The following is a 115,343-nucleotide window of genomic DNA, read 5'->3' as shown; positions in this document are numbered from 1 at the left end:
AGCAACTGGTCCATGGCGCTCTGGCGGACGATGCGCAGCTCGCCGTGGTGCAGGCTGTGGAAGGCATTGCTGGTGGCCAGGGCCAGGCGCTGGTCGCTGGCCAGGGTGGTGGCGAAACTCAGCTGGCTGTCGGCCGGCGCCTCTTCGAACAGCGCGCTCAGCTCACGCTCCAGCCAGTTCGGGTCGAGGTACAGCATGCGGTAGGTGAAGCCGCTTTCGGTGGGGGCATCGCCGTCGTGGATTTCCCCGGGCTCGAGCAGGAACACCTTGCCCGGGGTGCTGTGAAAACGCTCGCGCCGGCAGTGGAATTGCTGCACGCCCTCTTCGGTCACGCCCACCAGGTAGCTGTCATGCCAGTGAGGGTCGTAGGCATGGCCGGTGAAATGGGCGCGCAGGGTTTCGATGCCGGTATCGGCGTCCTGGGCCAGATCGATCCAGTTGTGCGCGTTCATGGCGTGTCCGTGGCAAGGGCGAGCGTGACAGTTAGCGCCCGCCGGCCAGGGCGGGTCTAGAAGATTTGTGCGACTTCAACCGAACAGCCCGGCGGCGATGTTGATGGAAAACCCGAGGATCGCGGTGTTGAACAGAAAACCGATCAGCGACTGGGCCAGGACGATCTTGCGCAGTTCGCGGGTGGCGACGCCGACGTCGGAAGTCTGCACCGCCACGCCGATGGTGAAGGAGAAGTACAGGAAGTCCCAGTAATTGGGGGTGGTCAGGCCTTCGGGAAAGCGCAGGGCCGGGTCCTTGCCGTTCCAGGTGTAGTAGAGGCGGGCGTAGTGCACGCTGAAGATCACCCCGATCAGCAGCCAGGAGCCGATCACCGTGAGGCCGGTAAAGGCGTAGTGCAGCAGGCGCCGGCCGGTTTCCAGGTCCTTGCTGCCGGACAGCGAGAGGGTGATGGCGGCGAGGCTGGCGATGGCCGCGATGCAGACCATGAGCAGCACCAGCCCGGCGTTTTCGTCCTCGACCTCGGCAATGCGTTTCACATCGTCGGCTTTGGAGCGCGCGGTGAGCCAGCACATCAGCGCCAGGTAGCTCCAGACCCCGGCGTTCCAGCCGATGAGAATCTTGCTGATCAGGGTGTCGGCCGGCACCAGGACGCCCGCGGCCAGGCCGATAAGGGCGCCGATGGTCAGGCGAGGGTGGGTACGTACAAGAAGGGACATGGCGGCTCGCAGTGGCGGATTTGCCGCAAACCTTAGCATGCCGTCGCCGCAGGGGCGGGGCCCCTGCGGTTACATGGCTCTTGTGTAGGAGCGAAGCTTGCTCGCGATGAGTCTTCAACGATGGCTTGATAAGCCTTCAACGGTCACTCGATAAGCCTTCAACGATGACTTGATGAATCTTCAACGATCGCTCGATAAGCCTTCAACGATCACGCGGTACGCTGAAGACTCGTCGCCGCATGACTATTCGGCCGCTCCTGGCGTCGTGACGCTCACCGCTTGTTTGCCGTTGCGCCTGACCAGCCTCATCACCACCACGAAGAACACCGGCACGAATACCACCGCCAGGGTCGCGGTGATCATGCCGCCGATCACCCCGGTGCCGATGGCCTGCTGACTGGCCGAACTGGCGCCGCTGGCGATGGCCAGGGGCACCACGCCGAGGATGAACGCCAGCGAGGTCATGACGATCGGCCGCAGGCGCAGGCGCGCGGCCTGCACCGTGGCGTCCACCAGGTCGTGGCCTTCGTCGTACAGGCTCTTGGCGAACTCGATGATCAGGATCGCGTTTTTCGCCGACAGGCCGATGATGGTGATCAGTCCGACCTTGAAGAACACGTCGTTGGGCATGCCGCGCAGGGTCACTGCCAGCACCGCGCCGAGCACACCCAGGGGCACCACCAGCAGCACCGAGGTCGGAATCGACCAGCTCTCGTACAGCGCCGCCAGGCATAGGAACACGATCAGCAACGACAGCCCGAGCAACAGCGGCGCCTGGCTGCCGGACAGGCGTTCCTGCAACGACAGGCCGGTCCATTCCTGGCCCAGGCCGGTGGGCAGCTGGCTTACCAGGCGCTCGATTTCCGCCATGGCCTCGCCGGTGCTGTGGCCCGCGCTCGGCTCGCCGGAAATGCTGATGGCCGGGTAGCCGTTGTAGCGGGTCAACTGGGTCGGGCCCTGGGTCCAGCGCGCCTGGGCAAAGGCCGACAGCGGCACCATCTTGCCGAGGTTGTTGCGCACGTTGATCTTCAGCAGGTCTTCCACCTGGCTGCGTCGATCGCCCTCGGCCTGGACCACCACCCGCTGCATCCGCCCCTGGTTGGGGAAGTCGTTGATGTAGCTGGAACCGACCGCGGTGGACAGCACATTGCCGATGTCGGCAAAGGACACGCCCAGGGCATTGGCCTGCTTGCGGTCGACTTCCAGGTGCACCTGCGGCGCCTCGGCCAGGGCGCTTTCGCGCACGTTGATGAGGATCGGGCTCTTTTCCGCGGCGGCCAGCAAGTCGGTGCGGGCCTGCATCAGCGCGGCATGGCCGAGGCCGCCGCGGTCCTGCAGGCGGAACTCGAAGCCGCTGGAGGTGCCCAGGCCGTCCACCGGCGGTGGCAGCACGGCGTAGGACACCGCGTCCTTGATTTCACTGAAGGCGGCGTTGGCCCGGTCGGCGATGGATTGCGCCGAGTCGTCGCTGCCGCGCTGCGACCAGTCCTTGAGGGTGGTGAAGGTCAGTGCGGCGTTCTGCCCGCTGCCGGAGAAGCTGAAGCCGAGAATCACCGTGCTGTCGCCGACCCCCGGCTCGCTGGCGTTGTGCGCCTCGATCTGTTCCACCACCTGGATTGTGCGGTTCTTGCTCGCGCCCGGTGGCAACTGGATGTCGGTGATGGTGTAGCCCTGGTCTTCCACCGGCAGGAACGAAGAGGGCAGGCGGCTGAACAGCAGCCCCAGGCCCACCAGCAGCACGCCGTACACCAGCAGGTAGCGGCCGCAGCGTTTCAGCGCATAGGCGACCCAGCGCTGGTAGCCGTCGCTGAGGTTTTCGAAGCGCCGGTTGAACCAGCCGAAGAAGCCGCCTTTTTCATGGTGCTCGCCCTTGGCGATCGGCTTGAGCAGGGTGGCGCACAGGGCCGGGGTCAGGGTCAGGGCGAGGAAGGCCGAGAACAGGATCGAGGTGGCCATCGACAGCGAGAACTGCTGGTAGATGACGCCCACCGAACCCGGCATGAAGGCCATCGGCAGGAACACCGCCACCAGCACCAGGGTGATGCCGACGATGGCGCCGGTGATCTGTTGCATCGCCTTGCGCGTCGCCTCCCTGGGCGACAGGCCCTCGCTGGCCATGATCCGTTCGACGTTCTCCACCACCACAATGGCGTCGTCCACCAGGATGCCGATGGCCAGGACCATGCCGAACATGGTCAGCACGTTGATCGAGAAACCCAGCGCCAGCATGGTGGCGAAGGTGCCCATGAGTGCCACCGGCACCACCAGGGTCGGGATCAGCGTATAGCGGATGTTCTGCAGGAACAGGAACATCACCGCGAACACCAGCAACATGGCTTCGCCCAGGGTGTAGACCACCTTGGTGATCGAGACCTTGACGAAGGGCGAGGTGTCGTAGGGGATCTTGTATTCCACGCCGGCCGGGAAGTAGCGCGACAGCTCGTCCATCTTCGCCCGGATCAGGGTCGCGGTGCTCAGGGCGTTGGCCCCCGGCGACAGCTGCACGCCGACCGCAGTGGAAGGCTTGCCGTTGAGGCGGGTGGAGAACTGGTATTCCTGGCTGCCGACTTCCACCCGGGCGACGTCGCCGATGCGCACGGTGGAGCCGTCCGGATTGGCCCGCAGGACGATGTCGGCGAACTCTTGCGGGGTCGACAGCTGGCCCTTGACCAATACCGTGGCGGTGATTTCCTGGCTCGAGTGGCTCGGCAGGTCGCCGATGCTGCCGGCCGAGACCTGGGCGTTCTGCGCGACGATCGCCGCGTTGACGTCGGCCGGGGTCAGGTTGAAGCCGATCAGCTTCTGCGGGTCGATCCACACCCGCATGGCGCGCTCGGCGCCGTACAGCTGGGCCTTGCCGACCCCGTCCAGGCGGCGGATCTCGTTCATCACGTTACGCGCCAGATAGTCGCTGAGCGCGGTGTCGTCGAGCTTGCCGTCGCTGGAGGTGAGGGTGATCAGCAGCAGGAAACCGGCCGAGACCTTTTCCACCTGCAGGCCCTGTTGGGTCACCGCTTGCGGCAGGCGCGGCTCGACCACCTTGAGGCGGTTCTGCACGTCGACCTGGGCCATTTCCGGGTTGGTGCCCGGCTGGAAGGTGGCGGTGATGGTGGCGCTGCCCAGGCTGCTCTGGGACGAGAAGTACAGCAGGTGGTCGGCGCCGTTGAGCTCTTCCTCGATCAGGCTGACCACGCTTTCGTCCACGGTCTGCGCCGAGGCGCCCGGGTACACGGCGTAGATCTCGATGCTCGGCGGGGCGACGTTGGGGTACTGCGCCACCGGCAACTGCGGGATGGAAAGGGCGCCGGCCAGCAGGATAAACAGGGCGACCACCCAGGCGAACACCGGACGGTCGATAAAGAATTGCGGCATGAGGGTTCCTACCTACTGTCCAGTGGTCTGGGCAAGGGGAAGAGGGCTGTCGTCGATCTGCACCTTTTCGCCCGGACGGGCGTGCTGCAGGCCCTCGACGACGATACGGTCGCCGGCCTTGAGGCCGTCGCTGACGATCCAGCGGTCCTGTTGCACGGCGCCCAGTTGCACCGGACGCTGCACCACCCGCTGCTCGGCATCCACCAGCAGCACCTGGGCGATGCCGGCGCTGTCGCGCTGGATGGCCCGCTGCGGCACGCTGATGCCCTGGCGGTTCACCGCCTGCTCCAGGCGTACGCGAATGAAGCTGCCGGGCAGCAGGTCGAGGTCCGGGTTGGGGAACTCGCTGCGCAGGATGATCTGGCCGGTGCTCGGGTCGACGCTGAGGTCGGCGAACAGCAGCTTGCCCGGCAGCGGGTAGAGGCTGCCGTCGTCCTGGATCAGCGTGGCCTTGGCCTGGTCCTGGCCGACCTGCTGCAACTGGCCGGCGCGGAAGGCGCGGCGCAGGTCGTTGAGCTCGCGGGTCGACTGGGTGAGGTCGGCGTGGATCGGGTCCAGTTGCTGGATCAGCGCCAGCGGCGTGGTTTCGTTCTGGCCCACCAGTGCGCCTTCGGTGACCAGGGCGCGGCCGACGCGCCCGGAAATCGGCGCGGTGACGGTGGCATAGCCCAGGTTCAGCCGGGCGCGCTGCACGGCGGCCTGGTTGGCGGCTACGTCGGCGGCAGTCTGGCGCGCGTTGGCCCGGGCGTTGTCGTATTCCTGGGCGCTGATGGCCTGGTCTTCGATCAGCTGGGCGTAGCGCTGCTCCTGCAAGCGGGCCTGGAAGGCGTTGGCCTCGGCCTTGCGCAGGCTGGCCAGGGCACTGTCGAGGTCGGCCTTGAACGGTGCCGGATCGATGCGAAACAGCACGTCGCCCTGCTTGACGTCGGTGCCTTCGCGGAAGGTCCGTTGCAGCACCACCCCGGCCACCCGTGCGCGCACCTCGGCGATACGCGGCGCGGCGATGCGCCCGCTCAGTTCGCTGCTGATCGACAGCGGGCGAGTCTCGACGGTTTCGATCCGGACCTTGGCCAACGGCGCCTGTTCTTCGGCGGTGGAGGCCTGGTCGCAAGCGCTCAGCGCGGCTGCCAGCAACAACAGGCAGAACGGCGCAAACAGGTTTTTCGACATGCTGATACCCCAATGATGACTGCGGCATGCTAAGGGCATGCCGCCAGGACCGCTGTGAAGCTGTGTAGGTGCTGTGTGAAAAAGTGTGAAACGAATGCTCGGGCGGGCGCGAGGTTGTATATCCTTTGTGCCTCGCTGATCGGGCGACGGCTTCCCAGGGAACATTCTAAGGAACGTTGTCGCTGTGTTTTTATTCACTCAAAGACTTCAATCCCCATGCCCAACATCCTTCTGGTCGAAGACGACTCCGCGCTCTCCGAACTGATCGCCAGTTACCTGGAGCGCAACGGCTATCAGGTCAATGTCATCAGCCGCGGCGACCAGGTGCGCGAACGGGCGCGGGTCAACCCGCCGGACCTGGTGATTCTCGACCTGATGTTGCCCGGCCTGGACGGCCTGCAGGTCTGCCGCCTGCTGCGGGCCGATTCGGCGTCGCTGCCGATCCTGATGCTGACCGCCCGTGATGATAGCCATGATCAGGTGCTGGGTCTGGAAATGGGCGCCGACGATTATGTGACAAAGCCTTGCGAGCCGCGGGTGCTGCTGGCGCGAGTGCGCACCTTGTTGCGCCGCAGCAGCCTCGGCGAGCCGCAGACCGCCAGCGACCGGATCCTCATGGGCAACCTGTGCATCGACCTGTCGGAGCGCACCGTGAGCTGGCGCGACCAGTTGGTGGAGCTGTCCAGCGGCGAATACAACCTGCTGGTGGTGCTGGCCCGGCATGCCGGCGAGGTGCTGAGCCGCGACCAGATCCTGCAACGCCTGCGGGGCATCGAGTTCAACGGCACCGACCGCTCGGTGGACGTGGCGATTTCCAAGCTGCGGCGCAAGTTCGACGACCATGCCGGCGAGGCGCGCAAGATCAAGACCGTGTGGGGCAAGGGTTACTTGTTCAGCCGTTCCGAATGGGAATGCTGAGTCGATGCTGAGAATCCTGATTCGCCTGTACCTGGTGACCATCGTCTCGTTCAGCGCGGCAATCTACCTGGTGCCGGAGCTGGTGGTGAAGGTCTTCCACGAGCGTTTCGTCACTTACAACCTGGATTATTCCCGGGGCCTGCAGACCCTGATCGTCAAGCAGTTTCGCGGCGTGCCCTCAGAGCAGTGGCCGGCCCTGGCCGCGGAAATGGACCAGGAATTCCAGCCGCTGCACATCGTCCTGACCCGCAACGATGACGCCGATTTCACCCTGTACGAGCGCGAACGCCTGCAACGCGGCGAGAACGTGGTGCGGGTCGGCGACTGGGGCTGGCGCACCCTCGCGGTGGCGCCGCTGGACGAGCAGATGGCAGTGCAGATGGTGGTGCCGCCGGACCCGATCGACGTCAGCCTGCTGTACTGGAGCATCAACGTGCTGATCGGCGCGACCATGCTCGCCTGCCTGTTGCTCTGGCTGCGGCCGCACTGGCGCGACCTGGAGCGGCTGAAGCACGCCGCCGAGCGTTTCGGCAAGGGCCATTTGAGCGAGCGCACGCAGATTTCCGCAAGCTCCAACATCGGCAGCCTGGCCAATGTCTTCGATACCATGGCCGGCGACATCGAGAACCTGCTGAACCAGCAACGCGACCTGCTCAACGCGGTGTCCCACGAGCTGCGCACGCCCTTGACCCGGCTCGACTTCGGCCTGGCGCTGGCGCTCTCCGACGACCTGCCGGCCACCAGCCGCGAGCGCCTGCAAGGGCTGGTGGCGCATATTCGCGAGCTGGACGAACTGGTGCTCGAGCTGCTGTCCTACAGCCGTCTGCAGATCCCGGCGCAGTTGCCGGAGCAGGTCGAGGTGTCGCTGGACGAGTTCATCGACAGCATCCTCGGCAGCGTCGACGACGAGTTGGAATCCCCGGACATCGTCATCGATGTACTGCTGCACGGCAGCCTGGAGCGCTTCAGCCTCGACCCGCGGCTGACCGCTCGGGCGATCCAGAACCTGCTGCGCAACGCCACGCGCTATTGCGAAAAGCGTATCCAGGTGGGGGTGCACGTCAGCGAGCGCGGCTGTGAAATCTGGGTCGACGACGATGGCATCGGCATTCCCGACGACGAGCGCGAGCGGGTGTTCGAACCCTTTTACCGCCTGGACCGCAGCCGCGATCGCGCCACTGGCGGCTTCGGCCTCGGCCTGGCCATCAGCCGCCGGGCCCTGGAAGCCCAGGGCGGGACCCTGACCGTCGAAGCCTCACCGCTGGGCGGCGCGCGTTTCCGCCTGTGGCTGCCGATGCCGGCCTGAGCCTTGCCGGGCACCTCCGGCGACGGGGAATGCCCGGCACACCGGCGTTTAGGGAAGGTGTTGCATCAGCACAATGCGGTCGGCTGCAGCTCGCTGGCCTTGATCAGGTTCACCCCCGCCGCGCGCATCTGCCGGGTGGCCTTGTCCAGCGAGCCGTCCATGTCGATGGCCCGGCAGGCGTCGACGATCACGAAGGTATTGAACCCCGCCGCCCGCGCATCCAGCGCCGACCAGGCCACGCAATAGTCCAGGGCCAGCCCCACCAGATACACCGTGTCGATGCCGCGCTGGCTCAGGTAGCCGGCCAGGCCGGTCGTGGTGCTGCGGTCCGCCTCGACGAAGGCCGAGTAACTGTCGATATCCGGATTGCAGCCCTTGCGCAGGATCAACTGGGCGTGGGGCAGGTTGAGCTTGGGGTGCAGTTCGGCGCCACGGCTGGCCTGCACGCAATGGTCCGGCCAGAGCACCTGCGGACCATAGGGCAATTGGATGATGTCGTTCGGTGCGTGGCCGTCGTGGCTGGAGGCGAACGAGATATGCCCGGCCGGGTGCCAGTCCTGGGCGATCACCACCTGCTTGAAGTGGCTGCCCAGGCGATTGATCAAGGGCACGATCTGGTCGCCTCCGGGCACGGCCAGCGCGCCACCGGGGATGAAGTCGTTCTGTACGTCGATGACCAGCAGCGCCTTGCGTGAGCGACGGCTGCTGGCAGTTTTGGCAGTAGGCATGTGCAAGCTCCCTGGGTTGAGCAATGAGTCCATTCTCCCAGAGCATAGCGTGCCCGTTCCATGGCGCCGTTCCGCCGGTCAGGGCGTGGGAATCGACTGACCTCGGGTCTTGCCGCCAGCGGCGATGGCCTCTTCGTAGCGGTCATTGGGGAGCAGGCCACTGGCCTGGTCGGTGCGGTCGGCGTCCGGTAGCCGGGTGGTGCGCTGGCTGACGCAGCGCTGGTTCTTGCTGTCCCAGACCTGGCCGTCCGGGCAGTTGGCGGCGACCGCCAGCAAGGTCGTCAGCAGGCTGCCGGCGAGCAGCAGCGGGGCGCCGAAGGCGAGGGGAGGGAGGTTCATCGCGCGGTCTCCATGCGGATAGCGGTCCCTCCATTAAAGGTCCATCGCCCTGGCCGCGCTGCCCAAACTGACAGATTTTTCATGCCGTCAGTCGCCTGGGCGGGGCTATGCTGGGCAGCACTGGCCAATGATCTGGAGCCGACCGATGAAAGACCCGCAACCTGCGATCCATCATGCTGCTGCCGACGGCTACAAGGGCGCGGCCGACACCTACGTGCGTGGCCGCCCGGACTACCCGCCGGCACTGGACCAGTGGCTGCGCACAAGCCTGGGCTTGCAGGCCGGCCAGGTGGCGGTCGATCTCGGCGCCGGCACCGGCAAGTTCACCGGGCGCCTGCTGGCCACCGGGGCGCGGGTGATTGCCGTGGAGCCAGTGGCGCAGATGCGCGCCAGGCTCGCCGCCAGCTACCCCCAGGCCGAAGCCCTGAGCGGCACCGCCACTGCTATTGCGCTGGCCGACGAATCGGTGGACGCCGTGGTCTGCGCCCAGGCCTTTCACTGGTTTGCCAGCCATGAAGCGTTGAGCGAAATCGCCCGGGTGCTCAAGCCGGGCGGCCGCCTGGGCCTGGTGTGGAACCTGCGCGATGCGCGGGTGCCGTGGGTGCAGCGCCTGGATCGGATCGTCAACGCCCTGCAAGGCGATACGCCGCGCTATTACACCGGGGCCTGGCGCCAGGCCTTTCCCCATCCGAGTTTCACGCCCTTGCAGGAGCAGCACTTTCGCAACAGCCACAGCGGCGCGCCGCAGAACGTGATTTTCGATCGGGTGCGCTCCACCAGCTTTATTGCGGCCTTGCCGGATGCGCAGAGGGCGGAGGTCGACCGGCAGATCGCCGCCTTGATCGCCGAAGAACCGGAGCTGCGGGATAAATGCGTGGTCAGCGTGCCTTACGAAACCGCGGCGTTCTGGGCCCACAAAATCCCGTGATCCGCCAATCCTCCTGCCCGCAACCCTCCTGTAGGAGCGAGCTTGCTCGCGATGAGCGCAAAGCGCTCGCCTTGCAGATCCCCCGTGTCACCTGTGAGTACGCGCGGGTCAGGAATTGAGCGCTACGCGCTCATCGCGAGCAAGCTCGCTCCTACATAGAGAATAGATAGGCCGTTGTGTGGCCAGTCCCGGTTTTGGCCGATGCGCTGCCTTACTGCGCGGCACAGGCCCTTGCTATAGTTCGGGCCTCATTTTTTTTGCCCGGTAAGGAGTGCTGCCATGTCCGAATATCAAGCCTTTCGCGTCGAACTTGCTGACAACATCGCCCATGTGCAGATCAACCGGCCGGAAAAGATCAACTCGATGAACGCCGCGTTCTGGAGCGAGATCATCGAGATCTTCCGCTGGATCGACGACACCGACGCGGTCCGCGTGGTGGTGCTGAGCGGCGCCGGCAAGCACTTTTCCTCGGGCATCGACCTGATGATGCTGGCGGGCGTGGCCAACGAACTGGGCAAGGACGTCGGGCGCAACGCGCGCCTGCTGCGGCGCAAGATCCTGCAGCTGCAGGCATCCTTCAATGCCGTCGACAACTGCCGCAAGCCGGTGCTGGCGGCGATCCAGGGTTACTGCCTGGGCGGCGCCATCGACCTGATCGCCGCCTGCGACATGCGCTACGCCGCCGCGGACGCGCAATTCTCGATCAAGGAAATCGATATCGGCATGGCCGCCGATGTCGGCACGTTGCAACGTTTGCCGCGTATCATCGGTGACGGCATGCTGCGCGAACTGGCTTACACTGGGCGCACCTTCGGCGCCGAGGAGGCAGGCAGCATCGGCCTGGTCAATCGCACCTACGCCGACAGCGAAAGCCTGCTCGATGGCGTGATGGGCATTGCCCGGGAAATCGCCAGCAAGTCGCCGATCGCCGTCAGCGGTACCAAGGAAATGATCGGCTACATGCGCGACCACCGCATCGACGACGGCCTGGAATACATCGCTACCTGGAACGCCGCCATGCTGCAATCCACCGACCTGCGCGTGGCCATGGCCGCCCATATGAGCAAACAGAAACCTGAATTTCTGGACTGATTGAACATGACTTCACGCTGGACCACCGCAGTACTGGATATCGACCTTCCCGGCGGCTGGGCCGTGGCCCGCGGCCCGCAGGGCTTTCTGTTCGACGACAACGGCGCGCTGTTCCCCCGCGAATGGCTCAAGCGCCAGGACCTGCCGATCCTCGCCGAGCACGGCATCGGCCACCTGGATGGCGAGCCGGTGTACCTGCTGGAGCTCAAGAGCGTTTCCGAGGTGCCGGGCTGCAACTGGAAAGGCCTGCGAGCGTTCATGCTCGACGGCGATCACACCCTGTACAAGGTCCTGGGCTATGCCGCGCAGATCGGCACCTGGGCCCGCGAGCACCGCTTCTGCGGCAACTGCGGCCAGCCCATGACCCAGGTGATGCGCGAGCGGGCGATGTACTGCGAGCCCTGCGACCTGCGCAGCTACCCGCGGATTTCGCCGAGCATGATCGTGCTGATCACTCGCGGCGACGAGGTGTTGCTGGCGCGGTCGCCGCGTTTCGTCCCCGGGGTCTACAGCACCCTGGCCGGGTTCGCCGAGCCGGGCGAGTCGGCCGAGGACTGCCTGGTGCGCGAGGTGCGCGAAGAGGTGCAGATCGAGGTCAAGAATATCCAGTACATCGGCAGCCAGTGCTGGCCGTTCCCGCATTCGATGATGCTGGGGTTTCATGCCGAGTACGCCGGCGGCGAGATCGTGCCGCAGGAAGACGAGATCGAGGATGCGCAGTGGTTCAACGTGCATGCGTTGCCGCCGCTGCCGGCGTCACGCTCGATTGCCCGTTACCTGATCGATCTGTATGTGGCCCGGCGCCTGGGCTTGGCGGAGCCTGTATTGCCGGGTTGAGCCCCGGCTGGACGCAAGCTGGAAGGAGCTGGAAACAAACAGCGCGGGCGAATCCGCTGGGTTCGCCCGCTGTCGTTTCAGTGGGTCAGACGGCGCTGAACCAGTGCTGCCAGGCCAGGCGCACGGTCAGGCCCAGGACCACGGTGATGAACACCGGGCGAATGAATTTCGCGCCGCCGCTGATGGCGGTGCGGGCGCCGAAGAAGGCGCCGACCATCAGCGACAGGCCCATGCTCAGGCCGATGGCCCAATCCACCTGGCCGGAGAAAATGAAGATCGACAGCGCCGCCGCGTTGCTGACGAAGTTCATGCTGCGCGCCACGCCGCTGGCCTTGACCAGGTCGATGGGGTAGAGCAGCAGGCTGCTGACGGTCCAGAAGGCGCCCGTGCCGGGGCCGGCCACGCCGTCGTAGAAACCGAGGCTGAAGCCCTGGGTCGATTGCCACTTTTTCTTGATCGGCGCCTCGCTGTCCAGCGGCGCTTTCGGCGTGCCGCCGAACAGCAGGTACACGCCACAGGCGAAGACGATCACCGGCAGCATCTTGTTCAGCCATTCGGCCGGCAGGTAATGGGCCACCACTGCGCCGGTCAGCGCACCCACCAGGGTGCCGACGATGGCGTGGGTCCATTGCCGCGGGTGAAACAGCTTGCGCCGGTAGAAGGTGAAGCTGGCGGTGGCTGAGCCAAAGGTCGAACTCAGTTTGTTGGTGCCCAGCACCAGGTGCGGCGGCAGGCCGGCGGTGAGCAGCGCCGGGGTGGTGAGCAGGCCGCCGCCGCCGGCAATGGCGTCGATAAAGCCGGCAATGAAGGCGACGAGGGCCAGAATGGCGAGGGTGGTCAAATCTACGCTGAGTTCGAAAGGCATGGGATCGACTTATTTCGGCGGGGCGCAGAAGAGCTGCGCGAAAGGTCGGTATCTTACCCATAACCTTTCACGACCGCGACCGTCCCCATTCTGTAGGAGCGGCCGGTCGACGCTCCTACGTTGAGGGCGGTGAGGCTGTTATTGGCGCTGCGGCCCGTTGCCGATCTGCCACACGAACGGCGGTTCGCTGCCATTGATCAGCCAATCGCCGACGATGCGTGCCTTGTAGATCACCGGGTTGTGCGACGACAGGGTACGGGCGTTGCGCCAGTGACGGTCGAGGGCCTTGCCCTGGCGGATATCCGAAGCGCCCAGGGCATTGAACAGCTCGCTGGTGGCGCGCTGAATCAGTTCGGTGACCACCACCTGGGCCGTGGCCGACTGGATTTCCGCGGCGACATTGGCTGCCCGCTCTGCCTCGTCATTCCCGGCAAAACGTGCCAGGTACGCCTGCTGCGCCGGTTCCGCCGCGCGCACCGCGCTGGCCTCGGCGGCATACACCAGGGCCGAGATTTCCCCGACCACTTGCTGCACCTGGGCATCTTCGCTGGCCCGGGGCGCGTTGCCGTGGCTGTAGATGCGCTTGCGCGCGCGCACCTCGTGAGCCACATCGCGCACCGCGGCACGGCCGACGCCCGCCAGTGTCGCCAGCAGCACCAATTGATAGAACGCGGTCTGGTATTTGAAGCGGGTGGCGAAGTCGATAAGGTTCTCGGCCTCCACCTCGGCATCGACAAAGCGCGAGGTGCCGCTGCCCGTGGTGCGCTGGCCGAAGCCGTCCCAGTCGTCGCTCTGCACGATGCCCGGCTGGCGGGTGCGCACCGCGGCGATCACGTCGCCACCGGTATCGCTGCGCCGGGCGTAGACATCGATCCAGTCGGAGAAAATGCTCCCGGTGCTGTAGAACTTCTCGCCGTTGAGCCGCCACTTGTCGCCGGCCGGCGAGACCTGGGTGATCACCTCGCCAATGGCCACGCTGCCGATTTCGGTCCAGGCGCAACCGACGATGTCGCCCTCGACGAAACGCTTGAACCACAGGTCCCGTGCCGGCCCCGGGGCAGCGTTGAGGCGGTCCTCGGCAAAGGCGAAATGCCCGCGCAAGGCTTGCGGCACGTTGGAGTCGGCCTCGGCCAGTTCGATCAGCAACTGGAACAACTGCGGCAGGGAGGCGCCGCCGCCACCGTATTCCACCGGCACCCGCACCGCGCCAAAACCGGCCTCCTTGAGCCACCCGATCGCCTCGTACGGCAGGCTGCGCGATTGCTCGCGCTCCACCGCGCTGGCGGCGATCCGCTTGAAGATCGGGCGGAAGCGCCCGGCCAGGGCTTCGTAGTCGACGCCTACGGACAATGGATTGATCACCTGGTGTTCGGTCATGGGCACAGCTCCTTGAGTCGGCAGTGAAAGCGTGGTTTGCGCGGACGGGATTGCACGGTCCGTGCCGGGAGGCGGGTGGCTGTAATCAGCGGGCCGGGCGCAGGGCGGCTGGTTGGCAACTGTTGCCCAGCCAACAGCGCATCAACAAATCGACCTGTTCAGGCGGGTTCGACGGTCTACCTGTAGCCGCTGCCGCAGGCTGCGAAAAGGCCCGAAGGGCCTTCCTGCGTCGGTACAGGCAGCGTCTGCTGCGCAGCCGATCGCAGCCGATCGCAGCCTGCGGCAGCGGCTACAGGGGCGCGTGGCCCTGGAGTTTTCCGGCTGGCACGGTTGCTGCTCTGTTCCCCGGACACTTCAGTCGCGAGGACACGCCAATGAGTCAGCAAGCCGTCAAATTTGCCTACTGGGTACCGAACGTCAGCGGCGGGCTGGTGGTCAGCAAGATCGAGCAGCGCACCGACTGGGGCATCGATTACAACCGCAAGCTGGCGCAGCTAGCCGAGGCCGCCGGTTTCGAATACGCCCTGACCCAGATCCGCTTCACCGCCGGCTACGGCGCCGAGTTCCAGCATGAGTCCGTGGCGTTCAGCCATGCGCTGCTGGCCGCCACCGACAAGCTCAAGGTGATCGCGGCGATCCTGCCCGGCCCCTGGCAACCGGCGCTGGCGGCCAAGCAGCTGGCGACCATCGACCAGCTGACTAATGGCCGGATCGCGGTGAACATCGTCAGCGGCTGGTTCAAGGGCGAATTCCAGGCCATCGGCGAACACTGGCTGGAGCACGACGAGCGTTATCGGCGTTCCGAAGAATTCATCCGTTCCCTCAAGGGCATCTGGAACCAGGACAACTTCAGCTTCCGTGGCGACTTCTATCGTTTCGACAACTACAGCCTCAAGCCCAAGCCGCTGGGCCAGCCGGAGGTGTTCCAGGGCGGCAGTTCCCGCGCCGCGCGGGACATGGCGGCACGCGTCTCCGACTGGTATTTCACCAACGGCAACACGCCGGAAGGCATCAAGGCCCAGGTCGACGACATCCGCGCCAAGGCCGCGGCGAACAAGCATTCGGTGAAGGTCGGGGTCAATGCCTTCGTGATTGCCCGCGACACCGAGGAGGAAGCACACGCGGTGCTGGCCGAGATCATCGACCAGGCCGATCCGGAAGCGGTGAACGCCTTTGGCGACGCGGCGAAACAGGCGGGCAAGGCCTCGCCGGAAGGCGAGGGCAACTGGGCCAAATCCACCTTCGAGGACTTGGTGCAGTACAACGACGGGTTCAAGACCAACCTGATCGGCACGCCGCAGCAGATCGCCGAGCGCATCGTCGCCTTGAAGGCCGTGGGCGTGGACCTGGTGCTGGCGGGGTTCCTGCATTTCCAGGAAGAGGTGGAGTACTTCGGCAAGCGGGTGTTGCCACTGGTGCGCGAGCTGGAAGCCAAGGCGGCGCTGAAGCGCGAGGATGCCGCGGCTTGAGGTGGACTGTAGGAGCGAAGCTTGCTCGCGATAGCGGTTTAGCGGACACACCGCGTCGCCAGCATCGCGCGCAATCGAGCGTCGACCGGCCGCTCCTACAGAAGAAGATTACAGGCCCAGGTCAGACAGCCCCGGATGGTCATCCGGGCGCCGGCCCAGCGGCCAGTGGAACTTGCGCTCGCTTTCCTTGATCGGCATGTCGTTGATGCAGGCGTAGCGGTTGGCCATCAGGCCGTGCTCGTCGAACTCCCAGTTCTCGTTGCCGTAGGAGCGGAACCAGTTGCCCGAGTCGTCGTGCCATTCGTAGGCGTAACGCACGGCGATGCGGTTGTCGGTAAAGGCCCAGAGTTCCTTGATCAGGCGATAGTCCAGCTCCTTGGCCCATTTGCGGGTCAAAAACCCCTTGGCTTCTTCACGGTTGTGGGCGAACTCGGCGCGGTTACGCCATTGGGTGTCCAGGGTGTAGGCCAGGGACACCCGCTGCGGGTCGCGGGAGTTCCAACCGTCTTCGGCCAGGCGGACCTTTTCAATGGCCGATTCGCGGGTGAAAGGGGGAAGTGGCGGACGAACTTCAGCGTTAGATGACATTTAAAGTCTCCAATGAAAGTTGAGGTTCAGCAGTGTCGAACTTGTTTTAAACGATTACAGGTCCAATAACTTTCGCGCCATGCATTGCGCATTATCGGCGGCACTGCGATCACCCATCACAAGTGCAACGGTAATGGCGCCGTCAATCAGGATCAGCAACTGTCTGGCTTGCTCCTCCGGATCTTCGGTGCCGGGTTTTTCCGAGGCGTGTTCCTTGCAGAGCTCGAACACGTAGTCGAACAGTTTCTGTTTGTGCGCCCTGGCCACCACCCGTACCGGGTCCTGCGGGTCGCCGGTCTCGCCGCTGGTATTGATGAAGGCGCAGCCGCGAAAGTCCTCCGAGGCGAACCAGCCGCCCAGCACCGTGAACAGGTTGAGCAGGCGCGCGGCCGGCGTTGGGGCCTTGCCGACCTCGCTGGTGAACCAGTGCATCCAGCGCAGGTCGCGGCGTTGCAGGGCGGCCACCACCAGTTCGTCCTTGGTGGTGAAGTAGCGGTAGATGCTCTTTCTGGAGACGCCGGCGGTCTTCACCAGAAGATCCATGCCCGTGGCGGCGATGCCACTTTTATAGATCAACTTTTCGGTGACATCCAGAATGATGTCGCGTGTGTCGTTGCTAGTGATTTCGTTCATGTGGCGTACAGTAGAACGATCGTTCTCCTTGGTCAATAAGTTATTTTCGATCGATGAATTTATTGTCGCGACCCATCCCGTCACCCGCGCTTGCGCGGCAGGCGCGAGAGGGCAGGCGACAAATCTTCACAGCGCCCCGCAAGACCCGGGCCGGCACCTTGGTGTAAGCTCTTGCGCTCTTTTGGATTCGACCTTCTGCGAGCCCTATGCCGTCGCTTTTCAAACGTTCCCTGCTGCCCAAATTGCGCAGCTTCCCGCTGGCTGCCGATGACCTGTCCATCCTCAATGGCGCCGCCGAATTCCGCCGTTGCCTGCTGGAGAAGATCGCCCAGGCCACCCGGCGCATCTATATCGTCGCGCTGTACCTGCAACAGGACGAGGCCGGCCAGGAAATTCTCGATGCCTTGCACGCCGCCAAGGCCGCGCGTCCGGAGCTGGACGTGGTGGTCGTGGTCGACTGGCTGCGCGCCCAGCGCGGGCTGATCGGCGCCGGCAAGCAGCCGGGCAACTCGGCCTGGTACCAGGAAATGACCCGCACCCACGAAAGCGTAGTGCCGGTGTACGGCGTGCCGGTGCAGACCCGCGAGCTGTTCGGCGTGCTGCACCTGAAGGGGTTCGTGATCGACGATTGCGTGATCTACAGCGGCGCCAGCCTGAACAACGTGTACCTGCACAAGTTCGACAAATACCGCTTCGACCGCTACCACCTGCTGCACAACCGTGACCTGGCCGACTCCATGCAGCACCTGGTCCAGCATGGCCTGGTGGCGTCGCGGGCGGTGCATCGCCTGGACCTGCCGAACTTGCCAACCACCCGCAGCCTGCGCAATGACATCGGCGACCTGCGCAGCCGCCTCAAGCACGCGGCCTACGACACCAGTGCCGGCGGGGTGCTCAAGGACCAGTTGTCGGTCAGCCCGCTGCTCGGGGTGGGCAAGAACAACCCGCTGAGCCGGGTCATCTGCGAACTGATCGCCAGCGCCCAGCAACAGCTGACGATCTGCACGCCGTACTTCAACCTGCCGCTGGCGGTGACCCGGGAAATCAACCGCGCCCTGGCGCGCGGGGTGAAGATCGACATCATCGTCGGCGACAAGACCGCCAACGACTTCTACATTCCGCCGAGCGAGCCGTTCAAGGTCATCGCCGCGCTGCCTTATCTGTACGAGATCAGCCTGCGACGCTTCGCCAAGCGGCATCAGAAAGCCATCGATAGCGGCCGCCTGAACCTGCACCTGTGGCGCGACGGCGACAACACCTACCACCTCAAGGGCATGTGGGTGGACCAGCGCTACACCTTGCTCACCGGCAACAACCTCAACCCGCGGGCCTTCCGCCTCGACCTGGAAAACGCCTTGCTGCTCGACGACCCCAAGGGCGAGTTGCTGGAACCGCGGCGCCAGGAGCTGGAAACGATCTTCCGCCACACCCGGCGCATCGAGCACTTCCAGCGCCTGGAAACCCTGGTGGACTACCCGGCGGCCGTCGGCAAGTTCCTGCGCCGGGTCAGCCGGGTGCGCATCGAGCGGTTGCTCTACCGCATCCTCTGAGGTCCACGGCGAACGATCCACGATGGGTTCGTTCTTGCTGGCCCTGAAGCCCCTGCGAGGCTTATCGCAGCCTTCGGCAGCGGCTACACGAAGCCGGGTCCCGCCTGTAGCCGCTGCCGAGCCTGCGAGGCTGCGATAAGGCCCGCAAGGCCTTCGTCTTGAGATCGCCGCGCCTCTTCGGGACGTATGCAGCCTGCGGCAGTGGCTACAGCTGTATCAGCGGCCGGATCAGCTGGGGCTTTTCGCCGCCGGCCAGACCGCCACCAACAGCAGCAACAGCGTGGCAATCAGGTAGGGCAGGCGCGGTTCGACGGCGTAGATCAGCGAGCCGGCCAACGGGCCGATCACCACGCCGAATCCCTGGGCCGCGCCAATCGAACCAGCAGTGGCGCCTTGTTCCGAGGCATCCACGGCGTTGGCCGCCAGGGCAGAGAAGGACGGGAAGATCGCGCCCATGCCCGCCGCCGAGACGAAGAACCCCAGCCACAGTCCCCAGGCGGTCTCCACCAGCATGCAGCCGGCAAAACCGCTGGCGGCCAGCAGCGCGCCGGCGCGGATCATCCGCAGCGGTGGCCATTCGAGTTTGCGCACCACCAGTTGCGAGCAGATCAGCGCCACGCCGACCATGGCCAGGGCGATGCCGGCGGCCTGGGCGGCGTCGGCGCTGTCCAGGCCCAGGCGGTCGAGGGCGTAGAAGCTCACGGTGATCTGCGCGATAGACACACAGAGCATGGCGACGAAGGCCACCGCCATCGGCCGGCGCAGCCGCGGGTCGCTCAGGCGTACCGAGCGCGGCGCCTGCTTGAGGTGCAGTTCCTGGCGCGGCAGCTTGTACAGCAGCACCAGGAACGCCGCCAGCGGCAGCACGGCCATGGCGTACAGCGGCAGGCTCAGGCTGACCCGGGCGAGCAGCGCGGCCACGGCCGGCCCCAGCACCAGGCCGACGGCGTTGGCGGCGCCCAGGGTGGCCATGGCGCGGGCCCGATGCTCGGGTTCGACGTTGTCGGCAATCAGGGCAAAGCCGCCCACCGGGATGGCCGCGTAGAACACCCCGATCAGGCCGCGCCCGAGCATCAGGCCGATAAAGGCCAGCCACATGCCCGGCAGCAGGTGCAGCGAGACATCGATAAACAGGCACAGCGCCCAGTAGGCGAGGGTGAAGCCGGCCGTGCCGAGCAGCAGCACCCGACGGCGCCCGAAGCGGTCGCTGGCCTGGCCCCAGGGGCGTGCCAGGAGCATCCAGATCACCCCGGAGACGGTCACCGCCGCGCCGGCCTGCCAGGTGGCCAGGCCGAGCACGCGCACGATCGGGCCGATCAACGAGACGAAGGCCATCATCGACATGGTGCAGGCCATGTAGGCGAGCATCAGCGGTAGCAGTTTGAACGGCGCGGCGGTCTGCGGCGGTTGGGCCGTGGCAGTGGACATGCAGGGTCTTCCATGAAAGTCGGGAGTGCGCGGGACGTTATAGACAAAACGCGCCCGCGCCCAGGGTTATTGGCGCAGGTGATGGTAGCCCAGCAGGGCAGGTGACGGGGCGAGTCATCGGCACGCCGGCCGGACGCTTGTCTGTAGGAGCGAAGCTTGCTCGCGATAGCCGCGCAGCGGCGGTCGTCAAATTTCACCGCGTTGTCCTGGCGGGTTTATCGCGAGCAAGTTTCGCTCCTACGCAAGATCGGGCCCGGAGATCAGTCCAGCCCCAGCTTGCCGCGCAGGGTCGAGAGGTCTTCGGCCAGGGTATTGACCGGGCCCACCAGCGCCTTGCGGTCGTTGTCCTTGACCTTGTCGTAGGTCTCGAAGCCGCCGTCGGCGGTTTTGTACTTGGCCAGGATCTTGTTCACCGTGGCGAAGTTCTTGTCGACCTTGGCGACGAAGGCCGGGTCTTGCTGCTCGATCTGCGCACGGAACAGGTCGACGATTTTCTTCGCTCCGTCGATGTTGCCCTGGAAGTCGTAGAGGTCGGTGTGGCTGTAGCGGTCTTCCTCGCCGGAGACCTTGGTCGCGGCCACTTCCTCGAGCAGGGCGGCGGCGCCACCGACGACTTTTTCCGGTGGGAAGGTCAGGCCGGCGACGCGGGCCTGCAGGTCCTTGACGTCCTTGTTCAGACGGTCGGCCAGCGCGTCCAGGCCCTGGGTGGAGTTCTGGGCGAACAGCGAATACTCGATGCGGTGGAAGCCGGTGAAGTCCTCGGCCTCGACACCTTGTTCGTGGTCGTCGACCCGCGAGTCGATGGCCGCGTCGAGGTCGCTGAACAGTTCGGCAATCGGCTCGATCGACTCGTAGTACACCCGGGTCGGTGCGTAGAGTTTTTTAGCCGTAGCCAAATCACCTCTCTTCACCGCGTCGGTAAAAGCCTGGGTGTGGCTGGCCAGTTCGTCGAGCTGCTCGGTGACGTAGATCTTGTAGTCGGAAATCGGTCCCACCAGTTCCAGCGGCGAGGTGGCGGCAACCGCCGACAGCGGAACATGCAGCAAGCCAAGGGTCAGCAACACAGCAAGGGGCGACTTTTTCATGGGACGTTTCCGTGGGGGATGGAGGGTGGTCAGGCACGGGTTTTCGCTTGGGTGGCCTCGAGCAGCGTGCGCCCGAGGAAGTCCTGCTCGCCGCTGACGCCGGGCAGGCTGAAGAAATAACCGCCGCCCACCGGCTTGAGGTATTCCTCCAGGGGCTCGCCGTTGAGGCGGGTCTGCACCGCGATGAAGCCATGCTCCAGGTCGGCCTGGTAGCAGATGAACAGCAGGCCCATGTCCAGTTGGCCGTTCTTGTTCACCCCATTGGAGTAGTTGAACGGCCGGCGCAGGATCAGGTTGCGCTGGGTCTCGGCGGTGCGTGGGTTGGCCAGGCGGATGTGGGCGTCGAGCTTGGTCAGCTGGCCGTGCGGGTCCTTGCGGTAGTCCGGCACCTGGTGTTCCTGCTGGCCGTCCATGGGCGCGCCCGAGGCCTTGACCCGGCCGATGATGCTTTGCTGTTCCTGCAAGGGCGTGCGGTCCCAGCGTTCGACGAAGTTGCGGATGATGCGCACCGCCTGATAGCTGCCATGGGCGGCCCAGGCCGGTTCGTCGCTGCCGGGCTGGACCCAGACGATCCGTTCCATGGCCTTGCGGTCGTTGGAGTCAGGGTTGGCCGAGCCGTCGCGAAAACCCAGGAAGTTGCGCGCACTCTGCGCCGGCTCGCCAGGACGCGCCGGGGCCTGGGGCGGCACGCTGCCTTCCTGCTTCCAGCGCACCAGCAGCAGGTCCGGCAGGTTTTTTACGATGTCGCGCAGCGCGTGGATATTGGTGTCGGTGGTGTTGGCGCAGAACTGCAGGCTCAGGTCGCCGTGGCAGCAGTCGGGTTCCAGCGCATCGTTGGGGAAGCCGACCATGCGTATCAGGCGCTTGGGCTTGGCTGCGGCCAGGCCGAAGCGCTCGTCGAACAGCGAGGCGCCCACCGAGACGGTGATGGTCAGGTTGTCCGGGGTCACCACCGGGCCGAGGATGCCCGAGTCCAGCGGCGGCAGTTTCGGATCAACTTGACGTACCGGGCCGCCGGTCATCAGGAAGCGGATGCGCTGGTCGAGGGTGCGCAGCAGTCGCTCCAGGTCCTCGCGGTCGCTGGCCAGCACGTCGAACGCCACCAGCATGCCGGCCGCCGGGCGCGGGGTGACGATGCCGCTTTGATGCTGGCCGTGGAAGTCGTGGCGGTCCTGGGTCTGGTCGCTGCTCGGTGCTTGCGTGACCTGGGCGGCGGCTTTCCCGGTCTGGGCTGCTAGCGCCGGGCAGCTCAGGCTGCTGCCGGCCAGAGCCACACCGGCGGCGCCCATGCCCAGCAGCACGCGACGGCGTTGGGCGGAGAAATCTGGATTGGAAGCGTCTGAATCGTTCATCGGGCGGAGGTCTTCTGCTTACAGGCCGGAGAGGCCAAGGACGGGATCGATTCCATCGAGTGCATCGGCCAGAGCCTTGGCCTGGTCGGCGATCCGCTTGCGCTGATCGGCGCCGACACTGTCGTAGGAGGCATAGCCCTCGGTGCTGCGCAAGGCGCTGTACTGGCTGTCGAGGGCGCCGAGGGCGCTGTCGATCTGCGCCAGCAACGGGGCGGCGGGCTTGGCCAGCAAGGGTCGCAGCAGGTCGACGACCTTGCGCGTGGTCTCCAGGTTGGCGGCAAAGCCGTTGAGGTCGCTGTGGCTGTAGCGTTCTTCCTCGCCGCTGCCGGCGCGCACCTCGGCGATGCTGCGCTGGGTGCGCGCGACCAGGCTGACCAGTTGCTCCGGTGGCAGCGACTGGGCCAGCAGTTGTTGCTTGAGTGTGGTGACATCGCTGAGCAGGCGCTGGGCGATCGGCGCCAGGCGACTCAGGTCGCGTTGCTGGAACAGCGCGTATTCGAGGCGGTGGAAGCCGACGAAAGCGGGGTCCTGCTCGCGTTTTTCGAAGTAGTCGGCGCGGGCGTTGATGCTGTTGTCCAGCTCGCCCAGGCGCTGGGCGGCCGGAGCAAGACGCTGGTAGGCCGCGCGCGCCGGCAGGTACAAGGCCTGGGCCTGGGCCAGGTCGCCGGCCTGGATGGCGTGCTCCAGCTCGCTCACGGCCTTGATCAGTGCTGTGCCTTGGCTGCTCAGGTAGACCCGGAACTCTGACAGCGGGCCGATAAAGGCGACCATCGACGGCCGGGCCTTGGCCTGGGCGTCGGACTCGGCGGTCGGGGTCACATGCAGGGTGCCGCGCGGGTTGCTCAGCAGGCCGCAGGTGATGGCGTAGTCGCCGGGCTGCAGCCTGGCGTTGATCACCTGGCTCAGGCCCGGCGCGATGTTTTCCCGTTCTTCGACCACCAGCACGCCGTCGAGGATTTCCCATTCCACAGCGCGGTCCGAGCGGTTGACGATACGAAAGCTCGCTGGCCCGGCCGGCACGCTCAGGGCGTTCGGCTCGCAGCTGTGGGGGTGGATGGTCACGGTGATTTCGTCCTGGTGCGCCTGGCGCTTGCTGGCGGCCAGCTGCGAGGCGTAATAGAACAGCCCGCCGGCGGCGATCATCACCATCACGGAGCCCGCGAGTGCCCAGCGCAGGACGCTCGGTGCCGGGGGCTGTGGGGAGGCTTGCTGGGTCATGGAAAGGCCTTACTGGCTGGAAACGGAAGACGATGGGCTGGCGGTGGGTGCCGCGCCGGGCATGAAGAACAGCACCAGGGTCACCAGCAGGTAGATCAGATAGGCGCCCAGGGTGCTGACGGTCGGCGCGTCCTGGTAACCGAACATGCCGGCCAGCACCGAGCCCAGCGGGCCGTCCATCGGCAGGCTGGCACTGAAGTCGAACAGCACGCCCTGCAGGTGGTTCCAGACCCCGGCTTCATGCAGGGCCTGCACCGAGTTGGCGAGGATGCCGGCGGCCACCACCAGGATGAACAGGCCGGTCCAGCGGAAGAACGCGCTGAGGTTCAGGCGCATGCTGCCGCTGTAGATCAGCCAGCCGACGACGATCGCCAGTACCAGGCCGAGCAGGGCGCCGATGGGCGCGGCGGGGCCTTGGCTCTGCTGGAACACCGCGAGGAGGAAGAACACGGTTTCTAGGCCTTCGCGGGCCACGGCGAAGAACACCATGGCGATCAGCGCCGCGACCTGGTGCCGGGAGCCGGTCAGCGCCTGGTCCAGCGAGGCTTGCAGGGAATGCTTGAGCGAACGCGCGACCTTGCGCATCCAGAACACCATGGAACTGAGGATACCCACGGCCACCAGGCCGACGATGCCTTCGAAGAGTTCCTGCTGCTTTTGCGGAAACTCGGCGCTCATCAGCTCCAGGCCGCCACCCACCAGCAGCGCCAGGGCCGCGGCGAGAAACACGCCGATCCACACGGCCGGCATCCACTGGCCGCGCCCTGTCTGTTGCAGGTAACTGGCGATGATGCCAACGATGAGCGCGGCTTCGATCCCTTCGCGCAGCATGATCAGAAATGGAACGAGCATTCAGCACCGGCGGGGAGATAGATAGGGAGCTAAGTTGTAACATAATGATACGTATTCACAAATGGCTATGATTGCTATTTGCTGAACGTGAGCTGAACGGAGCGCGTTTCGCGGGGCGCGTGTTTGTGTCTGTAGGAGCGAGCGGGCGGCGATCCGACTTACCCGCGATAGCCACGCCGCACAATGCCTGACACACCGCAGTGCCTGCATCGCGGGCAAGCCTCGCTCCTACGAAGGGGGCGGCGGTGTTTGTGGGGTCAGGCCAGGTTCTGTTCGGTCAGGCGCTGCACGGCCAGGCGCCGGTAGTGGGAAGGGGTCATGCCCTTGAGTTGCTGGAAGCGCCGGTTGAAGTTGGAAATGTTGTTGAAGCCGGACTCGAAGCACACGTCGGTCACTGGCTTGTCGCCGTCGGCCAGCAATTCGCAGGATTTGCTGATGCGCAGGCGGTTGACGAACTCGACGAAGCAGCGGCCGGTGGCCTGCTTGAACACCCGGGAGAAGTAGGTGGGTTTCATGCCCAGGTAGTCGGCGACTTCCTCCAGCGGCAGTTCGCGGGCGTAGTGGGCGAAGATGTAGTCCACCGCGCGGTTGGTGCGGTCGACGTTGTGCTCGTCGGCCAGTTGCACGTTGGTGGCGCCGGACAGCAACTGGTAATCGTCACAGGCGGCCAGCAGTTCCAGCAGGATGAAAAAGTGCCCGAGGCGGGTGATGCCGCTGGAATCGGCGATGCGCTGCATCAGGTCCATGGCCTGGGCGATGGTGCGCTTGCAGCGAAACTCGATGCCGTACTGCGCGCGCTCCAGCAGCGGCGTCAGGCTCTTGAGTTCGGCGAACACCTGATAGCCGCTTTCGAACAGCTCGTCGGTGAAGTTCACCAGCATGTCGCGCTTGGCCACCACTTCGTCCTCGGCCACCTGGCTGATCCAGTTGTGGGGCAGGTTGGGACCGGTGAGGAACAGCGATTCGGGGTGGAAGTTGCCGATGTAGTCGCCGATGAACACCTTGCCGGAGCTGGCGACGATCAGGTGCAGCTCGTATTCCTTGTGGAAGTGCCAGCGCACCAGGGGGCAGGGGAAGCCATGCTGGCGATAGATGATCGACAGACCGTTATGGTCGTCCATCAATTCGTAGGAAGGGTCGGTGACTCTCGCTGATCGGCTCATGGCGCTGCGCTTTTTATCGTTGTTGCGCCCGATCATGCCTCCTTCAAACCCTCAGCACCAGCGCCGGAGCATATCCCTGTAGCCGCTGGCGCAGCCTGCGATAAGGTCCGCAGGACCTTCAGGGCCCGCAAGAGCGGCGCCCCCTTCGGGGTCGATCGCAGCCTGCGGCAGCGGCTACAGGGTCGGGTGTCGCCTGGGCGTCCGGGGATCGGCGGGCGTGCCTCAGGCCAGGCGGTTTTTCGCTTCGATCCACTGCGCCATGTACTGGGTGCTCTTGTGGTGATGGTGACGCAGCATGCCGCCGGTGAAGTTGTCGCGACGCAGCTGCGCCAGGTTCGCCCGGCAGTGCTGCAGGCGCTCGATCAGGGCCGGGCCGTGGACCTGTTGCCGATAGCGCGCAAGCAACAGTTGGCGCCCCTGTTCCTGGGCCGCGCTCCACAGCGCCTGGTCCTGGTACAGGCGCACCGCCGCCGCGGCGATGGCGCTGGCCGACTCGGCCACCGCTCCCGGCCAGGGCGCGTCACCGTGCATGGCTTCGGCGCCGACCGGGGTGGTGACGCTCGGCGTGCCACAGAGCATGGCGTCCAGCAGCTTGCCCTTGATGCCCGCGCCGAAGCGCAGCGGCGCCAGGCAGATCCGCGCGGCGGACATGACTTGCAAGGCATCCTCGGCCCAGTTCATCACCTGGAAACCCTGGGCCGGGTTGTGCAGGGCCGCGGCCTTGGGCGGGGTGTAGGCGCCATAGAGATGCAACTGCGCGCCCGGCAGCTGCTGGCGGATCAGCGGCCACACGGTGTTCTTCATCCACAGCACCGCGTCCCAGTTCGGCGCGTGGCGGAAGTTGCCGATGCTCAGGAAGTGCGCCCGCTCGGCGAAGGGCACATAGCTGTGCGGCATGTGCTCGGGCATCAGCGGGCACCAGTGCAGCAAGGCCGGCGGCAAACCGAATTGCCCGACCAGCAGCTCGATCTCGAACTCGGAGATCATCAGGCTCAGGTCGCAGCGGTACAGCGCGGCGATTTCGCGCCGGGCCTGGTCGGTGTCGGCCATGGCGGCGAACTCCTGCGCGGCGGCGGGGGCGAACAGGGCGCTGAAGTCATCGTTGTCGTCGCTGGCCTTGAGGCGCTCCTTGAGGCGCTGATGGCGGGCGTGGCGCAGGCTCTGCAGGTCGGAGGTCTCGAGCACGCGCAGCGCGCCGGGGCACTGCTGCTCGACGCGCCAGCCGAACTGTTCCTCCATCATGAACTGGTCGAACAGCACGATGTCCGGCGCCAGTTCGGCGATGAAACGGTCGAAGCTGCTGTTATTCAGTTCGATCGGGCACTCGCGGATGCCCAAGGCGCTCAGGTCTTCCTTGTGCTCGCCGGGGTTGGCCGGGCTGCTGAAGGTGATGTCCCAGCCTTGCCCGAGCAAGACCTGGAGGATCTGCATCAGGTGCCCGCTGGCCGCCGATGAGCGGGGTTCGGGCCAGACGTAACCAATGACCAGGACTTTGGTGGCGGCGGTCGGACTCATGAGTGGGTATTCCTGAAAAGCGCGGGGGTGTCTGCGGGGGGCGCCATTAAACCACAACAGGGCGCTGGCGCGGCCGCCCTGGCGCCCATGGCCGAGGCGCTCGTCGGGTCGGCGCGGGTTACCGAGGGTTCAGCCGAGGATGGCGCGGACCTTGTCGCGCAACTGGTCGATGGAGAAGGGCTTGCCGATCACCGCCATGCCGGCGGGCACCTCGATGTTTTCCGCGTAGCCGCTGGCGAACAGCACCGGCAACTCCGGGCGCAAGGCGCGGGCGCTGGCCGCCAGTTCCTTGCCGTCCATGCCGGGCAGGCCGACGTCGGTCATCATCAGGTCGATCCGCAGCGCACTGTCCTGCAACCGGGCCAGCGCCTCTTCGCTGCCCGCGGCCTCCAGCACCTTGAATTCCAGCTCCTCCAGCACATCGACAATCAGCATGCGCACGATGGCATCGTCTTCGACGACCAGGATGGTGGAATCGGTGGGGGACATGGCAAGGCTCTCGAAAAAATGGAAAAAAAAGACGGCAGCGGAAAAAAGTGCTTGTCTCTTGCATCAGTAAATAGCGCGCAATGACAAGTTCCCGAAGCTGTACAAAAAGGTAATCCTGTACAAGCTGTGCCAGAATAACCTGTCTGATCGAGGGCGGGCAGTGCAGGATGAAAAATTGCCACCGAGCTTGTCGCAAGCATAGATACGCTGCCCTCCTTTGGGGCAAACTCCATGGTTTTTGACCCTTTACCAAGGCCTTTCAATGATCTCTTCGTCTTCGGTCGATGAACAGAGTTTTCGCAAGCTGCTAAGCCGCAACATCGCGCTTCCCCTGGGCGTGGGCGTGCTCAGCGCGGTGGTCTTCGTGTCCCTGATCAGCTATCTGCTCTCGGCGATCCAGTGGGTCCAGCACAGCGATCGGGTGATCAACGGCATCAACCAGGCCGCCAAGCTGACGGTCGACCTGGAAACCGGCATGCGCGGCTTCCTGATCACCGGCGACGAGCATTTTCTCGACCCGTATGAAGTGGCCAAGCCGCAGATCTTCAGCGAATTGCGCGAGCTGCGGGGGCTGGTGGCGGATAACCCACAGCAGGTGGACCGCTTCAAACGCCTGGAAGCCTTGCAGGAAGAGTGGGGCCTGCACGCGAAAAACATGATCGAGATGCGCCGCCAGGAGGGCGATTATCGCCGCTCGGTGCAGTCCGGCCGGGGCAAGCGCCTGACCGACCAGATGCGCAAGGAATACGACGAAGCGGTGGCGATGGAGCAGCAACTGCGGGTCGATCGCAACGAGAATGTCACGCGCACCACGATCCTCAGCGTGGTCCTGTACCTGCTGTTCGTGGTGGTGATCAGCGGCCTGCTGGCCTATATCGGGCGCCGCGACCTGCTCAACCTGTCGAAGAGCTACAGCGCCAACCTCGAGGCCCAGCAGCAAAGTGCCCGGAGCCTGGCGCAACAGGCCTGGCTGCGCAGTGGCCAGACCGAACTGGCTGAGCAGTTGCTGGGGCAACTGACGCTGAACCTGCTGGGGCGCAACCTCCTGCAGTTCTGCGCGCAATACCTGGGCAGCGTGGTGGCGGCGCTGTATGTGCGTGAAGAGCACGGCGGCCTCAAGCGCGTGGCCGCCTACGGCTTCTCCCGCGAGCAGGAAGAGCGCGAACAGTCGATTTTCCTCGGTGAAGGCATGGTCGGCCAGGCGGCCCAGCAGGACCGGCTGATCCGCCTGGACGAGGTGCCCGCCGATTACTTCAAGGTCAGCTCCGGCCTGGGCGAAGGCGTGCCGCGCAGCGTGCTGGTGGTGCCGACCAGCGACGACGACCGGGTCAACGGGGTGATCGAGCTGGGCTTCCTGCGCGCCCTCAGCGAGCGTGATGTCGAGCTGCTGGAACTGATCGCCGGCAATATCGGCACCGCCATCGAGGGCGCGCGTTATCGCCAGCGCCTGCAGGAAGTGCTGGCCGAAACCCAGCAGCTCAACGAAGAGCTGCAAGTGCAACAGGAAGAACTGAAGACCGCCAACGAGGAGCTCGAGGAACAGTCGCGGGTGCTCAAGGAGTCCCAGGTGCACCTGGAGGCCCAGCAGGTGGAGCTGGAGCAGACCAACGAGCAGCTGGCGGAGCAGCGCGACGCCATGGACCGCAAGAACGGCGAGCTGAACCAGGCCCAGGTGCAGTTGCAGGAGCGTGCCGAGGAGCTGCAGCGCTCGAGCAAGTACAAGTCCGAATTCCTCGCCAATATGTCCCACGAGCTGCGCACGCCGCTGAACAGCTCGCTGATCCTGGCCAAGCTGTTGGCGGAAAACGCCGAGGAAAACCTCAGTGCCGAACAGGTGCAGTTCGCCGAGTCGATTTATTCGGCGGGTAACGATCTGCTCAACCTGATCAACGACATTCTCGATATTTCCAAGGTCGAAGCCGGCAAGCTCGAAGTACGTCCGGAAAACGCCAGCGTCGCGCGCCTGGTGGAAGGCCTGCGCGGGCTGTTCCAGCCGCTGACCGCGGACAAGGGCCTGGAATTTCGTGTCGAGTTGCAGCCCGGCGCGCCTTCGATGCTGTTCACCGACTGCCAGCGGGTCGAGCAGATTCTCAAGAACCTGCTGTCCAACGCGGTGAAGTTCACCGAGAAGGGCCAGGTCAGCCTGAGCGTGTCGCGCGAGCCGGAGGCGGGCATTGCCTTTGCTGTGCGCGACTCAGGGATAGGCATCGCCCCGGAACAGCAGGAAAGCATTTTCGAAGCCTTCCGCCAGGCCGATGGCACCACCAATCGCCGTTACGGCGGCACGGGCCTGGGGTTGTCGATTTCCCGCGACCTGGCGGCATTGCTCGGCGGTTCGATCACGGTCGCCAGCGAGCCGGGGCAGGGCAGTGTCTTCACCCTGGTGCTGCCGGAACAATACGTCGAGCACGCACCAGAGCCGCAAGAGGCGGCCAGGCCCGCCGCCGTGCGGGTGATGCCGGCGCCGAGCAAACCGGCTACGTCGCCGATTCCCCCGGTGCCCGAGGTGGAGATTGCGCGTTTCGCCGACGATCGCGACAAGGCGCCGTTCGCCACCCGCTGCATCCTGGTGGTGGAGGACGAACCGAACTTTGCCCACATTCTGTATGACCTGGCCCACGAGCTGGGTTACCAGTGCCTGGTGGCCCACGGCGCCGACGAGGGCTACAGCCTGGCCGAGCAGTTCGTGCCGGACGCGATCCTGCTGGACATGCGCCTGCCGGATCATTCCGGCTTGACGGTGTTGCAGCGCCTCAAGGCGCATGCCACCACCCGGCATATCCCGGTGCATGTGATCTCCGTGGAAGACCGGGTCGAGGCCGCCATGCACATGGGCGCCATCGGCTATGCGGTCAAGCCCACCACCCGGCAAGAGCTCAAGGACGTGTTCGCCCGCCTGGAAGCCAAGCTCACCCAGAAGGTCAAGCGTGTACTGCTGGTGGAGGACGACGACCTGCAGCGCGACAGCATCGCCCGGCTGATCGGCGACGACGACATCGAGATCACCGCCGTCGGCCTGGCCCAGGAGGCCCTGGAGCTGCTGCGCGACAACCTCTACGACTGCATGGTCATCGACCTGAAGCTGCCGGACATGCTCGGCAACGACCTGCTCAAGCGCATGTCCACCGAGGACATCTGCTCGTTCCCGCCGGTGATCGTCTACACCGGGCGCAACCTGACCCGCGACGAAGAGGCGGAGCTGCGCAAGTATTCGCGCTCGATCATCATCAAGGGCGCTCGCTCGCCCGAGCGCCTGCTGGACGAAGTGACCCTGTTCCTGCACAAGGTCGAGTCGCAGCTGTCCCACGAGCGGCAGAAGATGCTCAAGGCTGCCCGCAGCCGCGACAAGGTCTTCGAGGGGCGCAAGGTCCTGCTGGTGGACGACGATGTGCGCAATATCTTCGCCCTCACCAGCGCCCTGGAGCAGAAGGGCGCGATCGTGGTCATCGGCCGCAATGGCCATGAGGCGATCGCCAAGCTCAACGAAGTCGAGGACATCGACCTGGTGCTGATGGACGTGATGATGCCCGAGATGGACGGCTACGAAGCCACCCAGGAAATCCGCAAGCAGCCGCGCTGGCGCAAGCTGCCGATCATCGCGGTGACCGCCAAGGCCATGAAGGACGATCAGGAGCGCTGCCTGCAGGCCGGGGCCAACGATTACCTGGCCAAGCCGATCGACCTCGACCGGCTGTTTTCCCTCATTCGAGTCTGGTTACCCAAGATGGAAAGAATCTAGTGGAGCGCAATACCGAGATCGAACTGCGCCTGTTGATCGAAGCTATCTACCTCAAGTACAGCTACGACTTCCGCGATTACTCCGGCGCCTCGATCAAGCGCCGGATCAACCATGCGCTGCGCCAGTTCGAATGCAAGACCATTTCCGCCCTGCAGGAGCGGGTGCTGCACGATCCGGGCGCGTTCATGCAGCTGCTGCAGTTCCTGACGATCCCGGTCAGCGAGATGTTTCGCGACCCGTCGCACTTCCTGGCGATTCGCCAGGAAGTGGTGCCGCTGCTCAAGACCTATCCCTCGATCAAGATCTGGATCGCCGGCTGCAGCACCGGCGAAGAGGTCTATTCCATGGCCATCCTGTTGCGCGAGGAAGGGTTGCTCGAGCGCACCATCATCTACGCCACCGATATCAATCCCAGCTCCCTGGAGAAGGCCAAGCAGGGCATCTTTTCCCTGGAGAACATCCGCGCCTACACCCAGAACTACCAGCAGGCCGGCGGTTTGCGCTCCTTTGCCGACTACTACACGGCGGCCTACGACTACGCGATCTTCGACAAGACCTTGCGTGAGAACGTGACCTTCGCCGATCACAGCCTGGCGACCGACAGTGTGTTTTCCGAAACCCAGCTGATTTCCTGTCGCAACGTGCTGATCTATTTCAACAAGAAGTTGCAGGACCGGGCCTTCGGCCTGTTCCACGAGTCGCTCTGCCACCGTGGGTTCCTGGTACTGGGCAGCAAGGAAACCCTGGACTTCTCGGCCTACGGCGAGCATTTCGAGCCGCTGGTCAAACAAGAACGGGTCTACCGCAAATCATGAACGATGACGCCAACGGGCAATCCGCCTTGCCGCGGGTCGAGGCCATAGTGATAGGTGCGTCGGCCGGCGGCGTCGAGGCGTTGCTGAAAATCTTCACGGCGTTTCCCGAGGGCTTCAGCCTGCCGATAGTGGTGGTGCTGCACCTGCCCGAAGAGCATCGCAGCCAGTTGGCCGAGCTGTTCGCCCAGCGCCTGGCGCTGCCCGTGAAAGAGGCCCGCGACAAGCAGACCATCGAGCGCGGCACCCTGTATTTCGCCGTGCCCGGTTATCACTTGTCGGTGGAGCAGGACCGCAGCCTGTCCCTGAGCCAGGAGGAGCGCGTGCATCATTCGCGTCCCGCCATCGATTACCTGTTCGACTCCGCCGCCGATGCCTATGGCCCGCGCCTGGCCGCGGTGCTGCTGACCGGGGCCAACCAGGACGGCGCGCAAGGCCTGGCCCAGGTCAAGCGGCGCGGCGGCCTGAGCATTGTCCAGGACCCGGCCGAGGCCCAGGTGGCGACCATGCCCGAGGCGGCCATCGCGCTGCACCGACCGGATTACATTCTCCCTTTGCACGGCATCAGCCGTCTGCTTGTCGAGCTGGAACGAATCGCATGTTAAGTAATATCCAAGCCAAGCTGCTGATCGTCGACGATCTGCCAGAGAACCTGTTGGCCCTCGAAGCGCTGATCAAGCGCGAGGACCGCCAGGTGTACAAGGCACTGTCAGCGGACGAGGCATTGTCGCTGTTGCTCCAGCATGAGTTCGCCATGGCCATCCTCGATGTGCAGATGCCCGGCATGAACGGCTTCGAGCTGGCCGAGCTGATGCGCGGCACCGAGAAGACCAAGAACATCCCCATCGTGTTCGTCAGCGCCGCCGGGCGCGAGCTCGACTATGCCTTCAAGGGCTACGAAAGCGGCGCGGTGGACTTTTTGCACAAGCCGCTGGATACCCATGCGGTGAAGAGCAAGGTCAATGTGTTCGTCGACCTGTACCGCCAGAGCAAGGCCATGAAGCAGCAGGTCGAAGCCCTGGAGCAGAGCCGGCGCGAGCAGGAGGCATTGCTCAAGCAGTTGCAGGCGACCCAGAACGAGCTGGAGCAGGCGGTGCGCATGCGTGACGATTTCATGTCGATCGTCGCCCATGAGGTGCGCACGCCGCTGAACGGCCTGATCCTGGAAACCCAGCTGCGCAAGATGCACCTGGCCCGCGACAACGCCGCCGCCTTCACCCTGGACAAGATGCACGCCATGGTCGACCGCGACGAGCGCCAGATCAAAAGCCTGATCCGCCTGATCGAGGACATGCTGGACATCTCGCGGATCCGTACCGGCAAGCTGTCGATCCGCCCGAGCCGGGTCGACCTGGTGCAGCTGGTGCGCGGCCTGCTGGAGAGTTTCGCGCCCCAGGTCGAGGCCGCCGAGTCGTCGATTGCCCTGAACGCCGAAGACTCGGTGTTCGGCCAGTGGGACGAGTTCCGCATCGAACAGGTGATCTCCAACCTGCTGACCAATGCCTTGCGTTATGGCGCCAAGAGCCCGATCGAAGTACGGGTCTACAGCACAGGCGGGCAGGCGCGGGTCGAAGTGCGCGATCACGGGATCGGCATCAGCGAGGAAAACCAGGCGCGTATCTTCCAGCAGTTCGAGCGCGTCTCTGTCAATCATGCGGTGGCCGGGCTCGGGCTGGGGTTGTTCATTTCCGAGCAGATCGTCACCGCCCATGGCGGCACCATCGAAGTCGACAGCAGGATCGGCGAAGGTGCCCTGTTTCGCGTTTGTCTGCCGCTGTAGGAAAACACCGGCTCCCACGCAACCTTCTGGATGACCGGATGGTCGTATCAGCAGCTATTGACCGAACAAAGGCTTCTCATGAGTGAAGATGCACAAGACGTCGTACTGATCGTCGAAGATGAACCGGTGATTCTGATGTTGCTCGCCGACTATCTGTCAGGCCTGGGCTACCGGGTGTTGCAGGCGGAAAACGGCGAGCAGGCATTCGAGATCCTCGCCAGCAAACCGCACCTGGATGTGATGATCACCGACTACCGGCTGCCGGGCGGGATTACCGGGGTGATGATCGCCGAGCCCGCGGTGAAACTGCGCCCCGACCTCAAGGTGATTTTCATCAGCGGCTATCCCACCGAGATTCTCGAATCCGGCAGCCCCATCGCGAGAAGCGCGCCGATCCTGGCCAAGCCCTTCGACCTCGACAGCCTGCAAGAGCAGATCCAGCGCCTGCTGGCGTAACCTCCCGCGGCCGGCAGCGGGCATGTAGCCGCCAGCAAGATCGTCAATCGACCCTCGCGGCGTATCAGACAACATGCATGTTCAGGACTTGCGCCTGCGGCAGCGGCTACGCGAAGTCTGCCGCGCTCCTGTAGCCGCTGCCGAGCCCGCGAGGCTGCGCTCGCCTGCAAAGCAGGCGTAAATCCAGGCCGCGCACTCCACCTGGTCCACCGCAGAATCAGGTTTTGCGACAACTGCGTTGTCGATAGCAGCCTCGCAAGCTCGGCAGCGGCTACAGGGAATAGCCTTTACAGGCCTTGCTGCAAGGCCGGATCGTCGGGGTTCTGTTGCTCCAGCTGGGCCAGGAGGATCTGCACGTTCTGCAACTGGCCGCTTTCCTTCCAGTACTTGATCAGCAGCACCCGCGCCTTGCGGTTGGCGGGCTGGCGCTGGACGATTTCCTCGAGCTGTTTCTGCGCCGCTTCCAGCTCCTCTTCGCTGTGCAGGGTGGTGGCCAGGTCGTAGCGGTAATTGGCGTTGTTCGGCTCCAGCTCCACGGCGCGGGACAGGCCGAGCAGGGCGAACTCGCCCTGGTCGTGGTGCAGCAGCCACATGCCCAGGGCGTGTTGCAGGTAGGCGGAATCCTGTTGCGCCTGCAGCTGTTTGGCCAGCAACTGGCGGGCGGCTTCGCTCCGGCCCTGGCGGTCGAGCACCTCCAGTTGCAGGATCACCGCTTGCAGGTTGTCCGGTTGCAGGCTCAAGGCGTGCTCCAGCGTCTGCTGGGCCTGGTCCAGGTTGGCGTTGTGCAGGTACAGGCGCGCCAGTTGGTATTGCGCCTCGACGTTCTCCGGCTGGGCCTTGAGCACCTGGGTGTACTCATCGATCACTTGCTGCAGCGGCCCGAAATACAGGCCCTGTTCATCCGGCGACAGGCCGAGCAGGGCGGTGACGGCGGCGAAGCGCACGCTTTGCACTTCATCGTCCAGCAGCGGGCCGATCAGCAGGCTGCGCTGGCGCGCCGGGACCAGGCCGAGCACCGCCTGGATGGCGGCCTCGCGGACCTCGGGCTCGGTGTGGTGCAGGCCAGCGTCGGCCAGTTTCAGCGCCTGTGGGCTGGGGTAGTTGTGCAGCTCGGCGAGCAGGCGGATGCGCCGGCTGTCTGACAGGTCCGGACGCCCCAGCTGCTGATACAGCACCCGCGCCGCGCCGGGCTGGCCGTTGCGCGCCTGTTCCAGCGCCTTGCCGTAACCGTGCCTGATCGCATCCGGCACCACCGGTGGCGTGGTACGCAGGAACAGCCACGCCAGGCCCAGGGCCAATACGACGAGGAGGCTGATCAACAGGGTGCGGCGGGGCTTGGTCATGCAGGCATCCATGGCAGGGGCGGCTTTACGAAGGCGCAAGCTTCGGTCAGGTTCCCCTCGGAGTCAAACCCGCTTGCGGGGCGGCGGGCAGGACTCGGGTTTTTGCGGCGGGGCGAGGCTGGAAGAGCGGCGCCGGCCGGTCCAATCAGTCTGCTTGACCAAGCGATTGGTGCGAAGGATCGACAGTTCGGGAAAAATTGCCTTCCTGCCGGGAAGGCCGGGACGATAAGCTTTCCCGGCCGCAGACTGACTACGCTAGCCGCAGGTGCCCCTTTGTCCAGAACCCACTCATGCAGCCACTGATCAATTACTTCAAGGTCGTGATCCACCCGGGGGGCGCGGTGCTGCGCTTCGCCCTGCGTACCATCGCCGCTGGCCTCTTGACCCTGTACCTGGCGTTCATCTTCGACCTCGACCAGCCCAAGTGGTCGCTGATGGCGGTGATCATCGTCAGCCAGCCCCTGGCCGGCATGGCCCTGGCCCGCAGCTTCGGCCAGGTGGTCGGCACTACCCTGGGGGCCGCGGTGGCGGTGCTGATCATGGCGATCTTCCCCCAGGCGCCGCTGCCGTTCCTGGTCACCCTTGGGCTGTGGCTGGCGTTGTGCACCGCCGGCGGCACCTTGTTGCGCTACACCAGCTCCCAGGCGTTCGTGCTCAGTGGCTACACCGCGGTGGTGGTGGCGATGCTGGCGATCCCCGACCAAGGCAACACCCTGATGCTGGCCATTACCCGGGTCACCGAAACCCTGCTGGCGGTGGCCTGCGTCTGCGTGGTCAGCCTGCTGACGGCGCGGCCCGAGGCCGTGGCCCATGGTTACTTCGCCAAGATCGACCAGGTGCTCAAGTTGCTGGCGACCCACGCCGCGGCGGCGATTCGCACCGACGAAAGCGAGGCCGACTTCCACAAGCGGCAGATGCAGTTGCTGGGCGAGATCAGCGCCCTGGAAGGGTTGCGCCGCCACCTGTATTTCGATGCGCCACGCCTGCGCAGCGCCGACGGCCTGGTGCAATTGCTGGGCAACCAACTGGTGCTGCTGACCTCGCGCCTCACCGTGCTGCGCCACCAGCGCGAGCTGCTGCGGGCGCGCTGGGTCGGCGAGCTGCCGGAGGCGATCCAGCAACTGCGCGCCGACGAGCTGGCGTTTCTCGACGAGCTGGCACAGCACGGGCGTGCCTTGCCCGCCGCCTCGCGGCAGCAGTTCGCGCAGTTGCAGCAGCGTTTCGACGAACAAGCGCGGCGCGCCGAGCGCGAGGCCGATGCCTTGCCCGCCACCTTGCGTTCCCTGGCCTGGGCCCTGCGCTGGGAGCAGGCGCGGATGCTCAAGCAGCTCGAAGACATTCTCGAATTCAGCGATGCCATCCAGGACGGTCGCCAAGCCAGTTGCCTGTACCGCCAGGGCCGCTCAAACCCACTGCACCTGGACTGGCCGCTGGCGGCGATGAATGCGCTGCGGGCCTTCACCGCGCTGCTGGTCGCCGGGCTGATCTGGATCGAAACCGCCTGGGACGGCGCGCGTTCGAGCATGGTCCTGGTGGGCATTCTCTGTTCGCTGATGGCGACCTTCCCACGGCCCTTGGCGGCGGCACAAAGTTATATGCGCGGCCAGGCCCTGGCGCTGCTGGTCTCGGCGGTCTACGTCTTCGCCCTGGTGCCCTTGATCGGCGATTTCGAGTGGTTGGCGCTGTTGCTGGTGCCGCTGCTGTATACGGTCGCGGTGGGCCTGGCCAGCCCGATGACCGCCGGCATCGGCATGGGCCTGGGGCTGTCGAGCCTGCTGATGATCGGCCCGCAGAACATCGGCGCCTGGCAGAACAATGCCGCTCAGTGGTTCGAGTTCGCCGGGGCCTATGTCAGCGGCGGGGTGCTGTCGTTGCTGGTCTATGCGTTCATTTTTCCGTTCAACCCGGTGCTGCGCATTCGCCGCTTGTTCCGCGACACCCGCGAACAGGTGTACGCCTTGCAGAAAACCACGGCCAGCGATGAGGAGCAGTTTGTCTTCGAGAGCCGCATGGTCGACCGCCTGACCCAGATGCTCGGGCTGTTGCCCGCCGCCGCCGACCGGGCTTCCGCCGAACGTTTCGAGACCAGCCTGGCCTGCATGACCCTGGGCGTGGCGATGAACCAGCTCAAGCAGCAGAGCCTGGACAACCCCTGGCTGAGCAGCGCGGCCAACGCCGGCCTGCAGCAGTTGCTGCGGCGGGTCGGGCGGTATGTGGCGGGGCGCCCGGGGCTGGATGTAGACGAGCTGCTGGCGCGGCTGCGGCAGCTGGGCGACCACCTGGACCAGTTGCACGCCGACGACCGACCCCAGGCCCACGAACAGCTGTGGTCGGTGTTCCGCATGCGCGTTTCGCTGCTGATCGTCGGCGCTTTCCTGGAGCGCTACCGCCCTATGCTGCAACCCACGGAAACAGGAGAACCGGCCCTTGCCCATTGATTTCGAATTCGGCGGCGTCTACCTGCCGCCCATTGCCCAGGCCCTGTTGCTGGCCTTGCCGATTTTCCTGCTGCTCGACTGGGGGCTGCGGCGCCTCGGTGTATTGCGTTTCGTCTGGCACGAAGCGTTGTTCGAAGGGGCGCTGTATGCCTGCGTCTGCGCCACGGTCATTCTGTTGATGGGAAGCCTATGAATCTGAAAAATACCCTGGCCCGTTCGATCACCCTGGTGGCGGTAGTGCTGGCGCTGGTGTTGGGCTGGTTCGCCTGGGAGCATTACACCCGCGCGCCCTGGACCCGCGATGCGCGGGTGCGGGCCGATGTGGTGACCCTGTCGGCGGACGTCGCCGGGCGCATTGTCAGCCTGCGGGTGCAGGACAACCAGCACGTGGACAAGGGCCAGCTGTTGCTGGAAATCGACCCGGCGCAATATGCCCTGGCCGTGGAACATGCCAAGCGCTCGGTGGAAGTGGCGGTCGCCACCCTCGGCCAGTCCGAGGCGGCGATTGCCGCCAGCGCGGCGCAGCTCAAGCAGCGGCAAAGCGAAGAGCGCCGGCGGCGGACCCTGAAGCAGGGCTTCGCGATTTCCGGCGAGGAGTGGGAAAAGTCCAATACCGATGTGGCGGTGGCCCAGGCCGACCTGTTGCGCGACCAGGCCAACCTCGGCCTGGCCCAGGCCAACGTGCACCTGGCCCAGGCCGCGCTGAAGCAGGCCGAACTGGACCTGCAGCGCACCCGGGTCGAGGCCCCGGTCAGCGGCTACGTGACCAACCTGCAGACCCGCCAGGGCGACCATGCCGCTGCCGGCGCGGCCTTGCTGGCGCTGGTGGACAGCGCTTCCTTCTATGTCAGCGGCTACTTCGAGGAGACCAAGCTGCCGCGGATCGAGGAGGGCAGCGCGGTGCGCATCCAGCTGATGAGCGGCGAGACCTTCAACGGCAAGGTGCAGAGCATCGCCTTCGCCATTACCGACCGCGAGAACTCCGAGGGCAGCCGCCTGCTGGCCAACATCAATCCCAGCTACACCTGGGTCAAGCTGGCGCAGCGGGTGCCGGTGCGGATCGCCATCGATCCCGATTACCCGGGCAAGGACAGATTGCGCGCCGGGACTACGGCGACGGTGACGGTGTTGGAGTAGGTCGGGAAATGGCGGTGCCGGCGAGGGCGCCTATCGCGAGCAAGCTCGCTCCTACATGAGCCGTGCACGCTCATGTAGGAGCGAGCTTGCTCGCGATGCTGTTCCATGGGCGAAAAAAAGCCCCGTGACCGAATGAGAACACGGGGCAAAAATTTGGTTGGTTGCGGCCAACCAAAGGAGCTCGGTTGAAGCCTTACTTGCTGGCCACCGTCTCAGGCTGCCAGCCGCCACCCAGGGCCTTGTAGATGGCGACGATGCCACGGTACAGGTCGACCTCGGCCTGGGCCTGGGAGTCTTCGGCGGCCAGGCGTTCGCGCTGGGCGTCGAGCAGCACCAGGAAATCGACGGTGCCTTCGCGGTAGCGGATCTCTGCCAGGTCGGCCGCGGCGCGGCTCGACTCGCTCTGGCGAATCAGCGAGATCAGGCGTTGCTGGCGCTTGCCGTAGTCGCTGAAAGCGTTTTCCGACTCTTCCAGGGCCAGCAGCACTTGCTGTTCGTAGGTCGCCAGGGCGCCGTCGGCGTCGGCATTGGCGCCCCGCAGGCGGGCGCGTACGCTGCCCAGGTCGAAGGCCGCCCAGGTAATGCTCGGGCCCAGGGCCCAGGCATTGGCGGCCGAGGAGCCGATCTGCGAACCACGGCCGGCGGTGAAACCGAGGAAGCCGCTGAGGCTGACCCGCGGGAACAGGTCGGCCTTGGCCACGCCGATCCGCGCGGTGGCGGCGGCCAGCTGGCGTTCGGCGCTGAGGATGTCGGGACGCCGTTGCAGCAGTTCGCCCGGGTCGCCGATCGGCAGGGCCTTGGCAATCGCCGGCAACTGCGCGGGCTTGAGATCGACACTGAGCTTGTCCGGACGCTCGCCCAGCAGGGTGGCGATACGGTTGCGCTGACGCACCTGTTCGGCCTGCAGTTGCGGCACGCTGGCCTCTACCGCGGCCAGGCGCGCGTCGGCGCGGACCACGTCGAGCTGGTCGCCGACGCCGGCGTCACGCAGGCTTTCGGTGATCTTGCGCGACTCCTGCTGGTTGTCCAGGTTGGCCAGGGCGATCTTTTCCCGCAGCTGGGCGCCGCGCAGTTGGCCGTAGGCGTCCACCAGCTCGGCAATCATGGTGACTTGCAACTGGTAGAGGTCGGCCTCGGCGGCCTGCTGGTCGGCTTCGCTGGCTTCCAGGTTGCGCTGGATGCGGCCGAACAGGTCCAGCTCCCAGGCCATGTCCAGGCCCAGGTCGTAGCGTTCGCTGTTGACCCGGCGGGTGGTCTGCCCAGGGATCTGCCCCTTGGCCAGATCGCTGCTGGCACGGCTGGTGATGGTCGGCATCGCATCGTTGCTGGCGTCGTCGCGGATCGCCCGGGCGGCCCGCAGACGGGCGAAGGCCACGCGCAATTCACGGTTACCCTGCAGGGACTTTGTCACCAGCTGGTTGAGCACCGGGTCGTCGAACTGCTGCCACCAGATGCCTTCGAAGCGCGCGCGGTCGAAACTCTTCTGGCCCGCGGCGCCATCGGCGGCGGCCGTGATATGGGCCGCCTCGGTGGTCGGGGTCTGGTAGTCCGGGCCCACGGCACAGGCGCTCAGGGCCAGTGCCAGCAAACTCGGCAGGAAGACTTTCAGGCTCATTGTTGCGCCTCCAGTTTCAGGGCACGGGTCGCTTTGCGGGCTTCGCTGCGCTCCACATAGTTGCGGATCAGGACGTAGAACACCGGGGTCAGCAGCAGGCCGAAGAAGGTCACCCCGAGCATCCCGGAGAACACTGCGACACCCATGGCATGACGCATTTCCGCGCCGGCGCCGCTGGAGAACACCAGGGGCACCACACCCATGATGAAGGCGAACGAGGTCATCAGGATCGGCCGCAGACGCAGGCGGCAGGCTTCCAGGACCGCGGCCAGCGGGTCGAGGCCTTCTTCCTGCTTGTCCTTGGCGAACTCGACGATCAGGATCGCGTTCTTGCACGCCAGGCCCACCAGTACGATCAGGCCGATCTGGGTGAAGATGTTGTTGTCGCCACCGGACAGGATCACCCCGGCGATGGCCGACAGCAGGGTCATGGGCACGATCAGGATCACCGCCAGCGGCAGGCTCCAGCTCTCGTATTGCGCGGCCAGTACCAGGAAGGCCAGCAGCACGCAGAGCGGGAAGACGAACAGCGCGGTGTTACCGGCCAGGATCTGCTGGTAGGTCAGCTCGGTCCATTCGTAGGTCATGCCGTTGGGCAGTTCTTCCTTGAGCAGTTTCTCGATCGCCGCTTCCGCCTGGCCGGAGCTGTAGCCTGGTGCGGCCGCGCCGTTGATTTCCGCGGTGACGAAGCCGTTGTAGTGCATCACGCGGTCCGGGCCCGAGGTATCGCTGACCTTGATGAAGGTCGCCAGCGGGATCATCTCGCCCTTGTTGTTGCGTACTTTCAGTTGGCCGATCTGCTCGGCCTCGAGACGGAACTGCTGTTCAGCCTGGACGTTGACCTGGTAGGTACGGCCAAAACGGTTGAAGTCGTTGGCGTACAGCGAGCCCAGGTAGACCTGCAGGGTGTCGAAGATATCGCTGATGGCCACGCCGTGGGTCTTGGCCTTTTCCCGGTCGATAGCCGCGTCGACCTGGGGCACGTTGACCTGATAACTGGTGAACAGCCCGGCCAGTTCCGGCACGCTGCGACTCTTGGCGATGACGTTCTGCACTTCTTTATACAGCTCTTCGTAACCCATGCCGCTGCGGTCCTCGACCTGCAGGCGGAACCCGCCGATGGTCCCCAGGCCCTGTACCGGCGGCGGTGGGAAGATCGCCATGTAGGCTTCCTGGATATCGGCGTACTTGCCGTTCAGGGCACCGGCGATGGCCCCGGCGGACATGCTCGGGTCCTTGCGCTCGTCGAAAGGCTTGAGGGTCACGAACACGATGCCGTTGTTCGGGCTGTTGGTGAAACCGTTGATCGACAGGCCCGGGAAGGCCACCGCGCTTTCCACGCCCGGTTGCTTCAGGGCGATGTCGGACATGCGCTTGATCACGTCCTCGGTGCGGTCCAGGCTCGCGGCGTCCGGCAGTTGGGCGAAGGCCACCAAGTATTGCTTGTCCTGGGCCGGGACGAAGCCCATCGGCGTGTGGGCGAAGCCGAACCAGGTCAGCACCATCAGGCCCGCGTAGAGGAACAGGGCGATGCCGCTGCCCCGGATTACCCGGCGCACGGTGCCGACGTAGCCACCACTTGCGCGGTCGAAGAAGCGGTTGAAGGGTTTGAACAGCCAGCCACCCAGCAGCTTGTCGAGGAACTTGGAGAAGCCGTCCTTCGGTGCGTGGTGGTCCTTGAGCAAGACCGCGGCCAGGGCCGGCGACAGGGTCAGGGAGTTGAAGGCCGAGATCACCGTGGAGATCGCGATGGTCAGGGCGAACTGCTTGTAGAACTGCCCGGTCAGGCCGCTGATGAAGGCCGCCGGCACGAACACCGCGCAGAGCACCAGGGCAGTGGCGATGATCGGCCCGGTCACTTCGCGCATGGCGCGCTTGGTGGCTTCCACCGGATTCAGCCCGAGGCCGATATTACGTTCGACGTTTTCCACCACCACGATGGCGTCGTCCACCACGATACCGATCGCCAGCACCAGCCCGAACAGCGACAGGGCGTTGAGCGAGAAGCCGAACAGGTGCATCACGGCAAAGGTACCGATCAGCGAGACCGGCACCGCCACCAGCGGGATGATCGAGGCGCGCCAGGTCTGCAGGAACAGGATCACCACCAGCACCACCAGGATCAGTGCTTCGAACAGGGTATGCACCACGGCCTCGATGGAGCCACGCACGAAGATGGTCGGGTCGTAGACGATGCTGAAGTCCATGCCTTGCGGGAAGCTCTGTTTCAGCTCGGCCATCTTGGCCCGCACTTCGTTGGAAATCTCGATGGCGTTGGAGCCAGGGCGCTGGAAGATCGGGATCGCCACCGCCGGCTGGTTGTTCAGCAGCGAACGCAGGGCGTACTGGTTGGAACCCAGCTCGACCCGGGCGATGTCTTTCAGGCGGGTGATCTCGCCGTTGTCGCCGGAGCGGATGATGATGTTCTCGAACTCTTCCTCGGTCACCAGGCGGCCCTGGGTGTTGACCGACAGCTGGAAGCTGGTGGCGCTCGGCGCGGGCGGGGCGCCCAGGGTACCGGCGGCGACCTGGCGGTTCTGCTCGCGAATGGCGGTGACCACGTCGGTGGCGGTCAGGTTGCGTGAAGCGGTCTTGTTCGGATCGAGCCAGACCCGCAGCGAGTAGTCGCCCATGCCGAACAGCTGCACATCGCCGACGCCGCCCAGGCGCGCCAGCTCATCCTTGATATTGAGGATGGCGTAGTTGGACAGGTAGAGCATGTCGTAGCGTTTGTCCGGCGAGGTCAAGTGCACGACCATGGTCAGGTCGGGCGAGGCCTTGTCCACGGTGATGCCGATGCGCGTCACCTCTTCAGGCAGCTTGGGCTCGGTGCGGGTCACGCGGTTCTGCACCTGCACCTGGGCGTTGTCCAGGTCGGTGCCCAGGGCGAAGGTGATGGTCAGGGTGATCTTGCCGTCGGCGGTGGACTGCGAGGACATGTAGAGCATGTTCTCGACGCCGGTGATGGCCTGCTCCAGGGGCGCGGCCACGGTTTCGCCGATCACTTTCGGGTTGGCGCCCGGGAAGTTGGCGCGCACCACCACGGTCGGCGGTACCACTTCCGGGTATTCGCTGATGGGCAGCTGGAACAGCGAGATGGAGCCGGCGATCAGGATCAGCAGCGACAGCACCGCTGCGAAGATCGGCCGTGAAATGAAGAATTGGGAGAAATTCATCTTGAGTCTTTTCCCTTAACCGCGTGGAGTCGCAGCGCTGGCCAGCTTCGCAGCTGCTTCAGACGCGCCCTTGGCGGGGGCGACTTGAGGCAGGTTGCTGGCTTCCAGGGCCTTTCTTTGTTGCGCCAGGGCGGCGAGGGTTTCCTTGCTGGCCATCGGTACCACTTCAGGGCTGACCGGTGCGCCCGGACGGGCGCGCTGCAGACCCTTGACGATGATGGTGTCGTCCTTGTTCAGGCCGTTGCGCACGATGCGCAGGCCTTCGATCTTCGGCCCCAGCTCGACGGCGCGGTACGCCGGCTTGTTGTCGGCGTCCATCACCAGCACGAACTTCTTGCCCAGGTCGGTACCTACCGCTTCGTCGTTGATCAGCACGGCGGAGTAGGTGCCGCTGCCCACCAGTTTCAGGCGCGCATAGAGGCCCGGGGTGTAGCTGCCGTCGGCGTTGTCGAACACCGCGCGACCGCGGATGGTGCCGGTCTGCGGGTTGACCTGGTTGTCGACGAAGTTCATCTGGCCCAGGTGCGGGTGGCCTTCTTCATTGGACAGGCCGAGGTAGACCGGGGTGGTCTGGCCACGCTGGCCCTGGCGGGCGAGCTGGGTGTACTTGAGGTACACACGCTCGTCGGCGTCGAAGTAGGCGTAGACCTTGTCGGTGGAGACCACGCTGGTCAGCGGGGTGACATCGGCGGTCACCAGGTTGCCGGCGGTGATTTGCGCGCGGCTGACGCGACCGCTGATGGGCGCGCTGACCCGGGTGAAACTCAGGTTGAGCTTGGCCACGTCCAGTTGCGCCTGGATTGCGTCGACTCCGGCGCGGGCTTCCTGGGCGGCGCTGGTGCGGGTGTCGGCCAGCTCGGCGGAGATCGCGTTGCTGGTCAGCAGGCGCTGGCCGCGCTGGGCTTCATTGGCACTGCGGGTGGCGGTGGCCCGGGCTTGTTGCAGCTGGGCTTCCAGGCGGCGCACTTCGGCCTGGAACGGCCGTGGGTCGATCTGGAACAGCAGGTCGCCTTTTTTCACCAGGGCGCCTTCGGTGAAGGCCACCTGGTCGATCTGGCCGGAAACCCGTGGGCGGATCTCTACGGTTTCCGGCGCCTCGAGGCGCCCGGTGAACTCGTCCCATTCGTTGACCGGTTGCTCCAGCACCTTGGCCACACTGACTTTGGCGGCGGGCATGTTGGCGGCCGTTTGCGGCGCCTTGCCACAGGCGCTCATCACCAGCACAGCCAATAATGCGAGAGGGAAGCGTAAGTGTTTGAGTGACTGTTCCATGGATCATCCGCCAATGTATTTGAGATGGGCGGATGATGCTCGGCAGGGGTTGTATCGCACGAATCGAATGAGCCGAAGGTAACTATCATTCGGAATGATATAAGCGCGATGAAAGCCCTCTAGCATGCACCTTTCGTTAGGGTGCTATCAATTACTTAAATGGAATTTCATTGTTTCCACGATTGCAAGGGTAGGAGGCAGAAGCGCGGGGAGGGGACTCATCCTGGCGCGAGCCATCGTGGATCGACCCACGGGTTTTGCACCCGACTGAAAAGCAGCATTTGCCCCGCTGGAGCGAGCCGGCTCGCGGTAGGCCTGGGTTGCGAGGGAGAGTGCTTCGGCAGGTGCGTTACGCCAGGCGTGTCTTTAAATGCAAATTTTGCATATTAAGTTATTCCTAAAATGACTTTTACAGCGCTCCTCGATGTCGTTAGCTTATAGGCTGTGGTTTTTAAGGTCTCTTCTTATATAACCAAATAAATTACAGCCCCGACTTTCGACTTCCTGGAGATTGCCTTGCGTACACTTCTGCAACTGGCCGCGGCCGCGCTGGCCGCGTCCATCAGCCTCGGTGCCTCGGCGCTCACCCTCACCGTCGGCGACCAAAGCTACAACACCCGCGCGGTGATGGATGCCGCCGGTGTGCTCGACAACCTGCCTTATACCCTGGAGTGGAAGCAGTTCACCGCCGGCTCGCCGGTGGCCGAAGCGCTGAACTCCGGCAGCCTCGACCTCGGGTTGCTGGGGGATGCACCGCCGTTGTTCCTCGGTGCCCTGGGGGCGCCGATCAAGGTGATCGCGGTCACCCAGCAGAATCTTTCCGGGGTGGCCATCGTGGTCAACCAGGATTCGCCGATCAAGACCGTCGCCGACATCCGCGGCAAACGCGTGGCGATCTGGAAGGGTTCCTGGAGCCAGCAACTGCTGTTCAGCGCGTTGGACAAGGCTGGCGTGCCCCGTGACGCGGTGGACATCCGCTACCTCAGCGCCCTCGATGCCTTCCATGCGCTGGAAGGCGGCTCGGTGGATGTGATCGCCACCTGGGAACCCTACGTGACGCAACAGGAGCGGCGCGGCGGCCGGGTGATCGCCACGGCGCAAGGGCTGATCCCGGCGCAGAGTTTCGTGGTCGGCAACAACCGTTCCCTGGAAGAAAAACGCGCGGCCATCAGTGATTTCCTGCAACGACTGAAAAAAGCCCGGTCCTGGAGCGTAAACGATCCCGCCCATAGCGAGGCCTATGCCGATGCCTGGGCCGAGCGCACCCGCGCCGATCGCGAGATCGCCCGTGCCTGGTTCCGTCGGGCGAAAACCGACGTGGGGCCGATCAGCCCGCAGAACATCGCCGACGCCCAGAAGACCGTGGATTTCTTCAGTGGCATTGGCCTGATCAAGTCCTACCCGGCCGCCAGCCTGTTCGACACTTCCTTTAATGCCGCCTTGCAGAATCCTTCTGTGACGCTTCAGGCCGCGCCGTAACCACCAAGGACCTTCCATGAGCACACGACAACTGAAACTGGGCGCCCTGACCATGGGTGTCGGTGGCCCCGGCCGGCACAACCTGTGGCTGGACCCCGAATTGCCGGCCGACGCCAGCGTCAATATCGACTGGTACATCGACATTGCGCGCCAGGCCGAGGCGGCGTTGTTCGACCTGATCTTTATCGTCGACAGCCAGTTCATCACCCCGGGTTCGCCGCCCCATTACCTGAATCGCCTGGAACCGCTGACGCTGCTCTCGGCCCTGGCGGTGAGCACGCGGCATATCGGCCTGGTGGGCACGCTCACCACTTCCTATAACGAGCCGTTCAACGTCGCCCGCCGCCTGGCGTCGCTGGACCTGATCAGCAAAGGCCGCGCCGGCTGGAATGTGGTCACCAGCGGCGACGCCGGCACCGCCGGCAACTACGGGCGTGACGAGCACTACGACTACGACACCCGCTATGGCCGGGCCCGGGAGCATGTGCAGGTGGTGCAGGGCTTGTGGCAGTCCTGGGAGGACGACGCCTTTGTCCGGGATCGTGCCAGCGGGCGTTATTTCGACCCGGCCAAGCTGCATGCGCTGAATCACAAGGGCGAGCATTTTTCCGTGGTCGGGCCGCTCAATCTGCAACGCTCGCCACAAGGTCAGCCGGTGATCTTCCAGGCGGGTGACTCCGAACAGGGGCGTGAGCTGGGCGCGGCGATTGCCGACGTGGTCTTCACCCATGCCCCGAGCCTGGAGCAGGGCCAGGCGTTCTACCGGGAAATCAAGGAGCGCGCGCTGCGCCAGGGCCGCGATCCCGAGCAGGTGCTGGTGCTGCCGGGGGCCGAGGTGTTCGTTAGCGATAGCGACGAGCAGGCGCGGGAGCTCGAACGCCATTACCACGCGGCCGATCACAGCTTCGAGCAGGCCCTGCTGGAGTTCGGCCGTTCCTTTGGCTGGCACGACTTCAGCCAGTACGAACTGGATGCACCTTTCCCGGCCCAGGCCCTGGAGTTCGCCCGCAGCAGCTTTTTCACGGTGGCCAAGCGCATCACCGATCGCGCGGTCAGCGAAGGGCTCAGCCTGCGCCAGGCGGTGCAAGCCTCCCGGCAATTGCGCCCGGGTGCCTTTGTCGGCAGCGCCGAAACCGTCGCGGCGAAGATGAGTGAGTGGTTCGAGGCGCGGGCCGTGGACGGTTTCAACATCTATATCGGCCACCCGGGGCAGTTTCGCCGGTTCACCGAGGAAGTAGTGCCCTTGCTCCAGGAGCGTGGGGTGTACCGCCGCGAATACCCGGGCAGCACCTTGCGCGAAAACCTCGGGCTGAGGATTCCGCGCAATCTGCGCTGATGCACAGAAACCCCAGATAGCCAGACAGTTTTTTACTCTCTAGCAACCACAAAAATCATAATTTCGGCATTTCCCGCCTTCTCCCAGAATGCGTCCTACACCGCCCACGGCTGCCTACGTGGGATCACTCAACAGGGCGCAGACATGACAACCCATAAAACAATAATCGACACGCTTGTAGTGGGCGCCGGCCAAGCCGGCGTGGCCATGAGCGAACACCTGAGCCGCCTGGGCGTGCCGCACCTGGTGCTGGAGCGCAACCGCATCGCCGAAGCCTGGCGCACCGGGCGCTGGGATTCGCTGGTGGCCAACGGCCCGGCCTGGCACGACCGCTTTCCGGGCCTGGAATTCGAAGGCCTGGACCCCGATGCCTTCGCCGGCAAGGACCAGGTCGCCGACTACTTCGAAACCTACGCCCGCAAGTTCAACGCGCCGATACGTACCGGCGTCGAAGTCAGGAAGGTGGTGCGCAACACCGCCCGCCCGGGCTTCACCGTGGACACCAGCGACGGGGTGATCGAAGCCCGGCAAGTGGTGGTGGCCACCGGTCCGTTCCAGTGCCCGGTGATCCCGCCGATCGCCCCGCAGGATCAGCGTGTGCTGCAGATGCACTCGGCGGCCTACCGCAATCCGCAACAGCTGCCCGAAGGCGCGGTGCTGGTGGTGGGGGCGGGCTCTTCGGGGGTGCAGATCGCTGATGAGCTGCAACGCGCCGGCAAGCAGGTCTACCTCTCGGTCGGGGCCCATGACCGTCCGCCGCGGGCCTACCGCAACCGTGATTTCTGCTGGTGGCTGGGGGTACTCGGCGAGTGGGATGCCGAGACCATGCAGCCGGGCAAGGAGCACGTGACCATCGCCGTCAGCGGCGCCCGTGGCGGGCATACCGTGGACTTCCGCCGGCTGGCCCACCAGGGCATGACCCTGGTCGGCCTGACCAAGGCCTTCGATAACGGCGTGGTCAGCTTCGAGGCCAACCTGGCCGAGAACATTGCCCGCGGCGATGAAAACTACTTGGCGCTGCTCGACGCCGCCGATGCCTACATCGCCCGCAACGGCCTGGACCTGCCGCAAGAGCCCGAAGCCCGGGTGATGCTGCCGGACCCGCCGTGCCTGACCCAGCCGATCCTCGAACTCGACCTGGCCAAGGCCGGCGTCGGCAGCATCATCTGGGCCACCGGTTATTCGGTGGACTACAGCTGGCTGCAGGTCGACGCCTTCAAGGACAACGGCAAGCCTCGTCACCAGCGCGGCGTGTCCAGCGAGCCGGGGGTCTATTTCGTCGGCCTGCCGTGGCTGTCGCGGCGCGGCTCGGCGTTTATCTGGGGCGTGTGGCACGACGCCCGGCACATCGCCGAGCACATCGTCAAACAGCGCATCTACTTCGATTATCGCGACGCCGCGCAGCGCCAAGCCGAGCGCGAATCCTCCGTTCAATCCGCCAGCCTCATGGGAGCCCGCTGATGCCTACGCATACCCGCATCCGCATGTTCAACACCAAAGACACCTACCCGAACCAGAGCCTGGACAACGACCTGTGCCAGGCGGTGCGCGCCGGCAACACCGTGTATGTGCGCGGCCAGGTCGGCACCGACTTCAATGGCCAGCTGGTCGGCCTCGGCGACCCGCGGGCCCAGGCCGAGCAGGCCATGCGCAACGTCAAGCAACTGCTGGAAGAGGCTGGCAGCGACCTCAGCCATATCGTCAAGACCACCACCTACCTGATCGACCCGCGTTACCGCGAGCCGGTGTACCAGGAGGTCGGCAAGTGGCTCAAGGGCGTGTTCCCGATCTCCACCGGACTGGTGGTCAGCGCCCTGGGTCAGCCGCAGTGGCTGATGGAAATCGACGTGATCGCGGTCATCCCCGAATAAGGAGTGCGCCATGACTTTTTCCATCGTCGGCCGCTGCGCCGAAACCGGCCAGCTGGGCATTGCCATCAGCTCTTCGAGCATCGCCGTCGGCGCCCGCTGCCCCTGGCTGCGCAGCGGCGTGGGCGCGGTGTCGAGCCAGAACATCACCTTGCCGGCCCTCGGCCCCCAGGTGCTCGATGGCCTGGGCGAAGGCCTGGCGCCAGCGCAGGCCCTGGACCAGGCGCTGACCCGCAACGGCTACAGCCAGTACCGCCAGGTGGCGGTGGTGGATGCCCGGGGGCGCACGGCGGTATTCAGCGGCAACCACGCACTGGGCATTAACAATGCCGTGGCCGGTGAGCAATGCGTGGCGGCCGGTAACCTGCTGGCCAACAGCGTGGTGATCGAGCGCATGGTCGAGGCCTTCGAAAGCAGCGAAGGCTGCCTGGCGGCGCGGCTGCTCAGCGCGTTGCAGGCCGGGCAGGACGCCGGGGGTGAGGCGGGCGCGGTGCATTCGGCGGCGCTGTCGGTGGTTGGCGAGCTGGTCTGGCCGATCGTCGACCTGCGGGTGGACTGGGCCGAGGCCAACCCCATCGGCGAGTTGCAGAAACTCTGGAGCGCCTACGAGCCGCAGTTGCAGGACTACCTGACCCGCGCCCTCAACCCGACCCTGGCGCCGAGCTACGGAGTGCCGGGCGATGAGTGAGCTGCGCAGCCGCGCCTTGCTGGCCAGGCTGGTGGGCTTTGCCACGGTCAGTCGCGATTCGAACCTGGCCTTGATCGAGTTCGTGCGCGACTACCTGCACGGCCTGGGCGTGAGCGGCGAGCTGATCTACAACGCCGAGCGGACCAAGGCCAACCTGCTGGCCAGCATCGGTCCGGCGGTGGAAGGCGGCATCGTGCTGTCCGGGCACACCGACGTGGTGCCGGTGGACGGCCAGCCCTGGACGCTCGACCCCTTCAGCCTGACCGAGCGTGACGGCAAGCTCTACGGGCGCGGCACCGCCGACATGAAAGGCTACCTGGCCTCGGTGCTGGCCGCAGTGCCGCTGTTTCTCGAAAGCCCGCTGCGCCGGCCGGTGCACCTGGCGTTCTCCTATGACGAGGAAGTCGGCTGCCTCGGCGTGCGCAGCTTGCTGGAAGTGCTGCCACAGCGCATCCCGCAACCGGCGCTGTGCCTGATCGGCGAGCCCACCGAGCTCAAACCGGTGCTCGGCCACAAAGGCAAGCTGGCCATGCGTTGCCATGTGCACGGCGCGCCATGCCACTCGGCCTATGCGCCTTACGGGGTCAACGCCATCGAGCAGGCGGCGCGGCTGATCGGCCGGCTGGGGGAGATCGGCCAGCGCCTGGCGGCCCCTGAGCATCACGACGCTCGCTTCGACCCGGCGTTCTCCACTGTGCAGGTCGGGGTGATCCAGGGCGGCACGGCGCTGAATATCGTCCCGGCCGACTGCCGCTTCGACTTCGAGGTGCGCGCCTTGCCGGCCTTCGAACCCCAGGCGGTGGTGGACGAACTGCAAGGCTATGCCGAACAGGACTTGCTACCGGCGATGCAGGCGATCAAGGCCGACACGGCAATCCGCTTCGAAGCGATCTCGGCTTATCCGGGGTTGGCGACTGCCCCTGAAAGCGCCGCCGCGCGGCTGGTGGCGCAACTCTGTGGCAGCACGGACTTCAGCACCGTGGCCTTTGGCACCGAAGGCGGGCTGTTCGACCAGGCCGGCATTCCGGCGGTGGTCTGCGGCCCCGGCAGCATGGACCAGGGCCACAAGCCGGACGAGTTCGTCAGCGTCGAGCAGATGGCGGCCTGCGACCGCTTGATGGACCGCCTGGCCGAATACCTCTGCAAGCACTGATAAACGACCCTTCATAAGAACAAGGAACTCGCGGTGAAAGATTTCAACGAGTGGACAGCCCTGGCGCAGCGCCAACGCCTGATCGACAGCGCCTTTATCGACGGTGAGGCGTGCCAGGCCGAGAGCGGCGCGCGCTTCGATGTGGTCAACCCGGCCACCGAGAAACGCCTGGCCCAGGTGGCCGCCTGCGGCGCGGTCGAGGTCGACCGGGCGGTGCGCAGTGCCCGTCGTGCGTTCGAGCAGGGCCCCTGGGCCAGGATGGCGCCCGGCGAGCGCAAGGCGATTCTGCTGCGCCTGTCGCAGCTGATGTTGGAGCACCGCGATGAACTGGCCTTGCTCGATTCCCTGAGCATGGGCAAGCCGGTGATGGATGCCTGGAATATCGATGTGCCGGGCGCGGCCCATGTATTTGCCTGGTACGGCGAAAGCCTCGACAAGCTCTATGACCAGGTGGCGCCGAGCGCCAGCAATGTCCTGGCGACCATCACCCGGGTGCCGCTGGGGGTGATCGGCGCGGTGGTGCCGTGGAATTTCCCGTTGGACATGGCCGCCTGGAAGCTGGCCCCGGCCCTGGCCGCCGGTAACAGCGTGGTGCTCAAGCCGGCCGAACAGTCGCCGTTCTCGGCCCTGCGCCTGGCCGAGCTGGCCATCGAAGCCGGCCTTCCCAAGGGCGTGCTCAACGTGGTGCCGGGCCTGGGCGAGGAGGCCGGTCGCGCCCTCGGCCTGCACATGGAGGTGGATGCCCTGGTGTTCACCGGTTCCACCGAGGTCGGCAAGTACTTCATGCAGTACGCCGCGCAATCGAACCTCAAGCAGGTCTGGCTGGAGTGCGGCGGTAAAAGCCCGAACCTGGTGTTCGCCGATTGCCAGGACCTGGACCTGGCGGCCGAGAAAGCCGCGTTCGGCATCTTCTTCAACCAGGGCGAAGTCTGCTCGGCCAACTCGCGCCTGCTGGTGCAGCGCTCGATCGCCGATGGGTTCATCGAGCGCCTGGTGGCCAAGGCGCGCCAGTGGCAGCCGGGCAATCCGCTGGACCCGGCGAGCCGGGCTGGGGCCATCGTCGATGCGCGCCAGGCCCGGCGCATCAGGCAGTACATCGAGCAGGCCCAGGCCGAGGGCGCGCAGCTGGTGTGCGGCGGTCGGCAACTGAGCATCGACGGTTCGAGCAACTTTATCGAGCCGACCATCTTCAGCGGCGTGACCGCCGACATGACCCTGGCCCGCGAAGAGGTGTTCGGCCCGGTGCTGGCGGTCACGCTGTTCGACGACGAAGACCAGGCGGTGGCCCTGGCCAACCAGCACATCTATGGCCTGGCCGCTTCGCTGTGGACCGACGACCTCAATCGCGCGCATCGAGTGGCGCGGCGGCTGAATGCCGGGACCGTGTCGGTGAATACCGTCGATGCGCTGGATGTCACCGTGCCCTTCGGCGGCGGCAAGCAGTCGGGCTTCGGCCGCGACCTGTCGCTGCATTCGTTCGACAAGTACACCCAGCTGAAAACCACCTGGATTCAACTGCGCGGCTGAGGGCCCCGAGAGCAGCACCGATCTTCAAAAAAATAGAACAACAAGACGGAGCAACCGATGAACAGCAATGCAAGCGTGCAAACCGGCGCCCTGGCGCCGCCCGCGAGTCGCAAGAAACTCGGCCTCACCGCGCTGTTGGCGGTGGCCATCGGCCTGGTGGTTTCACAAGGCGTGATGGTGCTGATGCTGCAAGGCGTCGGCATGGCCGGCCTGGGCTTTATCGTGCCCCTGGGCCTGGCCTACCTGTTGGCCCTGAGCTATGCCTGTTCGTTCTCCGAACTGGCGCTGATGATCCCCCGCGCCGGCAGCCTGAGCACTTACACCGAGGTCGCCATCGGCCAGTTCCCGGCGATCCTGGCGACCTTTTCCGGCTACATCGTGGTAGCGATGTTCGCCTTGTCGGCCGAGCTGTTGCTGATGGAGTTCATCATCGACAAGGTCTACCCGCACTCCATGCCGCCGCTGACCGTGGCCCTGGGGGTACTGGCGCTGTTCACCGTGCTCAACCTGTTCAACATCGACATCTTCGCCCGCCTGCAGACGGTGCTGGCGGTGGTGATGACCGTGGTCTTGCTGGTGATGGGCCTGAGCGCGATGAACAGCGACATTGTCGTGCCCAACCCGACGCTGTTCGACAGCGCCCACTGGAACCCCCTGGGCCTGGGGGTGATCGCCCTGACGGCCATGGCGGTCTGGGGCTTCGTCGGCGCCGAGTTCGTCTGCCCGCTGGTGGAAGAAACCCGGCGTCCCGAGCGCAATATCCCGGGCTCGATGATGCTCGGCCTGACCATCATCTTCGTGATCATCAGCCTGTATGGCCTGGGCGCCTTGCTCACCGTGCCCCAGGCGGAACTGGCCAGCAACGGCCTGCCGCATTACCTGTTCGCCACCACGGTGTTCGGCGAGGCGGGCAAGGTGTTCCTGGTGACCGCCGCGATCACCGCCACCTGCAGCACCCTCAACAGTTCGCTGGCGGCGATCCCGCGCATGCTGTTCGGCATGGCTCGCAATGGCCAGGCCTTCGGCGTGTTCAAGCGCCAGGGCAAGCGCACCGGCGCGCCCTGGGTGGCGGTGCTGTTCATCGCCGCGGTCACTGGCCTGCCGTTGCTGCTGATGCACGACCATGCCGATGCGATCAACCAGCTGCTGCTCTCGGCGGCCCTGGCCTGGCTGCTGGCCTACATCATCACCCACGTCAATGTCATCGCCCTGCGTCGCCGTTACCCGCAGGTGGCGCGGCCGTTCCGCACGCCGTTCTACCCCTTGCCGCAGGTGTTCGGCATCGTCGGCATGCTGTTTGCGATCTGGAACGTGTCGCCCAGCCCGGAGATGACCTTTTCGATTTTTGCCTACGCAGGTCTCGTGCTGCTGATCGTCTCGATCATCGCCGTGCTGTGGATCAAGGGCGTGATGGGCAAGCCACTGTTCAAGCCGGAGCCGCTGGCCAGCGTGCTCGGCACTCTCGATAAAAAACCGCAAGGAGACTCGCAATGACCGTTCAGATCAAACCCGTGCGCAGCACCGGCGACTACCAGGCCGCGGATGCCGCGCACCACATTCATGCGTTCCTCGACCAGAAGGCGCTGAACGCCGAAGGGCCGCGGGTGATCGTGCGCGGTGAGGGCCTGGCGCTCTGGGACAACGACGGCAAGCGCTACCTGGACGGCATGTCGGGCCTGTGGTGCACCAACCTCGGCTACGGCCGCAAGGACCTGGCCGCGGCCGCCAGCCAGCAGCTCGAGCAGCTGCCGTACTACAACATGTTCTTCCACACCACCCACCCGGCGGTGGTCGAGCTCTCGGAGCTGCTGTTCAGCCTGCTGCCCGCGCACTACAGCCACGCGATCTACACCAACTCCGGCTCCGAGGCCAACGAGGTGCTGATCCGCACCGTGCGCCGCTACTGGCAGATCCTCGGCAAGCCGCAGAAGAAGATCATGATCGGCCGCTGGAACGGCTACCACGGCTCGACCCTCGGCGCCACGGCGCTGGGCGGGATGAAGTTCATGCACGACATGGGCGGGGTGATCCCGGACGTGGCGCACATCGACGAGCCGTACTGGTTCGCCCACGAAGGCGACCTGACCCCGGCCGAGTTCGGCCAGCGCGCTGCGCGCCAGCTGGAGGAGAAGATCCTCGAACTGGGCGCCGAGAATGTCGCGGCCTTCGTCGCCGAGCCCTTCCAGGGCGCCGGCGGCATGATCTTCCCGCCAGAAAGTTACTGGCCGGAAATCCAGCGCATTTGCCGCCAGTACGACGTGCTGTTGTGCGCCGACGAAGTGATCGGCGGTTTCGGCCGTACCGGCGAGTGGTTCGCCCACCAGCATTTCGGCTTCGAGCCCGACACCCTGTCGATCGCCAAGGGCCTGACCAGCGGCTACATCCCCATGGGCGGTCTGATCCTCTCCAGGCGCATGGCCGAGGTGCTGGTGGAGCAGGGCGGGGTGTTCGCCCACGGCCTGACCTATTCCGGCCACCCGGTGGCGGCGGCGGTGGCCATCGCCAACCTCAAGGCCCTGCGCGACGAAGGCATCGTCAGCCGGGTCAAGCACGAGACCGGGCCGTACCTGCAGCGCTGCCTGCGCGAGGTGTTCGACAACCATCCGTTGATTGGCGAAGTGCAGGGCGCGGGTCTGGTCGCCGCCTTGCAGTTCGCCGAAGACAAGGCCAGCCGCAAGCGCTTCGCCAACGAAAACGACATGGCCTGGCGTTGCCGCACCATCGGCTTCGAAGAGGGCCTGATCATCCGCTCGACCCTGGGCCGGATGATCATGGCCCCAGCCCTGGTGGCCAGCCACGCCGACATTGATGAACTGGTCGACAAGACCCGTACCGCCGTAGACAGGACCGCCCGCGAATACGGTCGTCTGTAGGCCCAAAAGCGGCCGGCGCGCGCGGGCGCGTCGGCCTATTCGAGGAACCGCTACATGTCCAGATCCTTGCGTTGCTGTGTTCCCTTTGCCCTGGCCCTGTTGTGCACCGCGGTTGCGGCCGCACCGCAGAGCCTCACCGTCATCTCCTTTGGCGGTGCCACCAAGCAGGCCCAGGACAAGGCCTACTTCCAACCTTTCACCGCCAGCGGCGCAGGACGCGTGGTCGCCGGCGAATACAACGGTGAGCTGTCGAAAATCAAGGCCATGGTCGATGTCGGCCACACCAGTTGGGACGTGGTCGAAGTCGAAAGCCCGGAGCTGCTGCGTGGCTGTGACGAAGGCTTGTTCGAACGCCTCGACCCGGCGCGCTTCGGCGACCCGGCGCAGTTCGTCCCGGGGACCCTGAGCGAATGCGGGGTGGCCACCTATGTCTGGTCGATGGTCATGGCCTACGACCAGGACAAGCTGGCCAAGGCGCCGACCTCCTGGGCGGACTTCTGGAACGTCGCCGACTTCCCCGGCAAGCGCGGCTTGCGCAAGGGCGCCAAGTACACCCTGGAAATCGCCTTGCTCGCCGACGGGGTCAAGCCGGACCAGCTGTACCAGGTGCTGGGCACTCCCGAGGGCGTGACCCGGGCGTTCGCCAAGCTCGATCAGATCAAGGGCAATATCCAGTGGTGGGAGGCGGGCGCGCAGCCGCCGCAATGGCTGATCGCCGGGGACGTGGTGATGAGCGCGGCCTACAACGGGCGGATCGCCTCGGCGCAGAAGGAAGGCATGAAGCTGAGCATCGTCTGGCCGCAAAGCCTGTACGACCCGGAGTACTGGGCGGTGGTCAAGGGCACGCCGAACAAGGCGCTGGCCGAAGACTTCATCGCCTTCGCCAGCCAGCCGCAGACCCAGAAGGTGTTCTCCGAGGAGATCCCCTACGGGCCGGTGCACCGTGACGCGCTGGCGCTGCTGCCGGCGGCGGTGCAACGGCAGCTGCCCACCGCCGAGGCCAACCTGGCCGGCGCGCGGGCGGTGGACGCGGAGTTCTGGGTGGACCATGGCGAGGAGCTGGAACAGCGCTTCAACGCCTGGGCGGCGCGCTGAGGTCGATGGCCGCCGGCTTTGTAAAGGAGGGCACCCGCTCTTTGTAGGAGCCGGCTTGCTGGCGATAGAGGCAACGCGGTGTGCCTGATGCGACGCTTCGCGAGCAAGCTGCGCTCCTACAGATGCAGATTGGGTATTGGCCGCGAGCCCGGGGCTGGCCCATAACCTGTTCAACCCTGGATAGGCGGGTTGCATTGGCCGCATCGCCGGCAAGCCGGCTTCGGTTATACCTGGGGTGCTATTTCAACCACGCAGCGAACTGTTCCTTGCAGTAATCGACGAACAACTGCGCAGGCTTGGTCAGCTGCGCCCGTTTCAGCCAGCCGGCCACCAGCGCCGAGCCGGTGACATCCTCGGCAATCTCCACACAGACCACTTCCTGGCCGTCATAGGTGCTGTTGCCATGGGGCCTGGTCACCAGCAAGGCAAAGCCGAACCCCTGGCCGACCATGCCGCGCACCATCTCGATCGACGGCGAGCCGAAGACGATATTCGGCGTCAGTTGCAACTCCTCGAAGATGCTCACGAAGTAGGTGCGGCTGGGCTGCACATCCAGCAGGATCATCGGCTCCAGGACCAGGTCGCGCAGCGACACCTGGGCCTGTCCGGCAAAACGGTGCCCGGCCGGCACCAGGGCATACGGCCGTTGCGGCGCCATCAGCGCCTCGGTCTCGATGGTGCTGTCCAGGTCGTGCTCGTAGAAGATCGCCAGGTCGAAGCGCCCGCCGGTCAAACCCTGCACCAGCTCCTGCTGCTCGCCGTCCTGCAGGCGGATCTCCACCCCCGGAAAACGCTGGCGAAAGCCGGCGATCAGCCGTGGCAGGTAGAGCGGGGCGACCGTCTCGAAACAACCGATATCGATCTGTCCGCACACCACATCGTTGTCGGCCAGGGCGTTCTGCTCGAACTCGTGGGCCATGCGCAGCAGTTCCTGGGCCTTGCGGTAGAAACGCGCGCCACCCGGGGTCAGGGACACGCCCTGGGCGTGATGACGGATCAGCAACTGCACGCCGAAGCTGTCTTCCAGGCCCTTGACCGCGGTGGAGATCGACGGCTGGGCGATATACAGCTTGCGCGACGCCTCGGCGACGCTGCCACATTCGACGGTGGTGACGAAATACTTCAATTGACGCAAGGAATAGGACGCCACAGTGCACCTCTGGCCGATGGTTTTGCTCCACGATACCCGCTCCGCGGGCCGGCGCTGCAGCGGATTTTGCTCGGCAGTGGGGATATTTTCGCTGGGTAGGTGCGCAGTGCCCCAAAGGCTTGCGGGTAGAGGTACAGCTTCCAGGTGCCGCCTGGATATGTAGGACTTTTACTTCAAGTTGGGTAGGAGAAATCTAGGGGTACTGGTTATATATCCAGTATTCTCGGGCGATTCCTCTGCCAGCGTGATGCGGAACGAAAAATGGGTGCGTGGACAGAAAATCCAGCTCGGTTAATTTGAAGACCTCTCCTTTGGAAAGGGAGAGTTTCTTAAATCAATGGAGCAATAAACATGAACAAACCACAAACCCAATCACCGCTTCGCCACGGTCGCGTCACCTCCCCAGCCTCCCGCGGCGCAGTCGCGATCGACCTGGGCCTGTTGGGCGGTTGGCAGGTCAATGAGATGGAAGGCGGCAAGAACTTCCCGGCCCTGGCCGCGGGTCCGTTCCCTGCACCGTTCAACACGGATAACCCAAGCGACGTGCCGCCGGCCGATGGCTTCATCCTCAGCGGTGGCAAGACCGATGCCCGGGACTGCGTCAACTTCAGCGATGAGGAGATGAGCAAGAAGCTCGGTCGCGCCTTCACCTGGCCGACGCTCAACGTCAACCCCGGCCAGATCTTCAAGGTGACCTGGCAGTACACCGCGCCGCACACCACCCGTGGTTATCGCTGGCTGATCACCAAGGACGGCTGGGACCCGAAACAGCGCATCACCCGCGCCCAACTGGAGGCTCAACCTTTCGCCGAGGACTTCTATCCGCAGGTGCCTTACTACAGCCATGCCGGCGAACTGAAGGCCAAGGTCGATCACGAAGTGAAGCTGCCAGCCAATAAAAAGGGCCGTCACGTGATTGTCCTGATGTGGATCGTGGCCAATACCGGCAACGCCTTCTATCAGGCCTTCGACGTCGACTTCAAATAAGTCTGCGGATCATTAAAACGTTCTGAAGGATTAGAACATGTCACAGATTGACTTTACCCAACTGAAAACGACGCAGGATGATGCCGCGTCGCGGATGCCGAGCCTGGATGGCAAGAAAATCCTCATGGGCTACTGGCACAACTGGCCGGCCGGCCCCTCGGACGGCTACCAGCGCGGGCAGTTTGCCAATATGAACCTGGAGGATGTGCCCCGGGACTACAACGTGGTGGCCGTGGCGTTCATGAAAGGCAGTGGTATTCCGACGTTCAAACCGTACAACCTGTCCGATGCCGAGTTTCGTCGCCAGGTGGGCGTGCTGAACAGCCAGGGCAGGGCGGTGCTGATGTCCCTGGGGGGCGCCGACGCTCATATCGCGTTGAACCCGGGCCACGAACAGCCCCTGGCCAATGAAATCATCCGCCTGGTGGAAACCTACGGCTTTGACGGGCTGGACATCGATCTTGAACAGAGTGCGATTGACTCTGCCAGCAACAAGATCGTCCTTCCGGCCGCGTTGAAGCTGGTCAAGGATCACTATGCTGCCGAGGGCAAGCATTTCATCATCAGCATGGCGCCGGAGTTCCCCTACCTGACCGCTGCCGGTCGATACGTCGACTACCTCAAGGCGCTGGAAGGCTACTACGACTTCATCGCGCCGCAGTTCTACAACCAGGGCGGCGATGGCCTCTGGGTTCAGGAGGCCAACAACGGCAAAGGGGCCTGGATCGCCCAGAACAACGACGCCATGAAAGAGGACTTCCTCTATTACCTGACCGAAAGCCTGGTGAGTGGTACTCGCGGTTTCACCAGGATTGCCGCTGACAAATTCGTCATTGGCCTGCCCGCCAACGTCGATGCCGCGGCCACCGGATACGTGGTCAACCCGGCGGCCGTTGCCAATGCGTTCAAACGCCTCGATGCCAAAGGGCTGTCGATCAAGGGCCTGATGACCTGGTCGGTCAACTGGGACAATGGGTTCAACAAGGACCACGTGCCCTACAACCAGGAGTTCAGCCGGCGCTACGGGCCGTTGATCAACGGTGGCAAGCTGTCCTCCTCGACCCAGGAGGAGCCCCACCCGCAGAGCGCCCACTAGCATTTGGTCAAGGAGACCTCCGGCAGACGTGCCGGATGCTCGACAGTCAAGCCTGTTGACTTGATCGCTGAGGGCAAGCAATGAAAATCCGATGTCGCAAGGCATCGGATTTTTTTGGCTTTCAAGATGGGGGCCGTCCACCAGGTCCTGGCAGAGGACGGCAGCGTGGAGGGCCCGACTATCGGGCCATTGCAGCTGCTGCGCATCAGTGCCAGCGACATGCTTGCGCAGGCGCTCAACTGATGAAGATGATCTTCGACACCAGTTCTGCGCTGTTCTTGGCCTGAAGTTTCTTCATCAGCCGGGCGCGGTGGACTTCCACGGTGCGGTGGGAAATGCCCAGCTTGCGTGCCACTTCCTTGCAGGTCAGGCCATTGACGATATGCAGCGAGATTTCCCGTTCGCGCGGGGTCAGCTGGATCATCGGCGCCGGTTGGCGGTCCAGGCGCTCGAAATGCCAGACCATCAGCTTGAACGGATCCTCGGCAGTCAGGGAAAAACCGTGGGCGCGGGCCCAGAACACCTCGCCGTTGCGATGCTGCATGAAGCGTTCGTCGGAGTAGAAGGTGCCGGGTCCGTTGCGCAACCAGTGCTCGCTGCGTTCGCCGATGCTCTGGTAGTCGGCCTGGGAGGGGTACAACAGCAGGGTCAGGTGGCCTTGCAAGTGTTCGCGCTCGTAGCCGAACAGGCGTACGAAGGCCTGGTTGCAATCGAGCATCCGGCGATGCCCGGTGATCATCTGCGGTGCGGGGGAAACCTGGAAGGCCAGGCGCTCGAGGTCCTGGAATTGCTGGGCGTGTAGGGTCATCAGGCATCCTGCCTCGGGTTTATCGGCGCGCCCCTTTTTTTGGGGGGCGGGGGACTACTTACTGCCGTACGTAGTTCCCCCAACTAGCGTGTGATTCGGGTGTTGAATCATTGTATGGAATACCCGCTTCAAGGAAGAAGAAAATCACATGATTCACGATTCCGTATCCATCGTCGCTGCCGCCCATAGTCCTTTCGGTCGTCTGGACGGCCTGAACCTCGAGGACCTGATCGTCCAGGTTACCCGCGAGGCCCTGGCAGACGCTGAGATCGAGGCTGCACAAATCGACGCGCTGTTTCTCGGGCACTTCAACTCCGGCCTGGTGGCGGACGGTTTCCCCGCCTCGCTGATGCTCCAGGCCGATCCGCAACTGCGCTTCAAGCCCGCCACTCGCTGCGAGAACGCCTGCGCCTCCGGTTCGGCGGCGATCCAGGCCGGGATCAACGCGATCCGCAGCGGCGCCGCCGAACTGGTACTGGTGGTCGGCGCGGAGAAAATGACCGGCAACAGCACCGTCGAGGTCACCCGGGCCCTGGCCGGCGCCGGCTACCAGAACGCCCTCCAGGAGGCCGGCATGAGTTTCGCCCAGCTTTTTGGCCGGGTGGCGCAGCAGTACGCCGACCGTTACCACAACCCGTTGTCCTCAATGGCCATGATCGCGGTGAAAAACCATGCCAATGCCATGGCCAACCCCCTGGCGCAGATGCACCGCGTGATGGATTTTGAACATTGCAACAACGTTTCCCAGGGCAACCCGTTGATCGCACCGCCACTGCGCCTGACCGACTGCTCGTTGATCAGTGACGGTGCGGCGGCGATCATCCTGGCCTCGCCCCAGCGCGCCCGTTCGATGCGACGTCAGGTGGCGATTCGTGCCATGACCCAGGTGAACGACTTCCTGCCCTTGTCGAGCCGTGACATGCTGGCCTTCGAGGGGCCGCGACGGGCCATCCACGGGGCCCTGCGCCAGGCCGGCGTGACCCTCGGCGACCTGAGTTTCGCTGAGGTACACGACTGCTTCACCATCGCTGAATTGCTGATCTACGAAGCCATGGGCCTGGCGCCCAGGGGCGAGGGGCACCGGGCCCTCGACGACGGCACCGTGCGCCAGGGCGGACGCCTGCCGGTGAACCTGTCCGGCGGGCTCAAGGCCAAGGGGCATCCGGTGGGGGCCACCGGGGTATCGATGCATGCCCTGGGCTTTGCCCAACTGATCGGCAAACCCATCGGCCTGGGTGTGCCCGGTGCCGAGTTCGGCTTGCTGTTCAACATGGGCGGCATGGCGGTGGCCAACTACGCCAGCGTCCTGCAAGCGGTCAAGGTCTGAGGATGAACATCGCCCATTGGCTGCACGATGCGGCCCAGCGCTGGCCGCGGCGGGGAGCTCTGTTCGAGGGCCGCCGCCAGGTCGCCGACTACCAGGCGTTTGCCGAGCAGGCCAGGGCACGCGCCCTGCAACTGCGCCATGAGTACGGCATCGAGCCTGGCGACCGAGTGGCGCTGCTGCTGAAGAACAGCTGCGGTTATCTCGAACTGTTGTACGCCATCTGGTGGAGCGGGGCGGTGGCGGTTCCGATCAACAGCAAGCTGCATGCACTGGAAGCCGCCTGGATTGCCGGCAATGCCGGGGCCCGGCTGATCTACACCGATGAGGGCCAGAGCTTCGACACCGTGGCCCTGCCTGCCGGCTGCCGCGAACTGGCTGCGCCCGGGCTGGCCGTGCAAGGCCGGGTGCCGGGCGATGAACTGGTGGAGCCGCACCTGCGGGAGGACAACGACCTGGCCTGGCTGTTCTACACCTCCGGGACCACTGGCCGCCCCAAGGGGGTGATGTTGTCCCATGGCAACCTGATCGCCATGTCCTTGTGCTATCCGCTGGACGTGGATCCGGTGGCCGCTGATGACGCAGTGGTCTATGCCGCGCCGATGTCTCACGGTGCCGGCCTCTACAACTTCATCCATGTGCGCTGTGGCGCGCGGCATGTGGTGCCGACGTCCCAGGGGTTCCAGGCGGCGGAATTGTTCGAGCTGGCGCAGGCGCTGGGCCAGGTCAGCCTGTTTGCCGCGCCGACCATGCTCAAGCGCATGGTGCAGCAGGCCCGGCAGCAGGGCTATTGCGGCGAAGGGATCAAGACCATCGTCTACGGCGGCGGCCCGATGTACCTGGCGGATCTCGCCCAGGCCCTGGACACCTTCGGCCCGCGGCTGGTGCAGATCTACGGCCAGGGCGAATGCCCAATGACCATCAGCGCCCTGTCCAGGGAGACCATTGCCGACCGCGGCCATGCTGACTGGCCGACCATTGCTGCCTCGGTAGGGCGTGCCCATGCCTGCGTTGAGGTGCGCGTGGTGGATACTGCGGGCCAACCCCTGGCTGTCGGAGAGAGAGGGATAATCGCCGTGCGCGGGGCTGTGGTGATGCAGGGGTACTGGGACAATCCGCAAGCCTCCCGGGAGGCCCTGGTGGACGGCTGGCTGCTCACCGGTGACATCGGTTTCCTGAATGAGCGGGGTTACCTGACCCTGACCGATCGCAGCAAGGATGTGATCATCTCCGGCGGCAGCAACATCTACCCGCGGGAAGTCGAGGAAGTGCTGATCCAGCACCCCGAGGTATTCGAAGTGTGTGTGGTGGGGGAGGCTGACCCGCAGTGGGGTGAGTCGGTGGTGGCCTTCGTGGTCCTGCGTTCGCCCGGCAACCTCGATGCGCAGGCGCTCAACCATTGGTTCCTGGCGCGCATGGCCTCGTTTAAAAAGCCGAAGAAGTACCTGTTTTGCGCCGAGCTGCCCAAGAACAGCTATGGCAAGATTCTCAAGACCCGCTTGCGCCAGTGGTTGCAGGACCCCACCGGGCCCTTGAGCAACCTCTGAAACGCGGCATTTCATGGATAGCACTACGACAGGAGTCCCCACGATGGGCGTGCCACCTTCCAACCCCCAGCGCCAGCGGCGCCGGGCCTTCATCGGCGCCACTTCCGGCCACTTGATCGAGTGGTACGACTATGGCGTCTACGGTTTCCTGGCCTTGTACATCGGCAAGGCCTTCTTCGTTTCCGACGATCCCACCAGCAGCCTTCTGGCAAGCTTCGCGGCCTTTGCCCTGAGCTTCTTCATCCGGCCCCTGGGCGGCCTGTTCTTCGGCCCCCTGGCCGACAAGATCGGCCGACGCAAGACCCTGATCACGGTACTGGTGATGATGGCCGGCTCCACCTGCCTGCTGGGCCTGTTGCCGACCTACGCCAGCATTGGCATCGCCGCGCCGGTGATCCTGGTGCTGGTCCGCTGTGTGCAGGGTTTCTCTGCCGGTGGCGAGATCGGCACCATCACCAGCTTCATTTCCGAATACGCCAGCCCAGGGCGCCGGGGATTCGCCACCTGCTGGCTGATGGTCACCGCTGTGCTCGGCCTGCTCCTGGGCGGCGCCGTGGCCAACGGTATGACTTGGGCCCTGGGCGCCGAACTGATGCAGGACTGGGGCTGGCGGATCCCGTTCCTGATCGCAGGTCCCCTGGGCTTCATCTCGCTGTACATCCGCCTGAAACTGGAGGACAGCCCGGAATTCCTCGCCTTGCTGCAGGCCGGGCAGACCTCCAAGGCGCCGCTGCGCGAGGTTTGGCAGTGGAAGCGCCCGATCGCTTTGGTGTTCTTCATCATCACCCTGCATAGCTCGATCTTTTACCTGGTGCTGACCTTCGCCTCGACCTATATGTCCAACACCCTCAAGTTCGACAGCGGCACCACCTTGCTCTATGTATTTGTCGCCAGCCTCTCGGCGGCGGTGGTCATGCCCTTCGGTGGCGCCTTCACCGATCGCTACGGGCGCAAGCCGTTCCTGATGGTGATCGGTACCCTGGCGACCCTGGCCATGTACTGGTTCTTCAAGGCCGCGCCCAATGCGACCCCGGCCACCTTGTTCTGGCCGCTGATGGCCGTGGCGATCCTGTTCGGGCTCTATGCGTCCTCGACCTACGCCCTGATGAGCGAGCTGCTGCCGACCCGTATCCGCTCCACCGGCATCGCCGTGGCCTACAACATCCCGGTGGCAGTGTTCGGCGGCAGTGCGCCGCTGATTTCCACCTGGCTGATCAAGCTCACTGGCGATATCACCGCGCCCTGGTACTTCTACGTGGCGACCGGGATCGCGTCGCTGCTGGCCCTGCTAGTGCTACGCAAGGAGGACTTCGTCGCCTGTACCCACGACGTCCGGCACCAGGGCCACGGGGCTTCGCAACTCCTGGTCAATCCGCAAGCTTGAGCCCACCTGCCAGCGCCGGCCCCGGCCGACTGGCGTCACCCGGCCGCGTGTCGCGGCCTATTGGCAAGGACGTCGGTGTTGGTTAATGGTGGGCAACGCATCGGGCGGGTTGAACAAGCACAAAGCTGCAACGCTCGGTGTCAGCCCGGAAACAGAAAAGTCTCGCGAGCGGCCAGTCAGGACTGGCCCTTTTGCCTATGGCAGACGATCCGGTTTGTGTATGGATCAAAGGCTATCGGGGTCGCCGAAGAACATTTTGACTGGGCTCTAGCATGGTGGTTATAGCCTGAAAAAAATCTAATTGTGCCCCCAGTTTTGCCCCCATTCGCACCGGGTGTGCGAGCGATCGCGAATGGCGATTTCTGACGGACTCCAGTATGGCAGTGACTGGTATTCAGTGCGTCTCCGTATACTGGATGAGCAACCCATATCTGGCAGATCCTTGGTCTTTCGGAAGAGGATATGGGCAGTGAGTCGATAACCTAAGTGGAGTCGGTTGGTTAGAAGAGAATCGAAGAATCGGCACTCGCTACGACAAGCAGGCAAGAAGCATTGCAGCCATGGTCACTGAAGGCTACGTGATATGCAGCTGTACTTTCCGTACAAAGCCGGGATTGTGCCGTTCGCAGCTCGATGGCGCTCAGCTTTGATCACGCCTCAATTCCGCCCATTCAATCAACGCCTGAATTGATGGCCCGAGTGCATGGCCGATAGGTGTGAGTTGATACTCCACCTTGGGAGGAACCTGCGGGTACACCGTCCGCAGCACGATCCCGTCCCTTTCCAACTGCTTGAGCTGTTGGATCAACATTTTCTGATTGATCCCTTCGATAAGCTTTTCCAAATCCGAGAAGCGAAGCGCGCCCTTTGCCGCGAATAGCTGGCAGAGGATGATGATTTTCCATTTCCCCTCTAGTACACGAAGTGTCTCGGTCGTTGCCTCAGCCCATGCTCGTCGATTTTGAGGATCGCCGCAGCTCCATTCCCGTTCCATTTCTTTCCCTTAAGTGGGTTACCCACCTTTTAGTGTGTACTTACCATTATCTCATGAGCACTCTAAAATCGGTGCAAGACAATCAATTCAGGAGGCTTGCCCATGAAAATAGGCATTATCGGGACCGGTAATATCGGGGGCACCATAGCCCGAAAGCTCGGAGCTGCTGGGCATGAAATTCGTGTAGCAAACTCTGGAGGTGTCGATGGCGTTCGAGCGTTTGCCGAAGAAATTGGAGCGGAACCTGTAGACATTCGAGGCGCGGTGGATGGAGTGGACGTGATCGTGCTATCGATACCTCTACCTGCTGTGAGCGCACTCCCTTCTGACCTGTTTAGCTATGTCCCCGAAAGCGTCCCGGTGGTGGATACGAGTAATTACTACCCGGGTTTGCGTGATCCCCGCATTGCTGAAATCGATCAAGGAATGACGGAAAGTGTCTGGGTTTCAACGCAGGTTGGGCGCCCTGTTGTCAAAGCTTTCAATAATGTGCTGGCCTATACACTGGCAGAGCTAGGTCTTCCAGAGGGTACTAAAGGTCGCTTGGCGGCAGCGGTAGCGGGTGATAATGACAAGGCCAAGGAAACGGTAATGTCCCTGGTTAACCAAGCTGGCTTCGATCCGGTTGACGGAGGTTCTCTGGAAGAGTCTTGGAGGCAACAACCGTCCACGCCTGGCTACTGCTGTGATTACGACGCTAAGACCATGCGCAGGGCATTAGCGGCAGCAGTTAAGGGGCAGGCAGCAGCGAAACGAGATCAACTGCCCCAACACTTCGAGTGGCTTGGAGCAAACCCAAGCCATGACGATGTTGTAGCAATGAACCGATCCTTCAACCCGCTGGATTAACGTCCAGGCCCAGCTTGAACTCAGTACCTCTCGATCATGTCGGCCGCCTGTTGGGTCGCCTGGCTGGTCCGGGTCGCCAGCTTGCGGACCTCGTCGGCCACTACTGCGAAGCCCCTTCCGGCCTCACCGGCCCTGGCCGCCTCTATGGCCGCGTTCAGGGCCAGTAGGTTGGTCTGTTTGGCGATGCTTTGGATGGCGCCGACTATCTGCGTCAGCTGAGCGAGGTTTTCCTGCATCGCTTGATGCTGGCGTTCCTGAGTCTGGCGCAACTGGCTTTCCTCGCGGAAGGAGTGCACGTCTGTGATCGCCCCCACAGTACGCAAGGGCGTGCCGTCGCTGCTTCGCTGGGTCTGACCTTTGCCTCTGAACCAACGGTACTCGTCGTTGCGGTGCCTGAGGCGGTAGGTCACATCGAAGGGTGTTTGGCCGGAGCGGTCGGCGACATGTTCGACAAAAGCCTGCACGGCACGCTGGCTGTCTTCGGGATGCAGGCGGGACAACCAGCTTTCGAACACATTGGGAAACTCTTCGATGGTTTCGTAGCCGAGCAGGCGACGCATCTGTGACGAGAACCAGATGACGTTGTGCGGATTGGCTGGATCGCCTGCGATGATATTGATGTCCCAGAGTGCGTCCTGAATGCATTCGCGGGAAATATCGAAGCGGGCTGAAAGCATCGTGAATTCTTCGTCTCGCAGACGCTGCGTGTGGATGTCACGCACAATACCGACGCTGACCTGTGGCATGCCCTGTTTGTCACGGAGCGTTTTGCCGGAGATCTGGACCCAGCGGTATTCTCCCGAGTGGTTCGCGAGGCGCACCTCCACCTGGTAGGGAGCATGCCCGTTGCGATCGGCAAGGTGATGAGCCAGGGCATCCAGGTTGGCCTGGCGGTCATCAGGGTGAAGGCAATCGTTCCAGGGGCCTAGATAGACGGGGAGGTCCGCTTGGGTGGGCAGGTTGCCGAACCATTGCAGTACTGCGTCGCGGGCGGGCTGCTGGCTGCCATTGAGCTGCAATTTCCAGAGCAGATCACCCGACCCGCATGCTGCCAATTGCCAAAGTTGTTCTTGATCGTGCAGCTGCGTTTCGTATTCACCTAGCTGAAGCTTGAGGCGTTGCAGTTCAGCATTAAGGTCGACCACGTTGGCCCGGAGCGCCGTGCGATCGGCGAGCAGGCGTTCGATGCCGGCCAGTACCCGTCGCAGTGACGAATCCTTCGCCGCTATCGATACTCCCTCGCCGTCGTGCTGTTCCAGCCTGTCGCTGAGGAGCTTCAATTCCTTGCGGGTGCTATTTCTGAAAAACATCAAACACCTCTGGTTTGCTCACGAGGTTTCGGGGCGGTTCTCGCTCTTGATGCCCCCGAGCATTACGGTCTTCGAATGCCCGGGGCAGTCTGACTTGGACTGGAGTATGTCGACTCAGGCAGCCTGGTACAGACGGCGCTCGAGCAGCGTGCTACCACGCAGGCGATGGGTTGCCTTGGCACCGGCCAGCACGGCCAGGTCCAACAGCGGTTCGAGGATGACGACGGTCATGTAGGCACTGCCGAAGGCAAGAATTGACAGTGCGTTTTCTGCTGTGAAGCCTTGCCCGTAGAAGGCCCAGAAGGCAACCCAGGCGACAATGCCCCCCTGGAAGGCTGTCGACAGCCCCAGCGCTTGTCTATAGCTCAGTTCCACATACGGCGTGTCTGGCGCGATGATGCGTTTCGCCAGGGCGGTAACTGCGAACAGCGGTACCAGAAGGGTGGTGACGTTCATGCCGTATTGCGGCAGGTCGAATGGAGCGAAGAACAGACTCTGGATCAGCAGCCCCAGGGCGAGCCCCGCTGCCGCAGGTGCGGCGCCGAGCAGCAGAAACAGCGTTGACCCCAGGATGAGATGGACCTCGGAGACGCCGACTGGATGGTGCGGTAGTAGCTCGAAGAAGCTGAATACCAGGGCCGTGGCAGTGACAGTGCGAGCCAGCAGCGAGAAGACACCACGCTCACCTATGGCTTGCGCAGCGAGTTTGAGGGTATAGGCGCCGACACCTGCGGCAGTGACATAGCTCAGCCAGATTTTTCCAGCTTCCACCAGATTAGGTTCGATATGCATGACGATTGCCCCTTGGCCGCTTCGCGACCTCGAAAGTAAAAAACAGGACGGCTCCGTCCTCAGCTTGTGGCACGGCTGATCGCTACCGGCTCGTGCCGCGGCAGGTGTTCGTGCCCGTTTCCATGGGCCGGTGGGCAACTCGCGTTGAGCAGCGTTACCGGTTGTCCATGGGGGGTATTCAAGTAAGCTTGCTGCCATTCCTCGCTGCGCTGGGTGATGTCTTCCATACCCGCTAAACCGAGTGTGGTGACCATTCCTTCCATGGCTGCGATCCATTGCCGGTAGTAAGTGTCGTTGACGCTTTCTCCGGGTTGCGCCGGGCTCGCCTTGATCTCGTCGCTGAATACCTGCACCCAGTCCTTCCAGGGAAACAGACCGGTTTGGTGCAGGTGGAGCAGCAGGGAAAAAGCCTGGGCCTGCCAAGGTTTGTCGAACACCGGGCCTTCATCGTCGAGAGACAGACCGGCTATTGGGGGGATGTGAGGCATGCTGGCGTTCATACGGCCTCCAGATAGTTGTCCCACAGATCAATGCAAACACTGTCCGGTCGCGCCACTCCCCACAGTTCTGTAGCACTGAAGCGAACGGCATAGACCTGTTGGGGTTGTTCGCCTAGACCGTGGGCCATCGTGTCTGGGGTGGCAAAGGCGCCGTGTGCAATCTCGATGGTCCCGACCTTGCCGCGCGCGTAGCGCGGCAGTCGGGTGTGGGTGGTTGGATTGAGGTTCTTGGTCCGCACCCGGTCACCGACCCGGAAGCGGCCGCCGACAGGTTCCTTTGCCCGGGAAGAGGCGCCTCCGAGGATCACCGCCTCGACGATGTCCGGTGTGAGCACCGTTGGCGGCTGTGCCGGTGAGGTCGGCTTGACCGTGCCCTGCAGTTCGGCAGCGCTGATCACGCCTTTTTCCTGCAGCAGGGTTTCGAAGGCGTGAAGCCAGTGTTCGTAGTAACTCGACTGCAAGTATTCAGCCGGTTCCATGCGTTCAATGGAGTGTCGGAACTCGTCGACATTGAAGTGCCCGCCGACGAAGAGCGAAGCGAACAGCGGAAAGATCCTGCGCTCCCAGTCGTGATGGAAGACGGGTTCATTTTCTTCGGTGAGCACTGGGCCGAAACCGTGCATACCGCCTAAGTCGTGTACACCGTTCATGGTTTTCTCCTTCTCGGGTTCAGGCTTCGTCGCCCGGCGTCCTGGGCAGGCCAGTGCCGATCATGGCGTCACGCGTCACCAGCTCGACCAGTCGTTCCTCGCTCCAGCCGTCAGTGCCAGCCGGACGTTCCGGCAGTACCAGGTAGCGCAACTCAGCACTGCTGTCCCAGACGCGAACTTCCTTGTCATTGGGAATAATCAAACCGAATTCGGCCAGCACGCTGCGCGGATCGATGACTATCCGTGACCGATAGGGCGCGGATTTGTACCAGGCTGGGGGCAGGCCCAGGGTCGGCCAGGGGTAGCAGGAGCACAGCGTGCAGACCGTCACGTTGTGCACGGTCGCGGTGTTCTCCACCACCACCATGTCTTCGCCCTGCACGCCGGAGAAACCCAGTTCGGCAATGGCCGCAGTGGCATCTTCCAGCAGCCGATGTTTGTAATCGGGATCGAACCAGGCCTTGGCGACCACCTGAGCGCCGTTGCGCGGGCCGACCTTGTGCTGGTAAGTGTTCACCAGAGCATCCATGGCGGTTGGGTCGACCAAGCCCTTTTCTATCAACAGGGATTCGAGCGCCTTGACCCGCAAGGCGATGGCCTCGGGGGGCTCGGTGTGGTCGTGGTCGTGATGATGTTCGTGGGTGTGGCTCATGTATTGGCTCCTCTGAAGTTGATACTCACGTTCAGTGCGACTTGCCGGTGTTTGCTCGCCAATGCGATGCGCAGGTTTACAACGTCCGCCAATCGACAGAGGCCTCGAATGCAGCTGCAGCTTGATAGAGGGTGCCTTCGGCATAATGTCTTCCGACAAGCATCAGCCCCACGGGCAGTCCGTCTACCAGGCCACAAGGGATCGACATGGCGGGGTGCCCGGTAATGTCCTGAGCGGCCGTATTGCCAAGCATCTCCAACGCACGCGTAACAGTCTCGGTGATTGAAGAGCCCGGTTCAGGGAGCGGCTGAGCGGTGATTGGCACAGTCGGCATGACGAGCAGGTCATAGGTGTTCAACGCCCTGTCATAGGCGGCTCGGGCAAAGCGCGCAATGTTCTGGGCCTTGGCGTAGTAGCGGCCGTTGTAGCGTTCCAGACCGAACTGGCCGACGAACATGCAAAGCTTGAGTGACGGCGACAATGCGTTTGCCTGATCGCGCCAACCGGCCTGTTTGTCCAGCAGGCCCACGTCGTAAAGCCCCTTCCAGTTAAAACCCGCTCCATTGCCGTGCATCATTTGCATGGTCAGGCCTTCACAGCCGATAGGGCTCCATAACGATCCCGCCAGGTTGTGTTCGGCAACCGATACCTCCTCGACCCGCGCACCCAAAGCCTCGAGCCGGGCGATAGCGCTGCGTACCTTTTCTGCGATACGTGGATCCTGGTTAGCGAGTTGGAAGCCTTCCTGGAGAATCCCGATCCGGAGTCCGGTCACGCCTCGTTCCAGATAATCGCAGTAGGCATCGACCTTGGGGGCGGTCTGGCGAGGGTCGAGCCCGTCGGCTCCGGCCATCACTTCAAGCATGAGCGCGTTATCGCGTACGTTGCTCGTCATGGGGCCGACATGGTCGAAAGTGGACTCGATCGCCATGACCCCGGTATAGGGCACCAGACCGAAGGTAGGCTTCATTCCGTAAATGCCGCACCATGCGGCAGGAATGCGGATGGAGCCGCCCTGGTCTCCACCGACAGCCAGGTCGACCGCGCCCGTCGCCACAAGCGCCGCGCTGCCCGAAGACGAACCGCCCGTGGTGAAACCATGGCGAAAAGGGTTGTGCACAGGCGCCGGGTCCGAGGTATGGCTACCACCGGAGAGGCAGTAATGTTCGCAGGTGGCTTTGCCGAGGATGGTTGCTCCAGCGTCGAGCAGACGCGTGACCACGGTGGCATCAAACGACGGTACGAAACCCTCCAGTGGTGCGGCACCGTTCATCATCGGGACACCGGCCAGAGAGATATTGTCTTTGAGCGCGACCGTCTTGCCAGCAAGCTTGCCCGAGCTGGCGCCCATCACCTCAGTTCTGTAGTACCAGGCGTTTAGCGGATTTTCCGTGCTTGAAGGGCGGTAACCAGCACTGCGCTCGTAGCGCACTGAAGGGATGAAGTCTGGCAACTCGTCGACGAGATCGTAGGCATCAAAACTGGATTGCATAAGCGCCAGGTATTCGCTGGCTTGCTCGGGTGTCAGCTGTATGTGCAGGCGGCTGGCGAGATCCTGCACTTGTTCGAGAGTCGGGCGGATGATGGCCATGGGGTGTCCTGTGTCCTGTGCCAACCCGTAGGGGCTGGCAATGTCTGTTCAAACGTCATCTCGGGGATGCCCGGGCCCGGCGTGCGCTATTGGCGAGCCGTGGCCGGGGCTGGTATCAAGCTATCTCCACAGATTGAGCAGCGCTTGGCTGAGGAGGACAGTCGCTTGGTTGAGCGGGACTCGCTTGCCCCTGTTTTTTATAGCCACACCACGGTAGCCGTCGGCGGCCAGAGCGAGCCCTGGCAGCGGGGAGGGTTCCTTATGGATATGCCTTCCATTGCTGTGGTTTAGGCTTATGCCGAGGGTATTAGTCTTCGGATTCAGGCGTGGCCTGTTTCTGAGATGACTTCCCGGGTTTTGGCCAGACAACCCCAACGCTTCTCATGCCTTTGGCGGGGTCCATTTCCGGGTGTGCGAGTACGACGTCCCGATACGAGGGGCTCCCGATCACCGCCGGTTTGAACTTGATGAGGAAGTCATTGACCTCTTTGCGCAGATCCGGGGCCAGCCCGTAGTCGTCGTAGCACGCCTCGAGACAATCGAGCACGGCTTGCCAGTGCACCTCGGTCAGACCCATCCCGCGATGCGCGGTGACCATGTCTCTACCCCTGTATTTGGCGCTTCCACCCCAGTGCTCGGAAAGGAAATCGACAAAATTGATGTGTTCCTTTTGGAACGTCGATTCCGACATATGGGCCCAGATGTGCCCGATGGCGGGGTGCCCCATTGTTTTTCTCAACACTGCGCCGGCGAACTGATAAATAGCGTCATAGCCGCCAAGACGGGTATAGAGGGAGGGTTGTTGTTCCAGGGTGGGTTGTTGGTCGGTCATTGTCTGGTTACTCCGTTTCGGGTTAGAGGCATCTCATTAGCCAACGGTCGCGTTGGCACGATTGATACGGGATGCGAGGTCTTGCGACGGATCCAAGTTGAATTCGTCGTTGGGCGCACGCTTGGTTGATAAGGACAACGGGTGGTAGAGGCGGGCGGGTCTAAAAGACCCTGACGTAGCGCAGGTTCATGCGAAAGTCCTCTTTGGGGCCGTTCTCCACCGCAAGGTCGCGTCCAAGTTGCACCTGGAGCTGGTCCTTGGCGGTGAAAAACTTTCTGGCCGTGACACGGAAGTTGGTGGTTTCCATCCTGTCGTCCTGGTTGACGCCATCGATCTGGTTTTCCCCGCCCCAACTGTGGCCGAAGCCGATAGCCAGCGCAGTGGTCTCGTCGGGCATGTAGCGCCCCATTAACTGAGCGCCGTAGGAAACGTCCTGCTCCCGGCGGGCGGAGCTGGCGCCGAAGTCGTTGTTGTCTCCGTACCAGATGGCGTCACCGACGAGGTCGATGGCCCACTTCTCCGTGAAGTGCTTGACGTAAGCGGCCTGGAGATCAACCTTCCAACGGTTCTCGCCAAGGTTGAGCGCGTCGTCTTTGTCATAGTCGCCAGTCGGCACGTACAAGTAAGCAGTCGCACCGAGGGTGTCGTTGGCGTCGTTGAGACGGTACTTGAGCGGCGCTGTAAGAATGAGGTCGCCGATGCCGCTGGCGTCGCCCAGACCAGAAGCGTCACCACCGCCTGAGACATGACCGAAGGGCAACAGGAATTGCGGCTCGATGGTCAGCCGCTCGCTCAACTGGTAGATGTGTAGCAGACGCAGGATGCCGACATCGGACGTCAGGTTGAAATCGGAACTGGTCTTGTGCCCCTGGGAGTAGGCACTGTCCGTGGTGGAGTGCTGGTAGTAGAGCACGCCGATGGTCGCTCCCACGGGGAGCGGCTCGTAATCGCCAGGATCCACCTCGAGAGCGTGAGAGGAAAGGCTGGGGAGGAGGGCTGCAAGCGACAGGTAGCGGAACTGTTTCATGATCGAAGAACCTTTTTCCGGGCAAAAAGAGCCCCGCTATCGCCAGTCAGGCAACGCGCAGGGCTAAAAGTGGAGTCAGCGATGGAGTCAGGTGGGCGACACTTGCGCGTCGCGCATCATCCCGGTCTGCGGGTGGCAGTTGATGTACTCGAACAGTTGCTGGCTACCGTCCGCTACCGAGACCTCGTGATACAGCCGCAGCTTCGAAAGGCCTCCGATCACTCGGAAGAAAGTGGTGAAAATACGTAAGTGAGTGGGATGGGATTCTGCCCAGCGCTCCAGCTTGTCGAGCGATCGCCAGTGACCGATGTCATAGGCGATGTCGAGGAGATTGCCATCAAGGTCGATATTGCGTACGAAGCGGTTGCTATAGCAGCCCAGCGCCTGCCCCTCGTCACGCAGGAAGTTCATGCCGTCTTGCAGTGGCGGCAGCATCTCGTTGAAATAGAGCGCGCGCTCTTCCTCGCCGGCCTCGACCCAGTCTTGTCCAGAGCGGATCAGCGTCAGGTTATCGTGGCCGCGTACCACGACCTTGCCGCCTTTGGCGGGATCGCCTGAAATGACTTGCAGTTCGCTGGTCGGCTGCATCCAGTCGGTCTGTGAGATAGCAAAGCGGTCGCGCGCCGAGCCCCAGTAGCCGTGCTCCTCAATCTCGCCACTGATGCCGTCCATGACCGCGCCGACACCTGGCAAATCGTCCTTGAATGCATACAGCGTCTCGAACTGCTCGGCGCGCGGTGCGATGACCTCGCGGAAATACCCCAGCCCCTCGTTCAGGCGCGCCTCGTCACCCCACCAGTCGGCTACAGGCGCTGAAAGTAACCATCGGTGATAGGCGGCGGGATCACGCCAGTAGCCCACGGCGATGAAGTTTCCATACCCCTGATTGTCGAGGTGGTAGGTCAGGTCGTGATTCCCAGGACCATCGGCGAGGGCAAAGCTGGCGTCAATGTAGCGCATGGCCTGCAGGGCGGCGGCGCGTTGTTCGTCGCGAAATTGCACCCCGAGGTAGGCCATCACAACTTGCTTCACGTTTTCGTCAGCTCGCCCCACAAACATCGGGAAGGGCGGCTTGTAATCGTCGTGAACACGACGGGACAAAGTCCGGGGACATTTGAGATGTTTATCGATTGCAGATTCCATGGGGGCTCCTTTATTTCCGTCTCAAACGGACGGTTCGCTGTTCTACATCCCAGTGGATGTTGGTGTGTTGCGGTGGGTACCACTCCATCGGCGTTGCAGCGCCAGGGTCCCGAGTTGCACCAGGTAAGTGGCAAACTCTTCGGGTGCCATGTCCCATCGCTGTAAAAACCAGGATGAATCGGACAGCCGCTGCTGTTCTCGTAGTTGCATGACCCACCTCGTCATTCGTGTTTGTAGGGACACGGCATGGAGTGAAAATTATCGAGGGGAGATGGAATTCGCTTGGCTCGAATGGACAACCGTTTGGTTAAAAAGGACAGGTATAAATGGCCGGCATATCAGTGCGCAGCAATGGTGCGGGGCTTGTGAAATAAGGGGCGGGGCGCCCTGGGAAGTTGCAAGGGGAGTGTTTTGGAGGAGCTACCGATATACGCGCCAGCCGAGTGTTCCGGTGACCATCTGGTAGTGCGTCCAACAGCTGGAATCAGGCCGTGAGGGTGGCCTGCTAATTGCTTGGCTCGCAAAAACGTTACCACGCTTTTTTGTTGAATCGCTGCCGGTAGGTGAATGCAATGAGCCAGACATGTCACTATTCGACCCTTGCCGTTACGGCACCACTCCGGTTTGATTACTGGAAAGATGTGGTTTGTCATCACTGCCTGGACGCCGACAGCAAACTGCTGGCGCAGAGCGATTTCGACGGGGTGCTGGAGGTGCATGGCATGGGCGTATTGGACATCTGCACCTTGTCCGCACCCTTGCATTATTGGGAGCGGTCCGCCCAGCACCTGCGCAGTGATCCTAATGACGATTTGTGGTTGGGCTTTACCAGGAGCGGCTATGGCGAGCTGGAACAGGCTGACCGCCGGACGAAGCTCAGCGCGGACGATCTGTTTCTTTATGACGCATCCCAGCCGTTCAGATTCAGCTTCGGCGGTACCGACAATCACCTTGTCCGCATTCCGCGACAACTGCTCAGTCACCGGTTACCCGGCATAGCAGGTTGCACCGCGATGGTTCTGGATGATCGTCGCCCAGGGGTGATTCCGTTACGCGAGATGTTGCGCCAAGCCGCGAGTATGCCTTCAGGCTTCCATAACACGGGAATATCCAGTCGTTACTCCAGCACCTTGCTCGACCTTCTGGTGGTCAGCCTGGAACTCCAGGATTTAAAGCAGACTCATGACGAGCTGGACCTATATGGCCGGATCATGAATTACATCCACCAATATTTGACCGATGTGGACCTGTCGCTCGAACGCATTGCTCAAGCTCACCATGTCTCCACGCGCACTGTGACGCGCGCTTTCGCTCGTCATCAGAAATCGCCGGTCGCGGAAATTTGGAAGGCGCGCTTGCTCGCGAGCCGCGACGCGATTGAGCGCGGTCAAGTCCGCAGTATTTCCCAGGCGGCGCTGGATTTCGGTTTCTCCGACTTCTCTCATTTCAGCCACGCCTTTCGCAAGGCCTTTGGCATTGCTCCCCATACTCTTCTGCGACGAGAGTGAAATGGACGGGCTTTATCGCTTCTGAAGCGAAAGCCATTTGAAGGTGATCATCCGAGAGGCGTGTGCAGCGGCTGGCTTTGCCGTAGGGTGGTGCCAGCGGTGATAGTTGCTTTCAATGTCATTGCACGCGCAGCTGCATGACAAACCGACTGGAACAGTGGCTCCAGGACAATGGTTTCTGGCAAAAAAAATTGAAACTTGCCCCCGTATTTGCCCCCGCTCGTATCGGCTGTACGAGTGAGCAGTGCGGCCAATCGCGGCTTTTCGTTTGTATCGTCCTGTGCGACGAGCCGTCCCTGGCTCCCCACCTCAAACAAGCTAGAACGGGCCGATGCCTGAGACTGCTGACAGGAACATTGGGCGCGCGCAATGCCGTATCAAAGACTCTCAGGGTCGCCAAAAAACATCTGAATCCGCGAGCGCAACCAGCGTTCGCCCGGGTCGTTGTCCTGGGAACCGCGCCAGGCCATGTGCAGTTCGAAGGTGCGCACGGGCAGGGGCGGGTCTTCGGCGCGCACGCCGCCGGCGGCGGTCAGGGCTTCGGCGGTGTAGTCCGGCACGGTGGCGACGATGTCGGTGCCGGTGAGCAGGGTGCTCAGGCCGTTGAACTGCGGGACCGCGAGCACCACGTGACGCTTGCGTCCGAGTTTTTCCAGCTCTTCATCGATAAAACCGCTGAGGTCACCGGCGAACGACACCAGGGCGTGGGGGCGGGCGCAGAAGTCGTCGAGGCTCAGGGCGCCGGGCATGCTGTCGGCCCGCAGCAGCTTGGGCAGGCTGCGGCGCAGCACCTTGCGCTTGGCGTTGGCCGGCAGGTCCTGGGTGTAGCTGACGCCGATGGAAATCTCGCCGGAGGCCAGCAGGGCCGGCATCAGCAGGTAGTTGGCGCGGCGCACCACCAGCACGATCCCCGGCGCTTCGGCGCGCAGGCGCTTGAGCAGCATCGGCAGCAGGGCGAACTCGACGTCGTCGGACAGGCCGATGCGGAACACCGCGGTGCTGGTCGCCGGGTCGAATTCGGCGGCGCGGCTGACCGCGGTGGAGATCGAGTCGAGGGCGGGCGAGAGCAGGGCGAAAATCTCCACCGCCCGGGCCGACGGCTCCATGCTGCGCCCAGTGCGCACGAACAGCGGGTCGTCGAACAGGCTGCGCAGGCGCGATAGCGCCGCACTGATGGCCGGCTGGCCGAGGAAGAGTTTCTCCGCCGCCCGGGTCACGCTGCGTTCATGCATTAATGTTTCGAACACGATCAACAGGTTCAGGTCGACACGACGCAGGTCATTACGATTCATCTTGAGTCCTGGCAGAGTCAGCAAACTTGACGAGAGCGGCCATATGAGAACAATGGCCGGCATGAATCTTACGGGGAAAGGCTGCTACTCTGCACCGGCTAATTGTTTTTTCCTGTAAGGAACCCTTCGCTCTGGCACGCTGTTTCCCGTTGTTGCAGGTGCTGCGGAATCAATGACAGGCATGTCGACTATTAATAGCCACTGATGGTCTTGGCCAGAAAGCCCAGATAGAGTTCGGGGCATTAGAGGTTACTTTGACGAGGTTTGCGATGTCCCGCACGATCCGTTTTCACAAGTTTGGTCCGGCCGAGGTGCTCAAGTGCGAAGAGCATGCGGCCGCTCTGCCTGCGCCAGGCGAAGTGCAGGTGCGTGTCGAAGCGATCGGCATCAGTTGGTACGACGTCCTTTGGCGCCAGAACCTGGCGTCTTCCCATGCCCGCCTGCCTTCCGGCCTTGGCCATGAGATGGCCGGCGTAGTGACTGCGGTCGGCGAAGGTGTCGACGACCTGGCCATTGGCGACAAGGTTGCCAGCTTCCCGGCCGAAAGCCCGAACGATTATCCGGTCTATGGCGAGCTGATTGTCCTGCCACGCTCGGCGTTGACCCGCTATCCCGATGTGCTCAGCCCGGTGGAAGCCGCGGTGCATTACACGCCACTGCTGGTGGCCTACTTTGCCTATGTCGACCTGGCGCGGGTCAAGCCCGGGCAGTTCGCCCTGGTCACCGATGCCAGCCACTGCGCCGGTCCATCCTTTGTCCAGTTGGGCAAGGCGCTCGGAGTGCGGGTGATTGCCGCGACCAAGACCGCTGAAGAGCGTGAGTACCTGCTGTCCCTGGGGGCCGAGAAAGTCATCGTCACCGAAGAGCAGGACCTGCTCATGCAGATCAACAAATACACCGACAATCGTGGTGTCGACGTGGTGTTCGATGGCCTGGGCGGTCCGCAGATGTCGATGCTCGGCGACGTCCTGGCGCCGCGCGGCAGCCTGGTGCTGTACGGCCTGCAAGGCGGCAACCAGACGCCGTTCCCGGCCTGCGCGGCGTTCCAGAAGAACATCCAGTTCTTCGTGCACTGCATCGGCAACTTCACCGGCAAGCCCGAGCTGGGCATCATCCAGGATCAGGTGGCCTTGCAGCGCGCCTTGCGCGACATCAACCAGCTGACGGCCGATCGTGTGCTGCTGCCGCTGAAGACCCGGATCTTCCCGTTCAACGAGTTCGTCGAAGCCCACCGCTACATGGACGAGTGTCCTTGCCGCGAACGGGTCGCACTGCAGGTCGAACCGGCCTGATCCTGACGCCAGGGTTCGCCATCGCGCACTCTGGCGTTTCTGTCCTCGCGGTCACTCCCTTCTTTATTCCCGTCTCGATCCTGAGTGTCTTCTGTGCAGCAGCCGACAATGGCCTATGTTGCGCCTGCTTATTGTGCAGGTCTCCACGGATAGATCCCGTCGCGTTGCGGTCAAACTGCCAGTAAACTGCGCAGCACTCACCGAACCATCCATTTCCCGAGGTTTTGCATGACACTCAGTCCTTTTGCGGGCAAACCGGCACCGACACAATTGCTGGTCGATCTTCCGCGACTGGTAACGGCCTACTACACCGGCCAGCCCGATGCCGCCATCTCTACCCAGCGGGTCGCCTTCGGCACCTCGGGGCATCGTGGCAGCTCGTTCGACCTGAGTTTCAATGAATGGCATGTCCTCGCCATCAGCCAGGCGATCTGCCTGTATCGCCAGGCCCAGGGCATCGATGGCCCGCTGTTCGTCGGCATCGACACTCACGCCCTGTCCACCCCGGCCGGTGCCAGCGCCCTGGAAGTGCTGGCCGCCAACGGCGTAACGGTGATGATCGCCGCAGGCGACGAGTACACCCCGACGCCGGCGGTGTCCCATGCGATTCTCTGCTACAACCGCGGCCGCACCAGCGGCCTGGCCGACGGCATCGTGATCACTCCGTCGCACAACCCGCCACAAAGCGGTGGCTACAAGTACAACCCTACCAACGGCGGCCCGGCCGACACCCATATCACCAAGTGGATCGAAGCCAAGGCCAACGAACTGCTGGCCAACAAGCTGGCCGGTGTGAAGCGCATCAGCTACGAGCAGGCGCTGAAGGCCGACACCACCCATCGTCACGACTACGTCAACAGCTATGTCGCCGACCTGATCAATGTCATCGACCTGGACGCCATCCGCAACGCCAAGCTGCGCCTGGGCGTCGATCCGCTGGGCGGAGCAGGGGTGCGCTACTGGTCGGCGATTGCCGAGCACTATCGCCTGGACCTGGAGGTGGTCAACAAGGAAGTCGATGCCACCTTCCGTTTCATGTCTGTCGACTGGGATGGCCAGATCCGCATGGACCCGTCGTCCAGCTATGCGATGCAAGGCCTGATCGGCTTGAAGAGTCGTTTCGACGTGGCCTTCGGCTGCGACCCGGACCACGACCGCCACGGTATCGTGACCCCGACTGGCGGCCTGCTGGCGCCGAACAATTACCTGGCGGTGGCCATCGACTATCTGTTCCAGAACCGCCCGCACTGGCGCGCCGACGCGGCCGTGGGCAAGACCGTGGTCAGCAGCGGCCTGATCGACCGCGTGGCGGCGCGCCTGGGCCGTCGCCTGTACGAAGTGCCGGTGGGCTTCAAATGGTTCGCCGACGGCCTGTTCGACGGCTCCCTCGGCTTTGGCGGTGAAGAGAGCGCCGGCGCATCGTTCCTGCGCAAGGACGGTGGCGTCTGGAGCACCGACAAGGACGGCCTGATCCCGGCCTTGCTGGCCGCGGAAATGACCGCCCGCACCGGCCGCGACCCGAGCCAGGCCTACCGCGCCTTGTGCGACGAGCTGGGCGAGCCGTTCTCGGTGCGCGTCGATGCCAAGGCCAACCCGCAGCAGAAGGCGCTGCTCGGCAAGCTGTCGCCGGAGCAGGTGACCTCGACCCAGTTGGCCGGCGAAAGCATCCAGAAGATCCTCAGCCATGCGCCGGGCAACGACCAGGCGATCGGCGGCCTCAAGGTCATGACCGAGAACGGCTGGTTCGCCGCGCGTCCATCGGGCACTGAAGACATCTACAAGATCTACGCCGAGAGCTTTATTGGCGACGATCACCTGAAGCAGCTGGTGCAGGAAGCGCAAACCCTGGTGGACGGCGCGATCAGCGGCTGATCCAGCGGCGTTTCGCGGTAGACGAAAAAGGGGCGACCAGAAGGTCGCCCCCTTTTTATTGCGGCTGTGTCTTGTAGGAGCGAGGCTTGCCCGCGCTGGCTGCCGTTGAGCGACAGCCATCTTCAACTGGAGCGGAGTCAGCTTCAGGGCTGCTTTGCAGCCCATCGCGAGCAAGCTTCGCTCCTACAGAAACGGAGCATTTCTTCGCTGTCTCAAGCCAGGTCCACCAGGACGATTTCGCTGTCCTCGAGGGCGGTGACCCGCAGCAGGCGTTCATCCTCCACCGCGACACCGTCTCGAGCTTCGGCGCGCAAGCCATTGACTTCAATCACCCCGGTCGCCGGCACCAGGTAGGCCCGACGGCCCTGGTCCAGCGGGTACTCGGCGGACTCGCCGGCCTTCAGGTTGGCGGCTACCAGGCGCGCGTCGGCACGAATCCGCAGGCTCTGGTCATCGCCTTGCTTGCCGCTGGCCAGGGTCACGAAGCCTTCGCGCTGGCCTTTGGGGAACGGCTTGGCACCCCAGGACGGCGCGGAGCCGGCCTCGTTGGGGATGATCCAGATCTGGAAGATCCTGGTTTCGCCGGCTTCCAGGTTGTATTCGCTGTGGGCAATCCCGGTACCGGCGCTCATCACCTGCACGTCGCCAGCCTCGGTGCGGCCCTTGTTGCCCAGGTTGTCCTGGTGGGTGATAGCACCTTCACGGACGTAGGTGATGATTTCCATGTCGCGGTGCGGGTGCTGCGGAAAACCGCTGCCGGGAGCGATCACGTCGTCGTTCCACACGCGCAGGTTGCCCCAGTTCATGCGTTTGGGGTCGTAGTACTCGGCGAACGAAAAGTGGTGGTGGGCATCCAACCAGCCATGATGGGCGCCGCCCAGGGATTTGAAGGGTCTGAGTTCAAGCATGATCGTCTCCTGTCAGGGCTCGTCATGGGGCGCCTTGGTGGAGCCGCAGAACGAGACCGGTGATTGATGGCGCTCATCATCCATCAGCAAAACATCGATAAAAAGCGCAAAAATCGCCGTTATCAGATCTAATAAATAGATATATTTTGTAGTCTGTCTTCTGCTTCCAAACATTCAGTTCGGGGCTTAAGTGGATGACCTGTAAGCATTTCACTAGAAGTCATCGACGAATGAAGCGACCATACCGTCCCACACAGCCTCACACCCTGGAGTCAGCGTGCCGCAACACACCCCCGATCTTCCTCCCGAACTCTTGCCCCTGGCCGAAATGCCGCTGCTCAAGCGCTTGGCGGCCAGGTTCTTCGGTCATGGCCTCAGTCGCTTGCGCGCCCAGCATCGTGCGTCCTGGTTGCATGGCCAGGCGGACGGCTTTCGCAGCGGGCATACCGCCGGGGTGGAATACGGTTACCAGGAGGGCAAGGCCGAGGGGCTGGAGCAGGGCCGCCAGGTCCTGCTGATTCGCGACAGCCGCTCCACCGAGCATCCGGCGCCCGGGGTAGACGATTATCTGTTCGACGACTGGCGCCTGCCGCTGAGCGCCGAACTGAAGAAGCGCATCAAGGCCGACGTTGGCCGCCTGCTGCCGGCCCATGCCCAACCCAGCAGCGCGCAATGGAAGATGATCTTCAGCGAAACCCCGTCCACCTCGGTGATTGCCGGCGCTGGCGCGGGCAAGTCGACTTCCCTGGTCCTGCGCATCCTGCTGCTCAATCATTACCTGGGCTTCGAACTCGACTCGATGACCGTGGTGACCTTCACCCGTGAGTCGCGCAAGGACTTCATCAACAAGCTGCTGGAAGTGTTCGCGCTCTGGGGGCGGCCCCTGGGCCTCAAGCAGGCGCGGGAGCTGGTGCGTACATTCCACTCGCGCATCCTGCCGATGGTCCGCAGCCTGCCGGGTTTCGAGCGCCTGCAGGCGTTCGAGAATCTCAGCGACCGCCCGGTGGCGGGGGATCTGGAGGTCGACAGCAATCCCTTCGACCTGCGGATCAACGACGCCCAGCGCAAGCACCTGAATGCCTGTTACCACGCCTTGCACCGGCGTGACGGGCGTTTTCGCGAGGCGATCAAGCCGTTGCTGCGCCATGCCCTGCAACTCAAGGAGCTGGAGCGCGATCACCCGGACGTGCAAAAACGCATGGCCGTGACCGAACTGGCGGCCAAGCGCGACGAAGAGCTGTGCGACACCCTGGAAGACCTGTGGTTTCGTGCCGGCGCCTGGCCGATCAAAGGCATCGAGCCGAACCGGCAGACGGTCGAGATCAACGGCTCGCAGTTCCATTGCCATGGTTACGTCGCCGAGCTGGATGCCTGGGTGGTGCTGGGGTTCGACCCTCGGGAAAACCCGCAGTTGAGTCGCCCCGGATCGAAGCTTTCGGTGCGCGCGGAGTGGGCGGTAAAGCGCACCCTGTTTCAAGCTTTCTGCCATAAGCCAATGATTTGGCTGGATAGTTACGATTCGGCAAAGCGCGTCCTGTCGTCCCTGGGCGGGGATGCCAGTGCCGGGCCGGGCTTCGACTACAAGGTCAAGGGCGAGCTGGCTTCGGCGCCGTTGCTGGACTGTTTTGTCGCCGCGGCCGGGTTTATCGAGAACCTCGGGCTGGACGTCTCGGTGGCCGTGGGCCAGATGGTGTTTGCCCGGGACGACCCGGATCGCTACTTCTTCGAGGCCCTGAGCCTGTTCTGGCGGGCGCTGGATGATCATCTGCTCGACCAGTCGCCGCCGATCATGAGCTACAACCGCATGTTCGCGCTGTTCGGCGAGAACACCCCGGAGAACTTCAAGCTGCTCAGCGATGAGCGCTTGCGGCCGATGTCGCACCTGATGATCGACGAATTCCAGGACGTCTCGCCGCAGATCGTCTCGTGGATTCGCGCCAGCCTGCGTGAAATCCGCAGTCGCGGGCCGGCAATGCATGTCGGCCGCGGGGCACAGCGCTCGTCGTTGCTCTGCGTAGGGGACGACTGGCAGTCGATCTACGGTTGGCGCGGCAGTTCGCCGAAATTCTTCATGGAGTTCAACAAGGAATTCCCGTCGCCGACCACCACCCGGGTGATGCTCAGCGAGAACTATCGCAGCCACCAGCACATCATCGACGCCGCGGAACATATCGTCCGCGCGGCGCCGGCGATTGCCGGGAAGAAGGCCAAGGCCAGCGGCGAACCCAAGGAAGTGTTGCCGGTGAATGTGCTGGACCGCGACGACCAGGGGCTTGCAGCACGGCTGGCGGAGCACTATCGCAATGGCGATTCGATCTTGATGTTGTTTCGAAAAAGTAGCGATAAATCATTGATTGAAGAGCATATTTTACCAATAGTTAATGTTGATTCTAGATTGCCGGCCGAGGACCGACGCCTCAAGCAACTGACCTATCACAGCTCCAAGGGCTTGCAGGCGGATGCGGTGTTCCTGCTGGGCGATTGCCAGCACCTGACCAGTTCGCCCTACAAGAACCAGGTCTATCGCATGGCCGGGCTGGGCAAGGATGGCGACAGCGAGCCCTACGACAATGCGCAGAAGGACGAGACCTTGCGCCTGGCCTATGTCGGCATCACCCGGGCGGTGAAACATTGCTACTGGTATGTGGACCGCCCGGACACCCAGGCGGCCAATGCACCCAAGGCGTCGGACCGGATTCCCCAGGGCAAGCCGTTCTTCGCCGACCTGCGGGCCTGAAAAAGCCCGCTCGATGGCGGGCTTGAAAACAGTCTGGAGCGGCCGGGGCCAGGAGCAGAGCGACTCTAGGCTTTCAGCGCGAGTGGCGGCATGAAGGCCTCCAGCTCGTCTTCCACCGCCTCGATTATTCGCTCGACATCGGTGGCGTTCATCACGGTGGCGCAGGGGATGCCGGCAATGGCGATCATGGTCTCGCCGCTGGCACGATCGAAGAGCCGGGCGATCATGCTGCCGGGTGCATCCATGCTGGCCTCGAAGCCCATGGGGTGAAAATGCCAGCGCATCAGCTGGCAGGCGTTGGGAAAGGTGACTTTGCTGGCGGAGACTCTATTCATGGATTGCCCACCTTGATCAATGAGCGCTTCCTTGTGCTCGCGGTAGGTACGGAAGGGCCGTCATTGGACCAACCTGTGGAGCTTTTAAAAATAGCACCGGGATATGACACTCAACGGTTTTTTTCAGGCTGTTTGGCGATTGTCTGGCACTTTTTTGATGCAGGTCATTTCCGCCCGCGGTTTAGGCAAAACGCCAGTATCCAGGGGCCGTGCATTGGCCATTGAAGCGTTGGACGAACTTCGGCAAGCTGCGCCTTTCCGTCCCCTGAGCCGTTATATCTGCCCCTATGTCTTCCCTTGATGATGGCCCGGCGCAAACCCAGGCCACCGGCGAGACGGTGCTGCGCTATCACCTGTGCTGGAAGCACCGCGACCTCGATGGCGTCATGGCGCTGTATCACCCGCAAATCCAGTACAACGACTTTTTCCAGAACCGCACCCTGGGCCTGGACGAGTTGCGCGAATACGTGCGCAACAGCATGCCGCGCGCGCCCGATGAGGCCCTGGAGCACAGCGACCGCATCCGCCTGGATGGCAACACCGCGTTCATTCAATACCAGGTGACCCTGCGCGGCGGGCAGGGCCTGGTGTCGTTTCGCGCCAGCGAGGCGATCACCGTGCGCGACGGCCTGATCTGGCGCGTCAACGAATACGCTTCGCTGGTGCGCGAGGCTGTGCCGGGCAAGGCCCAAGGCAGCGCGCGGCCGGCGGTCAGCCGCCTGGGGCTGTCGCCGCGCCAGTTGAGTTTCATGGCCGAGGACCTGCAGCAGTACTTCGAGCGCCAGCAGCCGTACCTCGACCCGGAACTGGACCTGCAGCGGGTGGCGAAGGAGTGCGGCTACAGCCGCAACCAGATCTCCTACCTGCTCAACCAGGTGCTGGGGCAGAGTTTCTACCGCTATGTGAACCAGGCGCGCCTGCAGCATCTGCTGGCGGCCCTGGACCAGGCGACGCCGCCGGTGCGCATCGACGAGTTGGCGTTCGCCGCCGGCTTCAACTCGCTGTCGGCGTTCTACAGCTGTTTCCGCCAGCACACTGGCCTGTCGCCCAAGGCCTACGCCAAGCAAATTTCTTTGCGTGCACGCGCGCAAGACAACCCCTGAGCCCAGGCACTAGGATCGACGCCATCGAAGTTCGGGTGGCGGAGTGCGTGTATGCCAGCGTGGCGCAATATCAGTTTGTGGATGGATCAGCTCGACGAGCCGCTGCTGGCCCGGCCGTCGCTGGAGCAGGACCTGGATGTCGACGTGGCGATCATCGGCGCCGGTTATACCGGGCTGTGGACCGCCTATTACCTCAAGCGCCTGGCGCCGACCCTGAACATCGCCATCGTCGAGGCGCAGACCGCCGGCTTCGGCGCCTCCGGGCGCAACGGTGGTTGGCTGATGGGCAACCTTTTGGGGGAAGACCGGTTGCTGGCCGGGCTGAGCCCCGAACAGCGCCGTGCCTCTTTCGACCTGCTGCACGGCATTCCCGATGAAGTGGCCATCGTCCTTGAGCGCGAAGGCATCGACTGCGACTACCGCAAGGGCGGGGTGCTGTACTGCACGGCGCGTTACCCCGAGCAGGAAATCACCCAGCGCCGCTACCTGGACAAGCTCTACCGCCAGGGCCTCGACGAGCGCGACTACCGCTGGCTGAGCCCCGAGCAACTGGCCCAGCAGATCCGCGTGGCCAAGGCCTACGGCGGCATCTACGCGCCCCATTGCGCGACCATCCAGCCGGCCAAGCTGGTGCGCGGCCTGGCCCGGGCCGTGGAGCGCCTGGGCGTGCCCATCTACGAAAACAGCCCGGTCAGCCACTGGCAGGCCGGCAGCCTGCAAACCGCCAAGGCCAGCGTGCGTTGCCGCTGGATAGTGCCGGCGGTGGAGGGCTATTCGGTGACCTTGCCGCCCCTGGGCCGTTACCAGCTGCCGGTGCAAAGCCTGCTGGTGGCCACCGAGCCCTTGTCGGCCGCGACCTGGGACGAGATCGGCCTGAACCAGGGCCAGGCGTTCAGCGAAAGCAGTCGCCAGGTGACCTACGGCCAGCGCACCGCGGATAACCGCCTGGTGTTCGGCGCCCGCGGCGGTTACCAGTTCGCCGGCAAGCTGCGCCACGACTTCGACCTGACCCGCAGCGAAGTCGAGCTGCGGCGCTACCTGTTCAGCGAGCTTTTCCCGCAGCTGAAAAATGTGCGGATCACCCATTCCTGGGGCGGCAACCTGGGCATGTCCCGGCACTTCCGGCCGCACATGCTCTGCGACCGCCAGCGCGGCATCGCCTTGTCCGGCGGCTACGGCGGCGAAGGCGTGGGCGCCAGCAACCTCGGCGGGCGGACCCTGGCCGCATTGATTCTCCAGAGCGACAACGAATTGACGCGCCAGCCCTGGGTGATCCCCGAGGGCGGCCTCGACGCCTTGCGCGCCTGGGAGCCGGAGCCGTGCCGCTGGCTGGGCTACAACGCGATCATTCGCAGCTTCGTCCATGAAGACCAGACCCTGGCCAACCCGGCCACGCCGCCCTGGCGCCGGCGGCTGGCCAGCCGGGTGGCGGGCTTCATGGAAGGCCTGATGCACTGACCAGGTTTTTGACAGCGGTTTTTTCCATCGACAGGTAGCGCCATGAGCATCACTCAATTCAAGAACACCGCCCACGCCACCCTGGAGCAATCGACTCCGGTGGCCGTGCCCCTGGGCAGCCCGGTCGCCGTGACTTCGGTGACCTGCGTCGAGCGCAACGACGGCGTCGAAACCGGCATTTGGGAGTGCACGCCCGGGCGCTGGCGGCGGCAGATCGTCGCCCAGGAGTTCTGCCACTTCATCCAGGGGCGTTGCACCTTCACCCCGGACCACGGCGAACCTTTGCTTATAGAAGCCGGCGATGCACTGATGTTGCCGGCCAACAGCACCGGGACCTGGGATATCCAGGAAACCGTGCGCAAGACCTACGTGTTGATTTTCTGATCCTTTGATTGCCTGCCAATAAAAACAAACCCACTCAGGAATCGCCCCATGATCCGTAAAAAACCGGCTTTATCGCTGTGCGCGCCGTTGCTGCTGGTGGCTTCACTCAGCCAGGCGGCCGAGACGGTGAAGATCTATAACTGGTCGAGTTACATCGCCCCGGACACCCTGAAGAACTTCCAGAAGGAAACCGGCATCGGTTTCAGCTACGACGTCTACGACAGCAACGAAACCCTGGACGGCAAGCTGATGACTGGTCGCTCCGGTTATGACGTAGTCTTTCCCTCCAACCACTTCATGGCCCGGCAGATCGAGGGCGGGGCGCTGAAGAAGCTCGACAAGAGCCAACTGCCGAACTGGAAGAACCTCAACCCGGTGCTGCTCAAGGCCTTGCAGACCAACGACCCGGGCAACGAGCACGGCTTCCCGTACCTGTGGGGCAGCACCGGGATCGGCTACAACGTGGCCAAGGTCAAGGCGGTGCTGGGCGACAACGCGCCGGTGGATTCCTGGGACCTGATCTTCAAGCCCGAATACATGCAGAAGCTGCAGAAGTGCGGGGTGGCGATCCTCGACAACGGCCCCGAGCTGCTGCCAGCGGCACTGAACTACCTGGGCCTGCCGCACCACAGCAAGAATCCCGAGGACTACAAGAAGGCCGAAGCGCTGCTGCTAAAGATCCGGCCCTATGTCGCCTACTTCCATTCTTCCAAGTACACCGGCGACCTGGCCAACGGCGATATCTGCGTGGCGGTAGGCTTCTCCGGCGACGTTTTGCAAGCCGATAGCCGGGCCAAGGAAGCCAAGAACGGTGTGGAAATCGGTTATGCGATTCCCAAGGAAGGCGCGCCGATCTGGTTCGACATGGTGGCCATGCCCAACGACGCGCCGGACGAAAAGGCCGGGTATGCCTACATGAACTACCTGCTGCGCCCGGAGGTGATGGCCGAGATCACCAACCACGTGCACTACGCCAACGGCAACGAGCAGGCCGACAGCCTGATCGACCCGGCCATCAAGAACGACACCAAGGTCTACCCGAGCCCGGACATGATGGGCAAGCTGTTCGCCCTGGAAGCCATGCCGCTGAATATCGACCGGATCCGCACCCGGGTGTGGAACAAGATCCGCACCGGCAGCTGAAGCATTGCCACCGCTCCCCGATCTGGCGACCGCCGTCGGGGAGCGCTGCCGTCATTGGGAGGGATTGGTGTTGGTATCTCGCCAATCCCGACCTTTCTGTCAATTGTCCGCGGACAATGGCGGGGTACGAGGCGGGATCATGCGCTTCGTACCAGTCGACTCAAACGCTGAAGCCAAACGCAGCAGCGTCGAGTCGTCATAGGCACGGCCGGCAAAGGTCAGTCCAACCGGCATGCCGATGTCCGGCATGACGCCCATAGGCACTGTGACGGTGGGCACGCCCAGGTGGCGGATGGCGAGGTTGCCGTTGGCGACCCAGACGCCATTGCTCCAGGCGATGTCCGCTGACTGCGGATCGACGTCGGCATTCGCCGGGCCGACGTCGGCCACGGTGGGGAAGATCACCGCATCAAGGCCGAGCCGATCCATCCAGTCTTCAAGGTCGATCCGGCGCGTCTGCTCAAGCCCTCGGAGTCCGCCAGCAAGAGTGGCGATCTGGTCCCAAGGGGTAATGCCTCGCTCGGCTATCTGCACGTACTCGCTCATGTCAATGGCAAAGGCACCCTGTTGACAGGGCAGAGCGCCTGGATCGTGTGGAAAAATCTGCGGCCCGTCGACGTCGACCAGACGGTGCAATTTCGGATCGTTGTTGGCCCGCAGAAAGTCATCGAAGGCCCAGGCCGAAAGCTCCCACAATTCATGGTGCTGGAACTCTTCAGGCACTAGTGCGCGATGGAACACCTTTGACGCGCCAGGGCGATCACCCTCGTAGTTGGAGACCAGAGGAAAGTCGACATCAAGTACTTCTGCACCCGCGGCTTCGAGTGCCTGGCGAGCTTGTTCCCAAAGGCCGATCACTGAAGGGCGGGTGTCGATGCGTTGCCCGGTCGGGCCACCGATCCCCGGCGCCTCGCTGGTGCCCGCCTCAGGGTCGGCGTTGATGTACATGCGCGGCACGCCGAAGCGCTTTCCAGCGAGTGCTCCACTGTTCGCCGCCAGTGACACATAGGAGGCTGGACGCACCGAAGCCACGCTCGGGATCGGCACCCAGGGCTGCATCCGCCACAGATCGCCGCGTGTGTCGGGGTCTTCGGCCACCACCATGTCGAGCACCTCAAGGAGGTCCCCCATGGTTCTGGCATACGGTACGACAACGTCCATCGTCGGTACCAATGGCCAGTTGCCTCGCACCGAAATCACCCCGCGCGAAGGGGTATAGGCACACAAACCGTTGTTCGAGGCAGGCCCCCGGCCGCTGGACCAGGTTTCTTCCGCCAGGCCGAAGGCGGCGAAGCTGGCGGCGGTGGCGGTACCCGCGCCGTTCGACGAGCCCGAGGCGAAGGGCGCGGTGAGGTAGGCGGCGTTGTACGGGCTTTCCGCGCGGCCATAGGCCCCGCGCTGCATGCCGCCGTTAGCCATGGGCGGCATATTGGTCTTGCCCAGGCAGATCGCCCCGGCGGCGCGCAGGCGTTCGATGGTGAATGCGTCGCGATAGGCGATCAGCCTGGCGAAGGCGGGGCTGCCGGAAGCCGCGGTGAGGCCCTTGACCAGATAACTGTCCTTGGCGGTGTAAGGGATGCCATCGAGCGGTCCCAGCGTCTGACCCGTGGCCCGACGGGCATCGGAGGCTTGTGCTTCCTGGAGCGCCTCAGGGTTGCGGACCACCACCGCATTGAGGGCGGTAGGCGTGTCGGGGCCGTCGTAGGCATCGATCCTGGCGAGATAGGCCTGGACCAGTTCAACGGCCGTGGTCTGGCCGGATTCGAGTGCAGCGCGCAGTTGGGCAATGGAAACCTCGGTGACCTCGATCATGCTGTTGCCGCCGACTGCTGATGGTTGAACAGGTGATTGTTTCCATCACGCTGGAGCTCGGACTTAAGGGCATCACTAAACTCAAAATGGACTTTCATAGTGGTTCTCGTTGCACTGAATTATGCGGCAGGTTCGGGACTTGCAACCTGTGGGTTCTATTTGGCAATCAGCAGAAGAGGCGAACTTGATGTAAAGATTCGCACGCCGTCGGCGGCGTCCGACCGAACAGCGACGGTCTGAATCAGACCGTCGCTGAACTAATCCAGACCTCTGATCGGGCGCCCCCCGGGGCCCTTTAGCAACTGTGGCTTCGGCAACGGCTATAGAGTCTGTGCCAAGCCTCGATCTTGTCGGGCTCAGACACCTGACTTGATTCTTGTCCAGGCCCGGGTTCGTGCACGCTCCGCCTCACGGGGCAGCGGTTTCACGCTGTAGAGCGTTTTCATGGTCGCTTCGGTCGGGTACAGGTTCGGGTTGTTGCGGATTGCCGGGTCAACCAGTTCAGTGGCGTCCTTGTTCGGGTTCGGGTAGCCGACAAAGTCGCTGATTGGCGCGATGACTTTCGGTTCCAACAAGTAGTTGATGAAGGCGTAGGCGTCTTCCGGATTTTTCGCTGATTTCGGGATCGAGAGCATGTCAAACCAGACGGGTGCGCCTTCCTTGGGCAGGCGCATGTCGACCACCACGCCATTCTTGGCGTCCTTGGCACGGTTGTTGGCCTGGAAGAAGCTACCGGAGTAACCGACTGCGACACAGATATCGCCGTTGGCGATATCGGCCATGTACTTGGACGAGTGGAAGTAGGTGATAAACGGACGGATCTTCATCAACAGTTCTTCAGCCTTGGTGTAGTCCGCCGGGTTGGCGCTGTTGGGGTCCAGGCCGAGGTGTCGCAGGGCCAACGGCAGAATCTCCGACGGCGAGTCGAGCAGGGCCACGCCGCACTGCTTGAGCTTGCTGATGTTCTCTTCCTTGAAGATCAGGTCCCAGCTGTCCACCGGTGCGTTATCCCCCAGCGCGGCTTTGACTTTTGCCGGGTTGAAACCTATCAGGACGGTGCCGTACATGTAGGGCACACCGAATTTATTGCCCGGGTCGTTGTCTTCGACCAGCTTCATCAGATTGGGATCGAGGTGTTTCCAGTTTGGCAGCTTGCTGCGGTCCAGTGGCTGGAACACTCCCGCCGCGATCTCTTTAGCGAAGAACATGTCGCCCGGGTTCACCACGTCATAACCGGAGTTGCCGGTGAGCAGCTTGGCTTCCAGGGTTTCGTTGGTGTCGTAGACGTCGTAGACCAGTTTGGTCTGCGTGTTCTGGGCCTTGAAATCTTCCAGGGCCTTGGGGGTGATGTAGTCGAACCAGTTATAGACCCGCAAGGTGCGATCTTCGGCGTGGGCGAGAGAGCTGAGCAGGCCGAGCCCGCAAAGGACTTTGCCAAGCAAGCGAATGGGGCTGTTCTTGATCAATTTTAATCCAACCGTTGTAGGAACTATGTTTAAACGCAAACATGCGTTAGATAAGTATTTTCTGGATGTCGAAAGTGTGTTCATACACAGCACTCTTCTTTCGGAACTGACAACAAGGGGGCTTGAAGTTCTGTCAGCAAATTGGCAATCCATTCGCGTTGATGGGGTCGTAGCGTTTCTCCTGTCATACCCTGCATATCAGCAAGATTGGGATCGGTAATGGCAGTGGACTGCTCGCTCGATGTCTCAATAACGGCTAGGCCCATGTAAGGCACGATGTAAATTTCATGCCAGATAGAACCGCTCTTCATTGCACAAACCCTCGCCGAACTGCCATCAAATCGACCAAAAAAAGTGATGAGCGAGTCAGTAGGGTAGGAGCAAGGGCCGGAGGGGGGAATGCCTCTATTGGGGTAGGTGAGCTCTTTGGCGTAGCCGCATTCCTCAACCATGACCATGGTCATCTCCAGCTACTGCGCCCTGTGCAGCGATAAGCCGCTCGATGCGGTTTCGTATCTTGAGCTTTCTACTGCCTGGAATGCAGTAGTCCGAAATAAGCTCCCGGGGTAACAAAGTCCTGGTCGACGTCCTTGGCGACCAGGGCGATTTATTACGAAATAGCCAGGTTGCTCTTGGCGGTGCTTTTCGTCTGAGGGGAGTCAATGAAGAGGTAGAGCTCATTCACCCTCTGGCGCTCTGCGGCAGTGGCGGGGAAGAGCAGGGTGATAGTTACGTACACCGCGAAGTTCACAGCTAAAGCAACCACTCCCGAGGTCAAGCCCCCCAGTTGAGGCAGGGAGGTCGGAAAGTACCACTGTAGAACCCCGGCACACACGAATCCGCTGATCATCGAGCAGACCGCGGCTGCAGCCGTTCCACGTTTCCAGAAGATCCCGAGGAAAATGGTTGGAGCCAGTTGGACTATGCCCTGGTAGGAGGTCATTGCAAGAGTGATCAGGTGGCTGGATTTAGTGGTTGATACCGCGAAGACTGCTGCAAGGATGGTCAGTATTGCTACGGTCAATTGTCCAATGCGGTGGTTCTCAATCCGACGTTCCTGCAGTACCCCAACGATGTCATTCGCTGTCTGTGCGCCGAGTGCTTGCAGATTGGCGCCGACGTTACCCATGGTTGCTGCTACCACGCAGATGCCGGCCAGCGTCACCACAAGCACCCCACCGACTTCAGCTGCGATGAACCACACGGCGTCCGGAGACTCTTGAACCCCGGGAAGCGTCGAGGCGCTCAAGGCCAGCAGAGTGATCGAGGTGCCGAATATAAGCAGAATGGGTGCGACCTGAACTGCTGACTTCTGGATTGTCCTGGTGCTACGAGAAGCAAAGAGCCTGACGAAGATGTCCGGCCAGCACCATCCACCCAAAGCACCAGTGACGATCAGGGAGAACAGGTACAGAGGCCCGAGCTCGCTACCAGGGCCTGGAATGGTGAACATGCTGGAATTGGATTGCCCGAATCCATGTCCATTGGTGGTCAGCCAGACCAGCAGACCGAGCGCGATAAGCGTCCCAATCAGATAGGCCGCGATTCCCTGGATCATGTCGCTGACGATGACGCCCCGGGCGCCGAAGCGGATGGTCCAGATTTGACGAGCGACAATCAGGCCGATACCGATGAAGACTGCAGTGCTAGCGCTTACGGCACCGAACGATAAGTGGGTGAAAACAAGTGTCAGAGATTGCATGCCCAGCACGATCCACGGGAAGGACGCGATGATGCCGATCGCCGCGGCGACCACCCGCACTGTCTTTGAGTTGTAACGCAGGCCGAGAAGGTCAGCTTGGGTGCGAAGATCGAACGCTTTGCCCCACATGTGTACCGGTTTGGCCAGGAGGAACATGAGCACTACCGCGAGAAGCGAGTAGGGGACGTAGTAGAACCCGATGATTCCAGAGGACGCCGCGAAACCCGCGAAGGAGATGAAAATGGTCCCCGGAAGCCAGGTGTTCACGAACGCCATGGTTGAGTAGAAGCTACCGAAGGAACGTCCACCCGTTGCGTACTCGCTGAAACTGCCCGATCCATCAGTTTTGTGGCTCTTTTCCAGCGCATAAATAATGATCAGGAAGAAAATCAACACCCCACCGTAGCCAATGAGCATCTGCATTTTATTCACCCTCTTGTTTTGAGCATGCCGAGATCAGCGGAAGAGACAGTGCCACCAACAAGCTTGATCCCAGGAAGTAAGTAAGAGCTTGCGTGGGGGATCCGTTTGCGAAATGCCAATGCAACGGCGCTGCCAGCAACAGAAGAAAGTCCGCTAACACGATGAGCTTTATCAAGAGTGGTTGTGATGTGTTTGAATCGCGCTCGGCAATAAGTTGCGACATGGCAAGACCTTAGGCTTATTATTTTTGAATGGACTGAAATGTGTCGATTACATATTTTGCGAGTGTCAGCTACGGCGTGCTGCTTCGGCAGGACATTGCAGTAGCTTTCTTATCTCCATGAGATGTTCGCGCTGGTAGCTCTGTGTCTCCTGGCCGAAAAGCCCCTTCATGTCATCGAGGTTGGGGTCTGAAATAGCGGTTTTGATACCGCTCAAGGTCTCGATAACTGCAAGCCCCATGTAAGGAACAGTGTTCTGCTCATAGCCACCCTCGTGGCACATCACCAACTTTCCTTTGCATGAAATATCCGCGGCCTCCATCACTCTTTGTGTCAAGTCTCGGAAGCTATCGCTATGGAGCAACATTCGACCCAAGGGGTCGTAAGCTCCGGCATCGAAGCCGCAGGAGACGATGATCAGCTGTGGGTCGAATGCCCTGAGCGCCGGCACGATGAGTGTGTCCATCGCTCCCAGATAAGCGCCGTGACCGGAACCTGGAAGCATGGGGATATTCAGGTTGTAGCCAGCGCCGGCGCCAAGGCCGCGCTCTTCGGCATGCCCACTGTCACTGGGGTAATTTCCCTTTTGGTGAATGGAGATCGTCAGGACCTTGGACGATTCCCAGAAGATGTCTTGCGCGCCATTACCGTGGTGGACATCCCAATCCACGATGGCGACGCGTTCCAGGCCATGCTTTTCGATTGCATGTTTAGCGGCAAGAGATCCGTTGGCGAAAAGGCAGAAGCCCATCGCCGCATCGGCAACGGCATGGTGTCCTGGTGGGCGAACCAGTGCGTAGGCGTTTTTCACATCCCCACGCATCACTGCATCTACGGCCTCAACGACGCCGCCCGCGGACAGCGCCGCGATCTCATAGCTACCTGCGCCAAAGGGCGTGTTGGCGCTGAAGGCTCCACCCCCGGCCTTTGACAGGGCCTCAAGTTCATCCAGGTAGGCAGCCGAATGAACCCTTTCGAGTTCATCTCGGCGTAACGCTCGGGGGCGAATGTGAAGCAAATCGTCCGTGATGCCACTGACATCCAAAAGATTTTTGAAGCGTCGTTTCGTTTCCGCTTCTTCGAATGGAGTACCAGGCTGGATCGTCAGCCCTGGTTTGTAGATTCCGGCATGACACCCCGTCGAATGCCACATGAATAGCTCATGCCAAACGAACCCAGTCCCCATTTTCTACCTCGTCATCAAATCTGTGATTAGGGTTGCAATTGATTTGCCTCATCAGCTTATGCCCTGGGAGCAGGGGGGAATATGCCGCTATAGGGGTAGACGGGGGGATTGGGGGGAAGCATGCGGCCAGGGTGTGTTTCCACTGCACACGCTTTGCCTGGTTTTTTAGAGGCACTGCGCCTCACGAACTTGAATTCGATGAGGCGCGTGAGTGATCAGAAGAGGTAGGTGGCGTAGACCTGAAGGGCAGAGAAATCCTTATCTCCAAACACTTCCTTGGCCGCCGCCTTCGGCTTTACCTGGTTGTACGAGAGAGTGATGTAGGCGTTCTTCGTAAGGGCAAGGTCAGCGAAAATAGCGGCTTCGTCTGCAAACTCTTTGCTGCTTACAGCAGTGCCGTAATAATTGCTTTTGTCCAGGTCGAAGTCGTAATACGCGGCACCCAGGGTCACCTCCGGCGTTATAGGGAATGCGGCCTTCCACATACCCACCACTTCGTTGCTGTTGTTCAGCAAGTAGTTGCCAGTGATGTCACCGATTACCCAAGCGCCGCGATCCATGTAGCCTTTGGCCAGAGGATCCCAGCTTTCTCGCTTTCCGTCGTTAGGGTCGTCATCTCCAGAAAACGCCGCATAGCGGTAAGTGATCTGTGGTGTTACGGGCAAAGCAGAGAAGGTGTATGCAGCCTGGGCATACCAGGCGTTCCCTTTGAACTCGACGCCTTCACCGCTTCCACGTTGGACTGCGTATTCAGCGTCGAGCGTCAGATCATCAATGCCTGGCACCTTCATTGACAGCAGTCTGAAGTCGTAGACGTTCATGCCGTTCTTCGGCGCGGTGCGCTGGAAGTTTGCGTCGGTATCGCTCACATGGATGTACGCCGCGCCCACCTTGCCGTAGGGGGCTTTGTAATCCATGTTGATGCCAGACAGCTTTTGATGCCCCATGTGCTTATCGGTCGTAACGGTAAATGCTTCTGCTGAGAAAGCTGATTTGCCCGCATAACGAAGGATGATCGTGTCTTCAAACGCTCGGCGCGGATCTCCCCAGTACGTTCCTTCGTCGAGCATCCCCAGATGCCCATCCGCGATGATGAAACCGTTGCCGATCACGTAGCCTTGGCGGCCTGCGCTTATGCTCAGGTCTTTGTACTGGGCGCCTAGATAAAGATCTTCCCAGCTGGTCTTGCCATCTCCCCCACGCGTGTATCCGCCGGCATCGCCGTCGCCACCGGTGTGGGTTGTGATGAATGATAGGCCCGAGAAAAATTTCACGGAATCATTCAGGTCGTATTTAAGTTCAAGTTTTGGTTTCAGGAATGCTTCAAACCAGTCTGCACGATCTCCGTGATTCTCTCCGTTACGGAAGTCAATCTGGCCAAGACCAAAGTTGACTCCTTTTGTCGAGAGTGCCGCTCCGCCTACCAACACGCTGGTGCTGCCACTCAGGTCGCCGTAAGTAAAGTTGTATTCGGCTTTCGCTACTGGAAGTTGTGTTACCGCTATAGCGGTAAGCGTGACGCCACTGATATTTTTGAAAAAACTTGGCCACAGCCTGCTGCTGTTCCCCATAACACTCTCCGAACTTTTGTTGGATGGGTAGCAATACCCTTTTTATGAGAAGTGCGAGGCGACCGTTAACGCTATGTTTCAAGCCCTAGCATCTGCGAATAGCAGTTTCCTCCTTGGCGGTCGCACTAAATAACCTTACTGGAGCGATCTGGTAGGAGGACATACCCCTATCGGGGCACTTTGCTGGAAAAAGCCTCAGTTTGCGTCGGGCACTCGGGAACCCTTCAACGACTGCATTCAAGCAAGTTGATTGAAGACGGTTATTTCAACTAACCACGGCATCTACATAGGAACAATCTACACCGCTTGATGCCTCATGACTTCTATCGAGTCGGCGATGGCGCCTGCTATGAGCAGACGTGAGGGGTAAGTTCAAGGGGAAGGATGGCCTCTACCACGTACCAGGGCCCGTGTATTCGGGAAGCTTGGTACCGCCCTTCAAGGCAGCGCGGCGGGCGAGGCCAGAGGAGAGTATCGACCTGGGTGGCTTGCGGGTCCGCTTGCTGAGCGTACCAGGACAGATCAAGGACGAAGTGGCTTTGTGCGATGAGGCACAGGGCAGCCTACTGGCTGGTGAGCAAGCGCTATCGGCAGCAGAAATCGGGTCGTTAGCGCTCGCTCCATCAAGCCACGTGTTTGGCGTTTCCCACGTAAGGGGAGGGAAGTACCGTCGCGGCAAACAGGCTGCACAGTTGCAGTTCAGTATTGACGCCCAGCTTGGCATAAATGTTTCTGCGATGGACCTTGACGGTCTGTGCACTGATCTCCAGCAAACGAGCAATTTCTTTGGTGCACTTGCCTTGTAGCATCCAACGAGTGATTTCCCGCTCCCGTACGGTCAGCAGATCCTCACCGAACCTGGCCAGACGTGTTTCGATAGAATGCGGCACAAGGTCTTGCTTCGCCGATCGCTGCTTCCAGAAATTTTTCAGCAAACACTCGATCAGTGGATATACGCTGCTCAAGGTTGCCAGTTCGTCTTCATGGGCAACACCGCCACGTCGGCCAATCGACAGCACCAGTGATTGGCGGGGCGCCACTGGCAACAAGATATCGATCTCGTCATGCAGGTGTAGATCCTCATAGTAGGTTCGGTAGTACGCAGAGTTTTTCAGCGCGCAAGTACTTGCATTGATTTGAATCACGCTACCCGTGCCATCGTATCGAAGCTTATCCAGCAGCGGATCTTCTTTGTATGCCGATGCGAAGTAATTTTCGAAATACTGATAATGCCGATGCGCTGGGATGTCATGAGAAATGATTATTGGCAAATCGCTGCCATGGTCGTACGCCTTGAGGATGAAAGTATCGTGTTCGATAAAATGTTTCATCGCATCGGAAAGCAATCCCGGAAGGCCATTCTCCAATTGTCTGTCAAACAGACTTGCAAGGACCATGTTCCAGTTCACAACTTCATGGAGCGACAATATCTGATTGAGTGCCATGTTCAATACCGCTAGTTCGAGAACGATTGCAGGGAGAAATCAAGCAAAAAATACGCCAGAGGAGCTGTGTGCGGACCTTTGTGGACTGGACCACCAGAGTTGCACCATCAGGCAGGGGCCCTTGCTCACTCTGGGTCCAGCGAATCTGCCTAAATCACTTCAGGGCGTGTTGAAGACAGTGGGAATGGCTGTCCTGAATGTTACTCCACGTATCGCAGCTCTTTCTAAACAGTTGGAGAGTGTCTCGATTTTCCACACCGGTCAGTAGAGGGACACTTCCGTTGCCGAGTGGTAGTGGGTTAACGACCTACCCCGATAGTTGTATGTACAGCCGCCGGTTTCCTTTTTATTTTTTCTCTCAGTCCTGCCCCAGCGCGTGATCGTACTAGGTACGGGGCGATTCAAAACATAATTAAAACCTTGGTTGCTGCGAGGGACGCTATGGTTCCGCATGCAAGTAACTGCTCTTGTCTTTGCTGACGATAGCAATTACCAAAATTAGCCCCGGTCGAAAGCGTTCTTACGGCTATTCAAGCTAGCGCTTGGGAAATTTCCTACAAGCTGCCGAGATAAATCCTTCGCTTTCGATGAAATGGAATTGCCAGAATTTTCCCCTCAAGTCATTGGCAGAGTAACTGGCGAGATGTGCTCCCCTAGCGTCCTGGTTTTAGAAGAACAATCGTTTCAGCGTGGCGCGTTAGTTACGGCTCTCCAGCATCTGGGTGTCGACGATATTTTGCAGGCGGATGACAGCGAGCGGGCCCTGACGCAAATATACCGGGCGGGAGGCGTTGACATTGTGCTTTGTGACCTGAGCAATACGGCCGTCGACTGTCTGGACTTTCTGACCCAGGTCGCAGAGAACGGCATGGCTCGTGCTGTTGCGCTGTGCAGCGAGCTGAAGCCGGAATTGCGCCGTGCAGTCGAACAGATGACCTGCCTTTCGGGGTTGCAGATGCTCGGCGTCATGAGCAAACCCACGCAGCTGTATACATTGCAGGAAATCCTCAGTCGCTATTCTCGCCGGCGGCCGGTACCGGACGTCGAGTCGTCGCCTCACTCCAGGCTCCCGAGCGAGGAGGACGTGCGGCGGGGCCTGGCCCTGGGGGAGTTCAAGGCCTGGTTCCAACCCAAGTTCGATTTGAAAACTTCCGCGGTGGCCGGGGCAGAGGCGCTGGTGCGTTGGCAGCACCCGGTCAGAGGCCTGTTGTTGCCCAAGGACTTTCTGGCGGCCGTATTGGCCTATGACCTGATCGACGAAATGCTCAAGCAACTGCTGGAGCAAGGGATGAGTTTGCTGAATGCCTTGCGCCGATCCGGTCTGGGCCTGGAGTTGGCGTTCAACCTTCACGCCTCGCAATTGGCCCGCAACGACCTGATCGAGCACATTGAACATCTGTTGAAGCGTCACGGTTTCCCAGGATGGACGTTGTTGTTCGAAGTGGCTGAAAACGGTTTGCTGGATGTTCCTCGCACGACACGGGAAAACCTCCAACGCCTGCGCCTGCTGGGGTGCGGTCTGTCGATTGATGATTTCGGCATGGGCTTTTCATCGTTGACGTTGCTCAGCCAACTGCCGTTCAACCAGCTCAAGCTCGACGGCCAACTCGTCCGATCCATCGAGGACCCACGCACCCATGCGCTGGTCACCAGCACCGTGGCACTGGCCCGCGCGCTGAACATGAGCCTGGTGATCGAAGGCGTCGGCAGCCACGTTATCCGCGACGGATTGGTGGAAATGGGGTGTTCATTTGGCCAGGGCTTCCACCTGGCGCGTCCGATGGAGGCCCAGAGGTTCCTGCGGTGGTTGCAGGAATCCGATTCACCCGTTTGAAAGCGTCAGTCTCGGTTCCTCAAACAGCTCGATATAACTGCCTGATTACTGAGTGATCCGGGCGGCATAAACCGGTGATTTGTTCCATACTTTTTTGATGCATGGCCCATTTCGTCACTGGTATTTTCCTGTGCGTATTGCAGTGAGGTTCAAATGCATAAAGCGTTGATTGTAGACGATCATCCATTCATTCGGGCGACGGTGAAGGTGTTGCTTGAGCGTGAGCAATTCGAAGTCGTTGCCGAGGCCGACAATGGCGCCGATGCCGTGCAAATGGCTCGCAAGCATGAGCCGGAACTGATTCTGCTGGATATCGTCATGCCCAGCCTCGACGGTCTGGAAGTCATCAATCGGATCAGTGCTCTGAAACTGTCGAGCAAGATCCTGGTGTTGACCTCTCAGTCCGCGGCGTTTTATGCCATGCGCTGCATGAAAGCGGGCGCTGCCGGTTACATTTCGAAAACCGATGAATTGAGCGAACTGAGCAAAGCGATCAAGGCGCTGATGGCCGGCTATACCTTTTTTCCCAATCTTGCCGGAAACTCCGTGCGCCGCAGTGATATCGACTCCACCGAGCTGGAGATGATCCGCGGACTGTCTGATCGAGAATTGGTCATTTTGCAGCAACTTGCCCGGGGCCTGAGCAACAAAGAAATCGGTGATGCCATGTTGTTGAGTAACAAGACCGTCAGTACCTATAAAACCCGCCTCATTGAAAAACTCAATGTGAAGTCGGTGGTGTATCTGGCCGACTTTGCCAAGCGCAATAACCTGATTTAGATGAAAATTTTTCTGCGTTGCTTTGGGCTGACCGTCTGCCTGCTCGGTCAGTTGGGGAGTGTTTCGCCGGTACAGGCTGCGGTGCAAACCCTGAACCTCTTCGGTCGCTCGAACGGTGAACTGCCTGCGGTCGTTCTGGATGAAGCGGACTGGCGCTGGTTGCGCGATAAAGGATCACTGCGCCTGGGGGTATCGCTGCCGGACAGCGCGCCCTTCGGCATGATCACCGGGGGCCAGGATTACGAGGGCATCACGGCCGATTATGCCGCGCTGCTGGCCGGCATGTTGCACATCAGGATCGAAGTGCTTCGTTATGATTCCCGGGCCGAGGCGATGCAGGCGCTCAGGGACGGTGAGCTGGATCTGGTGGGCACCGTCAACAGTTTCGATGGGACAGATCCGGAGCTGGCGCTCACCAGTCCCTATGTGCAGGCACCGTCGGTGCTGGTGACGCGCTGTGGCACCAGCAAGGTGTTGGCGCCTGACCTGGCTGGCAATCGCCTTGCCGTCGTTGATCACGTTCAGCCGACGGATGCGGTCACCGCGAACTACCCCAAGGCAGCGCTACAGCTGCACCCATCGGCCCAGAGCGCGATCGGCGCCGTGGCATTCCATCAGGCGGATGCGTATCTGGGCGATGCCGTCAGTACCCATTATCTGGTCGGCAAATACTTCCACAATGACGTCTACCTGACGACGTTGTCGGGGGTGTTCAGCACACATTTCTCGTTCGCCCTGAATCAGCGCAACCGTCAGCTCCTGCAGATCATCAATGCAGCGCTGGAGGTGATTCCGATCAGCGATCGCATGACGATCCTGCGTCGGTGGGGAGCAGGGGACCTGAACGTTGCCGGCCTTGACCCGCTCCAGTTCACAGAAGCCGAACGACGCTGGATGCACAAGCACCCTCGACTGACAGTGGCCGTCAACGACGGTCTTCCGCCGGTCTCCTTTTTTGATGGGCAGGGTGAATTCCGGGGTATCGGCGCCGAGGTGCTGGCCAAGGTCAGCCAGCGCACCGGTCTGAAATTCGATGTCCTGCGCAGCAGCTCGATGGAGAAATTGATCGAGCAGGTCCGGGCCGGCAATGCGGATCTGATCGCGGCCTTCACCCCCAGCGCCGTCCGGGAAGGCGAGCTGCGGTTCACCCGGCCTTATCTGACCAGCCCGTTTGTCCTGATCACGCAGGAGGGGGCAGACAGACCGCAATCGCTGGAAGGCATGGTCGGCAAACGACTGGCGATGCGGCGCGGCAATGCGCTGAGTGAGTATATTCGTGGGACATTCCCGGGTATTCAACTGGTCGAGACAGCGACGTCGGCCGAAGCCTTGGCGTTGCTGGACAAAGGCGAAGCGGACGGTGCCCTCAATTCGCTGATCAACGGGCGATACATGATTCTGCGGCAGTACCGCGACCGTCTGCGGGTGGCCAGTGTGGTCGGTCCGCTGTCGGCACCGACCGGGTTCGCCACCGATCGTGGGGCGCTGGAGCTGTACTCGATTCTGGACAAGGCCCTGCAAAGCATTCCTCCGGAAGAACTGGATGAACTGACGAGCCCTTGGCGCCACGACGTGGTGATCGATAACGACAGCTGGCTGCACCATCGCTCGGCGGTCATCCAGGGGTTTGTCATTTTCGCGCTGTTGCTGATTCTGGCGCTGGTCTGGATCGCTCATCTGCGCAAACTGGTGTCTATCCGTGTGAAGGCCGAACGGGCGCTCAACGATCAGATGGAGTTCATGAGGGCCTTGATCGATGGCACGCCCCATCCGATTTACGTGCGCGACCGCGAAGGGCGACTGATCAGCTGCAACTCGGCCTACCTGGACGCGCTGGGCCTGCCGCGCGAAGCCGTGATGGGCAAGCGTCTGATCGACAGCCCGGTGGTTGGGCGTTCCGATGCTCAGACGTTCCAGGCCGAATACGTCAAGGTCATGGAGAGCGGCACGCGATGGCTCCAGGATCGCACCTACATCCACACCGATGGCGTGGTGCATACGGTGTATCACTGGATGCTGCCGTATCACACCAGTGAAGGCGTGGTGATGGGCATCATTGCCGGCTGGATCGACATCAGCGACCGTCAGCGCCTGATGGAGCAATTGCAGAATGCCAAGAAAAGCGCCGACGACGCCAACCGGGCGAAAACCACCTTTCTGGCGACCATGAGCCATGAAATCCGCACGCCGATGAATGCCGTGATCGGCATGCTCGAACTGGCGATGAAGAAGGCCGATCAAGGCATCATGGACCGGTTCGCAATCGAAGTGGCCTCAGGTGCGGCCCGGGGGTTGCTGGATCTGATCGGCGACATTCTCGACATCGCACGAATCGAATCCGGCCGCCTGTCCCTGACCCCGGAACGGGCCAGCCTGCGTGAGTTGGTCGAATCGGTGGTGCGCATGTTCGAAGGGGTGGCACGGCAGAAGGGGGTGCGGCTGTTGCTGGATTTCGACCTCAAGGCCTGTCGCGATGTCCTGATCGATCCCCTGCGTTTCAAACAGATCCTGTCCAACCTTCTGAGCAACGCGATCAAGTTCACCGACGAAGGCGAAGTGCGCTTGAGTGTTCAGACGGTACTCGGCGTGTGCGGCGAGCGCCTGGCGATTCATGTCCAGGTGAAGGATTCGGGCATTGGCATTTCGGCCGAAGATCAGGCGCTGTTGTTCAACCCGTTCGGCCAGGCCCGCAATAATCATCAGTCGGCGCGGGGTGGTTCGGGGTTGGGGCTGGTCATCAGCCGTACCTTGTGTGAAATGATGGACGGGCAATTGCACCTGACCAGCGTGCCGGGCAAGGGCACACAGATTGATATCCGCCTCGATCTTCTGATCCTGCAACCAGTGCCCGCCGCCGAGTCGCCTGCGGCCGTGCTCACGGATCAGGCGAGTGTGCTGAATATTTTGGTGATCGACGATTACCCGGCCAACCGATTGCTGCTCTCTCAGCAATTGTCTTACCTCGGTCACAGCGTCAGCGACGCCGAGGACGGCGCCCATGGCCTGCGCGCCTGGCGCAATGGCCATTTCGATGTGGTGATCACCGACTGCAACATGCCGGTCATGAACGGTTATGAGTTGACGCGGGCCATCCGTGACGAAGAAAAGTCATCGGGGGCCGAGCCTTGCTTGATCCTCGGCCTGACCGCCAATGCCCAGCCAGAGGAAAAAGACCGCTGCCTGGCAGAGGGGATGGACGATTGCCTGTTCAAACCGACCAGCCTGGGTGACCTGAGTGCCCGACTTGCCTCGGTGCAGTCCGGTTCGGAATCATCTACGCATGGCGCCCTGAGCCCTGTTGTCGAGGGCGACATCGATCTGAGCAGCCTGCAGCAACTGACCAGCGGCGATCACCGCGCGATCAGGAAGTTGCTGGGGGATCTGGCCTGCAGCAACGAAGAGGATATGTTGCGGCTCATCAAACTGTTCGGCGAGCACGACTTGTCGGGGCTTTCCGATCTGGCCCACCGGGTCAAGGGCGGGGCGCGGATCATCAAGGCAGACAGTCTGATCCTGTGCTGCGAGCAGTTGGAAACCGTCTGTATGGGGGCTGACGCTGCCGCGCTGACAGAGGCGGTGGATGCGTTGCAACAAGCGATGGAGCGATTGGCGCAGACGCTGGAGCAACGTATCAGTGAGCCGGCATTGTAGTTTTTTCAATCACTACCGTATTTGTCGGGGTAATGGTTCCACACCGAATGCAGTTGGCCGACCAGGTCGAGGTAGCTTCCGTTGTCGGCATAACTAATGTGTGTGATACGCACCCAGAGCGGCCATCTGGCGTCCAGATTCAGGTGTTGTGCTTCCGTACCCATGCCTGCTCTTCGGACGCTTTCGCATCGCAGCCGCAGCCATCCCATTTGAGCGTCTGTTGCTCGCCCATCCGCGGGGGCAACGTGCCGGGCAGGCCCGAGCCCGCCACGGCGGGGCGCAATATGAGGGTAGGAGAGGGGCGCGGTGCTGTGGGTATCGAGGACTGTGGCGTCGACGGTGTCGTCGCCGGATAGATGCTGCTCAGATAGACGTTGTTGGCATCGCCGGCGTGCAGTTGACCGTCGCGCCGGCTGCGGCAGTGCAGCCAAACTTCAAAGTTTTAATAAAGTTGTGTGGTCAACGAGGCCGTTGTTGATGACGGATAGGCGTGTGAGTGGAATGTTTGCGGGGCCGCCTGATATGAAGTCATGTACTACACACGGTTGAACATGATGTTGTTTTCCTTGGCGATCAGTTGTGCTCGATCCACTTTCAATTTCAGGGCGTTTGCAGCCGCCCGCAGGGATCGTCCGGATTCAGCCAGTTCCCGCAGGGCGGGTGCGAGTTTCGCACGCTCGGCCCGCTGGACTTTTTGATGACCCGTGACAGGCCCCTCGGAAAGGAAACCGCTGTGGCCTGACGGGATGTTCTGGATCGTTTTTCCGGCGGCAAGAAACGCCTCTTTGGATTTTTCCAGGTCAGAAATAATGGCTGCGCGTGGGTCGGACATGGGTTCGCCAATCACTGCAAATCTCCTATCGGTTTTATACCCTGCTTTTGGAGAGATAAACTTGAGGGTCTCGCCAAAATAAATATCGGAAAAGCAAGTTCAGAACGCCAAGAACGGCGTCAAGCTTCTGGTTTGCGTTCCCGTCACTTGTTAAGTTGTTTCAATAACTGTTCGATCTGTAGCGTCAGATTCTGGCGGGTGGCGCTACCCCTTTCGCAATCTTCGCCTTGCCACGATTTACTGTGCGCGATCAGTAATTCAAGATTTTTTTTGTGTCGCCTAAGCAGGATTCGTAGTTGTCTTCGATCTTTAGTCATGTCCGACCCGGTCTGGAGAGGTTGGCCGATATCCACAGTCAATTGATGCGCAAACGTTAATGAAGATCGCAATGCACTGTCTGTAGGAAATTTCGCAACGATCAAACACGATTGCGGTGTTAGGCGTCAGTAACTCCCCGGTATTGTGTTCGGAAATTTCCTACTTTCAGAAGGAAGTTTCCTAGAGATACCTGCTGATCAAGTCCGGACAATTGGCTCATTCCTTTCAGAGTGAGCTGCTTCCATGCCCATGCTCCCGCTACGCATCCTGGTTCTTGGCGACATGGCCTCCCATTGTTTGAGGGTGGCCAACGTGCTACGGCAATCTGGATGCCAGGAAGTCTTCGTTGCCGTGGATGAGGGGCAGGCACTCGCGAGTCTCGAACAGATCGGTCCGGTGGATGTAACGCTTTGCGTCTTGCGCAAGGAGGGCGGGGGCATCCTGGACCTTTTGCAGGCCATGGGCCGTTCCGGGCTGGCAGGGTCGATCATCATCAGCAGTACGCTGTCGGCCGATGCGCGCAGTGTGCCGGGGCAACTGATTTCGCTGTTGGGCATGGCGCTGCTGGGCGATGTCAGCAAACCTTTGCAACCCGGGGCATTGCAGCTATTGCTGGCCAAGCACTTGAACGAGCCCATCAACGAATCGGGCGTGCTGCCTGTCGTACCGGCCTCTGAAGAAGAGGTGCGTCGGGCGCTTTCCGGCCATCAGCTGCACACGTACTTTCAGCCCAAGTTCAACCTGCAGACGGGGGACGTGTGCAGCATCGAAGCGCTGGCCCGCTGGCACCATCCGTTCAAAGGTGTCTTGCCGCCCTCGGTGTTCATGCCGGTTATCGAGCGTTGCGGATGGCTGGATGAGTTGCTGTTCCTTCAGCTGGAACAAGGCCTGAGGCTCCAGCGCCAGGCCCTCAATCAAGGGTTTGCCCTGAATGTCGCGTTCAATCTGCATGCGGGGCAACTGGTCAACCCGGACCTCACGGGCCGGATTCAGACCATATTGGCGGCTCATGATCTACCCGGTTCCGGGCTGACCTTCGAGCTGACAGAAACGGGGTTGCTCGAGGCACCGGCCATCAGCCTGGAAAGCCTGGTGCGCCTGCGAATGATGGGCTGCAGCCTGTCTATCGATGATTTCGGCGCCGGTTTTTCATCACTGCAGCGGCTGTGCCAGTTGCCGTTCAATGAAATAAAACTCGATGGCGAGTTCGTGCGTGGTCTCAAGCACGAGCCGCGCCGTCGCGCAGTTATCAGCAGCACATTGGCACTGGGCGAGGCGTTGGGCATGTCGGTGGTGGTGGAAGGAATCGAAACCGAAGAACAACGCAAAGTGCTGCTGGAACTGGGTTGTAAACAAGGGCAGGGCTACTTGTGCGCGCGGCCGATGTCGGCGGCCAGTTTGTTGAATTGGCTGGATCTTCAGCGGGGGGCAGAGGCCAGTTATTGAACGGCTTATTCAAGTGCGCAATGCATGGGTTCATTTGGAAAACGCATAACGCCAAAGACATTGATTACATGTTCTTTGGCGTTTTTTTATGGGCGGATTTCTGATGTTCGTTAGCTAGGAAATTTCCTACAAACAGCAGGAAATTTCCTAGCTTAATCCGTAGGGACAGTCGAGAAAATACGCTCACTTGATTCCATTGTGCTGCTTGTTCGCTACGTGAAGCGAAGTTCGAGTCTTGTCGATTACTGACGGGATTCGATGCTTGCCGGCAAGGTCCTGGATCCGCAATCGAATTGAAGGCGAAAGTCATCACGCCATGGATGACGCGTATTTCGGAGGTTGGCTCTCGCCAAATTAACAAATGAACAAAATTTACTCTGTGGTTTGGAACGCTTCGATCGGTTGCTGGGTAGTTGCTTCGGAACTTGCCAGCAAGAAGACAAAGAGTGGGTCGGCGGGGCAGCGTAAGCGGGGGGTTAACCTACTTTTTGTACTGAAGGGGAAATCGCGAGCGTTGAGTGTGCTCGCGGTGGCTTTGAGTCTGACTGTTGGATGGTCTGAGCCAGGGTACGCATGGCTGTATTTTGCTAACAGTTCTGCTAGTTCCTGCACCGGCACCGCTACTGGTACCGTGGGTCGGACTGCCGTCTCGGGGTCAATTGTAGATCCGACTGCCGGCTCTGGCTCTTATATAAACGTTGCCGGTTGCAATTCATCCGCTGGATCCTTCGATGGAGCCACTATTTTTGGCAGCTTTTCTACCGTGACCGGGCTCGGTGGAACAGTAGTCGGATACTCTGCCAACGCCGTCAAATGGGCCACTGCGATAGGGTTGGAGTCCAATGCGTCGGGTACTGCAAGTATCGCTTTGGGTTACGGTAGCGTTGCGAATAAGACTAATAGCGTGGCCATCGGTGGTTCCGCCGGGACCGGCACTACTTCGCTTACAGTAGTACAGTCCACCACAGCGTCCGGCGCGGGTGCCGTTGCCATTGGTAGTAACACCACCCGTGGGGCCCAGGCTGGGGCCAACGATTCTATCGCTCTGGGTGGTCAATCAACGGTGTCGGCGACTGCTACTTCCAGTGTTGCAATTGGGCTTCTAGCATCCGTAACCGGCACCGCCACCAACAGCGTGGCTATAGGTAAGGGGGCAACCACCAGTTCGGCTTCGTCCGTGGCAATCGGTGATAGCGCGCTGGCCCAGGGTGGCAAAGCCGTGTCGATCGGTGCCGGAAACACTGCGACGGGGAACGGTGCAGTGGCTATCGGAGATCCGAACGCCGCCACGGGCACAGGGGCTGTCGCTATGGGTGCCGACAACACTGCGAACGGCCAAGGGGCTGTCGCGCTGGGTAACACCAATACGGCCACTGGCCAAGGTTCGGTAGCACTGGGAAATACTAGCAATGCGGCTGCAGCAGGCGCCGTGGCGCTGGGCGATACCGCAATGGCTAACAATACCAACGATGTGGCGTTAGGTTCGAAGTCAACTACAGCTGCACCGCATACCGGTATTACTGCGCAATTTGGTGATATTGCAGCTGGCGTGGAAGCAGCAGCTTCGACCAATGGTGTGGTGTCGGTGGGTGCGGCAGGTACTGAGCGCCAGATCCAGAACGTTGCGGCAGGCGTGATTTCTGCCACCAGCACCGACGCAATCAACGGCTCTCAGCTGAATTCGGTCGTCACCGGCGTCAACAATGTGGGCACAACAACCGCCAGCACGTTGGGCGGTGGCGCGACCTATAGTCCGGCGACCGGCAATATCAGCGGCTTCAGCCAGCCGATCAACAGTATCAGCGCTACCGGTGCAGTGACCGGGCCTACGGCGCAGGCGAATGTTGCATCTGCCTTGACAGCGCTCAACACCAATGTGAATAACACGGCCAATATCGCAGTCAAATACGATGCCACCGGCGGCACCAGGATCACTTTGGGTGCGACTGGCGGCGCCGGAGCAGGTGTTCCGGTGACGATCACCAACCTGGCACCGGCGACATTGAATGCCACCAGTACTGATGCGGTGAACGGGTCGCAGCTGTTTGCCACCAACACCACCGTTAATAACATCAACAACGGCGCAGGTATCAAATACTTCCACAGCAACTCGACCCTGGCCGACAGCAGCGCAACCGGCCAGGACAGCGTGGCGATGGGGCCGGCCGCTGTTTCCGGGGGCATCAACAGCGTTGCGTTGGGCAATGGCGCCACGGCCGGTGTCGATAACAGTGTTGCTCTGGGATCTGGCTCGTCCGCCACGGGCGCGACACTGGCCAATGCAGCTTACGGTGTCGGCGGGGCGGCGACGGCGGGTGGCGAAGTGAACATCGCCAACGGCGCCGATGGCCGGCGCATCACTGGCCTCGCTGCGGGCTCCAGCGCAACCGATGCGGTCAATGTCAGTCAGCTCAACCTGATCGGTCAAAGCGCAGCAATAGGTCTGGGCGGCGGCGCACAACTCGATCCAGCCACCGGCGTATGGACGGCACCAAGCTATTCCACCAACAGCATCGACGCGACCGGTAGCAACACCGGTCCGTTGGTCAGCAGCAACGTCGGCGCAGCACTGAACAACCTCAATACCAGCGTGACCAACACCGCAGCCGTGGCGGTGAAATACGACGATGCCACGACCAAATCGCAGGTGACCTTCAACCCGTCGGGCACCTCGGTGACGTTGACCAATGTCGCGGCCGGAACCTTGAACGCTACCAGCACCGACGCGGTGAGTGGCTCGCAATTGTTCGCGACCAATCAGACCGTCGACAACATCGTCAACAACGGTGCCGGCATCAAGTATTTCCACAGCAATTCGGTTCTCGCCGACAGCACCGCGACGGGCCAGGACAGCGTGGCCATCGGCCCGCTCGCGAGCGCGACCATTGCCAATGGTGTGGCGCTCGGCTCCAACTCGTCCGCCACGGGCGCGACATTGGCCAACGCGGCTTATGGTGTCGGCGGGGCGGCGACAGGTGGTGAAGTGAACATCGCCAACGGCGCTGATGGCCGGCGCATCACCGGTTTGGCGGCCGGCAGTTCGGCGACAGACGCAGTCAATGTCAACCAACTGAACAAAGCAGGCCAAGATACCGCGATCGCCCTGGGCGGCGGCGCAGCACTTGATGCGACCACCGGAGCATGGACAGCCCCCAGCTATTCCACCAACAGCATCGGCGCAACCGGTGCCAACACCGGTCCATTGGTCAGCAACAACGTTGGCGCGGCACTGAGCGACCTCAACACCAGCGTGACCAACACCGCTGCTGTGGCGGTGAAGTACGACGATGCTTCCACCAAAACTCAGGTGACCTTCAACCCGGCGGGCACGGCGGTGAAGTTGACCAATGTCGCGGTGGGTGCCTTGAGCGCCACCAGCACTGACGCGGTGAATGGCAGCCAGTTGTTTGCGAGCAGCCAGGACACAGCAGCGGCATTGGGTGGCGGTGCGGCGGTCAACGCGACAACCGGGGCATGGACGGCACCGAGTTATTCGACCAACAGCATCAGCGCAACCGGTGCCAACACCGGCCCATTGGTCAGCAGCGACGTCGGTGCAGCGCTGAGCAATCTCAACACCAGCGTGACCAACACGGCGGATGTGGCGGTGAAGTACGACGATGCTTCCACCAAAACCCAGGTGACCTTCAACCCGGCGGGCACGGCGGTGAAGTTGACCAATGTCGCAGCCGGTGCGTTGAACAGCGCTAGCACCGATGCAGTTAACGGCTCGCAACTGTTCGCCACCAACCAGACCGTCGACAACCTCGTCAACAACGGTGCCGGCATCAAGTATTTCCACAGTAATTCAGTTCTCGCCGACAGCACCGCGAGCGGCCAGGACAGCGTAGCCATCGGCCCGCTCGCGAGCGCGACCATTGCCAATGGTGTGGCGCTGGGCTCCAACTCGTCCGCTACAGGCACAACGTTGGCCAACGCGGCTTACGGCGTCGGTGGCGCCGCGACGGGTGGTGAAGTGAACATCGCCAATGGCGCTGATGGCCGTCGCATCACCGGTCTTGCCTCCGGTTCCAGCGCAACGGATGCGGTGAACGTCAGCCAGCTCAATCTGATCGGGCAAAGCGCGGCACTGGCTTTGGGCGGTGGTGCTCAACTCGATCCAGCCACCGGTGTGTGGACGGCACCGAGTTATTCGACCAACAGCATCGGCGTGACCGGCAGCAACGCTGGCCCGCTGGTCAGCAACAACGTCGGCGCGGCACTGAGCGACCTCAACATCAGCGTGACCAACACCGCTGCCGTGGCGGTGAAGTACGACGATGCTTCCACCAAGACCCAGGTGACCTTCAACCCAGCGGGTACCGCGGTGAAGCTGGCCAATGTCGCGGCCGGTAACTTGAACAGCACCAGCACCGACGTGGTGAATGGCTCGCAGCTGTTCGCGACCAACCAGACCGTCGACAACCTCGTCAACAACGGCGCTGGGATCAAGTATTTCCACGGCAATTCGACCCTCGCTGACAGCAGCGCGACGGGTCAGGACAGCGTGGCCATCGGCCCACTCGCGAGTGCGACCGTTGCCAATGGTGTGGCTCTCGGCTCCAATTCGTCCGCCACTGGCACAACTTTGGCCAATGCGGCTTATGGTGTTGGCGGTGCGGCGACAGGTGGTGAAGTGAACATCGCCAACGGCGCCGATGGTCGTCGTATTACTGGCCTTGCCGCCGGTTCCAGCGCGACCGATGCCGTCAACGTCAGCCAACTGAACAAAGCAGGCCTAGATACCGCGACCGCCCTGGGCGGCGGTGCAGCGCTTGATTCGAACACCGGTGCATGGACGGCGCCGAGTTATTCGACCAACAGTATCGGCGTGACCGGTAGCAACACTGGGCCTTTGGTCAGCAACAACGTCGGCGCAGCGCTGACCAACCTCAACACCAGCCTGACCAACACGGCAGCCGTGGCGGTGAAATACGACGATGCCACGACTAAGAATCAGGTGACCTTCAACCCGGCGGGCACAGCGGTCAAATTGACCAATGTCGCGGCCGGAACCTTGAACGCTACCAGCACCGACGCGGTGAATGGCAGCCAGCTGTTCGCGACCAACCAAACCGTCGACAACCTCGTCAACAACGGCGCCGGGATCAAGTATTTCCACAGCAATTCGACCCTCGCCGACAGCAGCGCAACCGGCCAGGACAGCGTGGCGATGGGGCCGGCCGCTGTTTCCGGGGGCATCAACAGCGTTGCGTTGGGCAATGGCGCCACGGCCGGTGTCGATAACAGTGTTGCTCTGGGATCTGGCTCGTCCGCCACGGGCGCGACACTGGCCAATGCGGCTTATGGTGTCGGCGGGGCGGCGACGGGGGGCGAAGTGAACATTGCCAACGGCGGCGACGGCCGTCGCATTACCGGTCTTGCCGCCGGTTCCAGTCCGACGGATGCGGTCAACGTCAGCCAGCTCAATCTGATCGGGCAAAGCGCAGCAATAGCTCTGGGCGGCGGCGCACAACTCGATCCAGCCACTGGCGTATGGACGGCGCCCAGTTACTCCACTAACAGCATCGACGCGACAGGCAGCAACACCGGGCCTTTGGTCAGCAACAACGTCGGTGCAGCGCTGAGCAACCTCAACACCAGCCTGACCAACACCGCTGCCGTGGCGGTGAAATACGACGATGCCGCGACTAAAACCCAGGTGACCTTCAACCCGGCGGGTAGCTCGGTGAAGTTGACCAATGTCGCGGCTGGAACCTTGAACGCTACCAGCACCGACGTGGTGAATGGCTCGCAGCTGTTCGCGACCAACCAGACCGTCGACAACCTCGTCAACAACGGTGCCGGCATCAAGTATTTCCACAGCAATTCGGTACTGGCCGACTCGCAAGCCACAGGTCTGGACAGCGTAGCCATCGGCCCACTCGCGAGTGCGACCGTTGCCAATGCTGTGGCGCTGGGCTCCAACTCGTCCGCCACGGGCGCGACATTGGCCAATGCGGCTTACGGCGTCGGTGGCGCCGCGACAGGTGGTGAAGTGAACATCGCCAATGGCGCTGATGGTCGTCGTATTACTGGCCTGGCCGCCGGTTCCAGCGCGACCGATGCCGTCAATGTCAGCCAACTGAATAAAGCAGGGCAGGACACGGCGACCGCTCTGGGCGGCGGTGCAGCACTTGATGCGAACACTGGGGCATGGACGGCGCCCAGTTACTCCACCAACAGCATCAGCGCAACCGGTGCCAACACCGGCCCGCTGGTCAGCAGTAACGTCGGCGCAGCGTTGAGTAATCTCAATACCAGTGTGACCAACACGGCAGCCGTGGCGGTGAAATACGACGATGCCGCGACGAAGAATCAGGTGACCTTCAACCCGGCAGGCACCGCAGTAAAGTTGACCAACGTCGCGGCCGGAACCTTGAACGCCAGCAGCACCGATGCCGTGAATGGCAGCCAGCTGTTCGCGACCAACCAAACCGTCGACAACCTCGTCAACCACGGTGCGGGCATCAAGTACTTCCACAGCAACTCGGTATTGGCCGACTCGCAAGCCACAGGTCTGGACAGCATTGCCATCGGGCCACAGTCCATTGCCGCCGGCGCCCATTCGTTCGCCGTCGGCTCGGGCGCCAACGTGACGGCTGATGGCGGCCTTGCGCTGGGGCATCTGAGCCAGGCTCAGGTGGCGGGTGGTATCGCACTGGGTGAAGGTTCGGTTGCCGACCGTGTCCTGGCGCCGACGACAGGGTCGATTGCAGCCGGCAGCGGGGCGATCATCTACGACACTTCGGATGCCA

The 115,343-nt window shown here is 62.6% G+C and carries 88 protein-coding genes and 5 pseudogenes (2 of these 93 cut by a window edge); 46 read left to right on the top strand and 47 right to left on the bottom strand.

Annotated elements, in window-relative coordinates; genetic code table 11:
• From AC07Y9_RS15600 to AC07Y9_RS15585, 4 genes are all read right to left on the bottom strand, one after another.
• Positions 1-452: the 5' portion of an AraC family transcriptional regulator gene (locus AC07Y9_RS15600; RefSeq protein WP_102680382.1), read on the bottom strand. 388 nt of this gene lie to the left of the window's left edge; the window shows 452 of its 840 coding nt (coding positions 1-452); it begins with the start codon at positions 450-452; its stop codon lies off the left edge, out of view.
• Between the two features lie 75 nt (positions 453-527).
• A complete protein-coding gene (locus AC07Y9_RS15595) occupies positions 528-1,169 on the bottom strand; it encodes a DUF1345 domain-containing protein (RefSeq protein WP_007923170.1) in 642 nt (213 codons plus the stop codon).
• 243 nt (positions 1,170-1,412) lie between these two features.
• On the bottom strand, positions 1,413-4,541 hold the full coding sequence (locus tag AC07Y9_RS15590; protein ID WP_102680381.1) for a multidrug efflux RND transporter permease subunit: 3,129 nt from the start codon (positions 4,539-4,541) through the stop codon (positions 1,413-1,415).
• 12 nt (positions 4,542-4,553) lie between these two features.
• Positions 4,554-5,711 (bottom strand): efflux RND transporter periplasmic adaptor subunit, encoded by a 1,158-nt coding sequence (locus AC07Y9_RS15585; protein ID WP_087090641.1) that lies wholly within the window; start codon positions 5,709-5,711, stop codon positions 4,554-4,556.
• Positions 5,712-5,927: 216 nt separating this feature from the next.
• Between AC07Y9_RS15585 and AC07Y9_RS15580 the strand changes: the two genes are divergently transcribed.
• On the top strand, positions 5,928-6,629 hold the full coding sequence (locus AC07Y9_RS15580; RefSeq protein ID WP_009044166.1) for a response regulator: 702 nt from the start codon (positions 5,928-5,930) through the stop codon (positions 6,627-6,629).
• 4 nt (positions 6,630-6,633) lie between these two features.
• A complete protein-coding gene (locus tag AC07Y9_RS15575) occupies positions 6,634-7,935 on the top strand; it encodes an ATP-binding protein (RefSeq protein ID WP_087090643.1) in 1,302 nt (433 codons plus the stop codon).
• Between the two features lie 65 nt (positions 7,936-8,000).
• Here the strand turns inward: AC07Y9_RS15575 and pncA are convergent, their stop codons facing one another.
• The gene (gene pncA, locus AC07Y9_RS15570) at positions 8,001-8,663 is read right to left on the bottom strand and encodes a bifunctional nicotinamidase/pyrazinamidase (RefSeq protein ID WP_053261447.1); all 663 of its coding nucleotides are present in this window, start codon (positions 8,661-8,663) and stop codon (positions 8,001-8,003) included.
• Positions 8,664-8,741: 78 nt separating this feature from the next.
• Complete coding sequence (locus AC07Y9_RS15565; protein WP_102690462.1) at positions 8,742-9,002, bottom strand: hypothetical protein; 261 nt, start codon at positions 9,000-9,002, stop codon at positions 8,742-8,744.
• 145 nt (positions 9,003-9,147) lie between these two features.
• Here AC07Y9_RS15565 and AC07Y9_RS15560 point away from each other — a divergent pair, with 145 nt between their 5' ends.
• The 3 genes from AC07Y9_RS15560 to nudC all read left to right on the top strand — a co-directional run bounded on the left by AC07Y9_RS15560 (position 9,148) and on the right by nudC (position 11,859).
• The gene (locus AC07Y9_RS15560) at positions 9,148-9,930 is read left to right on the top strand and encodes a class I SAM-dependent methyltransferase (protein ID WP_007926533.1); all 783 of its coding nucleotides are present in this window, start codon (positions 9,148-9,150) and stop codon (positions 9,928-9,930) included.
• A gap of 279 nt (positions 9,931-10,209) precedes the next feature.
• Positions 10,210-11,022, top strand: coding sequence for a crotonase/enoyl-CoA hydratase family protein (locus AC07Y9_RS15555; RefSeq protein WP_102680379.1), 813 nt, complete (start codon positions 10,210-10,212; stop codon positions 11,020-11,022).
• Positions 11,023-11,028: 6 nt separating this feature from the next.
• Positions 11,029-11,859, top strand: a complete 831-nt coding sequence (nudC, locus tag AC07Y9_RS15550; protein WP_009049279.1) for an NAD(+) diphosphatase — start codon at positions 11,029-11,031, stop codon at positions 11,857-11,859.
• Between the two features lie 85 nt (positions 11,860-11,944).
• On the opposite strand, the gene AC07Y9_RS15545 is transcribed toward nudC, so the two are convergent.
• Both AC07Y9_RS15545 and AC07Y9_RS15540 read right to left on the bottom strand, forming a co-directional pair.
• On the bottom strand, positions 11,945-12,724 hold the full coding sequence (locus tag AC07Y9_RS15545; protein WP_009044159.1) for a TSUP family transporter: 780 nt from the start codon (positions 12,722-12,724) through the stop codon (positions 11,945-11,947).
• A 138-nt stretch (positions 12,725-12,862) separates the two neighbouring features.
• Positions 12,863-14,101: an acyl-CoA dehydrogenase family protein gene (locus tag AC07Y9_RS15540; RefSeq protein ID WP_102680378.1), complete on the bottom strand. Its 1,239-nt coding sequence runs from the start codon at positions 14,099-14,101 to the stop codon at positions 12,863-12,865.
• 374 nt (positions 14,102-14,475) lie between these two features.
• Here AC07Y9_RS15540 and sfnG point away from each other — a divergent pair, with 374 nt between their 5' ends.
• Positions 14,476-15,570: a dimethylsulfone monooxygenase SfnG gene (sfnG, locus tag AC07Y9_RS15535; RefSeq protein ID WP_102680377.1), complete on the top strand. Its 1,095-nt coding sequence runs from the start codon at positions 14,476-14,478 to the stop codon at positions 15,568-15,570.
• A 108-nt stretch (positions 15,571-15,678) separates the two neighbouring features.
• Here sfnG and AC07Y9_RS15530 read toward each other — a convergent pair whose 3' ends face one another.
• Both AC07Y9_RS15530 and AC07Y9_RS15525 read right to left on the bottom strand, forming a co-directional pair.
• Positions 15,679-16,158, bottom strand: a complete 480-nt coding sequence (locus tag AC07Y9_RS15530; protein ID WP_053261441.1) for a nuclear transport factor 2 family protein — start codon at positions 16,156-16,158, stop codon at positions 15,679-15,681.
• Between the two features lie 54 nt (positions 16,159-16,212).
• A complete protein-coding gene (locus AC07Y9_RS15525; RefSeq protein WP_102680376.1) occupies positions 16,213-16,791 on the bottom strand; it encodes a TetR/AcrR family transcriptional regulator in 579 nt (192 codons plus the stop codon).
• A 206-nt stretch (positions 16,792-16,997) separates the two neighbouring features.
• Between AC07Y9_RS15525 and pssA the strand changes: the two genes are divergently transcribed.
• Positions 16,998-18,341, top strand: coding sequence for a CDP-diacylglycerol--serine O-phosphatidyltransferase (gene pssA, locus AC07Y9_RS15520; RefSeq protein ID WP_102680375.1), 1,344 nt, complete (start codon positions 16,998-17,000; stop codon positions 18,339-18,341).
• Between the two features lie 228 nt (positions 18,342-18,569).
• On the opposite strand, the gene AC07Y9_RS15515 is transcribed toward pssA, so the two are convergent.
• The 8 genes from AC07Y9_RS15515 to AC07Y9_RS15480 form a co-directional block, all read right to left on the bottom strand.
• Complete coding sequence (locus AC07Y9_RS15515; protein ID WP_102680374.1) at positions 18,570-19,769, bottom strand: MFS transporter; 1,200 nt, start codon at positions 19,767-19,769, stop codon at positions 18,570-18,572.
• A gap of 260 nt (positions 19,770-20,029) precedes the next feature.
• A complete protein-coding gene (gene efeO, locus AC07Y9_RS15510; protein ID WP_102680373.1) occupies positions 20,030-20,854 on the bottom strand; it encodes an iron uptake system protein EfeO in 825 nt (274 codons plus the stop codon).
• Positions 20,855-20,883: 29 nt separating this feature from the next.
• Positions 20,884-22,206 (bottom strand): iron uptake transporter deferrochelatase/peroxidase subunit, encoded by a 1,323-nt coding sequence (gene efeB / locus AC07Y9_RS15505; RefSeq protein WP_102680372.1) that lies wholly within the window; start codon positions 22,204-22,206, stop codon positions 20,884-20,886.
• Positions 22,207-22,224: 18 nt separating this feature from the next.
• Complete coding sequence (gene efeO / locus AC07Y9_RS15500) at positions 22,225-23,424, bottom strand: iron uptake system protein EfeO (protein WP_102680371.1); 1,200 nt, start codon at positions 23,422-23,424, stop codon at positions 22,225-22,227.
• 9 nt (positions 23,425-23,433) lie between these two features.
• A complete protein-coding gene (efeU, locus tag AC07Y9_RS15495; protein ID WP_102680370.1) occupies positions 23,434-24,276 on the bottom strand; it encodes an iron uptake transporter permease EfeU in 843 nt (280 codons plus the stop codon).
• 257 nt (positions 24,277-24,533) lie between these two features.
• Positions 24,534-25,439: an AraC family transcriptional regulator gene (locus AC07Y9_RS15490; RefSeq protein ID WP_053261601.1), complete on the bottom strand. Its 906-nt coding sequence runs from the start codon at positions 25,437-25,439 to the stop codon at positions 24,534-24,536.
• Between the two features lie 222 nt (positions 25,440-25,661).
• Entirely contained in the window at positions 25,662-26,954 is a 1,293-nt protein-coding gene (locus tag AC07Y9_RS15485) for a glycosyltransferase (protein WP_102680369.1), read from the bottom strand.
• Between the two features lie 129 nt (positions 26,955-27,083).
• Positions 27,084-27,443, bottom strand: a complete 360-nt coding sequence (locus tag AC07Y9_RS15480) for a response regulator (protein ID WP_087090671.1) — start codon at positions 27,441-27,443, stop codon at positions 27,084-27,086.
• A 262-nt stretch (positions 27,444-27,705) separates the two neighbouring features.
• Between AC07Y9_RS15480 and AC07Y9_RS15475 the strand changes: the two genes are divergently transcribed.
• From AC07Y9_RS15475 to AC07Y9_RS15455, 5 genes are all read left to right on the top strand, one after another.
• On the top strand, positions 27,706-31,182 hold the full coding sequence (locus AC07Y9_RS15475) for a response regulator (RefSeq protein ID WP_102680368.1): 3,477 nt from the start codon (positions 27,706-27,708) through the stop codon (positions 31,180-31,182).
• Positions 31,182-31,997, top strand: a complete 816-nt coding sequence (locus AC07Y9_RS15470; RefSeq protein WP_025808689.1) for a CheR family methyltransferase — start codon at positions 31,182-31,184, stop codon at positions 31,995-31,997. The genes AC07Y9_RS15475 and AC07Y9_RS15470 overlap by 1 nt, the downstream gene beginning before the upstream one ends.
• Positions 31,994-32,599 (top strand): chemotaxis protein CheB, encoded by a 606-nt coding sequence (locus AC07Y9_RS15465; protein ID WP_007924855.1) that lies wholly within the window; start codon positions 31,994-31,996, stop codon positions 32,597-32,599. The genes AC07Y9_RS15470 and AC07Y9_RS15465 overlap by 4 nt, the downstream gene beginning before the upstream one ends.
• Positions 32,593-33,774: a hybrid sensor histidine kinase/response regulator gene (locus tag AC07Y9_RS15460; protein ID WP_102680367.1), complete on the top strand. Its 1,182-nt coding sequence runs from the start codon at positions 32,593-32,595 to the stop codon at positions 33,772-33,774. The genes AC07Y9_RS15465 and AC07Y9_RS15460 overlap by 7 nt, the downstream gene beginning before the upstream one ends.
• Positions 33,775-33,852: 78 nt before the next feature.
• Positions 33,853-34,230: a response regulator gene (locus tag AC07Y9_RS15455; RefSeq protein ID WP_007924849.1), complete on the top strand. Its 378-nt coding sequence runs from the start codon at positions 33,853-33,855 to the stop codon at positions 34,228-34,230.
• A 287-nt stretch (positions 34,231-34,517) separates the two neighbouring features.
• Here AC07Y9_RS15455 and AC07Y9_RS15450 read toward each other — a convergent pair whose 3' ends face one another.
• Positions 34,518-35,573: a tetratricopeptide repeat protein gene (locus tag AC07Y9_RS15450; protein WP_102680366.1), complete on the bottom strand. Its 1,056-nt coding sequence runs from the start codon at positions 35,571-35,573 to the stop codon at positions 34,518-34,520.
• Positions 35,574-35,863: 290 nt separating this feature from the next.
• Between AC07Y9_RS15450 and AC07Y9_RS15445 the strand changes: the two genes are divergently transcribed.
• The 3 genes from AC07Y9_RS15445 to AC07Y9_RS15435 are packed head-to-tail and all read left to right on the top strand — an operon-like array spanning position 35,864 to position 39,148.
• Positions 35,864-38,011 (top strand): FUSC family protein, encoded by a 2,148-nt coding sequence (locus AC07Y9_RS15445; RefSeq protein WP_102680365.1) that lies wholly within the window; start codon positions 35,864-35,866, stop codon positions 38,009-38,011.
• Complete coding sequence (locus tag AC07Y9_RS15440) at positions 38,001-38,204, top strand: DUF1656 domain-containing protein (RefSeq protein WP_007924845.1); 204 nt, start codon at positions 38,001-38,003, stop codon at positions 38,202-38,204. The genes AC07Y9_RS15445 and AC07Y9_RS15440 overlap by 11 nt, the downstream gene beginning before the upstream one ends.
• Positions 38,201-39,148, top strand: a complete 948-nt coding sequence (locus tag AC07Y9_RS15435; protein ID WP_102680364.1) for an HlyD family secretion protein — start codon at positions 38,201-38,203, stop codon at positions 39,146-39,148. Before AC07Y9_RS15440 ends, AC07Y9_RS15435 begins: the two co-directional genes overlap by 4 nt.
• 193 nt (positions 39,149-39,341) lie before the next feature.
• On the opposite strand, the gene AC07Y9_RS15430 is transcribed toward AC07Y9_RS15435, so the two are convergent.
• The 3 genes from AC07Y9_RS15430 to mexE are packed head-to-tail and all read right to left on the bottom strand — an operon-like array spanning position 39,342 to position 45,211.
• Positions 39,342-40,763 carry an efflux transporter outer membrane subunit gene (locus tag AC07Y9_RS15430; protein WP_102680363.1) on the bottom strand — a complete coding sequence of 474 codons (1,422 nt, stop codon included), beginning with the start codon at positions 40,761-40,763 and terminating at the stop codon, positions 39,342-39,344.
• Positions 40,760-43,939, bottom strand: a complete 3,180-nt coding sequence (locus AC07Y9_RS15425; RefSeq protein WP_102680362.1) for an efflux RND transporter permease subunit — start codon at positions 43,937-43,939, stop codon at positions 40,760-40,762. The genes AC07Y9_RS15430 and AC07Y9_RS15425 overlap by 4 nt, the downstream gene beginning before the upstream one ends.
• A gap of 15 nt (positions 43,940-43,954) precedes the next feature.
• Positions 43,955-45,211, bottom strand: coding sequence for a multidrug efflux RND transporter periplasmic adaptor subunit MexE (gene mexE, locus AC07Y9_RS15420; RefSeq protein ID WP_007924837.1), 1,257 nt, complete (start codon positions 45,209-45,211; stop codon positions 43,955-43,957).
• Between the two features lie 516 nt (positions 45,212-45,727).
• On the opposite strand from mexE, the gene AC07Y9_RS15415 reads away from it, so the two are divergent.
• The 10 genes from AC07Y9_RS15415 (at position 45,728) to AC07Y9_RS15370 (ending at position 57,230) form a co-directional block, all read left to right on the top strand.
• The gene (locus tag AC07Y9_RS15415; protein WP_102680361.1) at positions 45,728-46,690 is read left to right on the top strand and encodes an ABC transporter substrate-binding protein; all 963 of its coding nucleotides are present in this window, start codon (positions 45,728-45,730) and stop codon (positions 46,688-46,690) included.
• Between the two features lie 16 nt (positions 46,691-46,706).
• Positions 46,707-48,026: an LLM class flavin-dependent oxidoreductase gene (locus tag AC07Y9_RS15410; protein ID WP_087090689.1), complete on the top strand. Its 1,320-nt coding sequence runs from the start codon at positions 46,707-46,709 to the stop codon at positions 48,024-48,026.
• 144 nt (positions 48,027-48,170) lie between these two features.
• Positions 48,171-49,487 carry a flavin-containing monooxygenase gene (locus AC07Y9_RS15405; RefSeq protein WP_102680360.1) on the top strand — a complete coding sequence of 439 codons (1,317 nt, stop codon included), beginning with the start codon at positions 48,171-48,173 and terminating at the stop codon, positions 49,485-49,487.
• Positions 49,487-49,897 (top strand): RidA family protein, encoded by a 411-nt coding sequence (locus AC07Y9_RS15400; protein WP_007924833.1) that lies wholly within the window; start codon positions 49,487-49,489, stop codon positions 49,895-49,897. The genes AC07Y9_RS15405 and AC07Y9_RS15400 overlap by 1 nt, the downstream gene beginning before the upstream one ends.
• A 10-nt stretch (positions 49,898-49,907) precedes the next feature.
• A complete protein-coding gene (locus AC07Y9_RS15395) occupies positions 49,908-50,582 on the top strand; it encodes a DUF1028 domain-containing protein (RefSeq protein ID WP_102680359.1) in 675 nt (224 codons plus the stop codon).
• Entirely contained in the window at positions 50,575-51,735 is a 1,161-nt protein-coding gene (argE, locus tag AC07Y9_RS15390) for an acetylornithine deacetylase (RefSeq protein ID WP_102680358.1), read from the top strand. The genes AC07Y9_RS15395 and argE overlap by 8 nt, the downstream gene beginning before the upstream one ends.
• A 33-nt stretch (positions 51,736-51,768) precedes the next feature.
• The gene (locus tag AC07Y9_RS15385) at positions 51,769-53,262 is read left to right on the top strand and encodes an aldehyde dehydrogenase (protein ID WP_102680357.1); all 1,494 of its coding nucleotides are present in this window, start codon (positions 51,769-51,771) and stop codon (positions 53,260-53,262) included.
• 57 nt (positions 53,263-53,319) lie between these two features.
• Entirely contained in the window at positions 53,320-54,756 is a 1,437-nt protein-coding gene (locus AC07Y9_RS15380) for an APC family permease (RefSeq protein WP_102680356.1), read from the top strand.
• Positions 54,753-56,135, top strand: a complete 1,383-nt coding sequence (locus tag AC07Y9_RS15375) for an aspartate aminotransferase family protein (protein ID WP_102680355.1) — start codon at positions 54,753-54,755, stop codon at positions 56,133-56,135. Before AC07Y9_RS15380 ends, AC07Y9_RS15375 begins: the two co-directional genes overlap by 4 nt.
• Positions 56,136-56,189: 54 nt before the next feature.
• Positions 56,190-57,230, top strand: coding sequence for an ABC transporter substrate-binding protein (locus AC07Y9_RS15370; protein WP_062826027.1), 1,041 nt, complete (start codon positions 56,190-56,192; stop codon positions 57,228-57,230).
• 238 nt (positions 57,231-57,468) lie between these two features.
• Here the strand turns inward: AC07Y9_RS15370 and AC07Y9_RS15365 are convergent, their stop codons facing one another.
• Positions 57,469-58,380, bottom strand: coding sequence for a LysR substrate-binding domain-containing protein (locus AC07Y9_RS15365; RefSeq protein ID WP_007924821.1), 912 nt, complete (start codon positions 58,378-58,380; stop codon positions 57,469-57,471).
• A 351-nt stretch (positions 58,381-58,731) separates the two neighbouring features.
• On the opposite strand from AC07Y9_RS15365, the gene AC07Y9_RS15360 reads away from it, so the two are divergent.
• Both AC07Y9_RS15360 and AC07Y9_RS15355 read left to right on the top strand, forming a co-directional pair.
• Positions 58,732-59,367, top strand: coding sequence for a lytic polysaccharide monooxygenase auxiliary activity family 9 protein (locus tag AC07Y9_RS15360; RefSeq protein ID WP_007924820.1), 636 nt, complete (start codon positions 58,732-58,734; stop codon positions 59,365-59,367).
• A gap of 37 nt (positions 59,368-59,404) precedes the next feature.
• Positions 59,405-60,415: pseudogene (locus AC07Y9_RS15355) on the top strand (chitinase); the annotation flags it as partial.
• Positions 60,416-60,698: 283 nt separating this feature from the next.
• Here AC07Y9_RS15355 and AC07Y9_RS15350 read toward each other — a convergent pair.
• A complete protein-coding gene (locus AC07Y9_RS15350; protein ID WP_007924818.1) occupies positions 60,699-61,271 on the bottom strand; it encodes a LuxR C-terminal-related transcriptional regulator in 573 nt (190 codons plus the stop codon).
• Positions 61,272-61,419: 148 nt separating this feature from the next.
• On the opposite strand from AC07Y9_RS15350, the gene AC07Y9_RS15345 reads away from it, so the two are divergent.
• Genes AC07Y9_RS15345 through AC07Y9_RS15335 form a run of 3 tightly spaced genes read left to right on the top strand, consistent with a single transcriptional unit; the run spans position 61,420 to position 65,526 of the window.
• Positions 61,420-62,598 (top strand): acetyl-CoA acetyltransferase, encoded by a 1,179-nt coding sequence (locus AC07Y9_RS15345; RefSeq protein WP_102680353.1) that lies wholly within the window; start codon positions 61,420-61,422, stop codon positions 62,596-62,598.
• Between the two features lie 2 nt (positions 62,599-62,600).
• A complete protein-coding gene (locus AC07Y9_RS15340) occupies positions 62,601-64,142 on the top strand; it encodes a class I adenylate-forming enzyme family protein (RefSeq protein ID WP_102680352.1) in 1,542 nt (513 codons plus the stop codon).
• Positions 64,143-64,185: 43 nt separating this feature from the next.
• Positions 64,186-65,526 (top strand): MFS transporter, encoded by a 1,341-nt coding sequence (locus AC07Y9_RS15335; protein WP_102680351.1) that lies wholly within the window; start codon positions 64,186-64,188, stop codon positions 65,524-65,526.
• A 640-nt stretch (positions 65,527-66,166) separates the two neighbouring features.
• Here AC07Y9_RS15335 and AC07Y9_RS15330 read toward each other — a convergent pair.
• Entirely contained in the window at positions 66,167-66,520 is a 354-nt protein-coding gene (locus AC07Y9_RS15330) for a winged helix-turn-helix transcriptional regulator (protein ID WP_102680350.1), read from the bottom strand.
• 102 nt (positions 66,521-66,622) lie between these two features.
• Between AC07Y9_RS15330 and AC07Y9_RS15325 the strand changes: the two genes are divergently transcribed.
• Complete coding sequence (locus tag AC07Y9_RS15325; protein WP_081002292.1) at positions 66,623-67,369, top strand: NADPH-dependent F420 reductase; 747 nt, start codon at positions 66,623-66,625, stop codon at positions 67,367-67,369.
• A gap of 26 nt (positions 67,370-67,395) precedes the next feature.
• Here AC07Y9_RS15325 and AC07Y9_RS15320 read toward each other — a convergent pair.
• The 10 genes and pseudogenes from AC07Y9_RS15320 to oxdA form a co-directional block, all read right to left on the bottom strand.
• Positions 67,396-67,635 (bottom strand): annotated as a pseudogene (locus AC07Y9_RS15320) (methyl-accepting chemotaxis protein); the annotation flags it as partial.
• 51 nt (positions 67,636-67,686) lie between these two features.
• Positions 67,687-68,679, bottom strand: a pseudogene (locus AC07Y9_RS15315) (PAS domain-containing protein); the annotation flags it as partial.
• 114 nt (positions 68,680-68,793) lie between these two features.
• The gene (locus AC07Y9_RS15310; protein WP_102680348.1) at positions 68,794-69,471 is read right to left on the bottom strand and encodes an energy-coupling factor ABC transporter permease; all 678 of its coding nucleotides are present in this window, start codon (positions 69,469-69,471) and stop codon (positions 68,794-68,796) included.
• A 59-nt stretch (positions 69,472-69,530) separates the two neighbouring features.
• The gene (locus AC07Y9_RS15305) at positions 69,531-69,971 is read right to left on the bottom strand and encodes a nitrile hydratase accessory protein (protein ID WP_102680347.1); all 441 of its coding nucleotides are present in this window, start codon (positions 69,969-69,971) and stop codon (positions 69,531-69,533) included.
• Complete coding sequence (gene nthB / locus AC07Y9_RS15300; RefSeq protein ID WP_102680346.1) at positions 69,968-70,621, bottom strand: nitrile hydratase subunit beta; 654 nt, start codon at positions 70,619-70,621, stop codon at positions 69,968-69,970. Before nthB ends, AC07Y9_RS15305 begins: the two co-directional genes overlap by 4 nt.
• 19 nt (positions 70,622-70,640) lie before the next feature.
• The gene (nthA, locus tag AC07Y9_RS15295; protein WP_102680345.1) at positions 70,641-71,273 is read right to left on the bottom strand and encodes a nitrile hydratase subunit alpha; all 633 of its coding nucleotides are present in this window, start codon (positions 71,271-71,273) and stop codon (positions 70,641-70,643) included.
• Positions 71,274-71,349: 76 nt separating this feature from the next.
• The gene (locus tag AC07Y9_RS15290) at positions 71,350-72,864 is read right to left on the bottom strand and encodes an amidase (protein WP_102680344.1); all 1,515 of its coding nucleotides are present in this window, start codon (positions 72,862-72,864) and stop codon (positions 71,350-71,352) included.
• Between the two features lie 307 nt (positions 72,865-73,171).
• A complete protein-coding gene (locus tag AC07Y9_RS15285) occupies positions 73,172-73,696 on the bottom strand; it encodes a group I truncated hemoglobin (protein ID WP_009044111.1) in 525 nt (174 codons plus the stop codon).
• Positions 73,697-73,856: 160 nt separating this feature from the next.
• Complete coding sequence (locus AC07Y9_RS15280) at positions 73,857-74,723, bottom strand: transporter (protein ID WP_102680342.1); 867 nt, start codon at positions 74,721-74,723, stop codon at positions 73,857-73,859.
• An 87-nt stretch (positions 74,724-74,810) separates the two neighbouring features.
• Complete coding sequence (gene oxdA, locus AC07Y9_RS15275; protein ID WP_053261399.1) at positions 74,811-75,866, bottom strand: aliphatic aldoxime dehydratase; 1,056 nt, start codon at positions 75,864-75,866, stop codon at positions 74,811-74,813.
• A 572-nt stretch (positions 75,867-76,438) separates the two neighbouring features.
• Between oxdA and AC07Y9_RS15270 the strand changes: the two genes are divergently transcribed.
• A complete protein-coding gene (locus AC07Y9_RS15270) occupies positions 76,439-77,374 on the top strand; it encodes an AraC-like ligand-binding domain-containing protein (protein ID WP_102680341.1) in 936 nt (311 codons plus the stop codon).
• Positions 77,375-77,751: 377 nt separating this feature from the next.
• Here AC07Y9_RS15270 and AC07Y9_RS15265 read toward each other — a convergent pair whose 3' ends face one another.
• On the bottom strand, positions 77,752-78,666 hold the full coding sequence (locus tag AC07Y9_RS15265) for a LysR family transcriptional regulator (RefSeq protein ID WP_009044100.1): 915 nt from the start codon (positions 78,664-78,666) through the stop codon (positions 77,752-77,754).
• Between the two features lie 269 nt (positions 78,667-78,935).
• Here AC07Y9_RS15265 and AC07Y9_RS15260 point away from each other — a divergent pair, with 269 nt between their 5' ends.
• Both AC07Y9_RS15260 and pgm read left to right on the top strand, forming a co-directional pair.
• Positions 78,936-79,958, top strand: coding sequence for a zinc-dependent alcohol dehydrogenase family protein (locus AC07Y9_RS15260; RefSeq protein WP_009044099.1), 1,023 nt, complete (start codon positions 78,936-78,938; stop codon positions 79,956-79,958).
• A gap of 228 nt (positions 79,959-80,186) precedes the next feature.
• Positions 80,187-81,830, top strand: coding sequence for a phosphoglucomutase (alpha-D-glucose-1,6-bisphosphate-dependent) (gene pgm / locus AC07Y9_RS15255; protein ID WP_102680340.1), 1,644 nt, complete (start codon positions 80,187-80,189; stop codon positions 81,828-81,830).
• 212 nt (positions 81,831-82,042) lie between these two features.
• On the opposite strand, the gene AC07Y9_RS15250 is transcribed toward pgm, so the two are convergent.
• Entirely contained in the window at positions 82,043-82,738 is a 696-nt protein-coding gene (locus AC07Y9_RS15250; protein ID WP_085530707.1) for a pirin family protein, read from the bottom strand.
• Positions 82,739-83,015: 277 nt separating this feature from the next.
• Between AC07Y9_RS15250 and AC07Y9_RS15245 the strand changes: the two genes are divergently transcribed.
• Positions 83,016-85,475 carry a UvrD-helicase domain-containing protein gene (locus tag AC07Y9_RS15245; protein ID WP_102680339.1) on the top strand — a complete coding sequence of 820 codons (2,460 nt, stop codon included), beginning with the start codon at positions 83,016-83,018 and terminating at the stop codon, positions 85,473-85,475.
• A gap of 65 nt (positions 85,476-85,540) precedes the next feature.
• On the opposite strand, the gene AC07Y9_RS15240 is transcribed toward AC07Y9_RS15245, so the two are convergent.
• Positions 85,541-85,810: a DUF1652 domain-containing protein gene (locus AC07Y9_RS15240; protein WP_007924808.1), complete on the bottom strand. Its 270-nt coding sequence runs from the start codon at positions 85,808-85,810 to the stop codon at positions 85,541-85,543.
• 287 nt (positions 85,811-86,097) lie between these two features.
• Here AC07Y9_RS15240 and AC07Y9_RS15235 point away from each other — a divergent pair, with 287 nt between their 5' ends.
• The 4 genes from AC07Y9_RS15235 to AC07Y9_RS15220 are packed head-to-tail and all read left to right on the top strand — an operon-like array spanning position 86,098 to position 89,898.
• Complete coding sequence (locus AC07Y9_RS15235) at positions 86,098-86,913, top strand: helix-turn-helix domain-containing protein (RefSeq protein WP_102680338.1); 816 nt, start codon at positions 86,098-86,100, stop codon at positions 86,911-86,913.
• A gap of 51 nt (positions 86,914-86,964) precedes the next feature.
• Positions 86,965-88,371, top strand: a complete 1,407-nt coding sequence (locus AC07Y9_RS15230; RefSeq protein WP_102680337.1) for an NAD(P)/FAD-dependent oxidoreductase — start codon at positions 86,965-86,967, stop codon at positions 88,369-88,371.
• A 42-nt stretch (positions 88,372-88,413) separates the two neighbouring features.
• Positions 88,414-88,755, top strand: coding sequence for a cupin domain-containing protein (locus AC07Y9_RS15225; protein WP_097138269.1), 342 nt, complete (start codon positions 88,414-88,416; stop codon positions 88,753-88,755).
• Positions 88,756-88,803: 48 nt separating this feature from the next.
• The gene (locus AC07Y9_RS15220) at positions 88,804-89,898 is read left to right on the top strand and encodes a polyamine ABC transporter substrate-binding protein (protein WP_102680336.1); all 1,095 of its coding nucleotides are present in this window, start codon (positions 88,804-88,806) and stop codon (positions 89,896-89,898) included.
• A 99-nt stretch (positions 89,899-89,997) separates the two neighbouring features.
• Here the strand turns inward: AC07Y9_RS15220 and AC07Y9_RS15215 are convergent, their stop codons facing one another.
• The 8 genes from AC07Y9_RS15215 to AC07Y9_RS15180 form a co-directional block, all read right to left on the bottom strand.
• Complete coding sequence (locus tag AC07Y9_RS15215) at positions 89,998-91,710, bottom strand: amidase (protein ID WP_102680335.1); 1,713 nt, start codon at positions 91,708-91,710, stop codon at positions 89,998-90,000.
• Positions 91,711-92,066: 356 nt separating this feature from the next.
• Positions 92,067-93,173 carry a polyamine ABC transporter substrate-binding protein gene (locus AC07Y9_RS15210; RefSeq protein WP_370686819.1) on the bottom strand — a complete coding sequence of 369 codons (1,107 nt, stop codon included), beginning with the start codon at positions 93,171-93,173 and terminating at the stop codon, positions 92,067-92,069.
• Positions 93,174-93,256: 83 nt separating this feature from the next.
• Positions 93,257-93,634 carry a hypothetical protein gene (locus tag AC07Y9_RS15205; protein WP_102680333.1) on the bottom strand — a complete coding sequence of 126 codons (378 nt, stop codon included), beginning with the start codon at positions 93,632-93,634 and terminating at the stop codon, positions 93,257-93,259.
• Between the two features lie 152 nt (positions 93,635-93,786).
• Complete coding sequence (locus AC07Y9_RS15200) at positions 93,787-95,301, bottom strand: sodium:solute symporter family protein (protein ID WP_102680332.1); 1,515 nt, start codon at positions 95,299-95,301, stop codon at positions 93,787-93,789.
• A gap of 1 nt (position 95,302) precedes the next feature.
• Complete coding sequence (locus tag AC07Y9_RS15195) at positions 95,303-95,524, bottom strand: hypothetical protein (protein WP_146021779.1); 222 nt, start codon at positions 95,522-95,524, stop codon at positions 95,303-95,305.
• A gap of 65 nt (positions 95,525-95,589) precedes the next feature.
• Complete coding sequence (locus AC07Y9_RS15190; protein ID WP_256580967.1) at positions 95,590-96,675, bottom strand: class II histone deacetylase; 1,086 nt, start codon at positions 96,673-96,675, stop codon at positions 95,590-95,592.
• A 248-nt stretch (positions 96,676-96,923) separates the two neighbouring features.
• Positions 96,924-98,279, bottom strand: coding sequence for an alginate export family protein (locus AC07Y9_RS15185; protein ID WP_102681028.1), 1,356 nt, complete (start codon positions 98,277-98,279; stop codon positions 96,924-96,926).
• Between the two features lie 623 nt (positions 98,280-98,902).
• Positions 98,903-99,724, bottom strand: coding sequence for a helix-turn-helix transcriptional regulator (locus AC07Y9_RS15180; protein ID WP_102681027.1), 822 nt, complete (start codon positions 99,722-99,724; stop codon positions 98,903-98,905).
• Positions 99,725-100,316: 592 nt separating this feature from the next.
• On the opposite strand from AC07Y9_RS15180, the gene AC07Y9_RS15175 reads away from it, so the two are divergent.
• From AC07Y9_RS15175 to AC07Y9_RS15165, 3 genes are all read left to right on the top strand, one after another.
• Entirely contained in the window at positions 100,317-101,558 is a 1,242-nt protein-coding gene (locus tag AC07Y9_RS15175) for an EAL domain-containing response regulator (RefSeq protein WP_256580995.1), read from the top strand.
• A gap of 153 nt (positions 101,559-101,711) precedes the next feature.
• Positions 101,712-102,338, top strand: a complete 627-nt coding sequence (locus AC07Y9_RS15170) for a response regulator transcription factor (protein ID WP_102681026.1) — start codon at positions 101,712-101,714, stop codon at positions 102,336-102,338.
• Entirely contained in the window at positions 102,339-105,989 is a 3,651-nt protein-coding gene (locus AC07Y9_RS15165; RefSeq protein ID WP_102681025.1) for a transporter substrate-binding domain-containing protein, read from the top strand.
• A 535-nt stretch (positions 105,990-106,524) separates the two neighbouring features.
• On the opposite strand, the gene AC07Y9_RS15160 is transcribed toward AC07Y9_RS15165, so the two are convergent.
• A complete protein-coding gene (locus tag AC07Y9_RS15160; protein ID WP_087090761.1) occupies positions 106,525-106,836 on the bottom strand; it encodes a hypothetical protein in 312 nt (103 codons plus the stop codon).
• A gap of 546 nt (positions 106,837-107,382) precedes the next feature.
• On the opposite strand from AC07Y9_RS15160, the gene AC07Y9_RS15155 reads away from it, so the two are divergent.
• From AC07Y9_RS15155 to AC07Y9_RS15140, 4 genes and pseudogenes are all read left to right on the top strand, one after another.
• On the top strand, positions 107,383-108,585 hold the full coding sequence (locus tag AC07Y9_RS15155) for an EAL domain-containing response regulator (RefSeq protein ID WP_102681024.1): 1,203 nt from the start codon (positions 107,383-107,385) through the stop codon (positions 108,583-108,585).
• 361 nt (positions 108,586-108,946) lie between these two features.
• Positions 108,947-112,042: pseudogene (locus AC07Y9_RS15150) on the top strand (ESPR-type extended signal peptide-containing protein); the annotation flags it as partial.
• 210 nt (positions 112,043-112,252) lie between these two features.
• Positions 112,253-112,357, top strand: a pseudogene (locus AC07Y9_RS15145) (hypothetical protein); the annotation flags it as partial.
• Positions 112,358-112,372: 15 nt separating this feature from the next.
• On the top strand, positions 112,373-115,343 hold the 5' portion of the coding sequence (locus AC07Y9_RS15140; RefSeq protein ID WP_494990493.1) for a YadA-like family protein. 1,808 nt of this gene lie beyond the right edge of the window; the window shows 2,971 of its 4,779 coding nt (coding positions 1-2,971); its start codon is at positions 112,373-112,375; its stop codon lies beyond the right edge, outside the window.

Source organism: Pseudomonas sp. GW456-L12, assembly GCF_059424045.1.
Note: the sequence above shows the minus strand (reverse complement) of the source record. Positions and strands in the feature narration are given on the sequence as shown.

Coding starts and splice junctions, on each gene's coding strand:
- AC07Y9_RS15595 (WP_007923170.1), bottom strand. CDS start 1,169: ATGTCCCTTCTTGTACGTACCCACCCTCGCCTGACCATCGGCGCCCTT.
- AC07Y9_RS15590 (WP_102680381.1), bottom strand. CDS start 4,541: ATGCCGCAATTCTTTATCGACCGTCCGGTGTTCGCCTGGGTGGTCGCC.
- AC07Y9_RS15585 (WP_087090641.1), bottom strand. CDS start 5,711: ATGTCGAAAAACCTGTTTGCGCCGTTCTGCCTGTTGTTGCTGGCAGCC.
- AC07Y9_RS15580 (WP_009044166.1), top strand. CDS start 5,928: ATGCCCAACATCCTTCTGGTCGAAGACGACTCCGCGCTCTCCGAACTG.
- AC07Y9_RS15575 (WP_087090643.1), top strand. CDS start 6,634: ATGCTGAGAATCCTGATTCGCCTGTACCTGGTGACCATCGTCTCGTTC.
- pncA (WP_053261447.1), bottom strand. CDS start 8,663: ATGCCTACTGCCAAAACTGCCAGCAGCCGTCGCTCACGCAAGGCGCTG.
- AC07Y9_RS15565 (WP_102690462.1), bottom strand. CDS start 9,002: ATGAACCTCCCTCCCCTCGCCTTCGGCGCCCCGCTGCTGCTCGCCGGC.
- AC07Y9_RS15560 (WP_007926533.1), top strand. CDS start 9,148: ATGAAAGACCCGCAACCTGCGATCCATCATGCTGCTGCCGACGGCTAC.
- AC07Y9_RS15555 (WP_102680379.1), top strand. CDS start 10,210: ATGTCCGAATATCAAGCCTTTCGCGTCGAACTTGCTGACAACATCGCC.
- nudC (WP_009049279.1), top strand. CDS start 11,029: ATGACTTCACGCTGGACCACCGCAGTACTGGATATCGACCTTCCCGGC.
- AC07Y9_RS15545 (WP_009044159.1), bottom strand. CDS start 12,724: ATGCCTTTCGAACTCAGCGTAGATTTGACCACCCTCGCCATTCTGGCC.
- AC07Y9_RS15540 (WP_102680378.1), bottom strand. CDS start 14,101: ATGACCGAACACCAGGTGATCAATCCATTGTCCGTAGGCGTCGACTAC.
- sfnG (WP_102680377.1), top strand. CDS start 14,476: ATGAGTCAGCAAGCCGTCAAATTTGCCTACTGGGTACCGAACGTCAGC.
- AC07Y9_RS15530 (WP_053261441.1), bottom strand. CDS start 16,158: ATGTCATCTAACGCTGAAGTTCGTCCGCCACTTCCCCCTTTCACCCGC.
- AC07Y9_RS15525 (WP_102680376.1), bottom strand. CDS start 16,791: ATGAACGAAATCACTAGCAACGACACACGCGACATCATTCTGGATGTC.
- pssA (WP_102680375.1), top strand. CDS start 16,998: ATGCCGTCGCTTTTCAAACGTTCCCTGCTGCCCAAATTGCGCAGCTTC.
- AC07Y9_RS15515 (WP_102680374.1), bottom strand. CDS start 19,769: ATGTCCACTGCCACGGCCCAACCGCCGCAGACCGCCGCGCCGTTCAAA.
- efeO (WP_102680373.1), bottom strand. CDS start 20,854: ATGAAAAAGTCGCCCCTTGCTGTGTTGCTGACCCTTGGCTTGCTGCAT.
- efeB (WP_102680372.1), bottom strand. CDS start 22,206: ATGAACGATTCAGACGCTTCCAATCCAGATTTCTCCGCCCAACGCCGT.
- efeO (WP_102680371.1), bottom strand. CDS start 23,424: ATGACCCAGCAAGCCTCCCCACAGCCCCCGGCACCGAGCGTCCTGCGC.
- efeU (WP_102680370.1), bottom strand. CDS start 24,276: ATGCTCGTTCCATTTCTGATCATGCTGCGCGAAGGGATCGAAGCCGCG.
- AC07Y9_RS15490 (WP_053261601.1), bottom strand. CDS start 25,439: ATGAGCCGATCAGCGAGAGTCACCGACCCTTCCTACGAATTGATGGAC.
- AC07Y9_RS15485 (WP_102680369.1), bottom strand. CDS start 26,954: ATGAGTCCGACCGCCGCCACCAAAGTCCTGGTCATTGGTTACGTCTGG.
- AC07Y9_RS15480 (WP_087090671.1), bottom strand. CDS start 27,443: ATGTCCCCCACCGATTCCACCATCCTGGTCGTCGAAGACGATGCCATC.
- AC07Y9_RS15475 (WP_102680368.1), top strand. CDS start 27,706: ATGATCTCTTCGTCTTCGGTCGATGAACAGAGTTTTCGCAAGCTGCTA.
- AC07Y9_RS15465 (WP_007924855.1), top strand. CDS start 31,994: ATGAACGATGACGCCAACGGGCAATCCGCCTTGCCGCGGGTCGAGGCC.
- AC07Y9_RS15460 (WP_102680367.1), top strand. CDS start 32,593: ATGTTAAGTAATATCCAAGCCAAGCTGCTGATCGTCGACGATCTGCCA.
- AC07Y9_RS15455 (WP_007924849.1), top strand. CDS start 33,853: ATGAGTGAAGATGCACAAGACGTCGTACTGATCGTCGAAGATGAACCG.
- AC07Y9_RS15450 (WP_102680366.1), bottom strand. CDS start 35,573: ATGACCAAGCCCCGCCGCACCCTGTTGATCAGCCTCCTCGTCGTATTG.
- AC07Y9_RS15445 (WP_102680365.1), top strand. CDS start 35,864: ATGCAGCCACTGATCAATTACTTCAAGGTCGTGATCCACCCGGGGGGC.
- AC07Y9_RS15435 (WP_102680364.1), top strand. CDS start 38,201: ATGAATCTGAAAAATACCCTGGCCCGTTCGATCACCCTGGTGGCGGTA.
- AC07Y9_RS15430 (WP_102680363.1), bottom strand. CDS start 40,763: ATGAGCCTGAAAGTCTTCCTGCCGAGTTTGCTGGCACTGGCCCTGAGC.
- AC07Y9_RS15425 (WP_102680362.1), bottom strand. CDS start 43,939: ATGAATTTCTCCCAATTCTTCATTTCACGGCCGATCTTCGCAGCGGTG.
- mexE (WP_007924837.1), bottom strand. CDS start 45,211: ATGGAACAGTCACTCAAACACTTACGCTTCCCTCTCGCATTATTGGCT.
- AC07Y9_RS15410 (WP_087090689.1), top strand. CDS start 46,707: ATGAGCACACGACAACTGAAACTGGGCGCCCTGACCATGGGTGTCGGT.
- AC07Y9_RS15405 (WP_102680360.1), top strand. CDS start 48,171: ATGACAACCCATAAAACAATAATCGACACGCTTGTAGTGGGCGCCGGC.
- AC07Y9_RS15400 (WP_007924833.1), top strand. CDS start 49,487: ATGCCTACGCATACCCGCATCCGCATGTTCAACACCAAAGACACCTAC.
- AC07Y9_RS15395 (WP_102680359.1), top strand. CDS start 49,908: ATGACTTTTTCCATCGTCGGCCGCTGCGCCGAAACCGGCCAGCTGGGC.
- argE (WP_102680358.1), top strand. CDS start 50,575: ATGAGTGAGCTGCGCAGCCGCGCCTTGCTGGCCAGGCTGGTGGGCTTT.
- AC07Y9_RS15380 (WP_102680356.1), top strand. CDS start 53,320: ATGAACAGCAATGCAAGCGTGCAAACCGGCGCCCTGGCGCCGCCCGCG.
- AC07Y9_RS15375 (WP_102680355.1), top strand. CDS start 54,753: ATGACCGTTCAGATCAAACCCGTGCGCAGCACCGGCGACTACCAGGCC.
- AC07Y9_RS15370 (WP_062826027.1), top strand. CDS start 56,190: ATGTCCAGATCCTTGCGTTGCTGTGTTCCCTTTGCCCTGGCCCTGTTG.
- AC07Y9_RS15360 (WP_007924820.1), top strand. CDS start 58,732: ATGAACAAACCACAAACCCAATCACCGCTTCGCCACGGTCGCGTCACC.
- AC07Y9_RS15350 (WP_007924818.1), bottom strand. CDS start 61,271: ATGACCCTACACGCCCAGCAATTCCAGGACCTCGAGCGCCTGGCCTTC.
- AC07Y9_RS15345 (WP_102680353.1), top strand. CDS start 61,420: ATGATTCACGATTCCGTATCCATCGTCGCTGCCGCCCATAGTCCTTTC.
- AC07Y9_RS15340 (WP_102680352.1), top strand. CDS start 62,601: ATGAACATCGCCCATTGGCTGCACGATGCGGCCCAGCGCTGGCCGCGG.
- AC07Y9_RS15335 (WP_102680351.1), top strand. CDS start 64,186: ATGGGCGTGCCACCTTCCAACCCCCAGCGCCAGCGGCGCCGGGCCTTC.
- AC07Y9_RS15330 (WP_102680350.1), bottom strand. CDS start 66,520: ATGGAACGGGAATGGAGCTGCGGCGATCCTCAAAATCGACGAGCATGG.
- AC07Y9_RS15325 (WP_081002292.1), top strand. CDS start 66,623: ATGAAAATAGGCATTATCGGGACCGGTAATATCGGGGGCACCATAGCC.
- AC07Y9_RS15310 (WP_102680348.1), bottom strand. CDS start 69,471: ATGCATATCGAACCTAATCTGGTGGAAGCTGGAAAAATCTGGCTGAGC.
- AC07Y9_RS15305 (WP_102680347.1), bottom strand. CDS start 69,971: ATGAACGCCAGCATGCCTCACATCCCCCCAATAGCCGGTCTGTCTCTC.
- nthB (WP_102680346.1), bottom strand. CDS start 70,621: ATGAACGGTGTACACGACTTAGGCGGTATGCACGGTTTCGGCCCAGTG.
- nthA (WP_102680345.1), bottom strand. CDS start 71,273: ATGAGCCACACCCACGAACATCATCACGACCACGACCACACCGAGCCC.
- AC07Y9_RS15290 (WP_102680344.1), bottom strand. CDS start 72,864: ATGGCCATCATCCGCCCGACTCTCGAACAAGTGCAGGATCTCGCCAGC.
- AC07Y9_RS15285 (WP_009044111.1), bottom strand. CDS start 73,696: ATGACCGACCAACAACCCACCCTGGAACAACAACCCTCCCTCTATACC.
- AC07Y9_RS15280 (WP_102680342.1), bottom strand. CDS start 74,723: ATGAAACAGTTCCGCTACCTGTCGCTTGCAGCCCTCCTCCCCAGCCTT.
- oxdA (WP_053261399.1), bottom strand. CDS start 75,866: ATGGAATCTGCAATCGATAAACATCTCAAATGTCCCCGGACTTTGTCC.
- AC07Y9_RS15270 (WP_102680341.1), top strand. CDS start 76,439: ATGAGCCAGACATGTCACTATTCGACCCTTGCCGTTACGGCACCACTC.
- AC07Y9_RS15265 (WP_009044100.1), bottom strand. CDS start 78,666: ATGAATCGTAATGACCTGCGTCGTGTCGACCTGAACCTGTTGATCGTG.
- AC07Y9_RS15260 (WP_009044099.1), top strand. CDS start 78,936: ATGTCCCGCACGATCCGTTTTCACAAGTTTGGTCCGGCCGAGGTGCTC.
- pgm (WP_102680340.1), top strand. CDS start 80,187: ATGACACTCAGTCCTTTTGCGGGCAAACCGGCACCGACACAATTGCTG.
- AC07Y9_RS15250 (WP_085530707.1), bottom strand. CDS start 82,738: ATGCTTGAACTCAGACCCTTCAAATCCCTGGGCGGCGCCCATCATGGC.
- AC07Y9_RS15240 (WP_007924808.1), bottom strand. CDS start 85,810: ATGAATAGAGTCTCCGCCAGCAAAGTCACCTTTCCCAACGCCTGCCAG.
- AC07Y9_RS15235 (WP_102680338.1), top strand. CDS start 86,098: ATGTCTTCCCTTGATGATGGCCCGGCGCAAACCCAGGCCACCGGCGAG.
- AC07Y9_RS15230 (WP_102680337.1), top strand. CDS start 86,965: ATGCCAGCGTGGCGCAATATCAGTTTGTGGATGGATCAGCTCGACGAG.
- AC07Y9_RS15225 (WP_097138269.1), top strand. CDS start 88,414: ATGAGCATCACTCAATTCAAGAACACCGCCCACGCCACCCTGGAGCAA.
- AC07Y9_RS15220 (WP_102680336.1), top strand. CDS start 88,804: ATGATCCGTAAAAAACCGGCTTTATCGCTGTGCGCGCCGTTGCTGCTG.
- AC07Y9_RS15215 (WP_102680335.1), bottom strand. CDS start 91,710: ATGATCGAGGTCACCGAGGTTTCCATTGCCCAACTGCGCGCTGCACTC.
- AC07Y9_RS15205 (WP_102680333.1), bottom strand. CDS start 93,634: ATGGTCATGGTTGAGGAATGCGGCTACGCCAAAGAGCTCACCTACCCC.
- AC07Y9_RS15200 (WP_102680332.1), bottom strand. CDS start 95,301: ATGCAGATGCTCATTGGCTACGGTGGGGTGTTGATTTTCTTCCTGATC.
- AC07Y9_RS15195 (WP_146021779.1), bottom strand. CDS start 95,524: ATGTCGCAACTTATTGCCGAGCGCGATTCAAACACATCACAACCACTC.
- AC07Y9_RS15190 (WP_256580967.1), bottom strand. CDS start 96,675: ATGTGGCATTCGACGGGGTGTCATGCCGGAATCTACAAACCAGGGCTG.
- AC07Y9_RS15185 (WP_102681028.1), bottom strand. CDS start 98,279: ATGGGGAACAGCAGCAGGCTGTGGCCAAGTTTTTTCAAAAATATCAGT.
- AC07Y9_RS15180 (WP_102681027.1), bottom strand. CDS start 99,724: ATGGCACTCAATCAGATATTGTCGCTCCATGAAGTTGTGAACTGGAAC.
- AC07Y9_RS15175 (WP_256580995.1), top strand. CDS start 100,317: ATGGAATTGCCAGAATTTTCCCCTCAAGTCATTGGCAGAGTAACTGGC.
- AC07Y9_RS15170 (WP_102681026.1), top strand. CDS start 101,712: ATGCATAAAGCGTTGATTGTAGACGATCATCCATTCATTCGGGCGACG.
- AC07Y9_RS15165 (WP_102681025.1), top strand. CDS start 102,339: ATGAAAATTTTTCTGCGTTGCTTTGGGCTGACCGTCTGCCTGCTCGGT.
- AC07Y9_RS15155 (WP_102681024.1), top strand. CDS start 107,383: ATGCCCATGCTCCCGCTACGCATCCTGGTTCTTGGCGACATGGCCTCC.